Source organism: Sporosarcina soli, from assembly GCF_042655805.1.
Classification (GTDB): domain Bacteria; phylum Bacillota; class Bacilli; order Bacillales_A; family Planococcaceae; genus Sporosarcina; species Sporosarcina soli.
The window spans coordinates 230,687-346,029 of sequence record NZ_JBHSNO010000016.1; the positions used below are offsets into that span (position 1 = coordinate 230,687).

At 38.4% G+C, this 115,343-nt stretch carries 108 protein-coding genes, 1 other RNA gene and 4 pseudogenes (2 of these 113 running past the window's edge); 20 read left to right on the forward strand and 93 right to left on the reverse strand.

What is annotated here, in order from left to right; all coding sequences use genetic code 11:
• The 13 genes and pseudogenes from ACFPRA_RS21785 to ACFPRA_RS21845 all read right to left on the reverse strand — a co-directional run.
• Window positions 1-520, reverse strand: partial view of a GNAT family N-acetyltransferase gene (locus tag ACFPRA_RS21785; RefSeq protein WP_381439413.1) — the 5' portion only. Its footprint begins 476 nt before the window's first position; 520 of the gene's 996 nt are visible here — the first part of the coding sequence; the start codon lies at window positions 518-520; its stop codon lies beyond the left edge, outside the window.
• 288 nt (window positions 521-808) lie between these two features.
• Window positions 809-940 carry a conserved phage C-terminal domain-containing protein gene (locus ACFPRA_RS21790; RefSeq protein ID WP_381439416.1) on the reverse strand — a complete coding sequence of 44 codons (132 nt, stop codon included), beginning with the start codon at window positions 938-940 and terminating at the stop codon, window positions 809-811.
• A gap of 1,442 nt (window positions 941-2,382) precedes the next feature.
• A complete protein-coding gene (locus tag ACFPRA_RS21795; protein WP_381439418.1) occupies window positions 2,383-3,297 on the reverse strand; it encodes an aminopeptidase in 915 nt (304 codons plus the stop codon).
• A gap of 16 nt (window positions 3,298-3,313) precedes the next feature.
• Window positions 3,314-3,973: an AroM family protein gene (locus ACFPRA_RS21800; protein WP_381439420.1), complete on the reverse strand. Its 660-nt coding sequence runs from the start codon at window positions 3,971-3,973 to the stop codon at window positions 3,314-3,316.
• On the reverse strand, window positions 3,960-4,907 hold the full coding sequence (locus ACFPRA_RS21805; RefSeq protein ID WP_381439422.1) for a DUF1177 domain-containing protein: 948 nt from the start codon (window positions 4,905-4,907) through the stop codon (window positions 3,960-3,962). The genes ACFPRA_RS21800 and ACFPRA_RS21805 overlap by 14 nt, the downstream gene beginning before the upstream one ends.
• Before the next feature lie 12 nt (window positions 4,908-4,919).
• Entirely contained in the window at window positions 4,920-6,011 is a 1,092-nt protein-coding gene (locus ACFPRA_RS21810; RefSeq protein ID WP_381439424.1) for an S-methyl thiohydantoin desulfurase domain-containing protein, read from the reverse strand.
• Window positions 6,008-7,018: an ABC transporter ATP-binding protein gene (locus ACFPRA_RS21815; RefSeq protein ID WP_381439426.1), complete on the reverse strand. Its 1,011-nt coding sequence runs from the start codon at window positions 7,016-7,018 to the stop codon at window positions 6,008-6,010. The genes ACFPRA_RS21810 and ACFPRA_RS21815 overlap by 4 nt, the downstream gene beginning before the upstream one ends.
• 2 nt (window positions 7,019-7,020) lie before the next feature.
• Window positions 7,021-8,025, reverse strand: coding sequence for an ABC transporter ATP-binding protein (locus tag ACFPRA_RS21820; protein WP_381439428.1), 1,005 nt, complete (start codon window positions 8,023-8,025; stop codon window positions 7,021-7,023).
• A gap of 6 nt (window positions 8,026-8,031) precedes the next feature.
• Window positions 8,032-8,934: an ABC transporter permease gene (locus ACFPRA_RS21825; RefSeq protein WP_381439430.1), complete on the reverse strand. Its 903-nt coding sequence runs from the start codon at window positions 8,932-8,934 to the stop codon at window positions 8,032-8,034.
• 10 nt (window positions 8,935-8,944) lie between these two features.
• A complete protein-coding gene (locus ACFPRA_RS21830; protein ID WP_381439432.1) occupies window positions 8,945-9,946 on the reverse strand; it encodes an ABC transporter permease in 1,002 nt (333 codons plus the stop codon).
• Between the two features lie 63 nt (window positions 9,947-10,009).
• Window positions 10,010-11,647, reverse strand: coding sequence for an ABC transporter substrate-binding protein (locus ACFPRA_RS21835; protein WP_381439436.1), 1,638 nt, complete (start codon window positions 11,645-11,647; stop codon window positions 10,010-10,012).
• Window position 11,648: 1 nt separating this feature from the next.
• Entirely contained in the window at window positions 11,649-12,440 is a 792-nt protein-coding gene (locus ACFPRA_RS21840) for an IclR family transcriptional regulator (protein ID WP_381439438.1), read from the reverse strand.
• Between the two features lie 331 nt (window positions 12,441-12,771).
• Window positions 12,772-13,232 (reverse strand): annotated as a pseudogene (locus ACFPRA_RS21845) (YczE/YyaS/YitT family protein); the annotation flags it as partial.
• 313 nt (window positions 13,233-13,545) lie between these two features.
• Between ACFPRA_RS21845 and ACFPRA_RS21850 the strand changes: the two are divergent.
• Both ACFPRA_RS21850 and ACFPRA_RS21855 read left to right on the forward strand, forming a co-directional pair.
• The gene (locus tag ACFPRA_RS21850) at window positions 13,546-13,914 is read left to right on the forward strand and encodes a DUF2500 domain-containing protein (RefSeq protein WP_381439440.1); all 369 of its coding nucleotides are present in this window, start codon (window positions 13,546-13,548) and stop codon (window positions 13,912-13,914) included.
• Window positions 13,915-14,301: 387 nt separating this feature from the next.
• A complete protein-coding gene (locus ACFPRA_RS21855; protein WP_381439443.1) occupies window positions 14,302-14,706 on the forward strand; it encodes a hypothetical protein in 405 nt (134 codons plus the stop codon).
• A gap of 224 nt (window positions 14,707-14,930) precedes the next feature.
• Here ACFPRA_RS21855 and ACFPRA_RS21860 read toward each other — a convergent pair whose 3' ends face one another.
• From ACFPRA_RS21860 to ACFPRA_RS21890, 7 genes and pseudogenes are all read right to left on the reverse strand, one after another.
• On the reverse strand, window positions 14,931-15,386 hold the full coding sequence (locus tag ACFPRA_RS21860; RefSeq protein WP_381439445.1) for a VOC family protein: 456 nt from the start codon (window positions 15,384-15,386) through the stop codon (window positions 14,931-14,933).
• A gap of 374 nt (window positions 15,387-15,760) precedes the next feature.
• Window positions 15,761-16,327, reverse strand: a complete 567-nt coding sequence (locus ACFPRA_RS21865) for a DUF2812 domain-containing protein (protein ID WP_381439447.1) — start codon at window positions 16,325-16,327, stop codon at window positions 15,761-15,763.
• Window positions 16,314-16,629, reverse strand: a pseudogene (locus tag ACFPRA_RS21870) (PadR family transcriptional regulator). Before ACFPRA_RS21870 ends, ACFPRA_RS21865 begins: the two are co-directional and overlap by 14 nt.
• A gap of 286 nt (window positions 16,630-16,915) precedes the next feature.
• Entirely contained in the window at window positions 16,916-17,455 is a 540-nt protein-coding gene (locus ACFPRA_RS21875; protein WP_381439450.1) for a VanZ family protein, read from the reverse strand.
• A 152-nt stretch (window positions 17,456-17,607) separates the two neighbouring features.
• Window positions 17,608-18,246, reverse strand: coding sequence for a YczE/YyaS/YitT family protein (locus ACFPRA_RS21880; RefSeq protein WP_381439452.1), 639 nt, complete (start codon window positions 18,244-18,246; stop codon window positions 17,608-17,610).
• A 409-nt stretch (window positions 18,247-18,655) separates the two neighbouring features.
• Complete coding sequence (locus ACFPRA_RS21885; protein ID WP_381439454.1) at window positions 18,656-19,276, reverse strand: hypothetical protein; 621 nt, start codon at window positions 19,274-19,276, stop codon at window positions 18,656-18,658.
• A gap of 147 nt (window positions 19,277-19,423) precedes the next feature.
• Entirely contained in the window at window positions 19,424-19,552 is a 129-nt protein-coding gene (locus tag ACFPRA_RS21890) for a hypothetical protein (protein ID WP_381439456.1), read from the reverse strand.
• A gap of 264 nt (window positions 19,553-19,816) precedes the next feature.
• Between ACFPRA_RS21890 and ACFPRA_RS21895 the strand changes: the two genes are divergently transcribed.
• Window positions 19,817-21,010 (forward strand): multidrug effflux MFS transporter, encoded by a 1,194-nt coding sequence (locus ACFPRA_RS21895; RefSeq protein WP_381439458.1) that lies wholly within the window; start codon window positions 19,817-19,819, stop codon window positions 21,008-21,010.
• 866 nt (window positions 21,011-21,876) lie between these two features.
• Here ACFPRA_RS21895 and ACFPRA_RS21900 read toward each other — a convergent pair.
• The gene (locus ACFPRA_RS21900) at window positions 21,877-22,878 is read right to left on the reverse strand and encodes an LCP family protein (protein ID WP_381439461.1); all 1,002 of its coding nucleotides are present in this window, start codon (window positions 22,876-22,878) and stop codon (window positions 21,877-21,879) included.
• Window positions 22,868-23,395, reverse strand: coding sequence for a sigma-70 family RNA polymerase sigma factor (locus ACFPRA_RS21905; protein WP_381439463.1), 528 nt, complete (start codon window positions 23,393-23,395; stop codon window positions 22,868-22,870). Before ACFPRA_RS21905 ends, ACFPRA_RS21900 begins: the two co-directional genes overlap by 11 nt.
• 943 nt (window positions 23,396-24,338) lie before the next feature.
• On the opposite strand from ACFPRA_RS21905, the gene ACFPRA_RS21910 reads away from it, so the two are divergent.
• The gene (locus ACFPRA_RS21910; protein ID WP_381439466.1) at window positions 24,339-25,571 is read left to right on the forward strand and encodes an acyl-CoA dehydrogenase family protein; all 1,233 of its coding nucleotides are present in this window, start codon (window positions 24,339-24,341) and stop codon (window positions 25,569-25,571) included.
• A gap of 578 nt (window positions 25,572-26,149) precedes the next feature.
• On the opposite strand, the gene ACFPRA_RS21915 is transcribed toward ACFPRA_RS21910, so the two are convergent.
• Window positions 26,150-26,533 (reverse strand): hypothetical protein, encoded by a 384-nt coding sequence (locus ACFPRA_RS21915; RefSeq protein WP_381439467.1) that lies wholly within the window; start codon window positions 26,531-26,533, stop codon window positions 26,150-26,152.
• A 969-nt stretch (window positions 26,534-27,502) separates the two neighbouring features.
• Here ACFPRA_RS21915 and ACFPRA_RS21920 point away from each other — a divergent pair.
• From ACFPRA_RS21920 to ACFPRA_RS21955, 8 genes and pseudogenes are all read left to right on the forward strand, one after another.
• Window positions 27,503-28,351: a hypothetical protein gene (locus ACFPRA_RS21920; protein ID WP_381439470.1), complete on the forward strand. Its 849-nt coding sequence runs from the start codon at window positions 27,503-27,505 to the stop codon at window positions 28,349-28,351.
• Window positions 28,352-28,449: 98 nt separating this feature from the next.
• Window positions 28,450-28,983, forward strand: coding sequence for a hypothetical protein (locus tag ACFPRA_RS21925; protein WP_381439472.1), 534 nt, complete (start codon window positions 28,450-28,452; stop codon window positions 28,981-28,983).
• 94 nt (window positions 28,984-29,077) lie between these two features.
• Complete coding sequence (locus ACFPRA_RS21930) at window positions 29,078-29,206, forward strand: hypothetical protein (RefSeq protein WP_381439475.1); 129 nt, start codon at window positions 29,078-29,080, stop codon at window positions 29,204-29,206.
• A 684-nt stretch (window positions 29,207-29,890) separates the two neighbouring features.
• Window positions 29,891-30,706: a hypothetical protein gene (locus ACFPRA_RS21935; RefSeq protein ID WP_381439477.1), complete on the forward strand. Its 816-nt coding sequence runs from the start codon at window positions 29,891-29,893 to the stop codon at window positions 30,704-30,706.
• A gap of 868 nt (window positions 30,707-31,574) precedes the next feature.
• A complete protein-coding gene (gene tnpB / locus ACFPRA_RS21940) occupies window positions 31,575-31,796 on the forward strand; it encodes an IS66 family insertion sequence element accessory protein TnpB (protein ID WP_381439480.1) in 222 nt (73 codons plus the stop codon).
• Between the two features lie 563 nt (window positions 31,797-32,359).
• A complete protein-coding gene (locus tag ACFPRA_RS21945) occupies window positions 32,360-32,551 on the forward strand; it encodes an IS66 family transposase zinc-finger binding domain-containing protein (RefSeq protein WP_381439482.1) in 192 nt (63 codons plus the stop codon).
• Window positions 32,529-33,149: pseudogene (locus tag ACFPRA_RS21950) on the forward strand (IS66 family transposase). Before ACFPRA_RS21945 ends, ACFPRA_RS21950 begins: the two are co-directional and overlap by 23 nt.
• A gap of 30 nt (window positions 33,150-33,179) precedes the next feature.
• On the forward strand, window positions 33,180-33,344 hold the full coding sequence (locus ACFPRA_RS21955) for a transposase domain-containing protein (RefSeq protein WP_381439484.1): 165 nt from the start codon (window positions 33,180-33,182) through the stop codon (window positions 33,342-33,344).
• A 423-nt stretch (window positions 33,345-33,767) separates the two neighbouring features.
• On the opposite strand, the gene ACFPRA_RS21960 is transcribed toward ACFPRA_RS21955, so the two are convergent.
• Window positions 33,768-34,940, reverse strand: coding sequence for a hypothetical protein (locus tag ACFPRA_RS21960; RefSeq protein ID WP_381439487.1), 1,173 nt, complete (start codon window positions 34,938-34,940; stop codon window positions 33,768-33,770).
• A 15-nt stretch (window positions 34,941-34,955) separates the two neighbouring features.
• Window positions 34,956-36,272 (reverse strand): hypothetical protein, encoded by a 1,317-nt coding sequence (locus ACFPRA_RS21965; protein WP_381439489.1) that lies wholly within the window; start codon window positions 36,270-36,272, stop codon window positions 34,956-34,958.
• Window positions 36,273-37,263: 991 nt separating this feature from the next.
• On the opposite strand from ACFPRA_RS21965, the gene ACFPRA_RS21970 reads away from it, so the two are divergent.
• Entirely contained in the window at window positions 37,264-37,872 is a 609-nt protein-coding gene (locus ACFPRA_RS21970; protein WP_381439491.1) for a M48 family metalloprotease, read from the forward strand.
• Window positions 37,873-37,904: 32 nt separating this feature from the next.
• On the opposite strand, the gene ACFPRA_RS21975 is transcribed toward ACFPRA_RS21970, so the two are convergent.
• From ACFPRA_RS21975 to ACFPRA_RS22040, 14 genes are all read right to left on the reverse strand, one after another.
• A complete protein-coding gene (locus tag ACFPRA_RS21975; protein ID WP_381439494.1) occupies window positions 37,905-39,221 on the reverse strand; it encodes a TniQ family protein in 1,317 nt (438 codons plus the stop codon).
• A gap of 66 nt (window positions 39,222-39,287) precedes the next feature.
• On the reverse strand, window positions 39,288-40,397 hold the full coding sequence (locus ACFPRA_RS21980; RefSeq protein WP_381439496.1) for an AAA family ATPase: 1,110 nt from the start codon (window positions 40,395-40,397) through the stop codon (window positions 39,288-39,290).
• 2 nt (window positions 40,398-40,399) lie between these two features.
• Entirely contained in the window at window positions 40,400-43,096 is a 2,697-nt protein-coding gene (locus ACFPRA_RS21985; RefSeq protein ID WP_381439499.1) for a Mu transposase C-terminal domain-containing protein, read from the reverse strand.
• A 22-nt stretch (window positions 43,097-43,118) separates the two neighbouring features.
• Complete coding sequence (locus ACFPRA_RS21990; RefSeq protein WP_381439502.1) at window positions 43,119-44,375, reverse strand: TniQ family protein; 1,257 nt, start codon at window positions 44,373-44,375, stop codon at window positions 43,119-43,121.
• A gap of 240 nt (window positions 44,376-44,615) precedes the next feature.
• Window positions 44,616-45,968: an NAD(P)-binding domain-containing protein gene (locus ACFPRA_RS21995; protein WP_381440005.1), complete on the reverse strand. Its 1,353-nt coding sequence runs from the start codon at window positions 45,966-45,968 to the stop codon at window positions 44,616-44,618.
• A gap of 79 nt (window positions 45,969-46,047) precedes the next feature.
• The gene (locus tag ACFPRA_RS22000; protein ID WP_381439504.1) at window positions 46,048-46,326 is read right to left on the reverse strand and encodes a HesB/IscA family protein; all 279 of its coding nucleotides are present in this window, start codon (window positions 46,324-46,326) and stop codon (window positions 46,048-46,050) included.
• Between the two features lie 29 nt (window positions 46,327-46,355).
• On the reverse strand, window positions 46,356-46,784 hold the full coding sequence (locus tag ACFPRA_RS22005; protein ID WP_381439506.1) for a protein-tyrosine phosphatase family protein: 429 nt from the start codon (window positions 46,782-46,784) through the stop codon (window positions 46,356-46,358).
• Window positions 46,781-47,743 (reverse strand): thioredoxin-disulfide reductase, encoded by a 963-nt coding sequence (gene trxB, locus ACFPRA_RS22010; protein ID WP_381439508.1) that lies wholly within the window; start codon window positions 47,741-47,743, stop codon window positions 46,781-46,783. Before trxB (ACFPRA_RS22010) ends, ACFPRA_RS22005 begins: the two co-directional genes overlap by 4 nt.
• Window positions 47,744-47,762: 19 nt before the next feature.
• Window positions 47,763-49,535, reverse strand: coding sequence for an arsenical pump-driving ATPase (gene arsA / locus ACFPRA_RS22015; RefSeq protein WP_381439510.1), 1,773 nt, complete (start codon window positions 49,533-49,535; stop codon window positions 47,763-47,765).
• 12 nt (window positions 49,536-49,547) lie between these two features.
• The gene (gene arsD, locus ACFPRA_RS22020) at window positions 49,548-49,907 is read right to left on the reverse strand and encodes an arsenite efflux transporter metallochaperone ArsD (protein ID WP_381439512.1); all 360 of its coding nucleotides are present in this window, start codon (window positions 49,905-49,907) and stop codon (window positions 49,548-49,550) included.
• Between the two features lie 88 nt (window positions 49,908-49,995).
• Entirely contained in the window at window positions 49,996-50,415 is a 420-nt protein-coding gene (arsC, locus tag ACFPRA_RS22025) for an arsenate reductase (thioredoxin) (RefSeq protein ID WP_381439515.1), read from the reverse strand.
• A gap of 27 nt (window positions 50,416-50,442) precedes the next feature.
• Window positions 50,443-51,738 (reverse strand): arsenic transporter, encoded by a 1,296-nt coding sequence (locus ACFPRA_RS22030; RefSeq protein ID WP_381439517.1) that lies wholly within the window; start codon window positions 51,736-51,738, stop codon window positions 50,443-50,445.
• 15 nt (window positions 51,739-51,753) lie between these two features.
• Window positions 51,754-52,101, reverse strand: coding sequence for an ArsR/SmtB family transcription factor (locus ACFPRA_RS22035; RefSeq protein ID WP_381439520.1), 348 nt, complete (start codon window positions 52,099-52,101; stop codon window positions 51,754-51,756).
• A 247-nt stretch (window positions 52,102-52,348) separates the two neighbouring features.
• Entirely contained in the window at window positions 52,349-52,891 is a 543-nt protein-coding gene (locus ACFPRA_RS22040; protein ID WP_381439522.1) for a recombinase family protein, read from the reverse strand.
• Between the two features lie 178 nt (window positions 52,892-53,069).
• Here ACFPRA_RS22040 and ACFPRA_RS22045 point away from each other — a divergent pair, with 178 nt between their 5' ends.
• From ACFPRA_RS22045 to ACFPRA_RS22060, 4 genes are all read left to right on the forward strand, one after another.
• Entirely contained in the window at window positions 53,070-54,533 is a 1,464-nt protein-coding gene (locus ACFPRA_RS22045) for a SulP family inorganic anion transporter (RefSeq protein WP_381439524.1), read from the forward strand.
• A gap of 22 nt (window positions 54,534-54,555) precedes the next feature.
• On the forward strand, window positions 54,556-54,975 hold the full coding sequence (locus ACFPRA_RS22050) for a universal stress protein (protein ID WP_381439526.1): 420 nt from the start codon (window positions 54,556-54,558) through the stop codon (window positions 54,973-54,975).
• 298 nt (window positions 54,976-55,273) lie between these two features.
• Window positions 55,274-55,582 (forward strand): PadR family transcriptional regulator, encoded by a 309-nt coding sequence (locus ACFPRA_RS22055; protein WP_381439528.1) that lies wholly within the window; start codon window positions 55,274-55,276, stop codon window positions 55,580-55,582.
• 16 nt (window positions 55,583-55,598) lie between these two features.
• A complete protein-coding gene (locus ACFPRA_RS22060; RefSeq protein ID WP_381439531.1) occupies window positions 55,599-56,792 on the forward strand; it encodes a chromate transporter in 1,194 nt (397 codons plus the stop codon).
• Between the two features lie 114 nt (window positions 56,793-56,906).
• On the opposite strand, the gene ACFPRA_RS22065 is transcribed toward ACFPRA_RS22060, so the two are convergent.
• The 51 genes and pseudogenes from ACFPRA_RS22065 to ACFPRA_RS22315 form a co-directional block, all read right to left on the reverse strand.
• A protein-coding gene (locus ACFPRA_RS22065) for an IS3 family transposase (protein WP_381439533.1) occupies window positions 56,907-58,234 on the reverse strand; the annotation gives its coding sequence in 2 pieces (ribosomal slippage) (window positions 56,907-57,862 and window positions 57,862-58,234; 1,329 coding nt in all).
• A gap of 325 nt (window positions 58,235-58,559) precedes the next feature.
• Window positions 58,560-58,923: a transfer-messenger RNA gene (gene ssrA, locus ACFPRA_RS22070) on the reverse strand.
• Between the two features lie 82 nt (window positions 58,924-59,005).
• Window positions 59,006-59,473, reverse strand: coding sequence for an SsrA-binding protein SmpB (smpB, locus tag ACFPRA_RS22075; RefSeq protein ID WP_239391134.1), 468 nt, complete (start codon window positions 59,471-59,473; stop codon window positions 59,006-59,008).
• A gap of 54 nt (window positions 59,474-59,527) precedes the next feature.
• Window positions 59,528-61,882, reverse strand: coding sequence for a ribonuclease R (gene rnr / locus ACFPRA_RS22080; RefSeq protein ID WP_381439537.1), 2,355 nt, complete (start codon window positions 61,880-61,882; stop codon window positions 59,528-59,530).
• 43 nt (window positions 61,883-61,925) lie between these two features.
• The gene (locus tag ACFPRA_RS22085) at window positions 61,926-62,672 is read right to left on the reverse strand and encodes an alpha/beta hydrolase (RefSeq protein WP_381439539.1); all 747 of its coding nucleotides are present in this window, start codon (window positions 62,670-62,672) and stop codon (window positions 61,926-61,928) included.
• A gap of 79 nt (window positions 62,673-62,751) precedes the next feature.
• A complete protein-coding gene (secG, locus tag ACFPRA_RS22090) occupies window positions 62,752-62,982 on the reverse strand; it encodes a preprotein translocase subunit SecG (protein WP_381439541.1) in 231 nt (76 codons plus the stop codon).
• Between the two features lie 234 nt (window positions 62,983-63,216).
• On the reverse strand, window positions 63,217-64,512 hold the full coding sequence (gene eno / locus ACFPRA_RS22095) for a phosphopyruvate hydratase (protein WP_381439544.1): 1,296 nt from the start codon (window positions 64,510-64,512) through the stop codon (window positions 63,217-63,219).
• 14 nt (window positions 64,513-64,526) lie between these two features.
• Entirely contained in the window at window positions 64,527-66,053 is a 1,527-nt protein-coding gene (gene gpmI, locus ACFPRA_RS22100) for a 2,3-bisphosphoglycerate-independent phosphoglycerate mutase (protein ID WP_381439546.1), read from the reverse strand.
• Window positions 66,046-66,807, reverse strand: a complete 762-nt coding sequence (tpiA, locus tag ACFPRA_RS22105) for a triose-phosphate isomerase (RefSeq protein ID WP_381439548.1) — start codon at window positions 66,805-66,807, stop codon at window positions 66,046-66,048. Before tpiA ends, gpmI begins: the two co-directional genes overlap by 8 nt.
• A 15-nt stretch (window positions 66,808-66,822) precedes the next feature.
• Complete coding sequence (locus ACFPRA_RS22110; RefSeq protein WP_381439551.1) at window positions 66,823-68,007, reverse strand: phosphoglycerate kinase; 1,185 nt, start codon at window positions 68,005-68,007, stop codon at window positions 66,823-66,825.
• Between the two features lie 223 nt (window positions 68,008-68,230).
• On the reverse strand, window positions 68,231-69,238 hold the full coding sequence (gene gap / locus ACFPRA_RS22115) for a type I glyceraldehyde-3-phosphate dehydrogenase (protein WP_381439553.1): 1,008 nt from the start codon (window positions 69,236-69,238) through the stop codon (window positions 68,231-68,233).
• 96 nt (window positions 69,239-69,334) lie between these two features.
• On the reverse strand, window positions 69,335-70,357 hold the full coding sequence (locus tag ACFPRA_RS22120) for a sugar-binding transcriptional regulator (RefSeq protein WP_381440009.1): 1,023 nt from the start codon (window positions 70,355-70,357) through the stop codon (window positions 69,335-69,337).
• Between the two features lie 146 nt (window positions 70,358-70,503).
• Window positions 70,504-70,746, reverse strand: a complete 243-nt coding sequence (locus tag ACFPRA_RS22125) for a glutaredoxin family protein (protein ID WP_381439555.1) — start codon at window positions 70,744-70,746, stop codon at window positions 70,504-70,506.
• Window positions 70,747-70,848: 102 nt separating this feature from the next.
• A complete protein-coding gene (locus ACFPRA_RS22130) occupies window positions 70,849-71,688 on the reverse strand; it encodes a TPM domain-containing protein (protein ID WP_381439557.1) in 840 nt (279 codons plus the stop codon).
• Window positions 71,685-72,263, reverse strand: coding sequence for a LemA family protein (locus ACFPRA_RS22135; protein ID WP_381440011.1), 579 nt, complete (start codon window positions 72,261-72,263; stop codon window positions 71,685-71,687). The genes ACFPRA_RS22130 and ACFPRA_RS22135 overlap by 4 nt, the downstream gene beginning before the upstream one ends.
• A 387-nt stretch (window positions 72,264-72,650) precedes the next feature.
• Entirely contained in the window at window positions 72,651-72,854 is a 204-nt protein-coding gene (locus ACFPRA_RS22140; protein WP_381439560.1) for a hypothetical protein, read from the reverse strand.
• Between the two features lie 153 nt (window positions 72,855-73,007).
• On the reverse strand, window positions 73,008-73,331 hold the full coding sequence (locus tag ACFPRA_RS22145; RefSeq protein WP_381439562.1) for a hypothetical protein: 324 nt from the start codon (window positions 73,329-73,331) through the stop codon (window positions 73,008-73,010).
• A gap of 180 nt (window positions 73,332-73,511) precedes the next feature.
• On the reverse strand, window positions 73,512-73,835 hold the full coding sequence (locus ACFPRA_RS22150; protein ID WP_381439564.1) for a helix-turn-helix transcriptional regulator: 324 nt from the start codon (window positions 73,833-73,835) through the stop codon (window positions 73,512-73,514).
• A 1-nt stretch (window position 73,836) separates the two neighbouring features.
• Window positions 73,837-74,322 carry a hypothetical protein gene (locus ACFPRA_RS22155; RefSeq protein WP_381439567.1) on the reverse strand — a complete coding sequence of 162 codons (486 nt, stop codon included), beginning with the start codon at window positions 74,320-74,322 and terminating at the stop codon, window positions 73,837-73,839.
• Between the two features lie 73 nt (window positions 74,323-74,395).
• A complete protein-coding gene (locus tag ACFPRA_RS22160) occupies window positions 74,396-75,838 on the reverse strand; it encodes a VWA domain-containing protein (protein ID WP_381439569.1) in 1,443 nt (480 codons plus the stop codon).
• 81 nt (window positions 75,839-75,919) lie between these two features.
• Window positions 75,920-77,086, reverse strand: a complete 1,167-nt coding sequence (locus tag ACFPRA_RS22165; protein ID WP_381439571.1) for an AAA family ATPase — start codon at window positions 77,084-77,086, stop codon at window positions 75,920-75,922.
• Window positions 77,087-77,148: 62 nt separating this feature from the next.
• Complete coding sequence (locus ACFPRA_RS22170) at window positions 77,149-78,045, reverse strand: DUF6744 family protein (RefSeq protein ID WP_381439574.1); 897 nt, start codon at window positions 78,043-78,045, stop codon at window positions 77,149-77,151.
• A gap of 531 nt (window positions 78,046-78,576) precedes the next feature.
• Window positions 78,577-79,989 (reverse strand): hypothetical protein, encoded by a 1,413-nt coding sequence (locus tag ACFPRA_RS22175; RefSeq protein ID WP_381439576.1) that lies wholly within the window; start codon window positions 79,987-79,989, stop codon window positions 78,577-78,579.
• A 21-nt stretch (window positions 79,990-80,010) separates the two neighbouring features.
• Window positions 80,011-81,057 (reverse strand): nucleoid-associated protein, encoded by a 1,047-nt coding sequence (locus ACFPRA_RS22180; RefSeq protein WP_381439578.1) that lies wholly within the window; start codon window positions 81,055-81,057, stop codon window positions 80,011-80,013.
• A gap of 485 nt (window positions 81,058-81,542) precedes the next feature.
• Window positions 81,543-81,905, reverse strand: a complete 363-nt coding sequence (locus ACFPRA_RS22185; protein WP_381439580.1) for a YolD-like family protein — start codon at window positions 81,903-81,905, stop codon at window positions 81,543-81,545.
• A 62-nt stretch (window positions 81,906-81,967) separates the two neighbouring features.
• A complete protein-coding gene (locus ACFPRA_RS22190; protein ID WP_381439583.1) occupies window positions 81,968-83,179 on the reverse strand; it encodes a Y-family DNA polymerase in 1,212 nt (403 codons plus the stop codon).
• Between the two features lie 44 nt (window positions 83,180-83,223).
• Window positions 83,224-83,445 carry a transcriptional regulator gene (locus ACFPRA_RS22195; protein WP_381439585.1) on the reverse strand — a complete coding sequence of 74 codons (222 nt, stop codon included), beginning with the start codon at window positions 83,443-83,445 and terminating at the stop codon, window positions 83,224-83,226.
• A gap of 137 nt (window positions 83,446-83,582) precedes the next feature.
• Window positions 83,583-84,968: an NAD(P)-binding domain-containing protein gene (locus ACFPRA_RS22200; protein ID WP_381439587.1), complete on the reverse strand. Its 1,386-nt coding sequence runs from the start codon at window positions 84,966-84,968 to the stop codon at window positions 83,583-83,585.
• A 51-nt stretch (window positions 84,969-85,019) separates the two neighbouring features.
• Window positions 85,020-85,298, reverse strand: coding sequence for an iron-sulfur cluster biosynthesis family protein (locus ACFPRA_RS22205; RefSeq protein WP_381439590.1), 279 nt, complete (start codon window positions 85,296-85,298; stop codon window positions 85,020-85,022).
• Window positions 85,299-85,327: 29 nt separating this feature from the next.
• Window positions 85,328-85,756, reverse strand: a complete 429-nt coding sequence (locus ACFPRA_RS22210; protein WP_381439592.1) for a protein-tyrosine phosphatase family protein — start codon at window positions 85,754-85,756, stop codon at window positions 85,328-85,330.
• Window positions 85,753-86,715: a thioredoxin-disulfide reductase gene (trxB, locus tag ACFPRA_RS22215; protein ID WP_381439595.1), complete on the reverse strand. Its 963-nt coding sequence runs from the start codon at window positions 86,713-86,715 to the stop codon at window positions 85,753-85,755. The genes ACFPRA_RS22210 and trxB (ACFPRA_RS22215) overlap by 4 nt, the downstream gene beginning before the upstream one ends.
• 19 nt (window positions 86,716-86,734) lie before the next feature.
• Window positions 86,735-88,507 carry an arsenical pump-driving ATPase gene (arsA, locus tag ACFPRA_RS22220; protein ID WP_381439598.1) on the reverse strand — a complete coding sequence of 591 codons (1,773 nt, stop codon included), beginning with the start codon at window positions 88,505-88,507 and terminating at the stop codon, window positions 86,735-86,737.
• Between the two features lie 12 nt (window positions 88,508-88,519).
• On the reverse strand, window positions 88,520-88,879 hold the full coding sequence (arsD, locus tag ACFPRA_RS22225; protein WP_381439600.1) for an arsenite efflux transporter metallochaperone ArsD: 360 nt from the start codon (window positions 88,877-88,879) through the stop codon (window positions 88,520-88,522).
• 88 nt (window positions 88,880-88,967) lie between these two features.
• Complete coding sequence (gene arsC / locus ACFPRA_RS22230) at window positions 88,968-89,387, reverse strand: arsenate reductase (thioredoxin) (RefSeq protein ID WP_381439603.1); 420 nt, start codon at window positions 89,385-89,387, stop codon at window positions 88,968-88,970.
• Between the two features lie 24 nt (window positions 89,388-89,411).
• A complete protein-coding gene (locus ACFPRA_RS22235) occupies window positions 89,412-90,710 on the reverse strand; it encodes an arsenic transporter (RefSeq protein ID WP_381439605.1) in 1,299 nt (432 codons plus the stop codon).
• Between the two features lie 15 nt (window positions 90,711-90,725).
• A complete protein-coding gene (locus ACFPRA_RS22240; protein ID WP_381439607.1) occupies window positions 90,726-91,073 on the reverse strand; it encodes an ArsR/SmtB family transcription factor in 348 nt (115 codons plus the stop codon).
• A 1,112-nt stretch (window positions 91,074-92,185) separates the two neighbouring features.
• Window positions 92,186-93,313 (reverse strand): phosphoribosyltransferase, encoded by a 1,128-nt coding sequence (locus ACFPRA_RS22245; RefSeq protein ID WP_381439610.1) that lies wholly within the window; start codon window positions 93,311-93,313, stop codon window positions 92,186-92,188.
• A gap of 1 nt (window position 93,314) precedes the next feature.
• Window positions 93,315-94,154: a DNA-processing protein DprA gene (locus tag ACFPRA_RS22250; protein WP_381439612.1), complete on the reverse strand. Its 840-nt coding sequence runs from the start codon at window positions 94,152-94,154 to the stop codon at window positions 93,315-93,317.
• A 483-nt stretch (window positions 94,155-94,637) separates the two neighbouring features.
• Entirely contained in the window at window positions 94,638-95,528 is an 891-nt protein-coding gene (locus tag ACFPRA_RS22255; RefSeq protein ID WP_381439614.1) for a tyrosine-type recombinase/integrase, read from the reverse strand.
• Window positions 95,529-95,834: 306 nt separating this feature from the next.
• Complete coding sequence (gene lspA / locus ACFPRA_RS22260; protein WP_381439616.1) at window positions 95,835-96,281, reverse strand: signal peptidase II; 447 nt, start codon at window positions 96,279-96,281, stop codon at window positions 95,835-95,837.
• Window positions 96,282-96,354: 73 nt separating this feature from the next.
• A pseudogene (locus tag ACFPRA_RS22265) lies at window positions 96,355-97,022 on the reverse strand (CadD family cadmium resistance transporter).
• 195 nt (window positions 97,023-97,217) lie between these two features.
• A complete protein-coding gene (locus ACFPRA_RS22270; RefSeq protein ID WP_381439619.1) occupies window positions 97,218-99,617 on the reverse strand; it encodes a heavy metal translocating P-type ATPase in 2,400 nt (799 codons plus the stop codon).
• Complete coding sequence (locus ACFPRA_RS22275; protein ID WP_381439621.1) at window positions 99,610-99,975, reverse strand: ArsR/SmtB family transcription factor; 366 nt, start codon at window positions 99,973-99,975, stop codon at window positions 99,610-99,612. The genes ACFPRA_RS22270 and ACFPRA_RS22275 overlap by 8 nt, the downstream gene beginning before the upstream one ends.
• A 392-nt stretch (window positions 99,976-100,367) precedes the next feature.
• Entirely contained in the window at window positions 100,368-101,627 is a 1,260-nt protein-coding gene (locus tag ACFPRA_RS22280; RefSeq protein ID WP_381439624.1) for a cytochrome P450, read from the reverse strand.
• 523 nt (window positions 101,628-102,150) lie between these two features.
• Complete coding sequence (locus tag ACFPRA_RS22285; RefSeq protein ID WP_381439627.1) at window positions 102,151-102,873, reverse strand: ZIP family metal transporter; 723 nt, start codon at window positions 102,871-102,873, stop codon at window positions 102,151-102,153.
• 104 nt (window positions 102,874-102,977) lie between these two features.
• Complete coding sequence (locus tag ACFPRA_RS22290; RefSeq protein ID WP_381439629.1) at window positions 102,978-103,880, reverse strand: cation diffusion facilitator family transporter; 903 nt, start codon at window positions 103,878-103,880, stop codon at window positions 102,978-102,980.
• 13 nt (window positions 103,881-103,893) lie between these two features.
• Window positions 103,894-104,940, reverse strand: coding sequence for a flavin-containing monooxygenase (locus ACFPRA_RS22295; RefSeq protein WP_381439631.1), 1,047 nt, complete (start codon window positions 104,938-104,940; stop codon window positions 103,894-103,896).
• A 91-nt stretch (window positions 104,941-105,031) separates the two neighbouring features.
• The gene (locus ACFPRA_RS22300; protein WP_381439633.1) at window positions 105,032-105,472 is read right to left on the reverse strand and encodes a disulfide oxidoreductase; all 441 of its coding nucleotides are present in this window, start codon (window positions 105,470-105,472) and stop codon (window positions 105,032-105,034) included.
• A complete protein-coding gene (locus tag ACFPRA_RS22305) occupies window positions 105,472-106,146 on the reverse strand; it encodes a DsbA family protein (RefSeq protein WP_381439635.1) in 675 nt (224 codons plus the stop codon). The genes ACFPRA_RS22300 and ACFPRA_RS22305 overlap by 1 nt, the downstream gene beginning before the upstream one ends.
• A 24-nt stretch (window positions 106,147-106,170) precedes the next feature.
• Window positions 106,171-107,265 carry a copper resistance D family protein gene (locus tag ACFPRA_RS22310; protein ID WP_381439637.1) on the reverse strand — a complete coding sequence of 365 codons (1,095 nt, stop codon included), beginning with the start codon at window positions 107,263-107,265 and terminating at the stop codon, window positions 106,171-106,173.
• On the reverse strand, window positions 107,266-107,820 hold the full coding sequence (locus tag ACFPRA_RS22315; RefSeq protein WP_381439639.1) for a copper resistance CopC family protein: 555 nt from the start codon (window positions 107,818-107,820) through the stop codon (window positions 107,266-107,268).
• A gap of 247 nt (window positions 107,821-108,067) precedes the next feature.
• Here ACFPRA_RS22315 and ACFPRA_RS22320 point away from each other — a divergent pair, with 247 nt between their 5' ends.
• The 3 genes from ACFPRA_RS22320 to ACFPRA_RS22330 all read left to right on the forward strand — a co-directional run bounded on the left by ACFPRA_RS22320 (window position 108,068) and on the right by ACFPRA_RS22330 (window position 112,403).
• Window positions 108,068-108,388, forward strand: coding sequence for an ArsR/SmtB family transcription factor (locus ACFPRA_RS22320; RefSeq protein ID WP_381439641.1), 321 nt, complete (start codon window positions 108,068-108,070; stop codon window positions 108,386-108,388).
• 13 nt (window positions 108,389-108,401) lie between these two features.
• A complete protein-coding gene (locus ACFPRA_RS22325) occupies window positions 108,402-110,969 on the forward strand; it encodes a heavy metal translocating P-type ATPase (RefSeq protein WP_381439643.1) in 2,568 nt (855 codons plus the stop codon).
• Window positions 110,970-111,431: 462 nt separating this feature from the next.
• Complete coding sequence (locus ACFPRA_RS22330) at window positions 111,432-112,403, forward strand: arsenic resistance protein (RefSeq protein ID WP_381439645.1); 972 nt, start codon at window positions 111,432-111,434, stop codon at window positions 112,401-112,403.
• A 160-nt stretch (window positions 112,404-112,563) separates the two neighbouring features.
• Here the strand turns inward: ACFPRA_RS22330 and merA are convergent, their stop codons facing one another.
• From merA to ACFPRA_RS22345, 3 genes are all read right to left on the reverse strand, one after another.
• A complete protein-coding gene (merA, locus tag ACFPRA_RS22335) occupies window positions 112,564-114,204 on the reverse strand; it encodes a mercury(II) reductase (RefSeq protein WP_381439647.1) in 1,641 nt (546 codons plus the stop codon).
• Window positions 114,205-114,220: 16 nt separating this feature from the next.
• The gene (merR1, locus tag ACFPRA_RS22340; protein WP_381439649.1) at window positions 114,221-114,619 is read right to left on the reverse strand and encodes a mercury resistance transcriptional regulator MerR1; all 399 of its coding nucleotides are present in this window, start codon (window positions 114,617-114,619) and stop codon (window positions 114,221-114,223) included.
• A 291-nt stretch (window positions 114,620-114,910) separates the two neighbouring features.
• Window positions 114,911-115,343, reverse strand: partial view of a YdhK family protein gene (locus tag ACFPRA_RS22345; RefSeq protein WP_381439652.1) — the 3' portion only. 146 nt of this gene lie beyond the right edge of the window; only the last 433 of its 579 coding nucleotides appear in the window; the start codon falls outside the window, past its right edge — the gene reads right to left on this strand; it ends in the stop codon at window positions 114,911-114,913.

Sequence of the window (115,343 nt, forward strand, 5' to 3'; positions counted from 1 at the left end):
TTATCTCTGCTCCCCCATTTATCACAAAAAACTCCTGGTCAACAACCATTGAAGAATCAAGTGAAATATTACTCCAATCATCTTCCTCAAAGGTTAATCCACTATTTAGTGGTTGTTCCATTGAAAATAGTTCAATCACATTATCGCTAAGAATGGCTTCGAATGAGATATTTTCATCAAGGACACCTAACTTTATTAGATGATTATAAATTGATTCTAGCTTCATGACTCTGCAATAGTTACCTTTTCTATTCGTTTTGTTATTTATTGTGTAATATACAAAATCCCCAGTTGGTAAGATAGCAAAATAAATTTCATATTTGTCTGTATAAATAACACCTGTTGCTTCTTGATTACATTGAATAGAGAATCTTGAATGTTCTTCAACAGCGCTCTTAATAAACGCAAAGTTTTTCTTTTGATCAAATATTGATGCCTTAAAGATAAATGCTTTCTCTAGATCCTCTTTTCTATTAAAATACGGCAAATAATATTGGATAAGATCCTCTGTAATATTCACTTTCTCGCCTCCCCGTATTTCATTTACTACAATCCAAAATAACACGAACGTTAGTTCTCGTAAAGTGTTAAGTATAAATTTAGTGTAAATTCAGACCACGGAGGATTGCATATCGTTTGACAAAAAATGAATCCTCTAACTTTGTTTATTAATTCCTAAGTCACATAAATCATTCATGATGCGTTATCATTCACACCTTCCCCTTGATTCTTTCAAATAATTTTCGAAATCCGTGGCATTGAATAATGTGTATGGACATAAATACTTCTGTCAATGCGGATCATCCCACTATTCTTTCAATTTCGTATCTACCACCTTTTTGAAATGGGCAACTGGGTACCCTTTAGAGAAACGTCCCTTCACCAATCGTGCTGTCGCTTTGGAAGATACTTTGAATTGCTTGTTTGCTTTGTCATTCAAAGATTCAATAGCAGTCGCAACGTCGAGATCATTCTCGACAGTTTCTTTTTTAATTCTTTTATTCTTTTAGGTTATTGCTAGGGGCAAGTTGCCCTCTGTAGAAAGGGTAATCTGCACTCCCCCTTCAGCTGAAGATGCACTCTTCGATGACACAAATTGTCCCGTCGATAATTGTTGCATTTCATGAATGGAAATTCTTCTAATCTCCACTCGTCATATATTTTGTAAACCCGCTTATGCCCATCCCGAACATGCGTCGAGATGAGCTAAATTTGCAAAGGTAAAATGGTCTCGCTAAAACCACTTGCATCACAAGCAATGGAAGCGGTGATTCTTTTACAAATCAATTACGCCTCGGCGTAATTGCGTCTAGATTTTGAATCGAGCTTGCTCGATTAACTCCTTTCAAAATCTGTGACATCCGCGGGCCTAAAGGATGTAGGTCATGCAGTCGTTGCGAATCGAACAGCGGAGGGTTCGATTTGCCGTATTTCTGCGATCTTTGCAGAAATTAAGGCACTTTCCTTTTAGGACGTCGCGAACTTAGACTGCCTTCTATACTTCGTTCAACGGGCGTTTGAACACCCGCTAAACGGTAAACAAAATCGTATTCATCTCGCCACCTATAGAGGGGAAGTCTTCTGCTGAATGAAGATAAATGCACTGCAGATCCCTTTATCTATTCAATCAGTCATGTCAAACGCGTTTTCCCGGGGAAAGCACGACGTCTTGCGCCTAGACGAACGATGCCTTCACCCTTTATATAGACAATTCATTCGCGTAAGTGGACAACTTAGTGACACTTATTTTCTTAAATGCAAAATGCCAGGTTCTCACACCACTCTAATCGTGTGTGAACCTGGCATTTTCTATTATACCTACGATGTAAGTAGGTCAACCCCCTCGATTCGTTATTTGGAATCTGAACGTTCATACTTCACTTGGCAAACTAAGCAGCTCTTGTGCCATTATAGAAAAGCAACGCTACACAAACTCCTGCTCGTATTGCCGCTCCATGAATGTCCCGAAATACGAGCAGGATCAATCCACCTAACAAACCAACAGCTCCAGCGATGCTGCTCATTAATTCGGCTCAAGTATTTTGTTTTATGATGATCGCCATAAAAACGGCAACGGATATAAAGTGTATTATGGATACATAAACTCTTCCATTTGCAAAACCAATCAAACCAACCGCTTTGCGCAGACTTAATGATCTAAGGAGTACAAAAAAACTGCCCCCCTAATAGTTAAACATCGTTTAACTATTGGAGAGCAGTCCAAGTCTGAAGCGACCCGAGCAGCTGCCACCCGGAGTCTAGTCGCACCCCCTGAACAGGAAAACAAAACCGCAAACACTCATCACCTATAGAGTTGGGCGTCTTCTGTAGCTGCCGCTTCGCTTTCAGTACAAAATATTTGCTGAATGAAGATCAAATATTCTAGTGCCAGACAAATTTCGAGTATTTTGTTACACAATCTATATGCACATTTGTAGAGATTATTCCACCAAATGTATGATTTGAACCAAATGCAATGTGAATACTATCGTAAGCCTTTTCATCTTCTAAAATTAAGCCTGTAATACGTGCAGCATGATTGGTTCCAATGCCCAACTCACACAAAGTTCTCCCCTCACCATTACCTAGTATCGATAATAATGCAGCCCCTTGTTCTCCACTAGCTTCTACTAGACGTCCTTCAACAACTGTTAATAGCACTGGATCTTCTACAAGGCCAATACCAGCAATAGAACCATTTATTAATATCTGGCCTGAAGATTGATATTCAACAGGTGCGATATAGGCTTCACCTGATGGCAGATTGCCCGAAGCACCACTTGTTTTAAATACACCTGTACTTGGTACACCAATTCTTCCTTGTAATGGCACGTCCAAACAATACTTTCCATCACCAGTAAAAATGGATACACTTGTCGCTTTTGTTAATTTGTCCGTCATTTCCAACGTCTCGACCTCAACGCGACTATAGTCGGCATTCATGGCGCCATTTAAAAACATATCTGCAGTAATACCAGGCATTGTAATAACTTGAATACCCGCCTTATTGGCTGATTTTCTAGCGTGGGTATGTGTCAAAGAATGCTTTGTAATGCAGAATATAATTGAATGCTGCATCCAAAGCTCAGCAATCTCAGGTGGTGGCTCTTCACCGGATCGTTCACGATCAGGCATTTCAATGTAATATGCATTTTTATCCAAATCTAGTAATGCCTGATAAAAATCTTTTGCTAATTCACTTTTAGATGTATCTCCAAGTACTAATATTTTGGCATTCGGAGCTAAATCAAAATTGTTTTTTAAAATCATTCGGACAACTTCAGTTAATTTGCTCATTATGTTCCTCCAATTTCTAGCAAACTTCCATCGCTACACGGGCAACTAGCGTACGTGGCAATAGGACGGGAACACCCAATGTAGAAATTGCCTGTTGTTTGTGCTTTTCATTATATCCCATGCAGTCTAATACTACGCATTGAACATCTTCGGATTTCAAGGAAGCTACAGCATCCCCAATATCCATTTCTGTATACGGATTCGATGCAATCACACAAACATTACAACCATGCCATTTTTCTAGCATAGACTGCTTCTGATCTTCTATTGGAATAACAATCCCTATTTTTTGATTATTAAATAGGCTACGCACAACACCATCTAGTATTTTATCTGGATAAATTATTGGTTTATCACAACTTAACTTTTCGAAAGTACCCGTACATAAAATAATAATCACTTCTACTCTAGATGATAGCTGATCAATTTTCTCCTGTAATAAGGGCTCTACTTTTGATTTCCCCATGGTCGCATAACTACCATCACGCAGTCTAGAAACATATGTCGTTTCTCCTTTGTCTGGGTATAATTCTAGTATTTCACTGGACGATAAATCATCTAATGCTCCTGCTTCTATTAAGGAGAATTGATTACCGATAACCTTCTCCATTTCTGGTACTAAATCTATTCGTGGTGATTGACCAATTGTAATAACTCCAATATTAGATTTCTTCATATTGTTTCCCAAGCGTTTGTAAATGTTTCATAGAACCATATAAGCTAACTATTTTTTCAAATTCCGGTTCATCATAAAACTCTGCCGTTCCATTTGTAAATTCTTTCGCTACTTCTACCGCATATCTAGCAGCCTGTGCGATATCTACTTCATGGCTTGCACCTGTACCACAACCAGGTACTGCTGACTCCGCGGTGATCGCAACTCCTACTACCGGCACATCCGTTGCCACAGCTGGTTGTAGAATACTATTTACATGGTATACATCATTGCCGTATGGGGTAATATCTTGAGTTGTTACAGCAAATGTTACTGGATTAATCCCCGTTGTCATGCTTAAAATGCGAACTAAATCCGGGCTAAACTTTAAAATATACCCTTCTTTTACTGTTGGGGAAATTGCAATCCCCTTATGATTGAAAATAACATTTCCTTTTGTAGTATCAATTGAGATGATGGCATCTACATCTTCCGTAATTTCATATTTATTCATTGTTAAAATATCTACTGGTGAACCCATAAAATCTACTGGATAGTGTGGCTCTGTAGGAGCATTAGGACAAATATGAGTTGTAATGACTATATCGCCTTTTAATCGATCTCCCTTGACAGACATTTCCGCCAGCTTCAAAGCCGAAGTAATCGCTGCCACAGCACCGTCTGCATCTGAAACCATCCCAATACGCGATGGTCGGGCGCCAATCCCCCCTAAACGTCCAACAATCCCCATTGTACGTGCATTGCCACCTGAAAGCTTTCCTTCCGACCCTTTAATCGTTATTTTAACAAAATCGGTTGAGCCACTTTCCCCTTCCACTGTCTGAACATCGGTTTCAACAAATACGAAGTCTTTGAAAATTTCCACCACGTCTGCTCCTGTTACAAAAGCGTTATCAATAATTTCTATTACGTCTAAAGTTTGTTTTAGTGTCATGTTAAAAACTCCTCACTCAAAAATTTTTGAAATATATTTTTTTACTTCAATACCAAGAACTTCTTCTACACTTGTATAGTTTTCTTCTACGAACATTCCCCGCCCTAGTTTAAGATTTTGATAGGGAGTGGAAATAATATAAACAGGATGATTTTCTTCTAATTCGGCAGATGTAATAGGTAATCCCGTTTCTTTTGAAAAAGTCATAATTAGATTTGGAAAGGTTGAAATTCGCTCTCCATTACAATCAATCGACATAAATTCATTCCAGAATGTTAAATCATACTTATCCTCAGAAGCTTTAACTGTAAACGAGCCTAAATCAAATCCATCTTTTGTAATCAGATTAAAGCTTTCTACATTTCCTTCAACAATGATTTCTCCACCTAAGACTGATGCAACGTTCCGCACTCTTTCTTGTGGATTCTCTCCTTTGAGAAACGCCTGACCTACCTCATATGCATGAGTAATGGCTCCAACAGCCCCGAACTTTTCAATATAATTAGCGGTAACAGGATTTCGTGCAACTGTTACTAGTCCTCCAGCTTGTACAGCACCCTGACGAATCATTTTAGAACAAGTATCTAAACTTCCTTTGGCAAATAATTCTACACGAGCTGACGTACCTTTTTTGCCTCCAATGCCTACCTGCATTGATGTATAATCCTTTAGTTCGTTTAAACCCATTGAACCCATAATACCTGTAGGATGTGCACGCCCATTACAAGCCGCATCTAATAAGGGAATATTTAATAGAGCTGACTGTAAAAAACCATTAACAGTCGCAAATCCTCCATTTTCGTTCGTCATAATAGCAACTGGTGGTTTTTCTAAACTACTTATTAGCATCTCAATAGCTTGTAGATAGTCAGCTGGTTTTACATATTGCTCCTTTGCTGCAGGTGCACCCACACCCGAAACAGTTAAAACAACATCGTCACTGTTTAAACTATTCAGTTGAACAAATGTCGGTTCTCCCATTTGAAAAGCAAGGTTTGCGAATTCTTCACCTTCTATTCTTGAACCGCCACCTCCACCACCTAAAATACACCCCCCCAGAACAATAGCTTCTACCATATCTGCTGTTAACGTTTCTAATTTCATTTCGCACCCACCCTCACTTTTTTTTCTGAAATTTCTTCTGCAAAATGACAGCTAACTTTTGAGCCATACTTTGTAATTTTTAATTCAGGTCTTTGCTTACATTCTTCCGTAGCATAAGGGCATCTTGTATGAAATTTACACCCTTCTGGCATATTTGTAGGACTTGGAATTTCACCATCCAATGGAATTTTATTAGGAAGCCTTTTTGATTCATTTTCATTTACCACAGGAATTGATGACAGCAATGACTGTGTATATGGATTTAATGGATGATTATAAAGTGTTTCTACGTCACTGTACTCCACTACGCTACCCAAATACATAACGGCTACCTGGTCTGCAAAATTTCGCACTAAACTTAAATCATGTGTTATAAATATGTACGTTAAATTTAACTTTTTTTGCAAGTCACGTAGCAAAGTGATAATTTTAGCTTGTACAGAGACATCAAGCGCCGACGTCGGCTCGTCTAGTACAACCAATTTGGGATTTAAAGCTAGGGCACGGGCAATACCGATCCTTTGCTTTTGGCCACCACTCAAAGAGTGGGGATTTCGATCTAGAAACTCTTCTGGTAACTCCACCAAGTTGATTAACTCTCTAATGCGAGCTTCCCGTTGTTGTTTGTTACCGATTTTGTGAATTAATAAAGGTGCTTCTAAAATATCCCGAATTTTTTTTCGTGGATTTAATGACGTGGAAGGATCCTGATGCACCATTTGCATTTGTTGTCTCAAAATCTTTAATTCCTTTTGATCTATCGCTGTTATGTCTCTTTCATCAAAGTTGATCGTTCCCTCTGTCGGAGCATAAAAGCGCATAATCGTTTTGGCAAATGTTGTTTTACCTGAACCGGATTCACCTACGATCGCTAAAGTTGTCCCTCGCTCTAATACAAGTGATATATCATCTACTGCTTTAACATCTCCTACCTTTTTTTTGAAAAATCCTTTGTTAATAGGGAAATACTTTTTCAATCCATTTATCTCCAAAATATTATTGGACATTTTTATTCCCCCCCTTTTGAATATAAATGGCAAGCAACTTTACGATTTTGCAAGAGGTCTATTAAGCTCGGACGTATATCTTTACATATACTTTTCCTTTCGGAACAACGATCATAAAATCGACAGCCTACCGGGGGATTAAAGAAGTTTGGAATTCTACCATCTATACCGTCACCCATACTACCGTCTAATTTAGGGATTGACGCTAGTAATCCATTTGTATAAGGGTGGAAAGACTCTTCGAATATCGTTTCCGAATCTCCTTCTTCAACAACTTCACCCGCATACATAACATAAACGCGATCACTAATTATCCTCGCCACGCCTAAGTTATGTGTAATGAAAATCATTGAAATTCCTTCTTCTTTAACTAGACGTTTTAACTCAACTAATATTTGATCTTGTACGGATACATCAAGTGCTGTCCCTGGCTCATCTGCAATTAATAACTTCGGTGTATGCATTAAAGCCATTGCAATTACAATTCGTTGGCGCATACCTCCACTTAATTCGACTGGATAACGTTTCATAATAGCGATAGGGTCAGGAATGCGCATCTTTTGTAATACTTCGATCGCACGGTCATATGCTTCTTGCTTTAATTTTTTATTCACCCTAGAAAATATATTTCTATTCTTTCCTTTCCAAATATAGACATCCATTAATTGCTCGCCAATTGTAAAGACTGGGTTTAATGCAGTCATTGGATCCTGGAAAATCATTGATATATCTTGTCCCCGTAATTTTTGCATTTCGTCTTTGGAAAATTTCAATATATCTCGATCCGTAAAGAGTATCTTGCCGCCTACGTATTTAGCTGGAGGTGTCGGTACAAGTCCCAATATAGATCGCACAGTCACAGATTTACCACAGCCGGATTCACCAACGATAGAAATAACTTCACCCTCGTTTAGACTTATATTTACGCCATTAATAATTTTTGCCGTCCCCTCGTAGGAGGTGAAGTGAACTTTCAAATCTTCAATATTAAGTAAAACTTTACTCATTATTCATCACTCTCCATCCAGACGTACGTCGAATACATCCCGTAGCCCATCCCCTAGTAAATTAAAGCCTAATACCGTAACTAAAATTGCAAATCCAGGGAACGTTGCCTGCCACCACATTTCAGGTAAATACACTCGTCCTTCTGCAATCATAGTTCCCCATTCCGGTGTTGGAGGCTGTGCCCCTAAACCAAGGAAACCTAAACTTGCCCCAGTTAAAATAACAAATCCCATATCTAATGTAACTTTTACTATAATGGTTGAAATACAGTTGGGTAATACTTCTATAAATGCAATGCGCCATTTACTAGCACCCAAGCCTTCCGCCGCCAATACAAATTGCTCGTCCTTCAAGCTCAATACTTCGCCATAAACTAAACGGGTAAACCATGGCCACCAGCCGAATGAAATAGCGATCATAATATTAACTAATGTAGGCTCTAAGATTGCCGCTACCGCTAAAGCTAAAACAAGAGCCGGAATTGCTAAGAAAATGTCCGTAATGCGCATGATTAGGGCACCAATTTTCCCTCCCCAAATACCTGCGATTAATCCAAGGGGAACACCGATACCGATAGCTATTGCCAATACTAATACACCTAACATTAGGGAGATTCGTGTTCCATACACAACACGACTAAAAATATCGCGCCCTATTTCATCTGTACCAAAAAAGTGTTCAAAACTTGGCGGTTGGTTCATTTTGTCAAAGGCTATTGTTGAACCCGTAGCATCTGAGGGATATGGTACAATCCATGGTGCAAAAATAGCCATTAATATAACAGCAACAACAATGAATAGACCAACTAAACTTAACTTACTTTTCTTTAATTTATACCACGTACGCTTATAATCGAATTTCATTTTACTTCCTTTAACAGCTTCATTTGTTACCGTTCCCGCACTCATTTGATCCCCCCTATTTGTCATACTTAATACGTGGATCTACAAAACCATATAATACATCTACGATTAAATTTGTCATAGCAAACACAGCTCCAATAACCAATGTGACACCAACAATTGCATTATAATCCTTATAAATTACAGCTTGTACCCCGTATTGGGCCATTCCGGGCCAACCAAATACAGCCTCCACCAAAAATGCATTTCCAAGTAGTGCACCAAACGAAAGGCCGATAATTGTTAAGGTAGAAGCAAAAGCATTTTTCAGCATATACTTATAGACAATCATAAATTTAGGTAATCCATATGACGTAGATGCGATAATATAATCTTTATGTAACTCATCTAGCATATTTGAACGCGTTAAACGCATAATTTGCGCCATCGTAGCAATAGACAACGCTACTGAAGGTAAAATGATGTGTTTTAAATTATTTATAAACGCTTCAATGTTTAATGTTAATAGGCTATCCAGTAAACGTAACCCTGTGATTTCAGTAGGCACTATATTCCCGCGACCTACAACTGGCAATAGTGAGAACCAGTAAGCAAATATAATTTGCAATATAATGGCTATCCAGAATTTAGGTAGTGCAATACCCGAAAGTGAAACTACACGAGTTAAATGATCTTGCCATTTATCTTTCTTAACTCCACTAATAACTCCTAATGGGATACCAAAAAGAATTGCTAAAAACATTGCTACAAGCATTAATTCAAAAGTCGCTGGAAATGTTTCTACAATATCAGTTGCAACATTACGATCCGTTTGTAATGACAATCCCATATCTCCTGTAAATACACCTTTAATATAATTCACGTATTGGAGAGCAATTGGGTCATTTAATCCCATAGAATCTTCAAACATCTGAATCTGCTCAGCCGTTGCTTCAGGGCCAAGCTTTAAACGGATGGAGTCACCTGGCATAATTCGAGATAAGCCAAAGATTAAAATCGAAAGACCAAGTAAGACCGGTATTATCTGGAAAGTCCTTTTAACTAAAAACGTTTTCATTCCTTCACATCCTTATACAAGATTAAGAAATAGAGGCAGTATTGCCCCTATTTCTTAATCAAATTATTTTTTGAGAGATAAATAATAGAATCCGACATCGTATCCAAGAATACCGACGTATGTATATCCATCTACATAATCACGGTAAGCAATTCGATGATTTGGATTAGCTACATAAATTGAAGGTGCATTTTCATTAATTAAAGCTTGTGCTTCCTTATAAAATGCCAATTGTTCATCTGGATCTATTGAGTTACGAGCGCTCTCCAACACTTTAGTTGTTGCTGCATCATCATACCAACTTGATGAACGGTAGCTACCGTGTGCACTTGGATGATAAATACCATATGTGTGGCTATCTAAATGTGGGTACTTTAATGTATCTGAAATAACAACCATATGTGGTGTTGTTTCTGGGGTAGTAGTGGATTCTGTTACAGTAGTCCAAGGAACCCCATTAAGTTCTACTTTCAAGCCTATTTCTTGTAAATTGCTTTGAACTAATTGTGCTAATTGACGTTGCGATGGTGTATCTGCTAAATACATAAACTCAACAGTTAACTCATCACCTGAATATTTAGATTTTGCTAGGTATTCTTTCGCCTTTTCAATATCACGCTTGTACGGCTGTATGTCATCATTATGCCCCGTTACAGCAATTGGAACTGGTCCTACTGCCTGTGTTGCGCCATTTAAAATTTGGTTATTCGCTACATCATAGTCAAATGCATATAGAATAGCTTTTCGTACATTAATATCATCAGTCGGTGCTTTAGCCATGTTGATTGGAATATGTTGCAACTGGACACTTGATGCTTCTTCTACAACAATACCTTTTGCTTTTTTAAACTCTTCATAGGCATCAACAGTTAACCACTGGTGAATCATATCTGCATCCCCAGAATTTAACATTGTTTTAACTGTGGCTTGTTCTGTTACAATTTTCATTTGTACCTCATCAAGCTGATCGTCTTTCCAACCCTTCCAGTATGAATCATTTTTGGAGAAATTCAGGTGCGACCCGCGATTCCATTCTGTTAATTTATATGGACCTGATCCAGCTACATTATTTTCTAAGTATGCTTGACCATAATCTCCAAATTCACCATAACTACCGTCTACTGTGTTTTCCTTTAATAATTCGCTATCTACTATAAATAGTTGTGTCAAAGTGGATACGAATGGTGCGTAGGCATTATTTAATGTAAATTCTACTTGAGTATCTGAAATTGCTTTTACATTCTCCGGTTCTAAAACACCCTTCCATAACCAGGAAAATCCTTGCTGGATCGCAATCATACGCTCAATAGAATAAACAACATCATTTGCAGTAAATTGATTGCCACTTTGGAATGTTACATCGTCGCGAAGATCAAATGTATATGTTTTACCGTCCTCGGAAACAGTCCATTCTGTTGCCAAATGCGGGCCCGGATCCATTACGCCTTCTTCAATTTTGGGATAAACTAGTGGATCATACGTGTTAAGAATAGAAATCAACTCGGTTTCATCCGTATGTTTTGCCGGATCTACCGTACCAACTACCTGCTGTGCTACATACACAAATGGACCATCTTTCTTAGTACTGGCTTTTGTATTATTCTCACCAGTCTTGGACGTAGATTCATCATCGTTTGAACAAGCTACTACCATAAGCGCTGCCATGATTACTGATAAAATTAACAACCATGATTTTTTCATCTTACTCCTCCTCGTTTAGTAAATCTTTCATTTGTGCTTTATTTAGGTTGAATTTCTGGATGTACGTTTGCAGTTCTTTTACTGTGTCTAGTAAATGATTTAAATATAACTGCTCTTGTTCAGATGAGATGCGAAAAGATGGACCTGCAATTGCTAAAGAGCCATAAACTTCTCCGTTTGCATCAAATATAGGAACTGCTATTCCAGTTACATTATCTGTTGCCTCACCATGCGTAATTAATGCGCCTTGTTCTTTCACCACCTTCCTTCTATATTCAAGATCCTGACGAGAAGTCATCGTTTTGGATGTACGTATTCCAAGGTTTCCAGATACATATTCTTCGAATTCTTTATCAGGAAGATGTGCTAAAATCACTTGATTCGATGCACCTGCATGTAACGGACGACTTTCACCAATATCAAACATTAATCGTATACTGCTTGAGCTTTCTTCAATCAGTACGGATTTCCCAACAGACCCCTCACGCATAGTAAAGAAAATTGTCTCATTACTATGAGCTACTAATTTTTTCATATGAGTTTTTATAACTTTTGAAAATGACTCTTTATGCCTAATATCCGAGCTAAACTTTTCCAATTGTGGTCCAATTTCATACAATTTAGTTGACTCGTTCAATACTAAATAGCCCTGCTTTTCAAAAGTACTTATAATACGATGAACCACTGTAACACTCATACTTAGTTGACGAGCAATTTCACGAACGCCCCACTCTTTTTTTACTGTGAACAATTCAATAACCTGTAAAGAATTTACTAAAGTTTTAAGTTCCATATTATCCTCATTTCACTTGTTCCTATTATAGGAACACTTTCAATTAATTGTTCCTGTATTAGGATTATATATTCCTTTCTGACTATTTTCAACACTTTTTTTAATTTTTTATAAGACCAATCATAAAATCATGTTTTCTGTCGGTCTTTGTAACGTAAGATCGAAATTTGTAGAATGAAAATAGGGATATTCGACAAGAGTTCAACTCCCATCCAATATCCCGTCTTTATAAACCGTTGATACGACTACATTTTTCAGCCATCACACCTGTTGATTAACGATATATTTTAACATCATGTGCAATTCTAAATTGGTGGCGATGGTCCCTTTAAATCAATGCCAATATCAAGAATACAAGGTAGATCAAGGTTCTTGAAAAAAATATATTGGTTTTAGTTAATCCTTGGATGATTAACGTTAAGCGATCAACAGGAATCGGTGCAAAGTTTGTGTGTAAATAAGTTGTCGTTCCCAATCCTATAACAACTAAGCCGATTCCAAAACAAACCATTTTGCCGTTAGTTCAGGTGACACCAAATTGTTTAATAAAAACAGTCACATATCAATCCCCGTTATAAGAGCTGTAACCAAACCCAAAACCTCAGGTCTTTGTCTTTTTAAAATTGAATTACAACCGATCAATATGAAAGCTAGATTTCCCAACTCCCTACCGTTAATCCCACTTTTTTAGATAGTCCCATCAAAAGGTGAAGTTCCAAGGTCTGATTGTAAGGTGAAAGAAATACCAAGAGTTAATATCAAAATTCCTAACACATAAAAAAGATATTTCACTTTACTCACCCCCTTCATCAATCTTTGTTGTAAATACAACAAAAATATCTATTAAGGAGTTAATATGTAGTGACAAGTTATCACTAACTGTATACTGATTTGATCAAAAAAGTGCCTGTTTTCCAAATGAATACGTTTATAATACTAGTTTGCAAACACAAAAGTATTTCCATTCAAAAAATGACTCTAACCAAATGAATAAAACCTTTTCATTATAGTTAAAAAAATCTAAAAAGACGGTAATCAAAGATGAAACTATTCTATCATCTAAACGTAAACTTATTTATGAAGAAGCTAACAGGAGGTTACACATATGTATTTTGATGCCGATCCTCTCGGAGGCGCAATGTTTACCATCGTTCCTCTATTTATTATTGGTGTTTTTATTTTTATCGTTGTGAAAGGGATTTCTGAATGGAGTGCAAACAATAACTCTCCAAGGCTTACTGTGCCTGCTGCAGTTGTCACGAAAAGAACACGTACATCTAACAATCATCACCATTCGAACGACCATATGCATACAACGTCAACAACTTCTTATTACGTAACATTTCAATTTGAAAGCGGCGATCGTACAGAATTTTCCTTAAGCGGCTCGCAATACGGCATGTTGGCGGAAGGTGATACTGGAATGCTAACTTTCCAGGGAACACGCTATCTTGGGTTCGAACGTATACAATAATAGGTAAACGGCCTCTACTTTCCTCGAGCAAAGGCCGCGTTCTACCTTTAGCATTAGACGCCCCCAAAAAATTCAGCCCCTTTTCAAAACCTCTTTTTAGAAGGATTATTCAGACTACTCACAGAATAGATATATATGGGATGTTGTGTGCTAGGTTGTTGAGAATACTGAAAGGTGTGAGAATCATTGCCAAAATCGTATTTATCATTGAAACAACTTACTGAATTGCTGGACATTCACGGAAATACTATTAAAGGATATCTGAATAGACACCCCGAATTTCTCAAATTCGATAAGGTTCATAATCGGTACAGGATTCACGTATCCGCAGTGGAAACTCTGAAGACAATTAGAAAATTATACGGGGAAGGCTACAAGCGGGAAGCCGTGGATGAATATCTTAGGGGTTCAGGTGTACCTGTTACGATTACTCTGGATAATAAAGAAGGCACGGACTTGACTTCTATAAATGACGACCTGCAAGAATTGAAGAATATGTTCCGTGTTCAGCAGGAAAATATGATGCAAATGCAAATGCAGTACAATCAAAAGTTATTTCATCAAATAGAAGAAGAAAAGAACCAATTGAAGGAAGTATTTCATCAAGAAATCGGGGAATTGAAGCGGCTGGTTAATCGTCATGAATCGGAAAGGGTTTCTGAATTACGATTAAGCTTGGAAGAAACTGCTGCATCTGCGGAAGTTATGAAAGAAGAACTGGTTGCTGAACGGAAGAAAAGTTTATGGCAAAAGTTATTCAGAAAATCTCAACTAACCAAATTCGGTACGTAACTATTTCAACCGTTTCTCAATTGGCGATTTGCAGCAATTGAAGATCTGTTAAAAGCATCTAACCGAATTAGTTTTAAAGATAAGAATAGCGCTAGTGGTAAGATACGGTCTCACCCTAAAAATCAGCCCGAAGTTTGCTTACACGCAATCTTGGGCTTTTTTTAATAAGTATTTTCTTCCAATATTTTTACTTCAGTAAAGGCCTTTTATACAACATCACTTATTTATTTGTTACTGAGTTGTTCCGCCAAACCGATTAGAAGTCCTTCGATTCCACGAATGTAGCAAAGACGATACGAGTCCCCATACTGAACCACTTCGCCAACTAGCTGAGCACCATACTTTGTAGTGAGTCTGGATACCATTTCGTCAATATCTTCAACGGCGAACATGACGCGTAGATAACCGAGGGCATTGACAGGAGCGGTCCGGTGATCTGATATAGTAGGTGGGGTGAGAAATCGCGAAAGCTCAATTCTACTGTGGCCATCTGGGGTAACCATCATAGCAATCTCTACGCACTGAGAACCCAATCCGGTTACGCGACCAGCCCACTCACCTTCAACAGTGGCTCGCCCTTCAAGGTTCAAGCCAATCTCCTCGAAGAAAGGGATTGCGTCATCCAGGGATTCTACAACGATGCCGACATTGTCCATTCTTAGCAACTTGTTTTTTGCCATAGTCTTATCTCCTTACTGTTCTATTCTTTACTCTGGGCTTTCTACAGTTAACCACTTATCAATCGCATCCAAATCAAACAACAAAATGTGATCGGTTGGTCGAATGCACGGAATACATTTTTCGCGTAACAATTTAAAAATTATTTGTTTGGACCTTTAAATATTCTCTTCTTTTTTTGATATTTCATACTTGATTTTCCCTCCTAGAACGAATACAAAACGTTCTTAAGGTCAATAGAGCTAATATAAAGATGGGGTCAATATGAACACGTTACTCTTAATTATCTTCTTATTATCATTCCCCGCACTTATCTATTTCTCGATACGGTTCGTGATATCGCACTAAAAAAATTCACACTTAACTCCCTAACATATTATTTTTCTTTTAACATTGAATGCTTTCGATAAGCCTTATAGAAACTGATACCAAAGAAAACAAACATAAAGGCGGGAAGCAACTTCAAAAGAACAAATGGAGTTTCAAATAAAAACGCTTTCCAAAATAATGAACTTTTCATACTCCAAAGACCTTCATGGTACAATCCTGAATCCTTGTAAGGAATAGGAGAAAAAACTAAACACAGCAAACCGAACCAAAATGAATAACTCATTATCCTTTTATAATAATTACCCTTTGATTGGCGATCCGAGAAGATTTCATTTTGACCATCCTCTTCTTTTTGCCAATACCGTATTCCACTTAGCCAGGACCCCTTTGTATAATTCCAACCGAAATCCTCATATATTCCTTTGTATTCCACAAACTTTTTCTCAGGTAAATAATCTTGATAATCGAGTCGCATTACATATCTCTTGTCAGTTCTTTCGAAAGTGTATATTCCTAATCCACTAATATTTGTACAGCGATAGCCTTTTTGTAATTGCTCGTTAAGCCATTTCTCTTCTTCAACAATATTTAAAAAAACCTTATATTTTTTCACCTTCTTCACTCCTCGTACAAAGATAAAATATGCTTTAATCTTTGTTGCTCGATCGTTAAAATGGTTCTTCCTTCGTCTGTAATGTTATAAATTTTTCGTCTACCCGTTTGTCCTACCGGTTCAATCCAACCATGTTTGGTCAAATTATCAATTGCACCATACAAAGTTCCTGCCGCTAAAACTACGTTGCCATTACTCATTTGCTCTATCTTTTGCATCACCGCATAACCGTGAAGTGGCTCACGCAGAGCTAATAAAATATAATGCATAGTTTCAGACAACGGTAATAATTTATGTTTCATATTCTCACCTACTATTCAGTCTGACTATATAGTTAAACGTAGTAATAATGTAATACAGTTCAACTGAATAGTCAACTGCATTTTTAATGTTCATCGGAGGAACTTAAAATAAACCCTCCATAACAAATGAAGAAATTTAACCAAAAAAGTCGATTTCTATTACATATGAAAATCGACTTTTTAGGTTAATCTTATTCAATTAAATGGCGTGCTTACGCCCACAGTATAAATTTCCTAAAAGTGAAGCCTCAACACGTTAATACTGTCCGGTGTTTCCATTCATCTATTAGCTATAATTCCCATACCTAATAACTCCAATCATTAATAACAACACTAATACAAAAATGCACAGCGTTCCGATTGAAGCTAAAACATTAAGGATTTTATTTGCTTTTGTACTAAACAGCTTACGAAATACAATATAAACCCCAATTCCAATCATTTCACCTAATGTATTCCCCATAAGGTCAGTTATATCGCTCCCCCCTATGGCAAAGGTGAATTGCAATACTTCAAATAACAAACTAACGCCCGCTATTGGTACAATCTTTTTCAAGAAAGACCAATTTGGTTTTAGCATACTGATATAAATTCCAAATGGAATAAATGCAAGTACGTTATAGATGATTTCACCAATATCTATTTGATTGTTTTTAATAACTGAACCAGCAAAAGGGATTAAGTTGATTCCCCTAAAATCCGTGAAATGCCGCAAGTCTTGAAATGAAAATTGCATTTTAAAAAGTATAATCCATGTTAAAACAAATAAGTATACAGCCAACAAACCGGCAGTTATTTTATTTCGGCTACTTTTTGATTTTTCCATATAAATCCCCAATTCCTACTTACAATCTATGCTTTCATCCTACTTTACAATTGAATCCCTAGTTTCTTAAATAATAAATTATAGCTTGGAGTATTATCTTTGAATACCCCTGTTCTTTCAGATACGGGCAATCAATTTATAAATGGGTAACTCTAATGGTTTTTCTCCTTATCATAATGTGGTGATGTACTTGAGTGCGTTAATACATGGTCTATCACTTTTCCGGTAACTGGCATAAAGTAATTCAATATGATCCCCCCTAAACAAACGGTTAATACAGTTCCAATGCCGATGGGCCCTTTGAAAATTAATGCCAATATCAAGAATACAAGATAGATCAATGTCCTTGAAAAAAATACATTGGTTCTCGTTAATTCTTGTATGATTAACGTTAAACGGTCAACAGGAATCGGCGCAAAGTTTGTATGTAAATAAGTTGCTGTTCCCAATCCGATAACGACTAATCCGATTCCAAAACAAACCATTTTGCCGAACCATAGTTCAGGTGAGACCACATTGTTCAATAAGAACAGCCACATATCAATACCAATACCCGTTATAAATGCTGTTACCAACCCCAAAACTTCAGGTCTTTGTCTTTTTAATAATGCATTACAACCGATCAATATGAAAGCTAGAATGATTTCCCAACTTCCTACCGTTAATCCTACGTTTTTGGATAGGCCCACCAAAAGTGCATCAAAAGGGGATGTTCCAAGGTCTGATAGTATGGTGAAAGAAATACCAAGGGTTAATATCAAAATTCCTAATACATAAAAAGCATATTTCACTTTACTCACCCTTTTCATCGTTTTTGTTGTAAACACAACAAAAACAAGTTAAATTTAATATATATTCTATTTGTTGTATTTGCAACAAAATTTTTGATTAAGGAGTTAATGATGAAAGAAATGTTCGCTAATGACAATGAGCGTAAAGAAGTGCACTATTAGAGGTTTATTCATACTCCATGCTTTTTACTTCTGGCCATAGAAAAAACCTCCCAATTGTTTGCATTAGAAGGTCGTATGATTAATCTTATTTGATTTGAGCATCAAAAAAAGTACCACCATCTAGAGGTTTTAGCTTTGTTTTAGAACTCGATATCCCAAATCATTCAGACGTTCCAAGCCCATATAACACGTGCCACAGTAGAGGCAGACATTAGATTTCATCATTTATTGTCAGTTAAACAAAGGTTTATTTTTTGATGAACCCCATTGTGAATTCTTGCTCTTCTAGTATGTCTTCTTCGTTGTTTTTTTCATCCCAAGCGCTTGGCAATGTAAAGCTTAGTGTCGTCACTTCGGGATTGTTGATGACCACTGCAAATTGAGATTTTTGATCAGCACCACTAACCATCACTGCGCCAAAATCATCACCAAACAATATATCTTCTGTGTTGATGTTGACGTTCATATTACTGCCTTCCTTCATCTTATAGGCACCACCAAACACAATAGAGCTGTCAGTTTTATTTTTCATCTTCTCCGTGCCAATAACCATGTATAGCGACTCTGGCACCTCATTGATATCAAGAACGCCATGCTTTAATGTTAATGGAAATTCAGCATGCTCAGTGTATTTTTCAAGTTTGATTATTTTTACGCCAGATAACTCATAGCTTAGACTTTCATTTTCTTCGAGTACGAACGGCTTAGCTTCGCTAATGACTGTGACTTGCCCGTAGTCCTTAATTCCGCCCAGACCCTCTTCGATATATTCTTTCTGCTTTTCAACCTTCGTCTCCTCGGCTCCGCTCGTGCATCCTGCAAAAAAGATCCCTGCCAGTAGCGCCATTGCTAATCCTTTAAATTTCATGATGTGATACCTCCACCTGTCCATCAAACAACGTACAGACGGGGATTTCCAGAAAAAGTTTCAAAGAGTTTTTAATAGGTTTTGGAATTTTGGAGAAAGGGAGGATGAAAATAATGATGGTCCCTTTGTAGCCATGAATGAAGCTTTTCAATACTTCACGGGAACGCGATTATGGGCGACAGCCAATTGCCCCTCCAATAATTGAATGATCTTTTCAGTTGAAGATTCGTTTGCCATATCGCTCACCGCTTTCCGTTCTGCCCTTGTTCCTTCCATTTAACACCACAGCTTATAGGGATATACCTAATCAATAGAATTTTACAAAGAATGAACTTTATATGTGGATTGCAAATACAGTCGTACCTTTTTCAACAAAGTTGCACCGTTTGACTCCTTTGGATGGTATAATTTTTTACGTATTTTTAATTAAAAGGAAGTGAATTCATGAGTGATTTAGAAAAAATTAAACTCGTGAAGCCACCATTTCCCAAGCAACGATGTTTTTCTTTCAAACCTATAATTATCTAGGAGAGGATTATTTTGAAGAAAAACATCGGAAACAAAACACCTAGCTTATTATTACTGATTGTACTAGTAGGCTTCCCACAAATTAGTGAAACTATTTTTAGCCCATCATTACCTTCTATTGCAGAAGCATTTGAAACTTCTATGAGTGATGCACAGCTTACGATGAGTGTGTATTTTATCGCTTTTGCCTTCGGAGTATTTTTCTTTGGACGTTTATCCGATAAAATCGGTCGTCGCAAAGCAATGCTTTATGGGCTGTTTTTATATTTTGTTGGTAACATACTGTGTTTAGTAGCAAATGAAATGGCGGTTTTATTAGTCGCACGCTTTATTCAAGCGTTTGGTGCAAGTGTTGGCTCTATCGTGACACAAACGATTTTACGTGAAAGCTTTTCTGGTGTTGAGCGTCATAAATTGTTTGCTCAAATTTCAGCTGCCCTTGCCTTCACACCTGCCATTGGCCCGTTAATCGGTGGCTTTACCGATTATTATTTTGGCTTTAAAGTCGTATTTTTGGTGTTAGTTGCTATGAGCGTTATTGTATTTTGCTATGCGTTTTTACGCTTACCTGAAACAGCGCTTACTACAATCAAAATGAAGCCTATACTACCAATAGTGAAGCGCATGATTACAAATGCGCGTCTATGGCGCTACGGTGTATTAATTGGCGGTATTAACGGTATATTATTTAGCTATTATACCGAAGCACCATTTATTTTTACGCAATACTTTACACTAACAAGTGCGATGTATGGTTTTTTAGGCATTATCATTGCGCTCGCTTCTATCGCAGGTGCGATGCTATCTAAACGACTCGTTAGCCACACAAAACCTGAGAAGATTATCGTACGCGGATTAGCCATTATGCTCATCGGTACATTGCTCGCTACATCGGTACATTTTTTACCGATTTCATTACAAATGCCAACCATGATTGTTAGTGTGTTCATTATTTTATTTGGTACAGGTACCGCTTTACCAAACTGTTTAAGCTTAGCGCTCATTGACTTTCAAGACGTCATTGGTTCTGCGGGTGCGATATTTAGCTTAGGTTATTATTTACTCGTCAGCGCTATAATCTATGGTATGAGCCTTTTCCATAACGGAACAGTCCTTGCGATGCCACTATATTTTTTAGCACTAGGGATTGTTATGCTTTTAATAAGCTTACCCTTACTTTATAAAAAGAAGCGATGTTTTGAATAATATCGTGATGCTAAAAAAAGTTGCACCGTTTTAACTTGATTCAGCAAATCTTTTTGTACTGAAAGCGAAGCGTCAGCTACAGAAGTGCCCCACTTCCATAAGTGGCGGGATGAATGCCAGAATGCATTTCGATCAGAGGGAGTCCAAACTCCCTCTGATTCAAGTTAGGCTTCCGGCGGATGTCAAGTAACGTACAGACGAGGACTTTCAGCAAAAGTTTCAAAGATTTTTAAAAAGGTTTTGGAGAACGGAAGGATTTATGAGAGTTCCTTGGAAGCATTTGGGTAGCTAAGCAACGCCCAATCCATAATACGTATAACGTAAAAAACGACCTCATTCAAAAGATGAAGTCGTTTTCGTAATTTATGATGTTACGCTGCATCATGCTCTGAGTGCCAAGTCTATAGAAGCAATATTCTCCTCCATCACGATTATTCAGCAAAAGAAGTCTCTTCAGGATAATAAAGGTTCTTACTCCCCCCGACTCTTTCGGGTGCTCCCCCGTTAGTAGGCCTAAACGAATACTATCTCTATCAATGAGCAAAACAATTAAATCTCCAAGGAACTCCCATCTGTTGAATCAAAAAACGGATAATGAATGAGATAAATCATTCAATATCCGACTCCGGAATAATATTACCTTATTCAATTCCCACTGTTATGAATAAGGTTCACCGTAAGTTATTTTAAGAGGCAAAAAATAGAAGAGCGTAAACATTTCCAGCTCTTGTCTATAAAACAATTGCTGTAGCAAACGTCCCAGCCCCCGATATGCCCATTTGTCTTCCTCTTCGGTTTATCTTATCTCAGCATATAACCAAATCCATAAACCATTAAAGATTACTCCGAATTTATTCAATATCTATTTAGTTAAAGGTGGTTAATTCTTCTGAAACGGACTGTAAAAAATCTTTTTCAAATTTAATATAATAAGCATCATCTATTTTTGTATCTATCATTCCGTCGATTAATGATACCGATTGTATCGAGGGAAGTTCCATTTTATTCTCTAATAATTTTTCAATTGGTAAATCGCCTTCTATTTGAGTCATAAATTGTTTTAATTCTGTTTGTGGTAATACATTAATTGTTTCATTTACAACTGCATTAATGAGGTTTAATTGGTCTTCTTCATTTAGGTTTCTTCCCACTGTAGCATCCATTATTAATGCCGCAACCTCTTCTCCATTCAAACGATTCGTCCCTTTTTTGAATTCAAATGCCACTTGAGAAATAGCTCTTACTTGAATATCTTCTTGTAAGTCGTAATCTATACCACCCACTGAATCAATCATTGAAGACAGGGTTTCTAAATCGATTACACCATAATAATCAATTGGTAAATCAAACAGCGTAGAAACTGTTGTTCTTACATTCTCAGCGCCTCCTGAACCGTAATCATAAGCAAATGTCAATTTATCATATGAAGTAGTCCCATTATGCTTATCCAAGATTGGAGCATAAGTATCACGAGGGATAGATAAAACTTTCATCGTCTTTTTATCTTTACTATAAGTAAGTAAAAGATTAATGGGTACTCTATTATTATCATCTTTCACCGTTAATAGAGTGGTTAAAAACGCGTCTTCTTTGTATACTGATTCACTTGCATTCCCTTCCTTATTTTCAGTAATAAAGTTTCCAGGAAGAATCGATGGCATAAACAAAAATATACACAAGCCTACTACTAATAAAGAAGCTGTAAGTGGAGCAAATTTTTTTGAAGAATAACCAAATGTTTTCTTTTTTATATTATTCTTCTCCAGCTTATGAATTTGTTCAAACACTTCATTACGGTCTTCTTTCGTAAAACGTAAATCTTGATCAGTCGCATTATATAATTTGTCCCTTAATCGTTTATCTTTCATTAAGTCCTGCCTCCTTTATCATTGGCTCTAATCTTTGTTTTGCTCTTCTTAATCGAGTTTTCACTGTATTAACTGAAATATCCAAGACTTGGGCAATTTCCCCTGTCTTTAATGACTCATAGTAGTATAGATAAACTACTTCCCGATACACTTTTGGAAGAGAAAAGATCGTGTCTTTTATTTCCTCATTATTGTATTTATCGATAACGGTTCTTTCTGTTGATGGTAATATTGACTTTGCTGTTTCATTTATAAAGCTTTTCACCTGTACCATTTTGTAATTCCAGCTTTTTAAATAATCTTTACATTCATTAATTGTTATACGATAGAGCCATGTTTTTATTTGTGCGTTAAATCGAAACGAATCAAGGTTTTTGTAGCATTTGATAAACGTATTTTGAACCATATCCTTAGCAGTCTCTGTATCTTTCACATAAGAAAATGCCAATCGTACCAACTCATTACCAAATTCAATCATCACTTTTTCTAATAGAAAATCTTTTTCTTCATTGTCCAACCTACTCCTCCCTTTCAACTACTTCGAATTCTGCTATTAGACGATTATCAAATCATAGTAGGTTCATTTCTTTAAAAAATATTTTACCGGCAATAGGCGAATACAAAATCGACAAGGTTGATGTGGTTATGTGTCAAATAAGTGTGAAAATTACCCGCGCCTATAGCCTATACCCGCTCTATATGAACATGCCGCCTTGCACCAGTCAAGTCGTTATTAAACCAAACTCCATAATATCACTTGCTAAGCCACAGCCTAATTACTAATTCTCTTTTATGCCATACGAAAATCAGTAACTCACTTACTTATTTTGGAGTATGAAATTTTGACAAAACGAGTGACAGGCACCATTTTCAACAACGCTATCGGTCAACTAGGCAACGACTGTAAAATACTCATCAATATTTTCATAAAACGAAGTAACGCCCAATCCATGATGCGTATAATGCAAAAAAACGACTCATATGGAAGCTGCTCTTTTTTAGCAAGTCAGTGATTCTTATTTTGAATCGATACACTATTTATAATAATAGTGAAAAAATGTTTTCATTATTATTTCAGTATGAATTATCTTTTTTTGTCTTTCGTCGATGTTAGAGAGAGGAATATGTAATCTTTCATTGTGCACAGTTAGATTGAAGGTAAAAGTCCTTTTGACAGACGGGTGTGGTATTTTTCGTAAAGTATGTTAACATATACTAGGAGCCTACTTTTGTTAAGAATTTTAATCTAAACATTATGGGGTTGCTTTTGTTTTTTTTGCAATGTTAATCTGCGAACGTTTCTTAATCTTTATTTCTTCTAATCTCCGCATTGTACTAGAGATTTCTAGTACCTAATTAACGAACAGTAGGTGAACACCTACTTCCTTTGCAAATACCCATCCTTACTATTTTCAATCACATCCAAAAGTAGGTTACTAAAAAATTTGGAGTGAGGGCACTTGGTACAAAGTACAGTAGCAGTACAAGAAAAAAGTGGAGTAATGAATATCCCGTCATGGTGGAATTGTCCAGAAGGCTTTGAAGAGTTGCAAAAGCTAGCTCATTTACTGGGAGAGAAAGAACTACTTCAACGGTCTATCAGTTCGGATCTGGAAGGGAGATTTCCGCGTGAAAGCTTGAAGGAAATCGCCAATGCAGGCTACGGGGCTGTGACAATACCGGTAGAAGCGGGTGGGCTAGAACAAGGCTTTACTGCATTTTCAGTCCTAGCCGAAAGTTTTTCTCAATATTGTCCATCGTCCGCGATGTGCTGGGTGATGCACACGACGACCGTACACACGCTATATGATGCAGGAACCGAGGAACAACGTAAAAAGTATATCCCAGGCGTCTTAAAGGGGGATATTGCTGCTCTTGCTTTTAGTGAACCGGCAACTGGGGGACATTTTTGGAATGTGGTCAGCGAGGCACCACGAAATGCAAACGGTTACTTGTTGAATGCTGACAAATCGTTTGTGACTAGTGGCGGTGAAGCCGATTTTTATATTGTGGCAACTTCTTTTCCTGACTCAGATGATAAGGACAACCTTATGTATTTACTTGTCGAAAAAGATCAAGAAGGCATTGAATCGTCTTCTTTCTCAGCAATGGGACTGCGTGGAAACGCAAGTGGCCCGATGAAATTTAAAAATGTGCAAGTACCTTTTGAAAATCGCATTGGCGGCGAAGGTGGAGCGGGCTATTATAATGATAACACGGTCGATCCGCTCTTTTTGCTAGGATCGGCAGCTTGCTGGGTCGGTATTGCACAGGGTGCATTGAATGCAGCAATCTACAGTGCTAAAAAGAAAGTTCATGCAGACACGGGATCGTCCGTAGCCGGTTATCAAGTCATTCGTCATGAATTGGCCAAATCTCAAATCCTGATTGACAGTGCTAGAAGCATGTTGTATCGCACGGCAAAAGCGTTAGACGGGTGCCAGGAAAAAGGACTGGAACTTTCCGAATGCCTTTACCCGCTTTGGCAGCTAAAAACGCATGCTGCTGATATGGTCATCACTGTGACAAATGCAGCATTGCAAGTATCCGGAGGTCGCGGTTATTTAACTGGACAAGTTGAGAAATTTCTACGTGATGGTCGGGCAGGTGCTCTCATGGGACCTACTAACGAAGTCTTGCGAGAATGGATCGGTCGCACACTGATTGATGTTCCATGGATGGATGAAGTTTAATGTTACCTTGAAGTTATTGATATAGGAGTAGCCCCCAATAGGACAGATATTGGGGGCTACTCTTTTTTTTATGTACCATTCACTTCAATCACTTTTTCAGTAAGTCTGTAATTCTTCCTTTGAAATAATATGCCATTTATTCGCTGAAAGTTTGTTGATATGTAAGCCCACAATCAAACATGCCGCATTGCCCCAGTCAAAGTCGTTATTAAACCAAACTCCATAATATCACTTGCCCAGCCACAGCCTAATTACTAATTCTCTTTTATGCCATACGAAAATCAGTAACTCACTTACTTATTTTGGAGTATGAAATTTGTACAAAACGAGTGACAGGCGCCATTTTCAACAACGCTATCGATCAACTAGACAACGACTGTAAAATACTCAACAATATTTTCATAAAACTAAGTAACGCCCAATCCATGATGTGTATAGCACAAAAAAACGACCCCATTTAAAAGATGAAGTCGTCTCCGTAATTTATGATGTTAAGCTGCATCATGCCCTGAGTGCCAAGTCTACAGGAGCGATTTTTTACTTTAAAAATCAAGAAGCAATATTCTCTTCCGTCACGATCATTCAGCGAAAGAATTTTCTTCAGGATAATAAAGGTCCTTCCGTAAACACACATCCTTATGCTTCAGTGTTTCTCCCTCAAATCGCAGCCAAATTTCATCATCCGCCATCACGCCATGTGTTTTCCGAACAATGCCCCAACGATTATACGCTTGCATACCGCGACTTGCCAATAGTTCGTCGGCATTGGCACGGGTAGGAGGAAAAGTGCGCCATTTCAACCATTTCTCCAACTCTTTAATTGTGATATGTCCTTCCATATTCGGAGAAAACTGCTTATTGAAATCATTATTATAATTAATAACGTACGGTGTTCCGCCATTTGCAGGTTTTAAGTCTACACGCGCAATGACTTCATCCATCCACATCACATCAAACTTCATAATAATCAACCACTGGTATCACTTCCTTCAAAGAACAGATGAGCAAAAATAGGGTTATTCATTTGCGAAAGAAGTACTTGCTTCGCCCGACCGAAATCGGTATCCATCGTTTCCAGTGGATGCAGCAAGGCAGTTTTATTGATAAACGCCGGACCTTTATATAAAGCTAGTTGCTTTGTAAAACTTGAATTGAATGGCTTTGCCTTCACTTGTCGTTTTAAAATCGTTAGTGGTTTGCCAGGTGCATAATCCTTTTCATCCGATAAAAGGCTAAGTCCATTATCAAAAATCGGAGCGATTAGTCTCCATTTCTCAACTGGATGATATAAAAATAAGATATTATTTTTATATCATCCAAAATAAGCGTATCAAATGCGAGCAATTGAGCAATCTCATCACGAACATCAAGTCCAGTAAATGCCTCAACTCTTTGCATAAACTGTTCAAATTTTTCTAGTATCGATAATGCTTAATTGTTGAGAATAGAATCAGTCGAGGTGAAATTCGCTTCGACTAAACGTTTCAGTGTAACTTCTTTTAGTTCCCCTCTATAGTCATAGGTATAACAGACAAAGGATGTTTCACCTGTAGGTAAAAGGATTTCACAATGTATGTAGATGACATACTGTTGCTTCTTTAATATTGAACACAATAAGATGTGTGATGCAAGCACCTCTGCCGCCCCTTCATACCCCAAGCATTCCGTTTAATCCACTTATTCCCAACTTTCTAATTTAAACAATCTCCTTTACTTGAGCAAATAATGGTAACAGCAAAACGTGTTTTAAAGGTTTTAGAACTTGAAGTTATAAAGGTACCAGTCACTCACACTTAAGCTAACTGTTGTTAGTGAATTATTAAGAAGCTGAGTGAGCAAAATATTTACTTTTATACTTTTATTTGCGGAATACTTCATCTTTTAATGTATACTATAATTAGATAGTGAACATAAATAAGTAGGTGAATATCTTGATCCTAATTCCAGAAAAATTAGATAATATTTTCGTTATAGATAACATGAATAGCGAGTTGTTTGGTGAAATGCATAGCATTAATGAAAATATAGTTGTGGATTTGTCTTCAACATCATTTACCTATCCTTTTGGAATGGTTTCATTATTAGTGGGTTTAGAGAATTTAAACAAATTAAAGCCAGTAATTATAGATTTTAATAAAACCCCAAATGCACTACTATCTTATATTGAAAGAATGAACTTCTTTAATTTTTTACCAGATGAAATTTTAAATGGATATGATTTAAATTACTTGAGAAATAGAAAGAGAAATAATTTAAGTGAAGTCCTACTCGAAATTACACCTATTACTCAAACAGAAGATGTTTATAATTTGACTGATTGTATATACAAAATCTTTTCTAATAAGGTTTCAAGTAGAGTTACCAATAACATTATGAATATAGTTACTGAACTTGCAAACAATATTTTAGATCATAGTGAAAGCACGGGCTATGTAGCTATACAATTCTATAAAAAGAGTAACACTATTAGGATGGCAATTATCGATGATGGGATCGGAATTATTAATAAATTTAAAACTGAAGTAACTCATATACATGAGCCACTTCGTATTTTGAAAAAAGCTTTTAAATTGGGTAACTCAACTAGAGAAAATATACCCGGTGGAAAGGGTTTGAAAAATATGTGGGCAAACTCATACGATCCGATATTTTCAGATACGACCATTTTTTTGAAAACGGGTGAAAATATTTATAAAATTAAAGAAGATAATATAGTTTTAGAAAAGAAGACGTCTAAGTACAAAGGTACTTTCTATGATTTTACAATCAAAATCGCTTGACAAAACTTATAAAATGATATAAGTTTATATTGACTTCAAAAATGAGATTGAAGACGGTTTGGTAGGAGGTGTCTAAAATTAATAGAGTTCCTATTAATATGGAAAAGCTTAATAAACTTAAGCACTTGATTAATAGAAACCACCTAACTGACATAAAAAATCGAATAGTTTCTGAAATTTCACAAGGCCCGACCAATACTATTTATTATTATGATTTTAAGAACATAGGGGCGATAAATAGTTCTGGGATTGATGAAATTTTGGAACAAGTTCTTGATTATGTAATTGCTAATGAGACAACTAAATATCTGTATGTTACTAATTTAATCGATGAATTTGAACATGTATTTAATATTAATCGTTCCTTACAAGCTAGTAATAAGTTGTTAGTAGCAAAGTTAGGTGATTCGTATGAATTCTTAGGAAATTTATCAAATGCTTTAACGGAAATTTTACATGAAGTTTATAAGCATAAACAAGTAACTGCACGTGATTTAGCAGATCAATATGGGAAGCAGTTAAATTTAATGAGTACTCATTTAAATAATCTCTACAAAAAACGTCTAGTTATAAAAGAGGAAGAGTATCTCGTTGAGGGTGGCAGACAGTTCGTATATAAGTCATTGTTTTAAAATCAGGGAGCCTAAATGGCTTCCTAAAAAATAAAATCGGTTTCAATTTTTACATTGAAATCTATATCAATGATTTTCGAAGGGAGGTGAGCACATGGGTAAGAAGCACTCTGGTGGAAAGTTAACAAAAGCGGCGAAGACTTTAAGTAGTAAAAAATCAACAAAGTCTCAACAAAGTAAAGCAGGTAAGATTTTGAAATCCCATCAAGATCGTTGCCATTAACAAAAAAACCCAAATGGCTGCAACCATTTAGGATTAGTAACAAGTAGTCGGAAAACTACTTTAAACACTCATAAAACTATGTAGAGTAACATTATATTATACCTGAGTAATCAAAGCAAATATTTTTTTGAGTGTTTAGAAAAAATATTGATTTGGGAGGTAAGATTATGTGCAAAATATCAGCTCATTATCGAAGAGCACATATGGTGAGAGGTCACTTTAGAAATACAAAATTTGGTCGTATTTGGATTGGTCCACATATGCGTGATGCAACGATTGTAAATGACCATTGTTTTGTTTAATAAAAATTTAGGAGCTAGGGAATAAGTAGAGTTTTCTCGAAAACTCTACTTATTCTACAAGAGTAATCCAATCTTTTGAAATTTGATTGGAATTTCTACCAGATGCACATGAGACATTACGCCAATATGGTTGTGCGGCACTTCAAATTGTTGTTAAAAATTGTACTTGAATCAATAGTATAATTGAAGAAAATAGAATCCATTCTTCAAATCTATGCAGATTTGCAATACAAGCTTATGGGAATTTCATTTACAATTTCGTTAAGTTATTACTTAAAAAATGAATTGAAAGAGACAACAGGTAACTAATTATAATTATCTATTTTATAAAAATAGAATTACAACTCAGGGTTACGCCAATAAATTTACTAAGGAGGAAAATATGGACACAGCATTATGCACTTCAAATAACACTACATATAATGCTTTCGATTTCAATTTACTACCAGAACCAAATAAATCTTTCCTTAGGCAACATTTAAAATGTGTTGAATGTAAAGGTAAAGCTAGTTTCCGAAAAGCTTCTACGGACAATAAACCCCCTTGTTTTTCTGCAAAACATATTGGTAATTGTTCAAAAAAAAATTCATCAAAATCTGTATCAAATAAACCAGGAAATACTCAAGTATCTAAAATAATTGCCAATCCACAAGCAGTCAAGCTACTGAAAACAAATTTTTTCACAACAGCTAGTTCTAATACTCAAGCGCAAGGAACCATAAATCTTGGAACAAAAAAAGGTCACAATAGAAATTCCTATACGCTTGATCCTGTAAAAAACACTACTAAACCTAAAACTTTACGAAAAATATTAAATCAGCATTTAGAAGGTGCTTTATCTAATACAGGATTAAAAATATATATAAACAACAATATTTTTCAGTTAAAAGAAATACTCATTGATTGGGATAAAATGAATATCCATAATAGGACAGGTTTTTACTGCGGGTATATTAGAAGCTCTAATAAACGAATATGGCTAAATACTAACTCAAACAGTAACCTAAGTATTTTACTCGATGATGTTGTCGCAGATATCATTTGGAATAGTCTTCCTTATAAATCTGGTTCATGGAATAACGGAGTCCCAGTGATCGTATACGGAACTCCCCAAGTAAGTTCTAATGGAAAAATATTTATTAAGCTTTCTGATATAGAAGATATATACATTTCCAAAAAACACTATAAAAATATCTAGAATGCCCTTTCTATTACTGGTACTAGTATGGATGAATTGGTTAAGTCGCTATTCTGAAATTAGAAAGGACGTGTCTTGAATAAAATAAAGACGTTATAACCAAGAATTTAAACAAAAAATTGTCTAGCCCTACAGATCTGGTACTTCTATGAGTGAACTCAGCCGCTAGTATGACAGATCTAAAGTAACGATTTATAAATGGTTTAAATCAATGTCCTCTATTGAAAATAACTAGTTAAGTCCCTTTGTATATATTTCAATATTCGCTTGTTGTAAATGCTTTGCCAGAACCTCACCATTTTCGTATTGCTTTAATAATCCTTTTGTAAAATCCGTTGGTTCCCCGCCATCGATAGCAGCCATGCCGACTGAAGAATGAACACGTTTTTAACGTTCTTCCCTTGGTATTGCATTCATAAATTCCATCAACAACGCGCCTTCATTTTTTTATTCCATACGACGAAAAAGAAGTATTGACCAGAAGTTTGTCCTCTGTTCAATTCCTTTATCCTTCACCCCCTCGATACGTCTGCATTCACACGATTTCTTAGAAGTTGAATCCGCCAACTCGTAAAACGCTATAATACCAGTGTTTAGTAAGCCCCCAATCAAACAACGCATATTTTGAAAAGCATCTCCTAGTATGAACGATATATCAATTTAAAGGAGGTGCTTTCCTAATGCCACCAGAACCATTGACCATCGTGCCCGTAACGTTGCATCCCGTACCGAATGACGGCCTACCGGCCGGCCGTATCCTCTAATCCCTCCGGATTTTGTACCATTAAACTTGGCAAGCCGAAGTCACCTTCCAAAACGGCGTGGAAAAGCGTCTCATCCAGACTGTCACAAGGGAGCTGATTAATCGATGATACAGGACTATACAAACGTTCAAAACATTTATATTGTCTGTGGGAAAACCGATATGCGAAAAGGAATTGATGGGTTGGCTACACTGATTCAAGACTCTTTCGAGCTTGATTCCTACATCGATTCCATCTTCTTTTTTGCCGGTTGGAAAAAAGATCGTTATAAATGTCTTTATTTCGATGGAGACGGCTTCGCGATGTTGTATAAACGAATTGGATAGTGGGAAACTGCAATGACCAAGAAATGAACAGGAAGTAAAGAACTTAACAGGAACTCTGCTAGAAGGCTTGTTACTTCAACAGCCAAAAGTGATTCAACCATCGTTAAAAGGTACATTCTAAAATTCATCTTTCATCCGTTATTCGAACTCGCTATAATGAAAGGAACAAAACGGAATGGAAAGCGGTGAGTGATATGGCAAATGAATCTTCAACGGAAAAATCATTCAATTATAGAGGATCAATTAGCTGTTGTGAATCAGCAGAATAAAGATCTTTCCAAATAAATTGAATCGCCCACTCGCATTTAACTAAGCTCCTATATGGATCTAAAAGTGAGAAATCCAAATACAATGCGCCCGACGGGCAAGGCTCGTTATTTGGTGCCGACTCGTCTTTTACTGATTCTGAGCGCACGGAAGAACAAAGCACAACGACAATTACATACACCGTTGTTCGCAAGCAACACGCTAAAAAACGAAATGATTCTTTTGGCGATAGCGTCGAAATTGAAGAAATCCATCACCATCCTGAACTTACCCAATGCGACTGTTGCCAAAGCCAAATGACTGAAGCTGGGGCAGTAGTTGTACGTGAAGAAGCAAAATTCATTCCAGCAAATATGATGCGCATTCAACATATCGAGCCTGCTTATGAGTGCAAGCAATGTAAAAAGAATGCCGAACTGGGTTATTCGCGCAACAAAAGATTGCCTTTCGCCTGTTTTCGAGTTTATGAAACAGCTATTGACGGCTAAATCTATTCTACACGTGGATGAAACCTATGCCCAAATTATCAATCGATCAGACGGCAAGTCGGGTCAGTCTAACGCTTATAATTAGTTTTTCCGTAGCGTACCATGCCAAGGGCCAACGATTATTCTTTTTCAAAGTTCTCTATCGAGAAGCCGTTCTGTATTAGAAGATTTCACTGTGAACTTTAAAGGAACAATTCTTTGTGCTGGCTATTCTGCCTATGGGAATTTACCTAATATTACGTTCTCCAACTGTTGGGCGCATGTACGGCGATATTGGCTGAAAGCCGATAGCAAACAGGGACAAGTCTGAGTGGATTATTGCGATTGGCTGTATCGTTTAGAGCGCCAATTCAAAAAACCTCGTCTGGGAAAACGTCGAAAAGCACGTCAAAAATATTCAAAGCCGATTGTCGAGGAATTCCTAAAGTGGGTGGATGAATCACCTTTCTTCGGGAAAAGTGCCTTAGCTAAAGCCGCTGAATACACATTGAAACGAGCTAACGAATTAAAAGTTTTTCTATTCAATGGTCGAATTGGAATCGATAATATTCCAGCAGAAAATGCGATTCGTCCAAATGTGACGAAATTATGTGCTTAAGAACATAACCGAAAAAACTGGCTATTCTCTGTGAGGGAGGCCGGAGCGAAAGCCAACGTTGTCTGTTTAAGCTTGGCCGAAACAGCAAAAGCAAACGGTATCGATTTCTATGAATACTTAGTAAGACTATTTACCGACTTACCGAATTTACCGATTCATCAGCAGCCTGAAATTTTAAATGATTACACGCCTTGATCCAAAATTATCCAAGAGACATGTACAAAATAGCCATCCATCCGAAAAAACTCAGGTAGATGGCTATTCATCGTGCGTACCAAAAGGTGCACTCATTTTTATATTACGGGCTTACAGATGAGATTATGTTTTGAAAGCATTCGTCACCTCAAGATTATGATTACTTCTAGTTTAAAACAAAAAACTGTAGGCAAACTCAATTTTCAATGAGTTTGTCTACAGTATGAGAAATCCAATCACCAAGCCTAATAAAATATATTTGAATTTCTTCTTCACCTCTATTGATACTTCAACATATTTAGGAGAAGATTATACGCCCACTTAGATGGAAATGGACATGTTACTCTATAATAAGTTTGGTTATAACTAACATCTCCAAAATCGCCAACAGGGTAACTCAATTAGCCATTTCTATCTTGTTCTTTAATTATCAAGCAATTGAAAGTATGAACGAGGTATCCCAGTTACCTCGGAAACGAAATGAAATAATGTTTTGGCTCCTATAGTCAAATCAGCATAGTTGATAAACATATTCTTCAAAACATCATGATTTATTTTTCTTGAATGTAAATCGTACTCCATTAACGAAAAATCAATAAATCTAAGTAAATCATAATAATTTAATGGGTTATTAGTTATTCTCGATATTAAATTTAAAAATGCTTCAGTATACCTCGGTGGAGTCAAATTAATAGGTGGTAATTGAGTTGGCGGTTTAAAGTCAGGAATTTGGCTTTGGACTACACTGTAAGCTACTCTAAATGCAGCATCAAATATCTCTTTTCTCTTCTTATTTGAAACATCCCCAGCTGCTAAACCTTCATAAACAGTCTCCCTTTTTTCACTATCTGTAAAATAGTACACTTCCTTACATACGTTCAGAGTTGCAAGTAAAAATAAGCCCATAAGTTCATTTATGGCCCACCTAACTGACGTTAATTGTTCATCAGAAATTGGTAAGCTTAAAACCATGGAAAGTTCGCGCAAAGCAGTTATTATTTTCTTGATTCTTGAATAAGAATCTATCGCCCAATAATCAGCTGATATAAATTTTGCAATCTTTTTATATGTGTCGTTTGTAGGTATATCGATTTTTGACAGAGTAACTAGTTGATCATGTTGTATCTCTGGATTCCAAGAGCCAGCCCAGTATTCCTCACTAATTTTGTAATCTTTCTCTAATTTTTCCAACATACCTAAATCGAGTATTTGTATTCCAGATGTTCTTGCATACTGCTTTACCTCAGTTCTTACCCCTTTCTTTACAAAAACTGTATCGTTTATTTTGATTGTATTCATTACACCCTTTATCCACATGATTCTATCATGTACTTTTGCTCCTCCAGATTTACAATCTGCCCAAAGTGTTTTGCTGGTAAAGTCTTTATGCATGTATATTCCATATACATCCAAATCGGTTATTTCAACCGCTGTTTCTTCCTGCGAAGTCTTCATTACAACTCCCATTTTAGGAAAGTATCCCATATGAAATAGAAGTCTTTTTATTCGATACTCAAGCAGAAATCCTGAAGGTATATTAGATTGTTTTTTTTTAACAGGTTTCTCCTTACTAGCATTGTTTTTATTTTCTCCCATACAACTCACCCTCTCCTAAAGGAGTTCTCCTCTTAGCACTCGCACTGCATGCTCTTCAACTTCTCGTACATGCTCTGGCATTTCTCCTAATCTTATTCTCGATTCTTCTGGCGATAAAAAGGAGCCCGTATCAATCATTGAACTAAAGTCTGTAATCTCTGAATCCGACTGAAAATTATAATTCGGACTTTTTATTATCTTTAAAGCTTCTTCCGCGACATCTTTTCGAATCAACTCTAAACAAGCACCCGTTCTGTTTCTTCCAGTATAGTAATTGAATTTAGTTTTATTTACCACCCTTACAATCCCTTTTTTCTCTAATAGGGTGTAATCTGTGGCATTCGCATCATGTGGACCAATATCTCCACTTTCTATTAACTTCTTTAAAAACCTTTCTGGATCATTTATTGTCGAATAAGGAGTATAGTTCTCACCAAATCTAATTGAAGCTAATAAGAGTTTAACATCATCAAGGATGTCATCATCATGTAAATGTTGACCTATTAAATTGGAACTAAAACCAAATTCTTTTCTCATCCCTCTGCTAGAGATAATAGTAGTTGGATTGATCATTCCGACTTTTTTTGCCAAGAGCAATAATTCTTCAGCTTCTTTAGGTAGTTTCTCTAGCGGATAGCCCTGCGATTGTTGGATTATTTCTATAATCTCCTTAAGGCTATGTCTCCCTTCTGTTTGAAGCCCTGATATTGCCATAGCTATTTTCTCACTGTTCCCACCCCAAACATATTCATTACTAATTATTGGCTCAGAACTTTTCGATTTATTGAACATCTGAATTAACTTAAATTGTTTTTGTAAAGCATAAGACAAATTTATATTCTCCTCAGAATGCCCTTTATTCACCAAAAATTCAGTAAGTTCATTTTGCAAATAGGGTATCTTTTTTGTCTCATCCATCGTTTCAACTGTAACTATTTCTTCAGGAGTAGGGGAAAGATTCTCGAAAAGTTGTCCCGAAATCTCCAAAACTGCTGAGTTGGTAAATAAATATTCCGCTATTCCAGTTACTTTGCCGGTAACATCTTTAATAAGTTCAATTTTTTGATCAGAGGCACTCACAAGATAAGGGAGTATAATCATTTCTAACTCTGCCCTACTACTTATTCCAACACTGTTTGCCATTTGTTCAAGTTTATGTATGTTATCAATTACTTGGTTTCCTCTTATAGCCCCTAAAAACCTTCCAGCTTTACCAGCAGTACTTAGATTACCAAAATTACCAATACCAGGACTATCAATAGTAAATTGTTTCAAATGTTTTTGTGTTGCAATAGACCAATATCCCGCTTTTATTATATCTCGCTTAGACATTTCTCTTCACCTCAAGGTATCTAGTATTTTAAAACAGAATGATTACCGACAAAACAAGATAGCTTTATACTATCCCAGAATCTATCTTGCACTTTAGGCTTTTTAAGGTATCACCTTCCACTACAATCATCTTTTCTAAGATAATAACAGTTGAATTTATATAATAATTCCAGAAATTAAGCTTTATATTTTCCCTGAATTTCATAACCATACCGAGTTTTCGTACATTTTCCCCAAAAGTAGGAATGGTATATTCACATTTCCTCCTGCTTGGTATACATGTCCTCTCTCAACTAGATCTAAGTAGAAATTTTCTGCATTATTCATTGTAAATTTCCATATAAATTTATTTGATACTCTCTTGATTCCTCGAATGTTGGATAATATAATTCAACGGTATTGCTGATTACAGTTAGAAAAGGTCGCTTCTCCATATAATAACTCCTAACATTAGGTATTAACTAATATAACAGATTTTTATAAATAAGGAAACATGTTGAGTTTGGACAGAAAGGTAATCAATAAGGGGCATTGTGCTTTATCTCCGATTTTTAAATCTGTATTCTGCATGTGTAGATTATTTTTCAAGTATAACCTTGCCTAGAATAAAATTAAGTATATCCTTGCCAATACGGCAAAGTTATACTTAAAGTCGGATAAAGTCATTCATTCAACTATAAAATTTCCTTTTAAAAAAATAAAGCATAAATTTTCCAATCGGAAAATTTATGCTTTACGTCACATGATACCATGTGATTTTAATCATTTTTTGCCGATGATTTAATCATATATTTGCCAGACCAGTCATACCAACACTTTCTATTTAGTTATTTAGATTACTCAAAGGATTTCAACTCCAATAGTAGAGATATCATATAAACTATCCTTATTTTCGGCAATAAATTGCTTAATAATAATAATTTCGGCATACTTATGATTAACGGCTAGAATTGCATCTTTTGAGTGCCAACAGATGATGGAGGAGTTTCCTTTGAATGACTTATGTAAAAAACATCCCGAGATAGCAGCAATGCGTTCGGAATTCTGCTTTAAGCTCAACTTTAATTATCAGCCCAAAATTAAAAGTAATAGAAATTCAAAAATTGCAACTGGATTTGCAACAGTTTCAAAATCAATAGTGTTAAATAAAAGATTGTTAAATGAATTAAATTCAAGACCCGAAGTAGTCAAAGCAGTTCTAGCTCATGAATTTATACATCTAAAATATATGGATCCTAGAGCGAATCTAAAACGCCTTTTTACACCGAGAGGCTGGTTAATCGTTTCCAAAGAATCAATGGCGATATGCCTTTTACATGAAATTAGAGCAAATATTGAAGGTTATGCTCTCACTGATTTTCCTAGGGAAATGATTAAGGAAATCGAAATGTATTTAAAAGCCGTAAACGGGAATAAAGATAAGGAGTCGCAATACAAACTTGGGTATCCTTCTAGAGAACAAGCTGCACAATATGCACAAAACTATAAGATTATGACCAAACAAATTGCTGTGGAAGTGCTTGATGATTATTGTGATTTGAGAAAGATCCTTAATAAGTCTGTGTTTATTGACAAGTGTATAAAATTGGTTAGTATTTAGAACTCCTAAATACCGGAATTTCGTTAATTAAATTAATCATATTGATTTACTCTTCTTGCTATTCCTAATTCAATTATAGTTGCTTCCCACATATCTCTATATTCTTTTTCAAAACCAGTAACAACAAAAGGCAGTTTGCTAAAAACCCTTCTTAGACTAGGATATATACCAGATTGATATAATTTTATAGTCTCCTGCCTTATTAACTCCATTCTCTCTTTTTGTTTTTCTTTTTTCAACTTTTCCCTGCTTTCAGTATTCTGTTTCTTTATATTTTCATATAAAACAGGGAAATATTTTTTTATTGTAGAACCCACATGGCCGATTTTCTTTTCTAATTCATTTATACTCAAATAATTTTTCTCATCTTTTTCGCATGAATTTAAATATTCAATTAACTCTTTTTCCAACTTTACAATATCCAATTTTCTTTTTGTATTTTTGAATACCAGTTTTTCATTTTTTATCAATAACTCAAACGATATATCCATCAATCTATCTAAAATGTCGTTAGTGGAACAATTAAAAAATGTGCATAATCGAATTAGACTACTTAAACTAATTTTATCCTTTAACCCCCTTTGAAAGTCCGATAAGAGTTTGCCTTGAACTCCAATATTATTTTCTACAAACTCTCTTTTGGGAGAAGGTATTAAATCCCATAAAAGAATCAAGTTTTTTATCATATATTCATTGGTAATTAAATCATGATTTCTAGTGTCTTTCAGCAGATTTCCAATAATAAATACTTTTTTGGAATTCGATTCATTTCCTCCATGTTGTACTTTTTCTATATTTCCTAACCAGTGGGAACACTTTTGACAAAATCCATTTAACGTTTTAAATTTCAAGTGATTTTGTAATGCGCCGCACTTTCGACAAGTTTCCTCCAATTTAACATTGTGTATATGGCAAATATCTACCTCCATAATACTCCAGATCAATTTTTCATATTGAACTTCCTTCATATCGGCAAGGCAATATGGACACCAAGACTTATTCTTTTTCAATAATTTGTTATCATTCAATATATTTTTATATTTTATTATAGTTAAATTTTCTAAATCATCCCTTCCGCATAACCTATTCATAATATTAGCGTTTTTATCGGCTGCAACAGACAAACCATTAAATTTCGATGTTCCCCCCCTATATATAGCAAATATACTCTCTTCTTTATAAATCCCTTCTCCCTTTATTTCAGGAATTAAAATCTCATTAATTAAGGTCCCTGTCTCAACACAATGTGCATAAGCAATCCTCGCAATATAACTTGTAAGACACTCCACCTCCATTGTGCCTATACCAATTGGGGGAATATTATAAAGAACACTATGTTTTGACCTCACCTGATTCTCCCCTTTCAATCAAATTAAATAATTTCTTCTCATTTGATTCTAGAGTTTTTATCAGTATTACTGAAAACCGACATGATCTCGATTTGGCTTCCTTTCACCCACTTTCCCCCTCTGTTTTTCGTTTTTCTGAGATTGCTTATCGTTTTTAGTGTCAAAACCAAATTTCATAAGCACCCTTTTCTTACATTCACTATCCATATCTTCAAAATGTTTTTCCATCTCTATTGATTCATCAGCCATTTTTTCAATTTTGTCAAGGCTTACTTCAAACTTTTTGAAATCACACAAATCCAAGGTTTTTATATCTTGATTATTTAGAAGACTATATTCAACTGTTCTATTAAACCAAATTTTCAAATTACCCACACAACCAACAGAATGAATATAGAAATACTCCCAATTTTCCACCAGATTAGGCTCATCATTGAATGGAAGATGCTTTTGAAATGTCCATAATATATTTTGAAAAGCCTCTCTGTCATCTTCTATTTCTGCTTTATACCTGGGAAAATGTACATCCATCCCTCGTCGGATTAGTTGACCACTAAGGTTCCTAAATTTAAGAATTTCATAAGTACCAAATAAAACAAAAGGAACCATACTTACGGAAGCAAGTGACTTTAATATATCCATCTGATTTCTTAAACTTCTTCCTCTCGCTACTCTTGAAAGATGTTGAGCTTCATCAATTAAAAAGGCTCGTGGCCTTCTATATATCAACGCATTTTCCATTGCTCTTCTGTATGCATTTTTACTATTTAAAGGTTGCGATAATTCTCCAGCATTAAGAATTTTTTTTTGGTTGATTAAGGGTTCATAAAGCGAACCCAAGGATCTAATATAAAAGTCTTTCCAATCAAACCGTCCATCATCAGGTGCAATTGCCTCTAGCCCAACAATTGGCACAAATCCTTTATCTTTAATCATATCTTCTTTATGAATTTTGTTATAATGGTTTATTATCTTATTAAATAGTGTAGACTTTCCAACTCCACTTGGACCGAATATCAGTAGTATCTCATTCTTGTTTGCAACACTAATATTATCTTCAAACTCCTTAAATGCACTCTTTAATTTAGGATGGGCGATAGTAAAATTTTTAAAGTAACTTATTCTTTCATTGGCTGATTTCAATAACAATTCGGTAGGAAATAACTGGTCACCCATATTTAAAACTCCTCATAAGCAATAAATTTTTGTGTATTTACTTTATCTGTTTTAATGGAGGAAATTTTATTTGATTCTTTAACAACGTGTAGATGCCTTTGCTGCAATCTAGGTACATTGCTTTCATTTTGATTTCCTTCTCTCGCGGTTATTTCTTCAAGTGGTTTGGAAGCCTTATCTTTTAAATGTTGTAATCGTAGAATTTCTTTTGACTCTAATGAGTCTAGGAACTTTGCAATGATTGATCCTGTGATAGGAACAGTATTTCCAGCATTCTTCATCCGTTTCCTAATTTCAATCGTAGCGATTTTTATCTCTTTTTCAGTACGGTTTTCAAAGACCATAAAATTTTCAGACCGAAGTTTAATCCAGTATTTATTTATATACGCATAGGCAGTAGACATATCGAATGGATCATATCTAACATATACGCTTTGCCCCTCAATTTCCGGATGATCAAGCATATCCGCCCAATAGTAGATGTTATTAATACGGACCCCTTGACCCGGTTGAACTTTTGCTGTTTGTTTTGGAGTAGATGGTAGCGTCATTATTTCAAACAGTTCATCATATCTAACAAAGGTATGCTCTCGCTTACCAGTTTTATATAGTCGATTTTCATAAAAATTCCTTGGAGAAGTACCCAAAGTCGAATGAATTTGCTGATCATATATTTGATAGCACCAATCTTCCATCATTTCGTGTAATGATTGAAATGTCCAAATCGCTTTATGTTTAGGATTGAATTTTTTCGTCACTTCCCTAACTTTTTTCATTATTTGTGTATTCCCTAATAGATTATGAATAAATTCTGTATTAGTAGTCCCAAACATTCTTTCACAAACGGAACCGAATTTAGGCTTTGCTCCTGGCCTCTGTGCTTTAGTGACGTTATATTTGGCTAGTAGTGTATCAAAATAAACACTATGAAATTCCTTACCACCATCGACGACTAACATTTTTGGTAGCCTTGAATTTCTCTTCACACATTCCCTTAGAACCATCATACAAGATCGGTAACTTGGTGGATCGAATGTTAAATAGAAAGCTAGTACTCTTCTAGAATAGGCATCGACCAGTAGACTGAGCCAGGGTCTACCTAAATTTTCGAGTGTATCTGAACAAATTAATTCAATATCTAGTTCCGTATGGTCTAAATGACAAATCTGATATGGGAAATCTCCGTGTCTTGGAGTAGTTGTTTCTATCTCAAAATAGAATTTTTCTGTGTCATATGCAGCTTTTGGCCCTTTTCTTTTTTCTGTTTGAACATGGATGGGCCTCTTTTTTGATTCTTTCCAAAATGTGACGAAACTGGGGGGATTCCATCCTTTATCTATACATTCTTGATAAAATCGCTTATATATTGAATTTAGATTCGAACTACGTGGATTTTCATATTTCTCTTTGATATATTCATCCATTAATTCTATAACTTCGGAAGATAACTTTCTTTCTCGATTGCCTTGATTATTTCTTTTGCTTATTAGACCTATAAAACCGTTTCCAAAATGATTTTCAGCATCTTTGTATTTCTTCACCCAATCCCTATATGTTCGTGGACTGACCTTTAACTCTACTAAAGAAACACCATTCCAGTGGCTTTGTAAAATACTATATTTACGATTAGCCTCCTCCAAGCTTTTTGGTGAAGCACTAAGTATTATGTCTATAACTTCTTCTGAGGCGATGGATTCGTTATTAGAATCAATGAGGGGCTTAATTGTACCTTCCTGATATAGTCTTTCAAAAAGAGCATGAGGGATCTTAACTTCCCGTTCGCCATTCATAATTGAAATACTTGAATCATTTATACTTAAAATTGTACAAGGTTCTGCTGACCATAGGAGAGGTTGTAACGGATAAATGTTGAGGGTTGACACATTTAAAATATCTTTCACATTTGCGTTAGACATATTATAAAATGCATCCGCAGATTCTTTACTTTGATAGATTGAGAATTTATCAAAATCGGTGATTAAGGTAGCTTTGATGTCGGCATAAATCTCATGCTGTGCAAGAAGATGGTAAATATCATCGGCACAAAAATCTAGATTCATATTTAGTAATCTTTCAAGACTTGTACCTGGTTTTTCAGCTACCAAATTAATAATAAGATCTTTCCTTGTTGGAGAAACCTCAGCATTATCACCAATTAGATAATCTTCTAAAAATCTAATATTCCTTTGAAGTATCCAATCAATTTCATCGGAAGTACGAATTCGAAAAGACAATCCACACGCTTTCGCATACTCTTCAGCTGGTGGGCATCGGAAAGCACCAGCTTCATCCATAATGTATCTATTGGGATACTTCAGGACTAAGTTAGACAATTCTTTTTCTGACTTCCATTCTTCGTAACCAATCCAGTCTTTTTGGATAACGAAAAAGTCCGGGGTATAATAGTGCCCAATATTACGTCCTTTATTTTGGTAACGAATTAAAAAGATTTCAGGCTGATCGTAATACTCGATTACAGTTGAATCAAATTCCTTTTCATAGATAGCTGCTAATTCAAGGGTTCTACTCTCAAACTGAATAGTTACTCCCATCTTCTGGCTAGGATAACAACCAGAAACATTTTTCCGGCTGGATCTTACTTTTCTTGCTGGTTGTGAGCTTCTTATACACTCTATTTTTTTTATTGCATCTTCGCCAATATTCAATTCAAGGAACAGTCTCATTAAATCCTTTTTCATAATTATCCCTCCTAACTTTCATTTAAATTGATTTTTTTATTGCCATCGATGACTTCTTGGCGTTCCAATAATCCTGGTACTTTCTTTCATGTAATTTGCCCTTACCGACAATCTCCTCTACTTTCCCACTACTTGGATAAGTACCCCGTTTCATTAATGTGTAGACCGCTTTATCAATACTTTTTTTCATAATTTTATTTTTACTTTGTTTTTTTGCCTCCAAGCTGCTCAAATAGTTTGTTTTTATTTGTTGGCATTCGTTTGGATACGTCTGAGTTAATAGTTTTCTGTCACAATCCATCAAATTTGCTATCTCACTTAATGAATAGGACTTCTTTTCCGCTATTATCAAACCGAGAAATTCTTGAATTTTTTTATGATCCTTTTTAACTCTTCCAAGGGGAACTACTCTATCAGAACAATGACCTTTTAAAGTTATCTTGGATTTCTCCATATTTATGAAACCAGTCAGACTAAGCTGTAATCTCGAAGTAATATCAATCAGTGCTTTTAATGGAACTAGATTAGCACCAGCCTTCCATCCCCATAAAGTCGACTTAGAGTATCCGAAGAATTCAGCTGCTTTTGTTAAAGAACCTTCAAAATTTTTTTCTAAATAAAAGGATATTGAGCGCGAAACGCAACCACTTTCAAACGACAAGTTAATAAATTCAGAGAAAAAAGTTCTCATTGATTCATTGGTCTCACCACTGTAAATAGTCGTATTTTGGCTTTCCTTAAAGTTCCCTAACCAGTAAAAACATTTTGTGCAGTATCCTGGTACACTCTTTCTTTCTAATGTATACATACAAGACTTACAGAATGGACAAACACTCTCTAGAGTCCTGTCGTGGATGAAACATTTAAGATACGGTTGAAGAGTCCAACTTAGTCTTTCATAAACAATCTGTTTACTTTCCACATCAGCTTGGAAACAGGATGGACACCAATGTCTTCTACTTTTTAGTAACCCCCTAAACGGTACTAATCCCCTGCAATTAACAAGTGTAGTCTCTCCAATATCCTTTCTCATTGTTAAGAATGCGATTACATCAATAAAATCTTCTGCAATGTTCCCATGACCGTTAATGGCAGATGTTGATTTATAAAAACCATTACCACCATTGAACACCATATTATTGATGTATTTTTTGTCTAGTTTAGGTGCTATCAAATGAGTCATAATATCACCAACTGTTATGCAGTGAGCGTCTGCTAATCTAGAAATATAACTGCTAAGGGACTCTGCACCTGTTGAGCCAATTCCAATCGGTTCCATTGAATATAAACAACTTCTTTGCAAATTTTATGACACCACCATTTTTATATTTTTTATTACTACTCTGAAAAACTATAAAAATAGAATTATCTAGTATTCCTTCTTTTATTCAATGTTGTCCAAATTCTTTTCATATATCAGGCCACACTAAAGTTCTGGAAATACTATTCTATTTTCATAAAAAAGACAGCTCTATAAGTCGGAGTAGTTCCGACTTATAGAGCTGCCCTATCATTAATTCTAGCTAGTACTACAACAAGATTTTTCTTGTTTTGTTGATGTAAAGTTCACACTGCACACTCCAGTTTCCGGTAGGTCCAGTTCCACTTTTTTTGCCGATTCATAATCGCCAGTCAGATATGCCACTATTGAACGGACTTGTTCATAACCAGTTGCCATGAGGAATGTAGGTGCCCGTCCATAACTTTTCATCCCGACGATGTAAAAATTCTTCTCTGGCTGTCTCAATTCTTCTTCGCCGTGCGGACGAACAGTTCCACAACTATGAAGATTAGGATCTATTAACGGAGCCAAGGCTTCGACACTTTCCGTTGCCGAGTCAATACACACTCTGATTTCATTCAAGAATGAAAAATCAGGCCGACTTCCAGTATTGACAATTACCTCATCTACTCCTTGGATCGAAACGCTTTCTCCTCTTAAATCTCCGACAATTGTTAATGCTTCATCTTCCATTAAAACATTTTGGACGCGATACGGCGTGTAAACTTCTACTTGGCCAGAGTCCACTAATTGATGGATTTCCAACCCGAGTTCTCCTCTTGCTTGTAGGGCATCTTTTTCTTCGCCACCGTAAGCTTCTTCTACGTTATTTTTACGTAGTATCCAAATAATCTTTTTATCGGAATTACTTTCATTGAGTTGAGACAACTCTAAAATTGTGTTTATCCCTGAGTGACCACTACCGATTACAGCTATGCGTTTACCAAGGTACTTATCACGATTGTCGCCGTTAATATCGGGAATTCCATAATGAATATGACTTTGTAAGGCTCTCTCATTTTCCGTCCATACTCCATCAGCATTTATAGGGTTCGGTTGCCCCCAAGTACCTGTTGCATCTATAACAGCTTTTGCTTCAATTTGTTCGGTTTTGCCGTTATGATCAACGTAAATTAGGAACGGAACATTTTCACGATTTGCCGACTTCATTTTATCCAACCCTTTTTTGCTAACGGACAGCACCTTAGTATTCAAATGAATGTATGGTTGGATTTCAGGTAAACTAGCTACTGGCTTTAAATAACCCTCCACCAATTCTTTTCCTGTAGGAAGATCAACTGGGGAAGGGGCTTCCCATCCTTGTTTTTCTAGTAGCTCCCGAGCCGCTTTGTCTACATTGTATTGCCACGGTGAAAACAATCGAACGTGTCCCCATTGAAGTATATGGTTTCCCACGCAAGGACCGGCTTCCAAAACAATAAATTTTTCGCCTGCTTTAGCCAAATGTGCAGCTGCGGCTAGACCTATAGGACCAGCGCCTATAACTACGACTGGCAAGGAACTCGTTTCTTTTTTGATAAGCTCTATATGCAGTGGCATAGTATTTGTTGAACAACAGTTCCCATTCATTATTTGAAAATTACTTTGCTCGTTCAATTTACAAACCTCCTTAGAATAATAAAGAGCTCACTGAATGAGCTCTTTTGTATTAACAGTTATTTGGCGTACCAATCATCACTAGACCAGATTGATTACCTTCAGTTTCAAAGTCCAATGTTACATTGCTCAGAAGTCCTAAAGCTAAAGTGGAAATGGCAACTTGGATGTCGTTGATCAAAGATACAGTATCCGACTCCTCAGGCGGATCAAGAGATAAACCGATTTGCGGTCCACAGCACCCCTCAATGGCATAGATACGGAGTCCTTTGGCTTGCTGTTCTTCCAAAAGCGTTTGAATATACTGCTTGGCTTCGTTTGTAATGTTCATTATATTCTCTCCTTCATTTTTCCCAATGACTATGCATCGGGGAATATTCTTCTTAATGAATCTTTCATTGCTGATTTCACGTTGATTTTCGGGCGGATTGCTGTCGCTTTTTCCTCTGCCTCAGCAATTGTGTTTGCTTTGCCAAGGGCTAAAAGTGTTCCGATCGCCACGGTACCTGTTCGATTACTTCCCCCACCGCAATGAACGAAGACTTTCTGTCCGTCATTGTAAGAATTGACGACCAAATTGATGGCTTTATTCACAGATTCATCTTGCTGATCGGCATCATCAACAATCGGACAATGAATCCGATTGCTATCAGATGGAATGTTCGTGGATTCTGCACGTAAATCTACGATTACATCTACTTTTTCATTCTTCATAACTTCCAGCGCATCATCTGCACCACCAATAAAAATACCGTGTTCAATTAATTCCTGATAATTTTTTGTCGTCATCCTTCTTTCACCCCACTCAATGTTGGACTCCATTCATTACTTACAGATTCTAAGTATCTTTCTACATCTAGGGCTGCCATACATCCTGTACCCGCAGCTGTAATTGCTTGGCGATATTTATTATCTTGGACGTCACCACATGCGTAGACACCTAGTATATTCGTTTCTGTTGTTCCAGGCTTTACTTGAATATAACCAACCTCATCTGTTTCGATCTGTCCTTTTAAGAAAGCCGTATTTGGTGTATGTCCGATTGCGACAAAAATCCCATCTGCCTCAACTATCTCTTCTTCTTCAGTCTCATTATTTTTCACTTTCAGTCCAGTTACTTTTATACCGTCTCCAATTACTTCAAGAGGAGTCTTATTTAACCCCCAAGCTATTTTCGGATTTTGTTTAGCTCGATCTTGCATAATCTTTGAAGCGCGTAATTCGTCACGACGATGAATAATCGTAACTTCAGAAGCAAATTTCGTGAGGAAATTCGCTTCTTCCATTGCTGAGTCTCCTCCTCCAACAATGATCACCTTTTTACCTCTGTAGAAAAAGCCATCGCAGGTTGCACAAGTGCTCAGGCCTGAACCAATGTTTTCTTGTTCGCCTGGAATTTGAAGGAGTTTTGCTGATGCGCCCGTTGAAAGAATTAGAGATTCAGTTACAACTTCCCCTAAACCATTAACATGAAGCTTGAAAGGTTTTTGGGATACATCCACATCCGTTACCCAGCCTCTTTTAAATTCAGCACCAAAGCGTTCTGCTTGTTTTCTCATGTTATCCATAAGGTCCGGTCCCATAATCCCATCTATAAAACCCGGAAAGTTTTCTACTTCTGTTGTAAGTGTTAATTGTCCTCCTGGTTGTTCGCCTTCGATAACAATAGGATTCATATTAGCTCTTGCTAAATAAATTGCTGCTGTTAAACCAGCAGGCCCAGTACCTAGGATTACTACCTTATGCATGCTCTGTACCTCCGAATTGTTATAGGATGAATTCTTTCAATTTGTTATAGCCAATTTTTTCTTCATGCAACCATGGGATTATCGCACACCGCGGCGCAAATTCCTCACTCACTTTTTTAATCCATTGTTTTTCAGAAACAGCACGCCCTTTCAAGATAGGATCTGCTGTATCCGTTGCGTACAAACTTTGGTTGATGACCCACCACTTCGGATCAATCTGCGCACGCTTGAGGTCTTCCTGCAATCTTGCTGCTTCTAATACCGGTGTTGCTTCAGCCAATGTCACAATGACCACGCCTGTTTCTTCTGGATTTCGCAATCGCGGAAGAAGCTTCTTCACACTTTCTGGTACGTCGCCAGTCGATCGGCTCATTTCTTTGTGATACGCTTCCGTCGAATCGAGTAACAACAACGTGTGACCGGTCGGTGCCGTATCAATCACGACGATTTCATTTTCCGACTTCTCCACCACTTCTGCAAAGGCTCTAAACAAAGCAATTTCTTCTGTACATGGCGATTCGAGGTCTTCCTTCAAATATGCAAGCCCTTCTTCATCCAGCCCTTCCCCTGCTGTCGAAAGCACTTCCTGCTTATATTTCTCTACTTCAATTTCTGGATTAATGCTGCTAATTGTCAGATTTTCTCCCAGAACGCTACCTTCAAATGCGTATGCAAGATGCGCTGCAGGGTCTGTTGTAGTCAAATGAACACGGTGACCTTTCTCAGACAGACCGACAGCAATCGCTGATGCAATCGATGTTTTTCCAACCCCACCTTTACCCATTGTGAAAATCACACGGATGTTTTTCGAAGAAAAATCAGCAATTACTTTGTTTAGGCCTGGAAGTTGAATCGGATCAGTGCTAAGGCTATCGTCTTCAAATACAGTAATCGTGTAAGAGCTAAATAAGTGCCGAAGGTTGTCAACTCCGGTTAGTGAATATGAAACAAATGGAAGGGAGAACGTCACAACTTGTTTTAATGCATCGGGCGTTTCTTTCAATGCACGACGCTGTCGCTCATAAAACGCTGTTGACACCTTATCTTCGGATCGATGACTCTGGAGAAGCCCATTTATAATAAGTATCTGATTTTCAATGCCGATATCTTTCAGTTCTGAAGAAGCTCGATTCGCTTCCACTAATGAGGAGACATCTGGACGTGACACCAAAATTAGAGTCGTTTTTTCTGGATTAGAAAGAGACCCAACAGCTTTCGCATACAACTCTTTTTTCTCTCCAAGGCCTGACAGTGGACCCAAACAGGAAGCCCCGTGTGTACTTTCTTCCAAAAATCCGGTCCACGCGGTTGGTAATTGTAACAGACGCAGTGTGTGCCCGGTCGGCGCAGTGTCAAACAATACGTGATCATATTGATTTAACACATCCTCATCGGATAACAGATGAGAAAATTCATCAAATGCAGCAATTTCAACTGTGCAAGCACCCGATAACTGTTCTTCCATGGTTGCAAGAACAGCATCTGGCAGTTTACCCCGATAAGGACCGACAACCTGTTCACGATATGTTTTTGCTGATGCTTCGGGGTCTATATTACAAGCGAATAAATTATTTACGCTTGGAATAGCAACCGGGTCATTTGTCAATTCCACATCGAGAACATCCTGTAAATTTGAAGCAGGATCGGTACTTACTAACAGTACTTTTTTTCCTTGATCAGCAAGAGAAACCGCTGTCGCACAGGCCGTTGATGTCTTACCAACGCCACCTTTTCCGGTAAAAAACAAAAATGGAGTTAGTGCGATTTGGTTCGGATTGAATACTGGATACATGGCTATCCCTCCTCATTTTTCAAACTTTAGTGAAACGCGTACACGTGGTTTTTCTTGGAGTTCAGCAGCCTTTACATCAAGCCACTCAGCTAACTCTTCGTTTGTCGGATAGGCACCCACTTTTACAATTTCATTATTCACAAGTATCAGAGGGAGAGCATCTGGTCCTTTTTCAAGAAGCACCTTATTGACTACTTCATTGTCCACGAAAGCACCCGGTTCATTCGCAAGATTAAAGCGTGTAATATCAAACTTCTTTTGTTCAAGTGAATAAACAGCCGATGCAACACGCGTTAATTCTGGATCAACGCCAGGTCCACAGACACCTGTTGAACAACACATTGCAGGATCAAATATTTCAACCTTTTTCATTATCAACAACTCCTTTATCATTGTATAATCATATCCTTATATGTTTATTACAAGGATAGCCGTGATGTGAATCCACGGCTTTTTATATTTATTCACCCGTTTTAGCGAAGCGTTCAATCCTAGCACCAATTTCATCGCGTACACGCTGGAAAAACGCCCATTTTTCTTCATCCGTTCCTTCTGCTCTTGCAGGGTCATCAAATCCCCAATGAGCACGTTTTACATGTGGAGGTGTCATCGGACAATTATCAGCGGCATCTCCACAAAGCGTAACGACGAAATCTGCATTATTCAGGATTTGTGTATCAATAATATCCGAAGTTTGATTTGAAATGTCGACGCCAGCCTCATTCATCGCCTTAATAGCATTTGGATTGACTCCATGCGCTTCAATTCCTGCGCTGAGAACTTGCCATTCTTCACCAAGATACTTTTTGCCCCAACCTTCTGCCATTTGGCTACGGCATGAGTTACCTGTACATAAGAAATAAAGTGTTTTTTTCGACATAATGAAAATCCCCTCTTCTACATTTTTTTAAATGATTAACAACCACAAATAGAGTCCGATCAGTGTAATAAGAAGTGTAGGCACTGTTAAGATAATACCGGTTTTAAAATAAGTACCCCAAGATATTTTCACACCTTTTTGTGAAAGGACATGCAGCCACAATAAAGTGGCCAATGAACCGATTGGTGTAATTTTCGGACCTAAATCTGAACCGATGACATTTGCATAAATCAAAGCTTCACGAATCGTTCCGGTTGTATTCGTATCCGCAATGGCTAGGGCGTTGATCATAACAGTTGGCATATTATTCATGATTGACGACAAGATCGCTGCTATGAAACCCATCGAAATCGTACCTATAAACAAGCCTTGATCTGCTGCTAATTGAATGAGATCACCGAGTACGCTTGTCAGACCAACATTCCGCAAACCATAAACGACCACGTACATCCCAACTGAAAAGAATACGATGGACCAAGGTGCTCCTTTTAATACTTGCTTCGTGTGAACGGCTGGGCTTCTTTGTGCCATAATCATAAAGAATATGGCCATGACTCCAGCAACGATCGAAACAGGAAGCCCCGTAAACCCACTAGAGAAATACCCGATAAGTAATATACTTAATACGACCCAAGAAAGCCGAAACATCTTTCCATCTTTTACAGCATCCTTCGGTTCTTTTAGATCCGATACTTTATAATCTTTCGGGATACTTTTACGGAAGAATAACAACAGCACTAATATACTCGCAACCAAAGCAAATAAATTCGGTACAATCATCCGAGATGCGTATTCGACAAAACCAATACCGAAAAAGTCTGCCGAAACAATATTGACTAAGTTACTTACGACCAATGGTAACGAAGTCGTATCTGCAATAAAACCACTGGCAATGATGAATGGAAAAACCATCTTTTCATTGAAATTCAAATTTCTTACCATTGCCAACACAATCGGGGTTAAAATAAGTGCGGCCCCATCGTTTGCAAACAAGGCAGCAACGATCGCCCCAAGAATGCTGACATACACAAACATGCGAATACCGCTACCTTTGGCTAATCTCGCCATATGTAACGCAGACCACTCGAAAAATCCGATTTCGTCTAAGATTAATGAGATAATGATGATGGCGACGAAAGCAAGTGTAGCATTCCAGACAATCCCTGTAACATCGATAACGTCCTGAAAATTAACTACCCCGACTAACAAAGCGACAACTGCACCAATACAGGCAGACCATCCAATGGATAAATTTCGAGGCTGCCAAATAACAAATATGAGTGTAATAATGAAAATCAATGATGCTGTAATAACTGAAACCAACGTGCTTTCTCCTCCCTAGTTACAACTAATTCTCAGCCCTTGTGCTTCCAGTTCAGTAATGGATTCATTCTGTTCCGGAAGTTGTTCAAGTATGCTTTGAATAAAAGGAAAGTCTTCATGATCTTCATTGATTGAGAAGAAAATCCATTGACCCTTGCGTTCTTCTTTCACTAATCCAATATCTCTCAGCTTCCTCAAATGTTGGCTGATTGCCGGTTGACTCATTTTGAAAATTTCTACGAATTCACATACACAACATTCATGTGACTGAAGTAATTTCATCATTGTCAAACGAGTTTGATCTCCAAGCAATTTTAATAGCTGCGATGCTCGCTGCATATCAATCGATACTTCCGTATTCATATGCGATTCCCACCTTTCTGCAATCATTATATAATCATATGCTTATATAAGCAAGTAGATGATTTACTAATTGGATTTTCTACTCCACAAAAGATAAAGGACCACTTTTAGGCGGTCCTTTCGGTTACTCAGTGAGTTATGAAATGCTTTTAAAACATGCAAGAGATTACCTAATATTCACAACTGCATTTATAGCGCCTGTCACAAAGATTCAAGTAGGACTTCTACTCTTTCGGACGTTGGTCCCTTAACTCTCCAAGTACCTATATAAAGTGGATTTGCTTATCCCTGTTTCATCTCTTATTTCAGCTAAACTGTACTTTTTACTCTCATACATGATAATTGCCCGCTGAACATTTTCATCAGGTTTTCTTGGACGTCCTGTAGTTACTCCTTTTTTCTGTGCATTACGTAATCCCTTTTTAGTCTTTTCACTGATCACATCACTTTGGAATTCCACTAGATGCTTCACGATATAGCTAAATTGATACCCACTTCTATTACTTGTATCAATCCCTTCTTTGAGTGATTGAATATTAGCTCCTTTTTCTTCAATCACTTGCAATAGCTCCACTAAATGACGTGTTGAATCTGCAAGAGAGAATAGTTTTGTGATTATAATTTTGTCCCCCTGTTTGAGGTCATCAATCATATTTATTAGTTGAACTCTTTTCTTGGCGGAAGAGTGTTCCTCTGCGATTATTTTTCCACAATTAAGTTTCCTTAATTCTGTCATTTGCATATCACATGTTTGATCGTCTTCATTAGGTCTCATATAACCGATTAACAAATTAGACACCCCTTCAATATAAAGAAGTTTACCTTTATCTTAACATAAAATTTACTTTTCGTCCCGTAAAGGTTCCATTTTGGGACGAAAGGTGATAAACTATTTTTATTCAAACCGGGCCCGGCTTTTATGAGAGTTAAAAGCCAAAAAAATTCATATAGATGAGGTGTAAAACAAAGTGGTAGAAAAAATAAGAAAAGATTGGTTTTCAAATGTAAGAGGGGATATCCTTGCTGGAATCGTAGTAGCATTAGCCCTAATTCCTGAAGCAATTGCGTTCTCCATCATTGCAGGAGTCGATCCTATGGTGGGATTGTATGCTTCATTCTGTATCGCTGTAATCATTGCCTTTGTTGGTGGTCGTCCTGGAATGATTTCAGCCGCGACCGGTGCAATGGCATTGCTGATGGTTCCGTTAGTTAAGGAACATGGACTCGAATACTTATTGGCAGCAACGGTTTTAACAGGTGTGATTCAATTACTTTTCGGTATATTTAAGATCGCTAAAGCCATGAAATTCATTCCGAGGGCCGTCATGATTGGTTTTGTAAATGCGTTAGCCATCTTAATTTTCATGGCTCAAGTCCCCCATTTTATCGGAATTTCCAATTTGACATATATTTTCGTTGCAATTACTTTGGCGATTGTATATATACTGCCAAGATTCATTAAAGCTGTTCCGGCTCCATTAATTGCAATTATCGCACTGACAGCAGTTGCCCTTTATGCAAACCTTGATTTGCGGACTGTTGGCGATCTAGGGGCCATCACAAGAACATTGCCGGATTTTTTAATTCCAAACGTGCCATTTTCAATTGAAACATTAGCAATTATTTTCCCGTATTCGTTTGCTCTAGCGATTGTCGGTTTATTAGAGTCATTACTGACAGCTTCCATCGTAGATGATATGACGGGAACGGAAAGCAATAAAGACAAAGAATCCAGAGGACAAGGTATTGCCAATATCATCACTGGTTTCTTTGGTGGAATGGCAGGATGTGCAATGATTGGACAATCCGTCATTAACGTAAAATCAGGAGGCCGCGGCCGTCTGTCTACCCTTACTGCAGGACTGTTCTTGATCTTCCTAATCATTGTATTAGGCGATTTGGTTGTCCAAATTCCCATGCCTGTACTTGTAGGGATTATGATCATGGTGTCTATCGGCACGTTTGACTGGTCTTCATTCACTTATTTAAGAAAGGCACCCAAAAGCGATGCTGCGGTAATGTTAGTGACAGTCATTATCGTTGTAGCTACACATGATCTATCAAAAGGAGTTTTTGCAGGCGTCATCCTAAGCGCCATCTTCTTTGTGGCTAAAATATCTAGGATTAAAGTGAACAGAAGACAAGAACATAAAAATACAATCTTTGAAGTAGAAGGTCAATTGTTTTTTGCGTCAGTTGAAGACTTTGTTAAATCATTTGATTTTACCGTTAAAAATAAAGACATTACCATTGATTTTTCCAATGCACATATTTGGGATGATTCTGCTGTAGGTGCCGTGGATAAAGCGGTCATTAAATATCGTGAGAACAATAATACTGTAACCATCGTCGGGCTGGATTCATCAAGTAAAAAAATCGTTGATAAGCTAGCCATATATCATAATGGAAATTCAAACCCGATGTCTCACTAAACTAATTTTGGGAGGCTTAAAAATGTACAAAAGAATAGTATTGGCTGTAGATGGATCGAAAAATGCTTTGCGAGCAACAGATGAAGCGGTAAAAATCGCTTCATTAATTCCAGAATGTAAAATCGAAGTCGTGTATGTCGCTGATTTTTCAAAAACTAAAAACGAAATCCTTCATTCCCAAGGAAAAGAGGCATTGGACTTTACACGTCGTAAGCGACTCTCTCCTGTAGAAGATAAAATAAAATTGAAAAATATAGCCTATGAAATTAAAATATTTCACGGAGATCCCGGACCGACAATTATTGAGTACGCAAATAAAGAAAAGGTCGATTGGGTTGTTATTGGTAGTCGGGGTCTAAATACTTTGCAAGAAATGGTATTAGGCAGTGTGAGTCATAAAGTCGTAAAAAGAGTTGATTGTCCGGTTCTTGTCGTGAAATAAAAAAATTACTTCCCCAAACAAATAATTAATGCAATATACTGTTCGCATGTTTTGGACAGTGTATTGCATTTCACATAGCGATTACTGTCTAAGACACCTTACTAAGGTGTCTTTTTATCATTCTTTTTCAAGAAACACTCGACAGTTACGTTTTAATTCAGTGCATTGTATTGTTAAGATTATGTAACTCTTCTTGTTTTGGCTTGGAAGATTTTATTTTAAGTGCTATATTTGCGATATTGATTATCAATATCTAAAATCAATATCGGGTTTTGATATTAAGAAAGGAGATGACAGATTGGAAGATAAAGTATTGCGGAAACTTTTTCTAGGCTTTATTCACATTCATATTTTACATCACGCGAAAGAACACCCTATTTTCGGTTTATGGATGTTAGAAGAACTAAAGGAACACGGTTATAACATCAGTTCAGGTACTCTCTATCCTATCCTACATTTAATGGAGTCTGATGGACTTCTCATAAGAGAAGATCGAAATGTGGAAGGGAAAATTAGAAAATATTATACAACGACCGATAAAGGAAATCTTGTCCTGATTGAAGCCAGAAAAAAAGCATATGAGCTCTTCAAGGAGATCAAAGACTAACAAAAAGGAGCTAATTATGAAACAAACTAACTCGAAAAGAGGATTTAAAGCACTTTTGGAAATCCTATTCGTTTCGACACGACTTGGGTTAACATCATTTGGTGGACCAACAGCCCATTTGGGATACTTTCATGAAGAATATGTCCGTAGAAGAAGATGGATGGATGAAAAAAGCTATGCTGATTTAGTTGCTTTAGCACAATTCTTACCTGGTCCAGCGAGTAGTCAAGTTGGAATTGGGATAGGAGTTATGCGAGCAGGAGTATTAGGCGGGATTATATCCTTTATAGGGTTTACACTCCCCTCGGTTGTGGCACTTATTCTTTTTGCCTTGCTACTTAATGGATTTGATATAGGCAATGCTGGATGGATACATGGATTAAAAATCGTGGCTGTAGTTGTCGTTGCACATGCCATTCTCGGTATGGCAAAAAATTTGACGCCTGATTTAAAAAGAAAAGCCATTGCTTTATTCGCACTCGTAAGCACGCTTCTTTGGCAAACGGCTTTTACGCAAGTCGGCGTCATTTTAGTAGCTGCACTCTTCGGGTTCCTCCTGTTTAAAAAACATAAAGAAAATGAAGAAGTGAGTTCGCAATTCCCAATTGGTAAAAGCGTATCAGCGATATGTCTACTGTTATTTTTTGGCTTACTTTTTCTTTTACCAGTTATTAGGGAAGTTACCGGATCGTACTGGGTGGCTATGTTCGATAGTTTTTATAGATCCGGTTCTTTAGTGTTTGGTGGGGGGCATGTCGTTTTACCTTTATTAGAACAAGAACTTGTGCCAAATGGATGGATCAGCGAAGAAGCATTTTTAGCTGGATATGGTGCTACACAAGCAGTACCCGGTCCTCTATTCACGTTTGCTGCCTATTTAGGGGCTGTTATGAAAGGCTGGCAAGGTGGTTTGGTCGCAACGATTGCCGTATTTTTACCTGCATTCCTTCTCATTCTTGGTGCACTTCCTTTTTGGGATGCTTTACGGAACAATCCTAAAATTAAAGGCGCAATCCTGGGCGTAAATGCAGCAGTAGTTGGTATATTGATTTCCGCGCTCTATCAGCCGATTTGGACGAGCTCAATCTTAGCACCTATTGATTTTGCGTTAGCTGCGATTTTGTTTAGTATGCTTGTCTATTGGAAGCTTCCACCTTGGATGATTGTAGTTGCTGGGGCGATAGGCGGTACACTATTGACATTACTGTAATTGTCATTTAAATTCTCTTCTCCGGCTAAACAGAATAGTATAGAGCCAAAAAGCGCCCCAAACCATGAACTGAGCCCTTATTAACGGACATTTTAATAAAAGTGACTTTGCAGTCTAGGCTGCAATTAGATGACTTCGGTATTGAGCTGGAGTCATCTTTTTTAAATTCCATTGTTTGCGTGTTGTATTGTAATGCTCTATGTACTCATCTATCATTTGCTTTAATTCAAATAAATTGTGCGCTTCCTGATAATCTACATCATCCTTTAAGTGCCCAAAGAATGATTCCATAGGGGCGTTATCTAAGCAGTTTCCTCGACGTGACATCGACTGGAGTAAGCCCATTTTCTTTACACGTTCTTGATACGCTGGGTTTGTATAATGGACACCTTGATCGGAATGAATCATGGCTTCTGGATGCAGGTTACCATCTAATGTTTCTTCTAATTTTTCTAATGTCCGATAAACAATTCTCATTTTTAAGCTTGTCGATAGTTCATAGGCGATGATTTCACGTGTTGCAACATCTTTTACGCAAGACAAATACGCCGTATGACTATTGCGGTATTGTAAATAAGTGATATCAGTTAAAAATACTTTTCCCGGTTCATCTTGATCAAATGCTCGATTTAAGTGATTAGGGACCGTACGGTGTGCCTGCGTTGCTTTCGCAATATGTTTATATGGATTCGCACGACGCACTTTCGCAAAAAGATTAAACTTCCTCATTAGGCGAAGAATCTTTTTGTGATTCATTGGTGTTACTAATAATTCTTCTAATGCCATGTAAAGCCCACGATAACCAATTTTCCCTTTAGAAGCATCGTAGATGCTTTTTAATAATAGATAGTCTTGGTAGTCTTCTTCTTCACGAATCGCATGCTTCTCTGAATTTAGAAGCCATGCGTAGTAGCCACTCCGGCTCACGCCGGTTAATTCACAAAGATAACGTGTCATATTCTTTAGTTGATATTTTCGAATGACTTCGTTGATTACTGTGTATTTTTCATGGGGTGCTAGAACCGTTTCTTCGCCTGCCTCTCGAGCTCCTCTAGCTTTTTTAATAATTCTAATTCAGCTTCTAGATACTTAATACGTGCTTCAGCTTTTTCTAATTTCTTCTCAGCAGATAGATCCTTTTTAGAGGGTCGACCTGTGCTGCCTTTTCCGCGACGTTCTTCTAAAAAGCCTTGTTCCCCATATGTGTTATATGTATTTCTCCAGCGGCTTAATGACGATTTGGCTTTTTTAGCTCCAATAATTTCTAAATCAAATCCATTTTCAATAAAAATTTGAGAAGGCCCTTTACCGTTCAAATTTTCTTGAACTGCACGTATTTTAAATTCAGATGTATATTGAATGGCGCGATCTGATACGGAGGCGACATTAGGGTTTGATCCTATTCGTTTTCTCTGGTGTTCATTGAAAAATATTTTACTCATTAAAAAATCTCCCGTTCCAAGTCGTTATTTTCTAGTATAACGGGTTTTTAAACAGAAAAAACCCCGAATAGGGTCACTTTTTTTTAAGTGTCCATTATTCGGGGTTCAATTCACCATTTTGGTTTGAGGCGTTTTTTGTTTATTTAAAGTTAATACTTCTATACCAAATCTCCTAAACAAAGTTTCAGGGTTTTCGATCTTGATTTCCGGAAGTGTGTAATATTTTTAAGTAGAATTTTGCCTAAAATAAAATTAAGTATATCCTTGCCAATGCGGCAAAGATATACTTAAAGTCACATACCATATGAAATCCGGTGATTTCTATATATGGAGACGGCGGGAGTCGAACCCGCGTCCAGAGGCTCCAACACTCAAGCATCTACGCGTGTAGATTGTCTATTTGCGTTTCGCGCATCATTATGCCGGCAATCAGGGCGTCTTGTGCGCTATCCTGCGAGTCTCTTCCGTCTGCCTCAGGAGGCAACAGCCGTCGTATCCCACTAATAAGTGAGCCTTACAATGCCACATGGGCGATGGAACTGCAAGGCAGATTCAGTCAGCTATTAAGCTGCGAATGCTAAGTTGTTGTTTGTTTTGCCAGTTATTATAAACTGCCGTTTCTGACGGAGCCGAGCCCTCCGACGCGCAACTCAAGCTCAGACGACCCCTGTCGAATCCGTAACGTCCCCGTTAAGAGGATGTCAGGATAGCCTATTTAAAGGCTTCTGAACTGAATTTCTATAGCTAGTATACCGCATTTTTACGTAAAAATCAATAGCGTTGCTTGTCTTTGAGTGCGCGGGCCATTTCGCGTTTTGCTTCTTTTTTCTTGAGGTCTTCGCGTTTGTCGTAGTCTTTTTTCCCTTTTCCGATGCCGATCAGTACTTTGGCGAAGCCGTCTTTCAAGTACATTTTAAGTGGGACGATTGCGAAGCCTTGCTCTTTTGTGCGGCCGATTAGTGAGCTGATCTGCTTTTTATGGAGCAATAGTTTTCTGGATCGGAGCGGATCGTGGTTGAAACGGTTTCCTTGGTCATATGGACTGATGTGCATATTGGAAATCCATGCTTCGTTGTTTCGGATCCGGACAAAGGAGTCCCGTAGTTGCACTTTGCCGTTACGGATTGATTTGATTTCCGTTCCTTGTAGGACGATGCCCGCTTCGATTGTTTCTTCAATTGCAAAATCGTGGTTCGCCTTTTTATTGACTGCGACCACTTTTCCTGCGCCTTTTGCCATCTCATTCACCCTCTTTTATATTGAAACCCGGGGACGGCAACTGCCGTCCCAGCGTCATTTTTTCTTTTTCGGCTTGCCTTTCGATTTCTTGGCAACGCCTTCGTAGAATTTTTTCTTTTTATTGTACGTGCCTGATTTCTTTTTGTCTTTCGATTTGTCTCCGGACTTTTTGTCTTTGGATTTACCACGGGATTGGTTGTCATCCTGCTTTTTCTTGGCATGGATGACTTTCGGTCGTTCTTTGCGTGCACGGTGGAACGATTGTTTCATGCCGACGATTTCAAAGTCGATGATGGATTCTTCCGGTTTAACGGCAGCCACTTTCACGGTTACTTCGTCGCCGATTCGGAACTGTTTGCCGGTATGTTCACCGAGCATCATCATTTGTCTGTCGTCAAAGCGGTAATAATCGTCCGTCATATAGCTGACATGTACGAGTCCTTCGATGGTGTTTTCCAATTCGACGAACATACCGAAGTTCGTGACGGATGAAATGACGCCTTCGAATTCCTCTCCGATTTTGTCGAGCATGAATTGAGCCTTTTTCAATGACTCCGTATCACGTTCCGCATCGACTGCGCGTCGTTCCCGCTCGGATGTATGCTGGGCGATTTCAGACAATGAAGCAGCCCAATGTGCGAGTGTTTGCCCCGATACATCTTTTTCGATCAAATATGTGCGGATCAGCCGGTGGACGATCAAGTCTGGATAGCGACGGATCGGTGCCGTGAAGTGCGTATAGAACTCCGTGGATAAACCGAAATGACCGAGACTTTCATCGAAATACTTCGCCTGTTGCATGGAACGCAGTAACATAGTTGAAATAACCGTTTCTTCCGGCAATCCTGCGATCGACTCGACGATTTCCTGTAAAGCGCGCGGATGGACTTTATTGCCCGTCCCTTTGACGACTACACCAAAATTCGTTAAGAACTCGAAGAAGCGCGTCAGTTTTTCCGCTTTTGGATCTTCGTGGATCCGATAGATGAATGGCACTTGCATCCAATGGAAATGTTCTGCGACCGTTTCATTCGCCGCCAACATAAACTCTTCAATGAGTCGTTCCGAGACGGTACGTTCCAAAATGATGACGTCTGTCGGCCAACCTTTTTCATCGACAAGGATTTTCGATTCTTTAAAATCAAAGTCGATCGCTCCGCGGTCGATCCGTTTCTGTTTCAAAATCTTTGCCAAGTCTGCCATATCATTGAGCATTGGAACGATATGTGCATATTTCGCTGAAAGTTCTTCGTCTTTTTCGTCGATGATTTGGTAGACGTCACTATACGTCATCCGTTCTTTCGAGCGAATGACACTTTCGAAGATTTCATGGTCGGTGACTTTCCCGTTACCGTCAATGGTCATTTCACAAGTCAACGTCAGTCTGTCGACGCCCGGATTCAAGGAACAAATCCCATTCGATAACTTATGCGGCAACATTGGGATGACGCGGTCCGTCAAGTAGACACTCGTACCACGGTCAAACGCATCTTCGTCCATCGGTGAGTTTTCCGTTACATAATAACTGACGTCCGAAATATGAACGGATAATTTATACGTCCCGTCGTCGTTCTTCACAACGGATATGGCATCATCCAAGTCTTTTGCATCGGCACCATCGATGGTGATGGTCAGCTCATCCCGCAGATCTCTACGTTTGAACAAGTCCTGTTCTTGCACTTCTTCCGGAATCTTATTCGCCTGATCCATTACTTCCTGCGGGAATTCGACTTCGATGCCGTGCTTATGGATGATCGAAATGATGTCCACACCGGGGTCGTTTTTATGGCCTAAAATTTGTGTCACCATACCGGTTGCCGATTTCAAGTCACTCGGCCAATCCGTTATTTCAACGACGACTTTATGGCCATCGACTGCGTCTAGTGCATTCCCTTTGGCGATGAAAATATCCATCGGCAGTTTTTTATCGTCTGGAATGACAAAACCGAATCCTCGATTATCCTGATAAGTTCCGACAATCTTCGTCGTTTTCCGTTCCGCAACACGGATGATGGTCCCTTCCCGGCGATCACCTGATGTCCCGTTCGTTACACGGACAAGGACGATATCCCCGTTCATCGCTCCATTGACGTCATGGGGCGGAATGAAAATATCATCCATCCCTTCCGTCTCCGGCGTGACAAAACCGAATCCTTTTGAATGGCCGATAAATTTCCCGCGAACGAGATTCATGCGCTCGGGAACGCCATAGCGATTCGTCCGAGAACGGATAATGATCCCTTTTTGCTCGAGGTGAACGAGCATTTTCACTAATTCTTTAAATTCCGCTGCCTGTTCATAACCCATCAATTCCTGGATTTCTTGGACAGTAAGCGGCTTATAAGATTCTTCTTTCATTATGGACAGCAACTTATCTTGCATGTCCTGGTCAAATTGATCCAAGTACATCCCTCCTCCTACATAGACCTAGCATGGTCATTTTTACTTCCTTTCACACGGTCCAATCGAGCGATTCAAGAAATTCGAAAATATCTTCATGGAGCTGTGCTTTTTCCGGTCCGAGTGTAATGACATGCCCTGATTGTTCATACCATTTGATTTGTTTATCTTCCGATTCGGCTTCTTTATAAATGATGTTTGCAGAGTCTGGATCGATCACTTCATCGTTTGTCGCTTGGACAACGAAAAGCGGTGCATAAATATGATCGACATGGTTGCGAACATCCTCGACCAGTTCGCGAAGATCTGCGAGTGAAGGCATCGATTGTTGTTGCAATGCTTCTACTTCTTTTTCGATTTCTGTCTCGCTTTTTCCTTCATACTTCTTATATTCGCGCGCATATTTCAAAACGCCTTCATACATCAGATCCGTCGTTTTCATAGTCATCGGTGCGCACATCGTGACAATTCCCTTCACGGGCATGTTATACCCTACTTTGAGGGAAAATACGCCTCCAAGTGATAATCCTGCGACGGCAATTTCGTCATAACCGGCATCTTTCAGCTTGTTATAGCCGGCAAGCACGTCTTCCCACCACTCTTCAGGTCCTGTATGTATTAGTTCTTCCGGTGGAACACCGTGCCCTTTATAATGAGGAGCGAGTGATGTGTAGCCTTTTTTCTCTAGAAAACGACCGAGCATCCGGACGTCCGCTGAAGTCCCTGTGAATCCATGGAGAAGCAAAACGGCCCGCTTTCCTTGTTCAATGAAAAATGGTTTTGGCTGCGCAATTCTCATCTATATTATCCTCCCTACAAAAAACGCCCGACCAGTCGGACGGTCAGGCGTTAGTGATCTATTCAATATTTCGTAACCATTAGACGAATTTCATGATTGCGATTGACAATACAACAAACAAAATGGCAAGTACAACTGTTACCCGTTGAAGAACGAGATCAAGTCCACGCGCTTTTTGTTTTCCGAATAGTTGTTCAGCACCACCGGAAATCGCCCCTGAAAGACCAGCACTTTTCCCGGATTGCAATAAAACGACTACGATTAGCGAAAGTGCTACGATCACAAGCAGCGTCATCAGTAAAGCGTGCATTCTGTTCCACCTCCTGATTCGAACTTCACATAAGTATCATTTTACCAAAGACAGGTCTCCGATACAACCTATAGCATCAATTTAGCAACTGGCACTAGCTTCCGCATTTGGTTGTATTCACGAACTGTTTGCTTGACCCGGACTGTATTTGCTTGCACTCAACGCCAAGTTGGTTGCATTTCAGGACATTCAAACCAATGAAAAACCCGCCGAAGCGGGTTTTCCATTCAATCATTATTTTTTCAAGTTATAAAATGTTTTCGCACCTAGATATTGAGCTGTATCATCCAATTGATCTTCAATACGGAGCAATTGGTTGTATTTAGCAACGCGGTCCGTACGAGATGGCGCACCTGTCTTGATTTGACCAGCGTTTGTCGCCACTGCAATGTCAGCGATTGTCGTATCTTCCGATTCACCCGAACGGTGGGAGATGACCGCTGTGTAGCCTGCGCGTTTCGCCATTTCGATCGCATCGAATGTTTCTGTCAATGTACCGATTTGGTTCACTTTGATGAGGATCGAGTTGCCGATGCCCTCTTCAATTCCGCGTTTCAATTTCTCTGTATTCGTCACGAACAAGTCATCGCCGACCAGTTGAACCTTGTTGCCAAGACGTTCTGTCAGCAATTTGTGACCTGCCCAGTCGTTTTCATCCAAACCGTCTTCAATGGAAACGATCGGATATTTCTCACAAAGCTCTGCATACCAATCGACCATTTCTTCGGAAGTTTTCACGATGCCTTCGCCTGCAAGATTGTAAGTACCTTCTTCTTTGTTATAAAACTCGGATGAGGCAACGTCCATCGCTAGAAGCACTTCTTCGCCTGGCTTGTAGCCCGCTTTTTCAATCGCTTCGATGATCGTAGACAATGCTTCTTCGTTAGACGCCAAGTTCGGAGCGAATCCGCCTTCATCGCCTACAGCTGTGTTCAAGCCTTTCGCTTGCAATACAGCTTTCAAACTATGGAAAATTTCAGCACCCATACGGAGACCGTGACGGAACGATTCCGCGCCCACTGGCATGATCATGAACTCTTGGATATCAACGTTATTATCCGCATGCTCGCCGCCGTTCAGAATGTTCATCATCGGAACTGGCAATTGTTTCGCATTGACGCCGCCAAGGTATTGGTAAAGTGGGATATCCAAATAATCTGCTGCTGCACGAGCAACCGCCATGGACACACCTAGGATTGCATTGGCACCCAGGTTCCCTTTGTTTGGTGTACCATCGAGTTGGATCAGCGCTTTGTCGATCGAAATTTGGTCAAGAACGGAATAGTCTTCTTCCAATTGATCTGCAATGATTTCATTGACATGATTCACCGCTTTTAAAACGCCTTTTCCTAAATAACGATCTTTATCGCCGTCGCGCAGTTCGACTGCCTCATATTCCCCCGTTGAAGCACCGGATGGAACGATCGCTCGCCCGAACGCACCGCTTTCTGTAAATACTTCTACCTCAACAGTTGGATTCCCACGTGAATCAAGCACTTCTCTTGCCTGGATAACTGAAATAATTGGCATGTTTGTCTCCCCTTTTAAAATAATGGTTTACCGGTCATTTCAACCGGTTGTTCGAGCTGTAATAATTTTAGCATTGTTGGTGCAAGGTCCGCGAGTATTCCACCTTCTCGCAATTCAACATCCGGGTCCGTCACGAGGACAGGGACAGGATTTGTCGTGTGAGCGGTCATCGGTGCACCGTCTGTCGTCGTCACTTCATCCGCATTGCCATGGTCGGCAGTCACGATGGCCTTGCCGCCTTTTGCCGTCAATGCATCGATGATTTTCCCTAGACAGAGATCGACGGTTTCAATCGCCTTGATCGTCGGTTCCAGCATGCCGCTATGACCGACCATATCCGGGTTCGCAAAGTTCAAAATGATCGCATCATACCGATCTTCTTGAATCCCCTCGATCAATGCGTCCGTCACTTCAAATGCACTCATTTCCGGTTTCAAATCATACGTTGCCACTTTCGGAGAGGCAATCAGAATCCGGTCTTCTCCTTCAAATTTCTCTTCCCGTCCGCCACTCATGAAAAAGGTGACATGCGGGTATTTCTCAGTTTCCGCGATGCGCAATTGCGTCAATCCATTGCGGGAGATCACTTCACCGAGCGTGTTTTCCAGATTTTCATTGCCATAGGCGATATCTGCAGTCACTTCATCACTATAATGTGTGAACGTGACAAATTTCAAGTCCGTAAATTTTTTCTCTCCGGGATCAAACCCGTCAAACGAAGGATCCGTGAAGACACGCGATAACTGGATGGCACGATCCGGACGGAAGTTGAAGAAGACAACCGCATCCCCATCTTCCACTGTTGCCACCGGCTTTCCAAGCTCCTCGATGATGAACGGCACAACAAACTCGTCATGCACTTCACGTTCATAAGAAGCGAGGACGCCCGCAGTCGGTGTGGCAGCAGTGAGTCCCACACCATCGACAATGGCGCGGTACGCTTTCTCAACACGCTCCCAACGCTTATCCCGGTCCATCGCATAATAACGGCCGGATATGCTGGCAAATTTCCCGACACCAAGCTCTTGCATGACCTTTTCTGTCTGTTCGATGTAATCGAGGGCAGTCTGTGGCCCCACGTCACGCCCGTCCAAAAATCCATGGATGTACACTTTTTCAATGCCATTCAATTTGGCAAGTCGGAGCAGTGCAAACAGATGCTCATAATGGCTATGTACGCCGCCATCGGACAGCAGTCCCATCACATGAAGCGCAGATTGACGTTCTTTCGCATGGGCAACCGCGCGAAGGAGCGCTTCATTGTCAAAAAAGTCCGCTTCCCGGATTGACTTATTGATGCGCGTTAAGCTTTGATAGACGATACGGCCGGCTCCGATATTCAAATGACCGACTTCGGAGTTCCCCATCTGTCCTTCTGGAAGGCCTACCGCTTCGCCACACGCTGTCAAAGTGGCGTGGGGATAATTATCCCATAACAGTTCATAATTCGGCTTATTCGCTTGTGCAACCGCGTTGCCAAGCCGCTCATCCCGAAGGCCGAAGCCATCCAAAATGATGAGCGCTACAGGACTTTTACTCATTGGCGCCCGCCTCTAGCAACTGCAAATAGGAAGCTGGCTCCAAGCTTGCGCCGCCGACTAGCGCACCATCGATATGATCCATGGAGAGAAGTTCCTTAATATTACCCGGTTTGACGCTACCGCCGTATTGAATGCGGATGTGATCTGCCACGTCTGCATTATACACTTCAGCAATGGTCGCACGGATTGCACCACATACTTCATTCGCATCTTCCGCAGTTGCTGTTTTTCCAGTTCCGATTGCCCAAATCGGTTCATACGCAATGACTGCTGTTTTTGCTAAGTCTTCGCTAATTCCTTCAAAAGCTTGTTTCACTTGGTTCGCGACAAGTTCCACCGTTTTTCCACTTTCACGTTCTTCCAATGATTCTCCGACACAAACGATCGGTGTTAACTGATGGTTGAAAGCGGCATGGACTTTCCGATTGACGGCTGCATCCGTTTCGTTGAAATATTGACGGCGTTCCGAGTGGCCAAGCACGACATAACCGACTCCGACGGAAGCCAACATCGCCGGGCTCACTTCACCCGTGTAAGCTCCTTCATCCGCCTCGTGCATCGTTTGGGCGCCTATCCCGATAGAAGACGCATTCGTCAACTGGACAAGTTCAGGTAAATATAATGCAGGTGCACAAATGACTGCTTCTAAGTTGTCTGATACAGGTGCTTTCCCAAGTACTTCTTCCGTAAAGCTTCTAGCCTCTTCAGCTGTCTTATACATTTTCCAGTTTCCTGCAATAATTCGTTTTCGCAAATCGATTCCCTCCACTCAGTTATCGTTCAATGCTGTAACGCCTGGTAATGCTTTCCCTTCCATAAACTCAAGGGATGCACCCCCGCCAGTTGAAATGTGATCCATCTGATCAGCGACACCGAACTTTTCTACAGCGGCTGCCGAATCTCCGCCACCGATCACTGTGTAGCCTTCCGTTTCTGCCATCGCCTGTGCAACACGTTTAGTTCCGCCAGCAAATGGTTCCATTTCAAATACACCCATCGGTCCATTCCAAATGATCAATTTCGATTCTTTAATGACTTTCGCATACAATTCAGCCGTTTCCGTCCCGATATCCAGGCCTTGCCAATCTGCCGGAATGGCATCGACTTTCACGACTTTCGTTTGGGCATCTAGCGCAAAATTATCTGCGACGATCGTGTCGATTGGCAAATACAAGTTCACGCCTTTATCTTTCGCCTTTTGGATGAACGATTTCGCCAAATCAATTTTATCTTCTTCAAGCAAGGATTTTCCAATTTCATAGCCTTGTGCTTTCAGGAATGTGTAAGACAATCCACCGCCAATGATCAAGTTGTCTACTTTGTCCAGTAAATGATCGATGACATCGATCTTGTCTTTCACTTTCGCGCCTCCGATAATCGCTGTGAAAGGGCGCTCAGGCGTGGATAACGCCTTGCCGAGTACATCCAACTCTTTTTCCAACAAGAATCCCGACACGGCCGGGATATGTTCCGCAATACCTGCAGTCGATGCGTGCGCACGGTGTGCAGCGCCGAATGCATCATTGACAAACACATCTGCAAGCGCCGCAAATTGTTTCGCCAACTCCGCATCGTTCTTTTCTTCCCCAGGATGGAACCGAACATTTTCAAGCAGGACAATATCGCCATTTTTCATGTTTGAAATGGCGTTTTCCACATCTTCCCCGATGGATGTGTCGAGTTTCGTCACCGGTTTTCCAAGCAACTCTGCCAGTTTTTCACCTGCCGCTGTGAGTCGCATATCGTCCTTCACTTCGCCTTTCGGTCGACCAAGATGACTTGCAAGGATAACTTTCGCGCCTTGTTCCGTCAAATAAGTGATTGTCGGGATTGCCGCACGAACCCGTGTATCATCCGTCACTTTCCCTTCTTCCATCGGAACATTAAAATCCACCCGGCAAAAAACTCGTTTTCCTTCCAGTTGCAAATCCTTCATCGTCTTTTTAGACTTCATGAAAATGCACACCTCCAAATGATTATCCAATACGCTAAGACGTGTACCCGCCAAACGCATTCATTTCAAATAGAAACGAATCTATTTGAATTTCATAATAAAAGAAGGAACGGGGTAATCCCCGTTCCTTTACCCAACCCCATTATAAGCGGTATTGCTGTTTGTGGCTATATTTAACTTAATTTGCTGAATTGTGTCGGATGTTGTCACGGTCTAACTACGATTATAGGCCTTTGCGGTACATATGAAGCGCCAAATCGATACAACGTGCAGAGTATGCTGATTCATTGTCATACCAAGAAATGACTTTCACCATATTGTTTTCAAGGACCATTGTTGAAAGGCCATCCACTGTTGAAGAAGATGTGTTGCCATTGTAATCCCTAGAAACGAGCGGCAATTCATTGTAGTAAAGAACGCCTTGCAATTCATTGTCCGCTGCTTGTTTAAACGCATTGTTCACGTCTTCCTTCGTCACTTCTTTGTCCAGTTCAGCAACGAAGTCCACAAGCGAAACGTTCGGAGTTGGTACGCGGACAGCCATACCGTCTAGCTTCCCTTTCAATGCAGGAATGACTTTCGTTACAGCAGAAGCTGCACCTGTCGTTGTCGGAATCATGCTTTCGGCAGCTGCACGTGCACGTCTGTAATCAGAATGCGGCAAATCCAAAATGCGTTGGTCGTTCGTGTAAGAGTGAACCGTCGTCATCAATCCGCGTTTCACACCAAATTGTTCGTGAAGCACTTTAACAACCGGTGCAAGACAGTTTGTCGTACAAGATGCATTCGATACGATATCGTCACTTGCAGGGTCATAGTTCTCGTGGTTGACACCCATCACGAGCGTCGTAATATCGTCTTTTGCTGGAGCGGACAAGATGACTTTTTTCGCGCCCGCTTCAAGGTGTTTGCTCAATCCCGCTTTGTTAGTGAATACACCTGTTGAATCGACTACGACGTCAACGCCTAGTTCACCCCAAGGTAATGCTGCCGGATCTTTTTCTGCATAGACTTTCACTTTTTTGCCATCGACAACAAGTGTGTCATTATCCGCGCTTACTTCGCCTTCATAGACGCCATGGACAGAGTCATACTTCAAAAGGTGTGCAAGCATCGCTGCATCCGTCAAGTCGTTGACGGCTACGATTTCAATTTCCTGTTGTTTCATAGCTTCCCGAAATACTTTACGTCCAATTCGTCCAAATCCGTTAATCGCAAGTTTTAATGTCATAATAAAATCCCTCCGCATTTTTTATGTCGCTAACTATAATCAAATTTATCTTCAATATAATCTATTCCCTGATAAGGTCAGTGCCAATCCATCCCACTATGGGTTGATCAAGATTTTCAGCATTTCATTTGCTGCCCCTTCGTCAGTGATTAAAATCGACTGTTTAGGCGCACTGGCCATATATGCCAATATCGCTTCCGCCTTACTGCCTCCACCCGCCACTGAAAGGATGAGTGGAATTCTTTCCAGCTGGGACGTCTGGATGCCAATCGTCCGAATGCGGTGTACGATACTCCCTTGGCTGTCAAAATAATAGCCGAATGCTTCTCCTTTTGCCCCTTGATCCGAAAGCATTTGCCTTTCTTCATCCGCTGTATTCCGCAAAGTGGCCATCGTTTGGGCATCACCGATTCCATGCAGTACGCAATCCGTGGTTTCATAAAGGTCGAGCATCTTCAGGACGGACGGCTCTTTCTGGAACGCCTCATGCGCTTCCTGGCTCAACGATTCCGGATAATAAAAGGTATTATAGGAACCGCCGCATGCTTTGGCGAATGAGGCCGCGATGACATTTGCCTGCAAGCCAATATCGTCACCGACACCACCGCGCGCCGCGATGAACAGCAAGTCATCCGCGTTGCTTTGGGCTATATACTGCGGAATCGACGCTACGGTACTACCACCTGTAACGGCGACGACTTTACCTTCACCTATATTAGCAATGAACTGTTTAGCCGCTTCCATACCTAGTAAACTTTTGGAAGTGGTATCAGCGTCACAATTCCCACTGACCACATGGACAGCCCGAATGCCTAACATCTCCGTCAGCTTCTTGCCCAATATCGTGCGTCCGGACCAATCGTCCATCACCGATTCAAGCGCTTGTAATACTCGATTTCCTTCCGCAGTGATTGTAGTTCCTTTTTTCTCAATAAGAATGAGGTTTTGCGCTCTTAGCAACTCTACCATCGTGCGCGTTTCTCGCTCCGAAAGACCAGCCATTTGACCGATTGTCCGTCGCCCAATTGGACCTGCCATTTTGACAAACTTCAATATCCGGTATCTTTGTTGCATCAATTCCATCATTTCAGGCACAAGCTTACTTTGTGCTTCCATCACCGCGTCCAATGGTAGCCTCCTCTAAATTTATTGGACACTTATCGTCCCACCACACAACAAAACGTCCCACATAGGGCAAAAAAATATACTTTTCGTACATAGTATATGCCTTTTTTCTTAAAAGTTCAAACATAAAGAACTATGCTTTACAATAATTCGACGATATCCGCGTAGCCAATCGAGCCGAATAACAGCACTTCGTCGTCCTTTTCAATGACCGGAATCATTAGCATATATTTTTCATGACTAGCATCATCCGTTTCAATATCCACTGTTGTCCATGTCAATGGAAAGTCTTTTTGAACAAGCTTCAACATCAATTCCGCTTCGTCACAAAGATGACAACCCGGTTTTGTATAGAACGTCACATGCATTTTTGAACACCTCATCGTTTTTCATCCATCTACCTTCAGTATAATGAAAAAGCGGACGGATGCACAGTAGATTGCCCGTGTATGCCGTCCGTTTTGAAATTTCATGTCCAGTTTGATTCACCAACCGCGTCCTGCTCCACCTCCACCGCCGGAACCACCGCCGCCGGTGAAGCCGCCTCCGCCTCCGAAACCGCCGCCAAATCCACCGCCACTTCCTCCACCAAAGGATCCCGGGAAGAAAATCGGACCGCTGCCTCTTCCGCGGTAACGACCGGAACCTCCGCCTCCTCCGCCTCCTCCTCTACCACCACCGTTACGTCCGATGCGATACAAGATGTAGATGATGATGAGAACGATAATCGGAAATGGGATGCCAAAATCCGAATCGCTCTTTTGTTGATCTGGAGCTGTTACTGGAGCGATTTCGCCTTCCCAGTTATATTCTGCAGCAATTTCATTGTAAAACGCTTTATAAGCCTCCATGATGGCCCTATCAGGCTCTCCTTGCTCAAGATAAGGGTATGCCAGCTGATCAATGATCCTGCCGATTTTACCGTCCGGAAGCGCACCTTCCAAACCGTAACCTGTCGTCAGAAAGAATTCACGTCTTCCGCTTTCACCCTTTACAGTCGTGACAACTAACAAGGCACCGTTATTTTCCTCCTGCTTGCCTAATTGATATGCCCGCAGCGCTTTCGTCGCAAAAGTATCGATTGCTTCATTACCGATAGTCGGTAACGTTAATACCGCTAGTTCAGCCCCTGTCGCATCGTTCAATTGCTGACCGTAACGATTGAGCTCTTCTTTTTGTTCCGATGACAAGACATTTGCATGATCTTGTATATAGTAATCATATGGATCCCAAGGTGGGACGTCAGCTGCCCATACTGCGATCGGATGATAGGCGAAGCAGAGTAAACAAATCGTTGCTGCGATGCGGACAGCTTGTCGCCTCACTTTCCATCCTCTCCGAAGTCCACTTTCGGTGCCTCATTTGCAGCTGCATCGGCTTTGAAATATTCTTTTTCTTCAAATCCGAAAACGGTTGCCACGATTTTCCCCGGAAAACGTTTCACTTGTCGATTGTACGTCGCGACTTCGTTATTATAATCCTGTCTCGCAACACCAATCCGATTTTCCGTCCCTGACAGTTCATCCATCAGTTGACGGAAATTCGCGTCGGCTTTCAACTCGGGATAATTTTCAACGACAACAAGAAGTCTGCTCAATGCACCAGACAATGCCGCATCCGCATCTGCCTGCTCTTCCGGCCCCTGTGCTCCCGCTAACCTTGACCGGGCATTTGCAATATCGCCAAGCACTTCTTTCTCATGACTCGCAAAACCTTTCACCGTATTCACCAAATTGGGAATCAAATCAAGTCTGCGCTGTAGCTGATTCTCCACTTGTGCATACGCCTGATCCACATTTTCCTCCTGCGTCACAAACTTGTTATAGCTCGGGACAAACAGAATACCGAGAACGACCAAAAGTATGACAATACCCGCAATCGGTCCAAGCACTTTTCGCATATCATCACGCCTACCTTTCATTTTCATCTATTTACCCTATTCCTTCACGTCATAAAACTTTTCGGATAATTACTATATGCTGGACAAACTCACGAGTAGTTTCACCATTTCGTTAAGGGAATAAAAAAAATCTGCAAGCCCATTATGAGCTTGCAGATTTTTCAAGGGAAAGTCGTTACATCTAGAATGCCTCGGCGGACGTATATAGCAGAAGGTAAATGCCTATTCTATAAGGTTTCTTGTATATCTTGTGTAAAATATGTGTAAAAAAGTTTACTGGTGAACGTTCAATGACCACTGCTCATTGAACGTATTTTGTGTTTCATACCCTTTAACAATCCGGTAAAATGTTGTCTTCGACAATCTATGCAACAGACGGAGCTGATATTAATCATTTTTCTTTACCCATTCATTTAGCCATTCAATTTCCTCTTGTGAGATTCGTTGGTCTTTTTCCAATACATCCCTTTCTTCAATATGATGCCAATTAGCTTCTTCCCATTCTAAGTAAGCTTCCCACTCACGCATAACTTTTACTGCCTTGTCAGTTTCCAATTGCTTTCTAGTTTTGAATGGTAATATTTTCCCCATAATTACCACCTCTTCCGATCTAATATGTTTCTTTCATATTAAATGTTAAAGGGTAAATAATCAAAAATGAAAAAAAGAGCCAAAACCGAATTGGTCTTTTGCTCAACTTAACTTTTACACTTAAAACTCGGATATAATACAAGTCGAAATATACTACCAACTATATTTTTCAATTTTACGTCTAGAATGTCTAGTTTTCTTCAGATATCCTGACTTAATCAATTTATGCAAGTCGTTTGCTGGTTTACCAATAATGATGTTTGTTATATCTCCTTTCTCGTAAGGATTCCCATCACTCTTTGAATAACCTAATTCATATACTTTAATTGCAACCTTTTCAATACTACCTATGTATGCGTATTCCTTAATAATTTGCTCTTTCAGTGTTTCTGGCTGGAAGGATTCAACTAAATCAATAAATCTTTGTAAAGTAGCAATTTCTTTTTTTGCTTGATCTACAGTTTTCAAATTTTTCATCATCGCTCGCCCCCTCATTCTAAATATTCTATACTCGTTACTAAATACCCTCTTTTCCAGTTTGCGGCTGGTTACTTAGAATGATTTTACTCATAAAAAAAAGACTGCCTTAAAGTTGAAGAATTCTACTTTTAGGCAGCCACATTTTCTATTATAGTTATCCTGACTTCTTGCTTTCGATTAAATCGTTACGGCTTGCTCATCAATACCAAGCTGTATCATAGCCTCTGCAATATCTCTTACGCTAAGGTTTAGTGCATGAAAGATTTTATTGTATGTTTCCGTGGATAAATTATCGAAACCGCCTTCTGCTCGGGAAATAGTCTTTTGACCAACGTTAGCCAATTTAGAAAGTTCCTTTTGAGAATAACCAAGTGCAACCCGACGGGAGAAGATGATTTTTGCGTAAACGGGTGATAAACCACCTAAAGTTTCTTTCAAGTCGGGATGACCTTCTTTTAACATCGAGGTAGTCATGGATAAGAGATCTTTTGTGCGTTTCAATTCAATCAGTCCCTTCCAAATAATATTCAGGATTAAGTTTTACTCTTTTGTACATTTCATTGGTGAGGTCTCTCATAATGTCAGTTTCATCTACATTTGGAACCAATGTTTTTTTGAAATACTTCACAAAGACATAATTGGAGGCCTCTTTATATAGGTATGGAAAAAACAAAAATCGTAAATGTTCATTTCTATTCATAGCGTATCGAAGTTCATAAATCGGAACAACTTTCAAAGGTTTTACCAACTCATATCTTTTCGTTCTTGGAAAGCCATTAAATGTAATCGTTATTTCAGACATAGTATTAATTAAGTTTTCTAGAGGTTGCACACTCAACAGATTAAATGCACTTTGCAAAAACATTAGGTGAAGTTTCGCTTCCTCAGATGACTGTGATTCCTGAGATAATTGAGAAAGGAACTCACCGACTACATCCTGATTATTTTCATCAAGTATCGTTATTATGTTGTGTTTATTTATATTCATTATACGCTTATTATACCGTAAATGACATCATTTATCTAATAATTCATGTCATTTACGACTCCTCCTTTTTCTTCTATATTTTAAATGCAGCATGACTGCCCTTATCTACAAAATCCTTCACCATGACAACTTTATCGGAAAATTGTTCCACTGTATTTGTACTACTACCTATAATAATGGATAGGACATTAAAGGCTTTCTCTTTTTTCTTCTTATTGAAATCTTCAAGAAATGAATCCCTTAACCTGTCTTCGCCGTCCGTAACAAACACTACATCCGCTTGTTTAAAACGGCTTTCATTAATTATGCTTAGTGATTTACTAAGTGGCAGGGCAAAATCTGTCCCTCCACTAAGGAAGGTTTGTGCCAGATCCACCATATCTGAGCTCTTTATTTTTCCTTTTTCATATTTAAATACTTGTGTTCGTGTGGAAAACAAAATCAAGCAAAAATCCCTTCTTTTTCTTCTGGCAATCGACATAAGGGCTAAAGTGAACCCTTTTGATTGAGTATCAAGGTTCCGCATACTACCGGACTGATCCAAGCAAAGTATGATTGGGCCCTTCCCTAGCACCTCCTGTCCCTTCTGTTCATACATCATCGTCTGATCTTCTACAAACCGATGAAGAAAGTCGTTCTTAGTTGTAGGATGCGTGTACAATCCCAGCTCCATCGGCAACAACCGTTCAATATCGTTGCCTATTGTAACTCCACTTCTTTCCATTGCCTCATTATATTTAGTCTTCTGCTTCTTACGGGCTACTTGTTTGAATCGACCTGCCCACTCAGCAATTTCTTTCATTTTCTTATCAGAAGCAATCTTCTCCGCTAGTGAAATTTGGTCTCGTAAAGGAACCTTTTTCAGTTCTGCATCCCCACTGCCAGCTCCGGTACCACCGAGTAAAGACTTCAACCCATCCTTCACCTGTTTTGTTTCTTGCATGGCTTGTGCCATAGCCGTTGAAAAGCTGTGGCTGTTGCTCTGTAGTGTCTGTTCCAGTTGACCGTTCAAGTCTGCCATCGCTTGCGTAAGGTCAGTATTCAACTGCTCATCGCCATTTCCAGCCCCGTCCTGCTGCTCTTGCTTTTGGAGTTGCCTCTGCATCGCTTGGATTTCCTGCATCTTCTTTTGTAGCTCTTCATCCCGTTCTTTTTGCTCAGCTAGCCATTGATTCGTTTTCTCTCCAAATTTTACTGTACCGATGGCTGACGATAAATCATCCAAACGAGTGAAGCTTCGATAGTTTTCAAAGGAATCATCTGTCATGATTTTTTCCATAAGTGATTTGTTAACTTGAAGATCCTCGGGAACGTCCTCTTCCGTCATTTTTGGTTTCATTTTATATAGGGAAGCCCAAATGTCACCGAGTAGTGGTTCAAACGTTGGTAACTCTCCCTCGTCACTTATCTTTTGAAGTCCCTGAGACATCTCATAAATTTCATTGAAACGCCTTTTATCGAATGTATCTGCATTCAATACAGAGCAATTCTTATTTTGAATTTTACTTACTCCCATGAAGAGCACTTCCTTTCATTTTTTGAAAAAGAAATGCCGAAGGAAATCCCCTCGACATCTCAAGTCTTCATTCTTCAATATTTAAAACGGTATATCGACCGTTTGCTTGTCATTTGGATTCTCAAAATCCATGGGCTCTAGAATGCTATCCAAGATTTCTTGTTGCATTACCTTCACTTTATCGAGTATTGGATCGATATCCATAGATCGACTTTGATTATGTTTTTTAAGCTTATTCAAATCAGCGACCAATGCCTTCATTTTCTGTGTAGCTTCCATCCCTGCATCTGTCGAATTATCTTTCAACATCGAATTAAACACTTCATTTGCTTCGTTTTGTATTGAATCGATTGCCCGAGTCACTACATCTTGTGCATGACTACGTACAATAAGCGATACTGTATCCTTTTGATCGACCGTTTCCCAAAGGGCATTTTCAAGAATGACAATATCATCGACTTTTACAACTTGCCGCTGGTTGATGAGCGCCTTCGCCTGCAGTACACTCAATGATTGTTTGAAGCGTCGATCTGATGGACGAATCCCTTCATCCCTTAGCCCCATGCGAATCTTTGAAAGGGTCTCGTAAATTTCATCAGGTATAGCGACCATATCCGTGAAAAACTGAAGTTGAATCAATTCTTCCATGGTCATGGATGGCATTGGCTGATGTTGTCCAGCCCCTTTCATCATAGAAACAAAATTCGTTTCATCCGCAATATAATCGATTTCAAATCTTAAAAGGAACCTGTCGAATAGAGCCTCTAGCCCTTCCTCCTCGTCAGGATACTCATTTGATGCGCCTATGACAGACATTAAAGGAACTTCTATAGGCAATCCGTTGTTATAGAAGAGCCTTTCATTAATAAGGGTTAACAAACTGTTTAATATGGCGCTGTTGGATTTGAAAATCTCATCTAAAAAAACAAGGTGGGCTTCCGGCATCTTAGTTGCTGTATTTCGTTTGTAAACACCCTGTTCAAGGTCCTTTAGTGATAATGGCCCGAATACTTCTTCCGGAGTACTGAACCTTGTCAGCAGCCACTGAAAGTATTCCGTGCCTTGCACAATCTTTGCGATTTCAACGGATAATGCAGATTTCGCAGTTCCAGCTGGACCTATCATTAACATGTGCTGCCTCGATAACAAAGCAATTAAGATGGCCTCTACCTCATTTTCACGTTCAAAGAATTTAGCATTTAAAGCGATTTTGATTTCCTCTAATTTTGAAAAGTTGTTGGTTGTCATTTATAAATCATCCCTTCAAATCTACTTTTTAAAGAAAGTGGAAGCAAGTACATTCCCCTTATTTACGATAGATCCGTAACCATTCTTGTGATTTCCGAACGGATTTTCATGATTTTTTGTTCAAATTGAACTGACTCATCTTTTACGATTCCCTTATAGTTTTTATAGTTCAAGATGACAGCATTCGCATTTTCAATGATTTCTTTCACTTGCCCTTTTCTTAGGTTTCCACTTGCTTTACAGTCGTTTAAAATGGATTCCAAATGCTCATTTAGTTTGCTGTTGACCATATTCCGGTTATCAAAAGTATTAACGACCGGAATCTTGAACCCCTCGCTGTTTTCCAGTGAAGATGTGAATTTCACTAACTTCCCCAGTCCGTCCGTATGTGAATCGGGAACAAAATAGATGCCGCCATTTGGACGCACCGGCGTGGGCGCAAGCGACTGCAGAATTTTATTGACCATGACCCGTAATTGCTGGGCTGAATAATTATCCTTGAAGATATTGAACATCTGCTCCGCTTCTATACAAAGCTCTTTAGCCGTCTCGTTTTCGGATACGAACGTGATGGATACATTCTTCTTATCCAACGTGATCACACTGGCTTTACTGTTGTAATCCAGCCTCTTCCCTGCCTGATTCACAGATTCCACTACGATATTTCGCTGCACGTAGTCCTTGTCTGCAAACACTTCTCGAATCAGATAGTTTTCAAATACCCCAGCATTAGCAGTCGCCTTGCGGGTTTCAATCTCTTTTGTCGCCCGACGGAAAGCATCTGCAGGACGTATGGTATTAGGCATCCACACTTCTTCTAAACCGGACTGAATAAGTTTGTTTTTCAATTCGTCAGTTTTGATGAGCTGTTTCCCGACGCTGTACCACATCAAGTGACCAAGTATTCCCTTTTGGTTTTCATTTTGAACGGCTGTCATGTTTTCGAGATAAATAGACATGCTAATCAACTTCCTTCCTGTATAATTTTTTAAGAAACAAAAAAAGCATCCACTTAGCTTTTAACTAAATAAATGCGTTTTGAAATAACCCCTGTTTATTTTTCAAATTCTAGCCTGCAGACAGACCCTCTCCTTTCATCCAACTAGTTTACAAATCAAAAAAGTCGATTGCATCCTAAAAAGGACTCAATCGACTTTTAATATATATCACGCAAATTGCGTAAATAACGTATGGTAATCCGCCTAGCGACACATCTTTGACTAACCGTCTGCCTAACTTTCTTCTTATAAATAGAAGAGTATGAAGGCTAATAAATTTATGCCGAGTCTCAATTCGCTAATGCAAATGGTGTAACGGCTTTCACCAGTGAGTTGAATAGTGACTTAATCATTTGAAGAATATACATATAGACTACCAAAACCATTTACTTATCGCAAACTTGTCGAAAGTTATTGTTATTTAAATTGGATACTCATATACGAAATCTATTCATATACACAAAAACACCCTCTAAAATACTGCCAGCAAATTCAACAAAAACAGATATGTTTTTTTATACACAAGAATATTAAAAAAGAAACAACCATCAAAGCGTTTATAAATATAAGTATAAACAATAACTTATACAATGTGCTACGCAGTTCTAAGTATGGCGATTCTAGATATGTGTACTCCAAGTCAGCAATATCTTTTTTTTGCATCAAGGTAATTTCTTGAATGAAATATTGAAATTGTTTTTTCGTCAACTGAAATCTTTTTTCTGATGAATTATTCATTAAATAATAATATATAACAGAGAATATTATAAAAATGATTAGTAAAGTAGCAAAATATGTTACGGTTAAACTATCGATTGACCTGTATAGTGTTGTGGCTATTATTATTATAATTGAAAGTAAAGATGCTACAATCGAAGTATTAATTTTATCAGTTTGTTCATAAATAACTTTCGAAACATTCATTGCTTCTTTAAGAAGTTGATCCTTCGTTTTAAAAAAATCTTTAATATTATCCTCAACATAATGGTCATAATAGTGATTGATAGTTTTCCATATATTAGACAATTTATTGTCTACATCAGAAATACTTTCCTGATCCATAACGTAGAGAGAAAAGACTTTTTTAATTATAATAAATTTTTCTGTGTATTTTTGAATTGAAACTAAGAAGGTAAATATATTTATAAAATATGGATAACTATCAGTATTAAAATCGTTATTTATTGCTATTGAAATAGTTTTTTCACCTCTAAGCACAAAATTGTTATCTTCAATTTTATCTGAAAGGCATTCAAGCATTACGTAATAAAAATTCCTTTGAATTAACTTAAAAAAAGTAGTGGTAGTTGAAACATTATTGGAGACTTTAAATGAGTACGGATTGTAATAGTAATTCTGTCCACTATTTTTATTATTGGATAAATAGAAATTAATGTTCTCCTGAACGACGGAATCTATATATTTTTTTGGAATCTCTGATAAAATCGAATCCTGATCTAAAGATATAAAAACTATAGTGTCAGTTTCAATAGACTCATTGTATGGGATTCCTATATTTATTTTATATCCTTCTCTATAATTCCCTATTGATTTAATAGATTCTATTGCAGAGTATTTATCTAAAAAATAGTAATTTAAGTTTCCCATATCCTCAAGAGTAGAATTTTTTTCTAGTAATATGGTTATAGACTCAATTTCTAAGATATCAATGCTGCTACTTTCTAAATCCCCTATGATTTCATTACAATCATAGGGAAAGGGATTGCAAAATATTTCGAAGCTATTTACAACCTCATTTAATTTTTTTAAAAGCGTTAGGGTAATATCTTCATCGATTTTAATTTCTGTAACTTCCAACGTTTCTTTTATAGTGTATTTACTTTCGATATTGGTGAGTATCGCTTGAAATTCACTATAAGAATCGAAGATTTGGCTAATGGACATTTCAAGCGATACCCCCTCGTTTTACTTTAAATCTCTTTTAAATTTCAAACTCTTATCAATCTTTATTATAGTATTACCTTCTGTATCTTTGTCTACATTTATTTGCGTAAAAATACCTTTATTAAATCTAAAGTATATTTGGTCCTTCTCACTTCTATAAACAACAGTTTGATCTTTTCTTTCCACAGTGAAAGTAGTTTGATGATCCGGATATTTACTTAAATAATCTCTAACGAATTCATTAGATTTATTATTTATGTACATTTCTCTATCTATTTTATCACTAGGTACGTTATCTAATAAAACATTTTTGATAGCAGTATTTAACTCGATTCGAGATCCGTTTGAAAACTCTCTGTCTATTGACTCAAATATTTTATTTGGATCTACTTCTGGCAAAATACTAATGAACTTTTCTTTGGCTTCTCTTACTACTTCCCTGGTGATAATTTTATCATTTAATAGCTCTTCTGCTTGTAGGTACGATTCAATGAAAAATCTGGCCGGTTCTCCTTCCTTCTGCTGTTTATCCATGACAAATAGCTCTGCTTTTTCATTCACTGGTTTATTAAATCTAATTATTGCACATTTATGAACTCGGTCATTTGAATCTGGTAAAATGTTTTCTAAAACAGACAGAGTTAGATTAGTGTAGTTTACCTGAACGCCTTGTTTAGGATCTAATTTAATTAAGAATATGCATCCTTCTTCACCTATTTCAACTTCAAAAACAAAGAAAGTACCACTACTATTAGAACTTGAATTTTTCATTATCCTGAATAGATTTTCCGTTAACTCCCTAGACAGTTTAATAAACTCTTCATCTGTTTTATTTGAAACGAATCTATTTATTTTAGTTTTAACTGTTGCATCTTCATCAATAAATTGACAACTTTTTGTTGATTTACCTTCTCTTGTTTCTAAAAAATGAGTTCGAAAAAAATCGTCGATTACTTGATTGTTCTCGGCAATAGGAAATAATTCATCCGATAATCGGGGCTCAGAAGAACTAAGATCTATGGCATTAATTGACATTCTATTAATTTTCATACTCATTACTAATGACATTTGAAATACCTCCCTAACAATAATTAGTACTATCATACCAATTATCGAAGTGGAATTGTACATTTTATAAAATACAAATAGAATTACACAAATAAAGACTCCCATAATACCGAATTTTATGTTAAGTAGCATGGCAAACAATAAGTTTCTGTTCAACAATCGGGTGCTAGTGTTGAATAGCGATAAGGCTGATAGGAATTTAAATGAAAGTGATTCAAAGATTTAATAGTGCTGCTTGAGCATGTTTCAAGTTTCCTAATCAGCAGATCTGACTTGCTCTATATTATAGAAGATAAATATTATCGGATCACTGGCATCGCCGTAATTCGGAGGAAAATCCGGTTGCTGGAAGCCAACGATTATAGAAGATATTTCTACGGTGACAAAGGTAAGACGATAAAATGCGATTTGAATGTTGACGAATTTGAGAAACTGGCGCAAGTCGTAGCAATATTGAAGGAGGTATAAGCCCCCTCCACTTTAATTCATTCCATACATTGCACACTGACTATCTCTGTTACAGGTATACGAACAGCACCAATCTGATCCTGCAAAATAATACACTTCAACCGTAAATCAATCTCTTTAATTGAACCTTGAAGTTGTACAATGACCCCTGCTTTCCAAGTCTTAATGAGTGTTTCACATTTCCTTCGGCAAGCTACATCTAACTCTTCTTGGATTAATTGTAAATCGAATTCACTGAGATTTGGATACTTCACCAGTTCATCCTCGCTTTGCCATGTACGCAACTCTTTAATATGCTCCGGTAGCATCATTGCAGTCCATTTAATACGTCCTCGATCCTTGACCCCTCCAACAGTTTTCATATGTCTGTTAAGCACCATTCAATCACCCACCTTATCCATTAATTATGAAGGGTAGCGACAACAAGTAACGAGTTGTGAACTCATGATTTGTGGCCCCCAACTAATTTCGAACGCTGAAAAGCCGTGCCATCTTCTGTAAGTGAAGCAGCCCTTAGTATGGCTGATGTACCATAACGATTACAAATTTCATCCATGGCCCTCCCTAATTTTCTTCTTTGCCACTTGTTCGCTTCAAACAGACTTAGTTGCATGGAGGTTTCATCCTCCAAATTTGTAATAGAAATAGAAATTTTCCTTACGGGGCGTTGGTCATGAAACTTATCAAATAGATCAACGCAAACCTTATAAATTTTCATTGTATCGTTTGTAGCTTCTTCTATTGAATGAGATCGACTGAAGCCGCCACCTAAAGAATGTTTGCTATAACCGATACTTAAATGAATGGTGCGCCCTGCTTTTCTTGCATTTCTAGCCCTGCTGGCGACATCCTCACATATTTCCAAAATCACAACAAGAACCGATTTTCGTGTTACATAGTCACGGAATAATGTTTGACCTTTTCCGAAACTTACTTGACCTTCAATTAAAGGTGCTCCTAATTCGGAAAGATCAATACCCCAAGCGTGATGGAAAAGTTGGTTTCCCATGATACCGAATTTCTTTTCAAGTCTTTCGAGGGATGTATGTGCGAGATCGCCAACAGAGAAAATCCCCATATTATTTAGAGTCTTTTCTGTTCGTCCTCCTATTCCCCACATTTCACTTAATGGTTGAATTGGCCATAATTTTCTCGGAATATCCTCATATGTCCATTTCGCAAAGCCCGTCTTCTTCGCTTCTAAATCAAGCGCAAGCTTTGCGATTAACATATTAGGTCCCATGCCAACAGTCGATGGTAAATTCAGCGTCTCAAATATTTCTCGTTGGATAATTTTAACGGTCTGTATCGGGTCACCCCATAACGTTTCGGTTCCAGTTAAATCAATAAAGCTTTCGTCGACACTGTACACATGAATCGCTTCAGAAGGGACGAATTTGTGTAGAATACGGGTAATAGCCATAGACATTTCAAGAAAATAGTCCATTTTCGGCTCGAAAAGCTGAATATCAGGATGATTCGGAATTTCGTACAAACGTGTACCCGTCTTTACTCGAAACCTTTTCTTCATCGCTGGGGATGCGGCCAGTACAACTGACCCCTTTTGTTCAAGATTCCCAACAACTGCGAGCGGTACCATTTGAACATCTAAATTGTGCAATGAAGCTATACAGCTTGCGTAAAAACTCATCATGTCTATACACGCAACCTGTCGGTTTGGAAATTTACTGTAGTCAATCATACAACAATCCGCTCTCTTGAAGTGACGGGAACAAGTGCAAGGATGTTGTCGATTTTAAATGTACGATTGGATTTCCTTAAATAGCAATAGGCCCTGAATGATACCTCCCCTACCTGAAGTACCTTAATTCTTCTCTTGCTTATTGCACCGCCTTTAGATATGTACATCATATCTAAGAAGTAATTCCGATCCATCGATTTCATTAAATCAATACGCACATCCGTTCCCTCCTCCTTTATTCAGTATATAGAATACACGTTCGTATGACAACGATAAATAAACACTTAGCAAAAGTTACCGGAAATGGCCTCTTTGCTAAGAGTTTATTTTTCCTATTTATCCCGTCAATACATTCTTAACAGAATGTAGTATTACAACAAGACTTTTCTTGCTTTGTTGGCGTAAGGTTCACACTGCATACCCCTGTTTCCGGTAGGTCCAGCTCCACTTTTTTTGCCGATTCATAATCACCTGTCAGATATGCCACTATTGAACGCACTTGTTCATAGCCTGTTGCCATTAAGAATGTAGGCGCCCGTCCATAACTTTTCATCCCGACGATGTAAAAATTTTCCTCTGGCTGTCTCAATTCTATTTCGCCGTGTGGACGAACTGTTCCACAGCTATGAAGATTAGGATCTATTAACGGAGCCAAGGCTTCGACACTTTCCGTAGCCGACTCAATATGCAATCTGATTTCATTCAAGAATGAAAAATCAGGCCGACTACCGGTATTGACAATTACCTCATCTACTCCTTGGATTGAAACGCTTTCTCCTCTTAAATCTCCGACAATTTTTAATGCTTCATCTTCCATTAAAACTTTTTGGACGCGATATGGCGTATAAGCTTCTACTTGGCCAGAGTCCACTAATTGATGAATTTTTAACCCGAGTTCTCCTCGTGCTTGTAGAGCATCTTTTTCTTCGCCACCATAAGCTTCTTCTACGTTATTTTTACGTAATATCCAAACAATTTTTTTATCGGAATTACTTTCATTGAGTTGAGACAACTCTAAAATTGTGTTTATCGCTGAGTGACCACTTCCGATTACGGCTATGCGTTTACCAAGGTACTTATCACGATCGTTGCCGTTAATATCGGGAATTCCATAATGAATATGACTTTGTAAAGATTTCTCATTTTCCGTCCATACTCCATCAGCATTTATAGGGTTCGGTTGCCCCCAAGTACCTGTTGCATCTATAATCGCTTTTGCTTCGATTTGTTCGATCAACCCATTTTGCCTTACATATAAAACGAAGGGAACATTTTCACGATTGGCCGACTTCATTTTATCCAATCCTTTTTTGCTAACGGATAGCACCTTGGAATTTAAATGAATGTATGGCTGGATTTCCGGCAAATTCGCTACTGGCTCTAAGTAACCCTCCACCAATTCTTTTCCTGTTGGAATTTCATCAGGTGAAGGGGCATCCCATCCATGTTTTTCGAGTAGCTCCCGAGCCACCTTGTCTACATTGTATTGCCACGGCGAAAACAATCGAACGTGTCCCCACTGATGTATATAGTTTCCGACGCAAGTACCGGCTTCTAATACAATAAATTTTTCGCCGGCTTTAGCCAAATGTGCAGCTGCGGCTAAACCTATAGGGCCAGCGCCTATAACTACGACTGGCAATGAACTCGTTTCTTTTTTGTTAAGCTCGATATGCAGTGGCACAATAGCTGATGAACAACAATTCCCATTCGTTATTTGAAACTTACTTTGTTGTTTCATTTTCAGACCTCCTTATAATAATAAAGAGCTCACAGAATGAGCTCTTTTGTATTAACAGTTATTTGGCGCACCAATCATTACTAGACCAGATTGATTACCTTCAGTTTCAAAATCCAATGTTAAATTGCCCAGAAGTCCTGAAGCTAACGTGGAAATGGCTACTTGGATTTCGTTGATCAAAGATACAGTATCCGACTCCTCAGGCGGATCAAGAGATAAACCGATTTGTGGTCCACAGCACCCCTCGATGGCATAGATACGGAGTCCTTTGGCTTGCTGTTCTTCCAAAAGCGATTGAATATACTGCTTGGCTTCGTTTGTAATGTTCATCATTTTCTCTCCTTCATTTTTCCCAATGACTATGCATCGGGGAATATTCTTTTTAATGAGTCTCTCATTGCTGATTTCACGTTGATCTTGGGGCGGATCGTTTTCGCTTTTTCCTCTGCTTCAGCAATTGTGTTTGCTTTGCCAAGGGTTAAAAGTGTTCCGATCGCCACAGTACCTGTTCGATTACTTCCCCCACCGCAATGAACGAAGACTTTCTGTCCATCATTGTAAGAATTGACGACCAAATTGATGGCTTTATTCACAGATTCCTCTTGCTGATCGGCATCATCAACAATTGGACAATGAATCCGATTGCTGTCAGATGAAATATTCGTGGATTCTGCACGTAAATCTACGATTACATCTACTTTTTCATTCTTCATAACTTCCACTGCATCATCTGCACCACCAATAAAAATACCGTGTTCAATTAATTCCTGATAATTTTTTGTCGTCATCCTTCTTTCACCCCACTCAATGTTGGACTCCATTCATTACTTACAGATTCTAAGTATCTTTCTACATCTAGGGCTGCCATACATCCTGTACCCGCAGCTGTAATTGCTTGGCGATATTTATTATCTTGGACATCACCACATGCGTAGACACCTGATATATTAGTTTCTGTTGTTCCAGGCTTTACTTGAATATAACCAACCTCATCTGTTTCGATTTGTCCTTTTAAAAAAGCCGTATTTGGTGTATGTCCGATTGCGACAAAAATCCCATCTGCCTCAACTATCTCTTCTTCGTCAGTATCATTATTTTTCACTTTCAGTCCAGTTACTTTAATACCGTCTCCAATTACTTCAAGAGGAGTCTTATTTAACCCCCAAGCTATTTTCGGATTTTGTTTAGCTCGATCCTGCATAATCTTTGAAGCGCGTAATTCGTCACGACGGTTAACAATCATAACCTCAGAAGCAAATTTCGTGAGGAAATTCGCTTCTTCCATTGCCGAGTCTCCTCCTCCAACAATGATAACTTTTTTACCTCTGTAGAAAAAGCCATCGCAAGTTGCACAAGTACTCAGGCCTGAACCAATGTTTTCTTGTTCACCTGGAATTTGAAGGAGTTTTGCTGATGCACCCGTTGAAAGAATTAGTGATTCGGTTACAACTTCCCCTAAACCATTAATATGAAGCTTGAAAGGTTTTCGGGATAAATCCACATCCGTTACCCATCCTCTTTTAAATTCAGCACCAAAGCGTTCTGCTTGTTTTCTCATGTTATCCATAAGGTCCGGTCCCATAATCCCATCTATAAAACCCGGAAAGTTTTCTACTTCTGTTGTTAGTGTTAATTGTCCTCCTGGTTGTTCGCCTTCGATAACGATAGGATTCATATTGGCTCTAGCTAAATAAATTGCTGCTGTTAAACCAGCAGGCCCAGTACCTAGGATAACTACTTTATGCATGCTCTGTACCCCCGAATTGTTATAGGATGAATTCTTTCAATTTGTTATAGCCAATTTTTTCTTCATGCAACCATGGGATTACCGCACACTGCGGCGCTAATTCCTCATTCACTGTTTTAATCCATCGTTTTTCAGAAACCGCACGCCCTTTCAAAATAGGATCTGTAGTATCCGTTGCGTACATACTTTGGTTAATGACCCACCACTTCGGATCAATCTGAGCACGTTTTAGATCTTCCTGCAATCTTGCTGCTTCTAATACCGGTGTTGCTTCGGCCAATGTCACAATGACCACGCCGGTTTCTTCTGGATTTCGCAAACGTGGAAGAAGCTTCTTCACACTTTCTGGTATGTCGCCAGTCGAACGGCTCATTTCTTTGTGATACGCTTCCGTAGAATCGAGCAACAACAATGTGTGGCCGGTCGGTGCCGTATCAATCACCACGATTTCATTTTCGGACTTCTCCACCACTTCCGCAAATGCTCTGAACAAAGCAATTTCTTCTGTACATGGCGATTCAAGGTCTTCCCTCAAATACGCAAGCCCTTCTTCATCAAGCCCTTCCCCTGCTGTTGAAAGTACTTCCTGCTTATATTTCTTTACTTCAATTTCCGGATTAATGCTGCTAATTGTCAAATTTTCTCCCAGAACGCTACCTTCAAACGCGTATGCAAGATGCGCTGCAGGGTCTGTTGTAGTCAAATGAACACGGTGACCTTTCTCAGACAGACCGACCGCAATCGCTGATGCAATCGATGTTTTTCCAACCCCGCCTTTACCCATCGTGAAAATCACACGGATGTTTTTCGAAGAAAAATCATCAATCACTTTGTTTAGGCCAGGAAGTTGAATCGGATCAGTGCTGAGGCTATCGTCTTCAAATACAGTAATCGTGTAAGAGCTAAATAAGTGCCGAAGGTTGTCAACTCCGGTTAGTGAATACGAAACAAATGGAAGGGAGAACGTCACAACTTGTTTTAATGCATCGGGCGTTTCTTTCAATGCACGACGCTGTCGCTCATAAAACGCTGTTGACACCTCATCTTCGGATTGATGACTCTGGAGAAGTCCATTTATGATAAGTATCTGATTTTCAATGCCGATCTCTTTCAGCTCCGAGGAAGCCCGATTCGCTTCCACTATTGAAGAGACATCTGGACGGGACACCAAAATTAGAGTCGTTTTTTCTGGATTAGAAAGAGACTCTACAGCTTTCGCATATAACTCTTTTTTCTCACCAAGACCTGACAGTGGACCCAGACAGGAAGCACCGTGTGTACTTTCTTCCAAAAAGCCGGTCCACGCAGTTGGTAATTGTAACAGACGCAGTGTATGCCCGGTCGGCGCAGTGTCAAACAATACATGATCATATCGATTTAACACATCCTCATCGGATAACAGATGAGAAAATTCATCAAATGCAGCAATTTCAACTGTGCAAGCACCCGATAACTGTTCTTGCATCGTTGCAAGAACAGCATCTGGCAGCTTTCCTCGATAAGGACCGACAACTTGTTCACGATATGTTTTCGCTGATGCTTCTGGGTCAATATTACATGCGAATAAATTATTTACGCTTGGAATAGCAACTGGGTCATTCGTCAATTCCACGTCGAGAACATCCTGTAAATTTGAAGCAGGATCGGTACTTACTAACAGTACCTTTTTTCCTTGATCGGCAAGAGAAACCGCTGTCGCACAGGCCGTTGATGTCTTACCTACCCCACCTTTTCCGGTAAAAAACAAAAATGGAGTTAGCGCGATTTGGTTAGGATTGAATACTGGATACATGGCTATCCCTCCTCATTTTTCAAGCTTTAGTGAAACACGTACACGTGGTTTTTCCTGGAGTTCAGCAGCCTTTACATCAAGCCACTCAGCTAACTCTTCGTTTGTCGGATAGCCACCAACTTTTACTATTTCATTATTCACAAGTATCAGTGGGAGAGCATCTGGTCCTTTTTCAAGAAGCACCTTATTTACTACTTCATTGTCCACGAATGCACCCGGTTCATTCGCAAGATTAAAGCGTGTAATATCAAATTTCTTTTGTTCAAGTGAATAAACAGCCGATGCAACACGCGTTAATTCTGGATCAACACCAGGTCCACAGACACCTGTTGAACAACACATTGCAGGATCAAATATTTCAACCTTTTTCATTATCAACAACTCCTTTATCAATGTATAATTATATCCTTATATGTTTATTATAAGGATAGCCGTGATGTGAATCCACGGCTATTTTTAGTTATTCACCAGTTTTAGCGAAGCGTTCAATCCTAGCACCAATTTCATCGCGTACACGCTGGAAAAACGCCCATTTTTCTTCATCCGTTCCTTCTGCTCTTGCGGGGTCATCAAATCCCCAATGAGCACGTTTTACATGTGGGGGTGTCATCGGACAATTATCAGCAGCATCTCCACAAAGCGTAACGACGAAATCTGCATTATTCAGGATTTGTGGATCAATAATATCCGAAGTTTGATTTGAAATGTCGACGCCAACCTCATTCATCGCTTTAATTGCATTTGGATTGACTCCATGCGCTTCAATTCCTGCACTGAGAACTTGCCATTCTTCACCAAGATACTCTTTGCCCCACCCTTCTGCCATTTGACTACGGCATGAGTTACCTGTACATAAGAAATAAAGTGTTTTTTTCGACATAATGAAAATCCCCTTTTTAGTGTTTTAGTATATGAGTGACAGCCATAAATACAGTCCAATCAGTGTAATCAAGAGTGTAGGGACTGTTAAGATAATACCGACTTTAAAATAGGTACCCCAAGATATTTTCACACCTTTTTGCGATAGGACATGCAGCCACAATAACGTTGCCAATGAACCGATTGGTGTAATTTTCGGACCTAAATCTGAACCGATGACATTTGCATAAATCAATGCCTCACGTATTGGTCCAGTTGTATTCGTATCTGCGATTGCCAAAGCGTTGATCATCACGGTAGGCATATTATTCATGATTGACGACAAAATCGCTGCGATAAAGCCCATCGCAATCGTAGCTATAAACAGACCTTGATCTGCTGCCAATTGAATGAGATCGCCAAGTACGCTCGTCAGCCCGACATTCCGCAATCCATAAACGACCACGTACATCCCAACGGAAAAGAATACGATGGACCAAGGTGCTCCTTTTAGTACTTGCTTCGTTTGAACCGCAGGACTTCTCTGTGCCATCATCATAAAGAATATGGCCATGATTCCAGCAACAATCGAAACAGGAAGCCCCGTAAACCCACTAGTGAAGTATCCGACAAGCAATATACCTAATACGACCCATGAAAGCCGAAACATCTTTCCATCTTTTACAGCTTCCTTCGGTTCTTTTAGATCCGATACTTTATAATCTTTCGGGATACTCTTACGGAAGAATAACAACAGCACTAATATACTCGCAACCAAAGCAAATAAATTCGGTACAATCATCCGTGATGCATATTCGACAAAACCAATACCGAAAAAGTCTGCTGAAACTATATTGACCAAGTTACTTACAACCAATGGTAACGAAGTGGTATCTGCAATAAAACCACTGGCAATGATAAATGGAAAAACCATCTTTTCATTGAAATTCAAATTTCGTACCATCGCAAGCACAATTGGCGTTAATATAAGTGCAGCCCCATCGTTTGCGAACAAGGCAGCAACGATCGCTCCAAGAATACTAACATAAACAAACATGCGAATACCGCTACCTTTAGCTAATCTCGCCATATGTAACGCAGACCACTCGAAAAATCCGATTTCGTCTAAGATTAATGAGATAATGATGATGGCGATGAAAGCAAGTGTAGCATTCCAGACAATCCCTGTAACATCGATAACGTCCTGAAAATTAACTACCCCGACTAACAAGGCGACAACTGCACCAATACATGCAGACCATCCAATGGATAAATTTCTAGGCTGCCAAATAACAAAAATAAGTGTGATTATGAATATCAATGATGCTGTAATAACTGAAACCAACGTACTTTCTCCTCCCTAGTTACAACTAATTCTCAGCCCTTGTGCTTCCAGTTCAGTTATGGATTCACTCTGTTCCGGAAGTTGTTCAAGTATGCTTTGAATAAAAGGAAAGTCTTCATGTTTATCATTAATCGAGAAGAAAATCCATTGACCTTTGCGTTCTTCTTTCACTAATCCAATATCCCTCAGCTTCCGCAAATGTTGGCTGATTGCCGGTTGACTCATTTTGAAAATTTCTACAAATTCACATACACAGCATTCATGTGACTGAAGTAATTTCATCATCGTTAAACGAGTTTGATCTCCGAGCAATTTTAATAGCTGTGATGCTCGCTGCATATCAATCGTTACTTCCGTATTCATATGCGATTACCACCTTTCTGCAATCATTATATAACCATATGCTTATATAAGCAAGTGCGTTAATCATATTATCAAAACAAAATTATTTCTCTTCTTCAAAATCTAAAAGGCCACCTTACAGCAGCCCAATGGATTACTCGCTATTTGAAAAGTATGCGTTCGTAAAAGTACACATTAACGAACACTGTGCATAAGATGAAATACATTGAAAAAATGGTTCGTAAATATGTAAAACCACTTTTCGGACGTTCACTCGATTATTTTCGACTTCCCGAACGGAATGGTACACTTTTGGAAACAAAAGTTCTTAAAGGGGTGTTCTATTTTTGAATCACGAAAATTTGGTTTTGTTCGCGTCAGTGTAAAAGATCAAAATGAAAATCGGAAAGTTAAATCGATGAAAGAAATCGGAATTGATGATGAGGAATGGTGATACCCATTATATTCACTGACTTGATCGATTTGACCGTAATAAGGAATTCATTTTAAATAAATGGAGTGAACTGAATAAATAAAGTAATCGGTATCGACATTTTTGTCCTGTACACTGTCCACGCCGTTACACAGCACCACGGAATATTGTGACAGAATGTCGTCCAGACTCCATCCAATCAATAGAGAAAGTCATGCTATCAATCATGCTGTTCAATTGCTTCAAATCCTGCTCGCTCGACGGGTTATTTTGATTCAACTTATCCGCCTACCGTTTCAATTCCTGCCCACCCACTATATTCTCCTGAATCAATTCATCCGCCTAATTAAGCATGAAAACTCCTCCATCTTTGTCTTATGCCCCGCCTTTTTCTTGAATAGACAAGCAGGTTAGTACCCAGTAATTCCGCCCAGACCCTATGGGACAGACGTTCCGACTGCTTGACTGTTTTAGTTTTCTTCCGGCCTAATTCGGCTGTATGAACCTGCATAAACCCCTTTTCAATCAGTTCCGTTTGCAAAGATCACATATCCTCACTCCCTTTTTCGAAATAAAAAAGAGGACAACAAATGACACAGCGTAAAGCTGTAATCAATCGTTGACCTCTGGTTGGCCGGGGGGACTTTAATAGAGTTTATGTTAAGATATTCACATCATCATCAAGCCTCATTTTCATGTCTTAACGATTATTTAATATGTCGTATATTTTTTCCGTAACAGATAATGCTTTATCATTAAAGTTAAAGTTTACAAAACTATCATTTTTACAGTCATAACTATACCCCGACTGATATAAATTTCCAGTAAAATCGTATTCTTCATACTGATAAGGTTGTTTAAAAGTACCGATAGCGATAAAAGTTATTTCTGCAACCCCTTCGGCCTCTAATAAATTTCGAGCTGTTTCAAACGAGGCTCCATGTGTAACGAAATCATCTAGTATGACAATCTTTTTTCCTGCAAGTTTACCTTGATATTTAGGATTTAAATTTATAGTATTAAAATGACGACTCGCACCTTCGGCAATCCTATCAGCAGCACCAATACTAGTGGATTTTCTTGCAGGTGAACTTCGAATGAGAATCTCTTCTTTGTGTCGATTCTTAAATAAATATCTGGTATTTTTCGCTATAGTATATATAGCGTTTTCATTTTTTCCACTTGAGGACGGAAAAGTCATCCAATAGTCAATATCCTTAAACTCTTCTTCTCCAATAACAAACGATAAATAATGTAGATATAAAGCGTATAAATGTTTATCTTTATTATATTTTAATATACCAGTATATTTATATATCATCTCTTGACCCTTGTCGGTCTTTTTATAATATTTATTCGCATTTGATATAGCTATCAATTTAGTTGTAGATGTAATTTTCCTGCTTACAAAAAGTTCAGTTTCTAACGTGAGGATTTTTATGCATTCAAGCAACTGACTTGGACTTTCTAACGCAAATCCGTATTCATCAATTTCCTTATCGACTTCATCTAGCCACAGAGGGTTAATCAACAAAGCCTTATTGTTAGCTGCTATCCACATATCTTGCTTTACAGATCCTACAAATATAATTTTTTTACGATTAAAGCCGGTGTCTTTATACCATGCATTGCGATTTGTAAACTTAACTCCGTGATCTTCTCCTAATTTATATTTCACTAAATCCCTATAGGTTCCCAAACTTCTAGACATTAATCCAACATACACATCCGAATCTTTAACTTGTTCTATTAATTCTAATGTCTCTTTTCGAATTTCATCTTTCTCATCAAAGAATACGCTTCTAGACAATACTATGTAAAATGACATATCAATCACCCCTATCTCTATATTCCAACGCGTTATAGTTCCTAATATAATCAACTACTTCTTTTGAAAGCAATTGTTTATCATAGTAAATCGGTTTTCCGAAAAGAAAACCATTACGAACCGTGTTTAAAGTTCCGCTTTTAATAGTAGCCTCAATAATTAAAATTTCGTCACTCATTTTCGCTACAATCGTGTTTCTATCCAAGAAACTTGATTTATATGTGTTTTCAAAAGGACCAATAGTAGTTAGCGCTAGCCCGCCGCTATCCAATATTTTGTCAAATAAACTTTTGTTTGATGAAGGATAAATTTTTTCGAAGGAAGTAGGTAATATCGCTATCGTTCCCCCTCCATAATTAAGTGTTTCTTGATGTACAATAGTATCAATGCCTTTAGCTAAGCCACTTATTGTTAGCCACCCTTTTTTCACATACGCTTCAACATATTCTTTTGTTTTTTCTTCGCCAACACTTGACGAATTTCTTGTACCAATAATCGCTACTTTTTTTCTAACCTCATCAAGTAAATCAACATTCCCAAAACTATATAAAAATAACGGTTCTTTTCCCGGCGGAAAAATATCTTTCGGATAATCCTCGCTATACTTATAAAAAATTTTAATTCCCATCTTTTTATACTCATTCATTTTATCGATAAATTTTTTTTCGAAGTCAAGTAATAAATTCAAATCAATCGATAGTTTTTTTTCTTTATCGTTATAGATATAGTAATACTTATTGTAGAAAATATGATTTTTATCGTAGATAACTTCGAGTATCGACTCTTCATTATGATGAATTGTTTCCAACGTTTTTTCTGAAAAACCGAATTGTTTCAACAATAGTAACATATTCCTATTTATATTACTACTCAAAATTCCTCACCTACTTCCTTATGCATTCGCTTAACTTTCCCTGCGTGCGTTACAATTCTATTCTATACTCACCGTATTCGGGCAGCTCTCTTAGCTTAACCTTTCCCTTGCAGATGACATTTACACAGTTCAATGGTAGTTCCATTATACCCAGTTCTAGAAATAATGCATCTGGATTATTTGTAATGTCTTTATTCAACAGGACCCCTCTTATGTGATATTAATACATTGGCTGACGGGAGGAATTCTGTCTTTTTTATCGCCTTCTATTTAGCAAATAATTTATTTTAGATACCGACCATCGTGCATATCCAACTTGCGTTTTCATCGTCAAATTCTTGTACCAAGCAGCCGGATAGCACAGCATTGATTTCTTTTTTTGTAATTCTGTTCTTAAATCAAAATCACTCTAATTTTGATTTGAGTTTCTTCCTATTATATAGGCAGTTTTTAGAGGTATTTGTCCACAGTTGAATCCGACACTTCGAGATAATGCTTGTCTAGCGTCTCCAGCGAACGGTGTCCGGTCTGTTTTGCAATCGTCGCAAGATCAGCTCCTGCCGAGTGCATGGAGAGTACCTGCGTCTTGCGGAAATTGTACGGCGCAAAGCCCGTCCATTTCTTCATTCGTTTTCGATAAGCTGTTTCAGAGATGAGGCTGCTCTCATAGGTCCCTTTTTGGTCTACACGTCCAACAAAGTAATCGCTCGCCTTTAAATCGTATTCCCCGATATAATCCCGAACAGCCTGAATCGTTTCCAGATTCAACCGCTTATTGTGCCACATGCCTTGTTTCTTCAGGGGAACGCTTACCATCGGAGCATCAAAGTCAAAGTGTTCGACTTTCAACCGAACCATTTCACTCGGACGATTCGCTGTCGTCAAATTGACTAAACAGATTGCCTTGGCTCTTGTGTCTAACGGTCTTATTCTTGCCAAAAGAAAATCTTTATTTAGGGGAGACTTGCCTTTCACATGTAAGAGGTCCATTTTATCATCCCCACTGTAAAGCTTTCGGAGCGAACTGATCTTCTTGCGGTCTTCTTCCTCGAACGCAATTCCATAGGTCACGGTCAAATACTTCCGGATTGCGACAACCCGTTTTTCCCATGTCGTTTTTTTCACCCGTTCAGATTCGACGGCATGGTTCAAATAGTGGAGGAAAGACTGAATATTTTCTTCCCTGTCTGTTTCTGAACAGAAGTTACAGAAGGAACGAATGTCACTTGCATAGGAGGTAGGGATCTGTTTTTCGATTTCTTCGATTTTTTGTTCCAATTCAAAATCCAGTTTCCTGTTTTCAAAATCCTTCGCATAAACGATTTTTCCTTTTGATTCCAATTTATAACCCCCTTCCAATATTTTGACTGACCAAGTTGCTTGTCTTCATTTTAGCAAACTGGTTACGATAATATAGTAATCTCGTAACCTCTTTTAATCTTAACATTGCGCTGGGTACATCATTAGTTGTCAATAAAATAAAAAAGAAAGGGTATGACCCCTTCCCACTTCGAATCAGTTACGCCTAATTTAGAGTAACCTATCCATTTATCTACTCTTAATTGAATCAGCGTATCCCATCCTTAATATGAAGTAAGATACAAACCCATCGGGCAAAAGGCTAATAAGCCGTTTCTAAAAAATTCTTTAGGATTGATTTTTCTCTAATTTTGCTTCTTTAATTGTGCTAACAAAAAATAAGATAACTCCAATAACTAAAAATATATCTGCAGTATTAAAAATCGGATAATTAATAAATGTAATTTCGAACATATCTGTTACTTCCCCAAAAATTAAACGATCTACAACGTTTCCCATTGCACCTCCTATAAAAAAGCCAAAGGCTATACGTGTTAGCTTATCAGTTACTTTACGAGAATAAATAAGGCCAATCACTATTATAATAATTGCAATGCAAATTAAGAATAGCTTTTGTCCAGAAAATATCCCCCAGGCAGCACCTGCATTTCGATGAGAAGTTAATTGGAAAAAACCGTTAATTATTGGAATGGATTGCCCGTAGTCCATAAAATTTCTAACTAAGTACTTAATAAGTTGATCAATACTTAATGTGAGTATAATAATCCAATACAAAATCGTCACCTCAGAGTTTTTCTATAAAGATTTGTACTCAATACTTTAAATAAAGGGATTTAACAATAAACTATCAGAAAAGAGACCACAGGCTAGATAGTATATTATTTTCTAACATTATATATATTCCTAATCCTATAAAAACAATTGGAATAACCCAGCTGCCGTATTTCTCAAAAGTTTCGGAAACATATCTGAATCTTGCTAGGCGATAGCCGATTAAACACCATACCGCAACCATTATAAAGAAAGTAACAACTGTAATGAACAGTTGGTGGTTATTTAAAGTAGAAAAGAAAAGAACGGAACATAAATTCCAATATTGTCTCCACCATTGGCAAATGTGATGAAGGCTATACTCATAAAGAGTTTGTTAAATCGTCCTGAATTTAAACTAGAAAGAATAGCACCTTCATCTTCATCTTCACCCTTTATAAATAGTTTAACTCCTAAATAGATTGGAATTAATCCTAGTAAGCCTACCCACTGATCAGGAATGAGTGTTACTCCAAATGCTGCTAAGAGACTGATTAAAACTAAAAGTGCAAAACCAAGGTATTGACCGATAACTATATCTCTAGTGTATATACGGTTTCCCTTTGACTGAATAACCGTTTGGCCATCACTTGCTTTAGCTTGTGAATTTGCCTGTGAGAACAGTAGCATCAATACAAAAATATCATCGATATTGGTTACCAAAAAAGACCCAAAGGCAGATAGAATGGTTAGAATTAAATCCATAAAAAAACTCCTTTCTAAGAATCAATTCGACCTGCACGTGAGATAAGCTTCCCAAACCGCTTCATATGTAATATAAAAACATTGATGTTTACTAATACCCAATCCTTCCACTTTTAACCAAACCGAGCGAATCTACACTATAATGAAATCATTTTTAGAAAAGGGCTTTCCAACCTATATGGAAAGCCCTTTCCCTTATTCTTTCACTCTCATTAGCCGTAATCCATTTAATGCTACCAGAAGGGTTGCGCCCATATCTGAAAGAATGGCGATCCAAAGCGTTAACCAACCCGGAATAACCAATAGTAAGGCAATAAATTTAATAGCAATCGCAAAAGTAATATTAGCTTTGATGGTATTCAGAGCTTTCCGGCTAAGTTTTATAGTGAATGGAAGTTTTCTTAAGTCATCCCCCATTAGAGCAACGTCTGCCGTTTCAAGTGCTGTATCCGTACCAGCTCCCCCCATTGCGATTCCCACTGTAGAAGCTGCTAACGCAGGAGCATCATTGACACCATCTCCAACCATAGCTACATTTCCGTACTCGGACCTTAACTGTTTTATATAGTCTAATTTGTCTTGAGGCATCAGATCAGCTCGGATATCGGATACCCCAACATGACTGCCTATTGCATTCGCAGTACCTTGGTTATCACCTGTAAGCATAATTGTTTTTTTAATTCCAAGTTGATGTAACTTTTGTATAATCTCCTTACTTGAATCTCGGACTTCATCAGCAACTGCAATAAATCCGAGTATTTCTTTTTCGGTTCCAATAATCATGGCTGTTTTACCTTGATTTTGAAGAGTTGAAACATTTTGTTCTAGGTCTTTATCGAAATCGGTAGTCAGCAATTCCTTAAAGAGTTTCGGGCTACCGATATAATAAGTCATTCCGTTTACAATACCTTTGATTCCCTTACCTGTAATAGAAGAGAAATCCTCAACGAGCACATCAGAATATGAAATATTTTCTTCTTCTGCTTTTTTCATGATGGCTGAAGCAAGAGGATGCTGAGAACGATACTCTAATGCAGTAATGATCGCCAATAATTCTTTGTCATTCAGTTCATTATTCAATACAGTAAAATTAGTTACAACTGGAACACCCTTTGTTAATGTACCCGTTTTATCGAATGCTATCGCCTTTAAGGCACCCATTTCTTCTAAATACACTCCACCTTTTACAAGAACGCCTTTTTTCGCGGCATTCCCAATCGCTGAAACAATAGAAATCGGAGTAGATATGACTAACGCACATGGACAACCAACAACAAGAACAGCTAATCCTTGATAAATCCAAGTTTCCCAACTGCCACCTAAGAGTAAAGGCGGGACTACAACAACTAATGCCGCAATGATCATAATGATCGGTGTGTAATATTTCGCAAATTTATCGACAAATGCTTGCGCTGGAGCGCGTTCTCCTTGTGCTTCCTCTACAAGATGAATAATTTTAGAAATTGTTGTATCTTCTACAAGTTTTGTTATTTTTACTTCAAGTAATCCTTCTTCGTTTAAAGTACCTGCAAATACTTCATCATCAATCGTTTTTCCGACGGGTACTGATTCACCTGTAATCGCTGCTTGGTTGACAGCAGAGTAACCATTTACGACTACACCATCCATCGCAATCTTTTCACCGGGCTTTACAATCATGATATCCCCAACAGCAATATCATCGACATGAATCATTATTTCTTGTCCATTACGTCTAACGAGTGCTTCTTTAGGGGCGATACCCATTAGAGAACGAATTGAATTTCTTGCTCGATCCATGGAGAATCGTTCAAGCTCTTCACTGATAGCAAAGAGAATGACAACAAGAGCAACTTCTCCCCATTCACCAATAATGGATCCACCTATAACAGCTACTGTCATAAGGGTTTTCATGTCGAATTCAAAGCGTAATAAGTTTTGCAAACCTACTTTAAAAAGCGACAATCCACCTACCAACATTGATGCTAAAAATAATAGGGTTGTAAGAAGATTTCCTTCTCCATTTACAAAGTTGGAGAGATAACCGAAAGCAAGGAACGAAGTGGAATAAAGCAATGTACTATACTTTTTATAAAATGGAACTTTTTCTTCTTTCGTATCTTTGGTTACCTCTTGCGAAACATGGCGGGTAGATTTTTCTGGAGTCACTTTAAGATTCTCAAATGCACCCGCTTTTTCTAATTCTTCAATCGTTGCTTCTCCGTAAACAGATATTTTAGATGCACCAAAATTCACCTTTGCATCCTCAACTCCAGAAAGCCGTTTTACATTATTTTCAAATTTTCCCGCACAGTTTGCGCATGTGAATCCTTCAATACGGTATACGTTTTTGTCCTCTTTAACCTCTAGTTTAACTTCTCGCCTTGGTTTTTCAGGATCCACTTTAAGATTCTCGAATGCACCGGCTTTTTCTAGTTCTTTAATCGTTGCATCTCCGTAAACTGATATCTTAGATGCGCCAAAATTCACTTTTGCATCCTGTACTCCTGGAATTTTTTTGACATTTCTCTCAAATTTCCCTGCACAATTTGCACATGTGAAACCCTGAACACGGTAAACATTTTTTTCAGTCTCTAATGACTTTGCTTCAGCCAATTTTCATTACCTCCTTCTGATGTGCAAATGCAACCTGTATTAGTTGCTTCACATGATCATCATCTAATGAATAGTAGACTAACTTACCTTCTTTTCGATACTTAGCTAATCCAAGATTTTTAAGTAACCTCAAATGATGAGATGTAGTGGCAGTTGTAGCGCCAACACTATTCGCTACATCACACACACACAATTCATCTTCTAAAGAAAGAGCATACGCAATTTTAATCCTAGTATCGTCTGATAATGCCTTGAAAAATTTGGCTACTTCCAACGGATTTTGTTGGCGTAGATCATTTTTAACCCTTATTACCTTTTCTTCGTCTATACACGTAACTTCACATATATCATGTTGCAAGTTTTTTGCCTCCCATCAATCAAATGTACGTTTGATTATCATTATATGTAAATAAAAACAAATAGTCAAATATATGTTTGAGTGTAATTTACATAAAGAGCAGTTTTTTTAATTTGCGGTATTTAATTATTCTTATAACTGAATTTACTTTTCTTTGTAACCTCAATATACTGGTGAGAATATTGTCAGGATGCAGTTTTGAAGCATTAAGCTTTCCCTACTTTAAAAAGCCCGGTTTCTCCCTTGTAGAGAAAAACGGACTTTGCTGTTTCGACTCTCCATAATAAGGTATCTCACAAAACCACCGTTAATTAAGAAATCATTTTCTTCATTTATCTTGTTCGGTCAAAAGTTAACTTCATAAATTAATTATTTACAATAACTCAGTGTAATTATAACTTTCGTTTTACATTTTCCAGCACTACTTTGCTATGCGGAATACTTGGTATGCTTACCATGCTGTAACTTAAATCCTGATTAGGAACTTCATATTCCATTCGATTCGCCAGATAATCAAGACTTACCTTCGTGACTTCAATTGTGACCCACTCCCCAGCACAACGATGTCCCATAAAGTAATCACCACCCCCCTGTGGAATGAAGCCAAAGGGGCTTCCTTCCCATTCGGCAAACCGATCAGGGCTGAACGCATCAGGATTGTCCCAAGTTTCAGGGTCATGATTGGTGCCATAAAGATCCAGCAAAGTTAATGTACCTTCTTCAAATTTATAATCGTTCCAAATGAAATCCTTTTTTACCAATGCCACGACAAAGGGAAAAAACGGATAAAAACGACGAACCTCCTGTACGAACATCTGAGCATATTTCTCATCGCAGGTTTCAAGTTTCTTTTTTTCTTCCGGATGATGATGCACTGCCAGTGCCGTAAAATTAATAAATATAGAAATCGCCACAATAGGTCTCAAGATATTGATTACTTCCACAGCAGCGGTCTGGTTATCCAGAAGATTTCCCTCCAAATCACGATGCCAGGAAAATTGATGTAAAGCTGTATTTTCTGGTGGATTTACTTCCCCTTCACGAACCTTTTCAACCAACCCACCAATCCACTTTTCTACGTTATTCCGTGCATTTCTCCCAAGCCAATGGTTTGGGCCAACTGCAGCCGGAGACTCGAACATCGCTGCCAAGTCCTTTGTCAATTTCTTAACTGCGCTTTCTTCCAACGGGACGCCTGCCCAATAACAAGCTGTTCTGCATAGGATTTCTTTTACTTCTTCATAAAGAATAACTTCATCCATCTGTTCCCATTTATTTAATGCAAACTTCCACTGTTTTTTTGTAATATCCGTTAGACTTTGAAGTCCTTCAAGAGACATGATAGACATAAACATTTCTTTCCGATGTTTGTGATCTTGTCCATCCAACGCCTGAACACCATTCTTCCCAAACAATGTTTGAACCGCCCGGTTTGGTGCTGCATCTTTCCTTTTGAATTTCTCGGTGTCATAAAAAACTTCGGCAGCTGCCTTTCCTACCATGCAGATCGCTTTCTTCCCAAGCAATCGGGTCTCAAATATATTAGAATTAAAACTGCGATGTCTGTTCATAATGTACATATATCCTTCTCTTATAAGACTCAAGCTATGATCTATTCCTTCTTCTCGAGGCATTTGATTTGTATCGGACATATCATTCATCTCCATTTTCATTATTGATGATCTTATGTTACTTTTCCCTATTTGCTCTTCTTTAGTCATCTTGCATGTTTGATGAACTGAATGGCGGGCAAAATACATTTAGAACCGGAAATTGTCGAGTCGATTGAGCAATTGATTTTGAAGTACAAAAGATATTCACTGACGTCTATTCATCGAAAGAACTGCGAGCAGTGTAAGGGGTCTCACCACCAACACAAAACGGAAAACAAACGATTGGCAAATTTCAACAAAAAAGCCGATGATTTCCTACCCCGGGAAATCATCGGCTTTTATTTTTATTGAATGTACATACTAAACGCGACTTAATAACTACGACATCTCCTGGTTGATATTTTGCTTCAGCAATCGCGTTTTTCGCTTTTTCAACCTCTACGTCTTTTTAATACAGCTTCCCCACGACGAAAAGTACAGGGTCAATATATAGCTTCCACCAAAATAGCACCACCAAACAGGGATGCCAAGGCGTTGGTCTCCGCTACTATCCTGGTCATCCTTAATAATAAATCAGATACACACCTATCACCCCAAAAGCAACAAATGCAACCAGTAAGCTGTAGATATTGGATGAATGCCTAATTGATTCATTCAGGATTTCCTTAATCGCAACCATGTAAATAGTTCCGACAGTCAAACTTATTAAGAACGCCCATGAAAGATTATTTTGTATGCCAATCATTTCGCCAATGAGAGCCCCAAGTCCAACAGGTACAGCGACGATAATCGAGATAAGGAATAACATATAAGCACTAAATCCTGCGATAAATAATGGAGTAAATAGGATCATACCTTCAGGAACATTGTGAAATATTAATGCTTGTAATAATGCTATACTTAATTCAGATTCTTCACTGGTCCCAAGAACAATTCCCATGGGTAGATTATGGATAGAGATAATTAGAGCAAGGAATAAGCCTAGCCTTCTATTATGACGTTTGTGTGATACTGTTGTAGCTACAGAGTTTTTATGAACCCCGATATGAAGGAGCTTGAATAAAAAAACCCCTGCTAAGAAACCCAATATAAAAACTATCCAATTACCCAGTTGTAAAGCTTCCGGCACGATTTCAAAACTAATTAATCCTAAGATTAACCCTGTGCATACCGCGTAGATAGTCCCAATACTTCTCTTAAAACCATTTATCAGACCAGCAATAACTCCACCTACGCAGATTCCAGCAAATGTAGATATAAAACCGATAAGCCAGACATGAGTCAATAAACCATCCTTCAGTTGTTTGTCTATATGTTTATATGGTCATTGATTATAAATTATGCTGTTGTATTTTTTACGTAAGGTCAATCTACATTGGATATCATTTCTTATATACTTAATTCTTGATGCTGAAGATTCGATTTTTCAATTTGAAGCGTAGTATGTTCAATTTTGTAGATGTCACGTATCAGATTGATTGCCTGTTGAAGAACTTCTTGTTCATCCTTCTCTTCTTCAATTAGAATGTGACAGCTTAACATATCCAGCCCCGATGTAATCGTCCAAATATGAAGATCATGGACATTTTTCACACCTTCAATATTTTCTAATTCAGCTAAAACTTCTTCTTTATTAATCATCAAGGGTGAACCTTCCATTAAGACATGAATACTCTGTTTAAGCACTCCCCATGCACTTTTCAATATCAATAAAGCGACTACCACCGAAATGATCGGATCTGCAACATACCAGTCAAACAGGAGCATGAGCAGACCAGCCAATATAGCACCAACCGAACCTAAAGCGTCACCGACTATGTGAATGTAAGCACTTTTTAAGTTAATATTCTCTTTTACATCAGCTTTTTTAAGAAGAGCCATTGCACTAAGAAGATTTGCCGCTAATCCGATGAATGCAATGATCATCATCGTGCCACTGGCGACAGTTGGCGGTTCATTTAACCGTTGAATTGCTTCTTTGACGATAAACCCCGCAACCACAAATAACGTAACGCCATTAAATAAAGCGGCTAGAATTTCAAATCGAAAATACCCATACGTCTTATTCGGTGATGGCGGTCTACTTGCAAACCAAATTGCCACGAGACTTAAAGCCATCGAGCTTGCATCCGAAAGCATATGGCCACTATCCGATAGTAGGGCTAAACTATTTGTGAAAAGCCCACCGAAAAACTCCAAAAGCATAATGAGTGTTGTAATGGATAATGCAATGACGAGCCCCCGCTTATTCCCTTCTCGTTTTTCTGCAAAATGATTATGTTCATGACCCATTCAAGTGCCTCCTTTATGTAGTTGTGTTTTTCATATGTTCCATGATATGCCTGGCATCAAACCCTACTCCCTGAAGCAATGAAGATCCTCTACGTGATTGCCATGGTAAACCTAAAAAGTAAAGACCTTTTACCGGGCTTATTCCCTTGTTGTGATTAATCTTTTTTTTCTGATTGATTACACCATCTACTTGTAACCATTCATAATCTTGTTGGAAACCAGTTGCCCAAATAATATTTTTCACTTCAAGTGTAGTTGAATCTTCAAATACAACATGATTGTACACCCCTTTTACGACCCTTCCTTTTAACGTAACTTCCCATTCTTTAATAGCTTTTTTTAATTCATTCCCGAAGATAGGGTCGCCCTTTTTTTGCAATAAATTCCCCATTAATGACGTGTTCGTCACTTTAAGTATTCCCAATTTATCTAACCACCAAAACACACTCATTCCACCAATCGTTAATGGGAAATAGATCGGCTTTTTACTTATAGCCAAATAGGTTTCTCTCTCTTCTGACAACTCAACCGCTATTTGAGCACCGCTATTACCACCCCCAACAACCAGCACATTTCCTTGTTGGAGCTGATCAGGGTTCTTATATTCAGACGAATGTAGCTGTAGAATATTTCCACTAAGGAAACTCGAAAAAGCGGGAATCAGCTTCTCCTGAAATGGACCTGTGGCAACCACAACATTCGATGTGTAAAATATTCCTTTTGTTGTTTCTACACAAAAACCTTCTTCATTTTTTGTTACGGACAGAACCTCAGTATTCAGTTCAACAGGTAGTGCAAATGTTTCCGCATAATGCTTTATGTAGTTTGCAATTTCATCTTTTGAAGGAAATCCCTGTTGTTCTCCATCTAGGATAAGGCCAGGCAATGAACTATACATTCTAGGTGTAAATAACTTTAAGGAGTCATATCTATTTTTCCATACCTCGCCTAATGCCTGCCCTTTATCAATAATTAAAAAACGATTATTATTTTGTTTTAAATAATAGCCCATCGCTAATCCGGCTTGACCGGTCCCTATAACTATTGCCTCATACTGCATCAGTTTCTCCCCCTTACAAAAGTATTTTCAAACGCAAAGAAGCCAAAGGAGTGACAAATGCGACTTCTTTTGGCTTCTTAAATAAGGATTTTTACTCAATTGACTTCTTTGGTTTAATGAAAAACATACAGACAGCAATAATTACAAATGCCACTAATGCCAAAAATGGAATCGTAACAAACCCAAACCAATTTATATACTGGGCACTACAAGGCACACCACTTACACATGGCTTGATGCCTCCAAAGCCGGGTATCTTCTGCTCTAAATAATGCATGAACGATATGCTTCCCCCAATTATTGATAAAGGAAGTACGAACTTTTTAACGGAAATGTCATTCTGGAAAGTTCCAATCCCCAATATCAAAGTAAGTGGGTACATAAGAATACGCTGATACCAACATAACTCACATGGAATATACCCTTTAATTTCACTGAAGTATAAACTCCCGAACATGGCTACTAATGAAACGGCCCAAGCAACATATAATAGGAACCCCTGTGGTTTGGATTCATTAACTTTATTCCCCATCAGTCTTCATCCTTAGTCGCTTGATCTATTGCCTTCTTAATAGCTTCGTAATCAAAGGGATCCTCCATCATTTTTCCGTTTATGACAATGGTCGGAGTCAAAGAAACGCCGACTTCTCTTACTAAATCTTCGTCAAGCTTAACGCTCTCCATAGTCGATTGCTGTTCCATGTCTTCTTTTAATAGTTTTTGATCAATCTCAGGGAATCCACTTGCAATTTCAAGAATTTTTTCTGGAGTTATCCACTGTGCATCATGATTTTCGGTTGGCTGTGCATCAAACAACGCTTGATGGAAATCCCAATACACATCGGGATTCCGCTCAAAGACGGATTCAGCGGCAATCGATCCTAAAGTCGATTCTTTACCGTGAAATAATACGTTCACGAATGAAAATTTAACTGTACCTGTTTCAATATAATCATTCACTAATTTCGGATAAATCATTTCACCCCATGCTTTACATGCAGGACATTTAAAATCACCAAATTCAACTATTGTGACAGGAGCATTTTTCTCCCCAAGTAAGGGCTGCCCCGTGATATCGATTTGCGTTACTTCGGTTGGCAAGGCTTCCTGTTTATTGCTGAAAACAACGACGGCTGCCAATATTACGACTGCCACGAGTGTTAAAACAACTGCAAATTTCATATTTGAATTCTTATTCTGTTTCATCAGATACCTCTTCTCTCATATTTATTATTGAATGCTACCCATTAATCCGAAATAGAGCGAAAGAACACTGAACATCCCCATGAAAAACGGGACAATTGCGGGCGTCTTTTTCCTGAAGCTATATAGGATTAGCCACATGAAGATGATCGCCACTATGAAAAACAATGTATTTATTGTATTGAATCCGAATTGCAAACTCATTGAAGGTTCAATGACCCCTGAATAAAAGTAATCGAAGATAGCCGAAGGACCGCTGCCTCCGAGAGTTATCTCGATACTATGAGGAGGTTCCTGTTGTCCCAAGACTCCTGTCGAAACAAACGTAAAGAAAAGGAGAACGCTTTCGAACTTCAACCACGGTATAGGATTGAATTGCTCTTGTTGTTTCATTTTACGCTTAATCCAAAACCCGTTTATAAAAGCAAAAAATAAAACAGGGATGATAGTCAGATGCTTTAATAATAGGGCTTGTCCATAGGGGAGCATCCATGCGTCACCATATTCTTTTACATCGATTACCAATGTCATAAGAAAGAAGCCAGTTCCCGCAATCGTAAGAAAACACGCGATTGCCAAAGGGGTAAACCATCTTAAATAAGAAAGCCAATTCTCTTGGTTTTTCGAACACCATCCGACGACAAGGAGTATACCAACCCATACTGTAACAGCTAGAAAGTGTAATGAGTGAAAAACGAATCCACTCCATTCGGTAAGCGATGCTGCGTGACTCGCCCATCCCAATGCCAGGAGCAGGACGAAGGTGAAAGCCAATGAAATGCCAGAAAGAACTTTGCTTTTCAATACCGGGAATAACGATATAAACAAGTAAAAGAAAATTGCAAGTATGACCGTGAAATTCCATGCCTTTCCTACTTCAAACCCCATAAGAACATTTTGCATCGTCAACATCAGACCGATGTCTTCATAAAGAAATAGAATAATCCTGACCACAGGAGCAACCGAAAAGAACACAACACCTAATACTGCCAATTGAATTAACCGTTTTGAAATATGAATTTCAGGTTTCAACCGTTCTGGAATAAATTGAATGATAAATGTGCCCATCAATAGCGAGAAACAAAGATACAACAAACTTTCAGAAATATAAATCCAAATCATTTACTTTTGCCTTCTTCCTATTATCCAGCCAAAAAATCCGCCAGCTATCAGAAATAAAACGATAAGGATGACAACCAGGACATCATTTGAAGCTATTTTTGATTGAACTTCGACTGGCAGCTCCACTTTTTCTTCTACTGGTTCTTCGATAGGCATAGCAGGTGTTTCTTGGGATTCTTCAGATATTATCGGATCCTCTAATTCATCTTGATTTACTATGAATGAATATGTTCCCTGAATTGGGTGACCATCTGCACCAATAATCTTCCATTCTACTGTATATGTACCATTATCTAACGGCGACATGAAACCACCTGTCATAATATTATCACTCACTTGCATATTACCGACGATGATTTCCTCTTTATTCTGATTGAAAACCTTCACTGTACTGGTCTTTTCTATCTTCGTATTAAATTCCAATACAATTTCATAAACGTCTTCAACTACTTCTTCCCCTTCAGCCGGTGAAGAATTCGTTAAACCGGTATGCGCGGAAACAGTAGATGAAAATGCAAAAAATAAAAGCAGTGTTGCACTAATAATCCTCTTCATTTCTTCACTTCCTCTCAATTGCATTAGTAATAGCGTTAATCAAATTTATTGTACAAGAAAAGTCACACAATAAAACATTTTCGATTGAGAAATCAGGCTTTATTTATAGAAACATTAAATTCAGACATAAAATAGACACACATATTAGTTACCGCTAATATAATAATAATTGACACACATATTAGCTATTGCTAATATGTTGTTATCAAAACATATTAGTACTGTCTAATATAAAGGGGGAAGCTTTATGATTCAAATAGAATTAGACCTTAAGATAAAGTTTTTTCGAGCTTTTGGAGATAAAACAAGGGTACAAATACTGGACTGTATCAAAAACGGTGAAAAAACCGTTTCACAAATTGTGGAGAGTGTAGAAGGTAATCAATCCAATATTTCGCAGCACTTAGCCTGTCTCAGGGGATGTGGGATTATTGTAGGGAGACCAGAGGGGAAATACGTTTACTATGGTTTGCGAAATCAGCAAATCAAAGAATTATTAGATACATTTGATGATGTACTTAGACAAATTCAAGACGATGTTGCTTGCTGTGAAAATCATATAAATTAAGGTTGTGCTTAAAATGGATAAAAAATGTTGTTCGGCCAAAGCAGAATCCCACAAAGTAGAGGAACAAATAACCTGTTGCAGTAGTAACACCATAAATACAGTAGTCAAAGACGAATGTTGTAATACGCCTTCGATGAGTAAGGAAGAAAATACAAAAATAACGACTTGCTGCAGCAGTAAGGAATCCGATAATGATTCGAGTATTCCAGTCGGTTGTTGCAGTAATTCAGGAAATACTTTAGATCCAGTTAACGTAAACATTGATGCGGGAATAAAAGAGGAATTTCGAGTTTATGGAATGGATTGTCCAGCCTGTGCGGTAACAATTGAAAAAAGTTTAAGCACTCAACAAAGTATCAATGGAGTGAACGTGAACTACAGTACAGGAAAAATGCAGGTTAGTTCGACTGAAGAACTTGAATTTGAATCCATCCAAAAACAAATGAAGAAGCTCGGTTTTGAAGTTGAACCTATAAAAGTAAATAACAACTTCAAGAATTACTTTATTGAAGGCATGGATTGTGGATCCTGCGCTTTAACAATTGAAAACCACTTGAATAATCTTCCTACTGTCAAACACGTTCGGGTGAATTTTTCAACGGGCAAAATGAAAATTGAACATGAAAATAGCACTGAAGAAATTATTAAAGAAGTATCTAAAGCTGGATTTAAAGCGTCACTCATCACTCCCAATAAACAGACACACTCCCCTGCTCGTTCAAGTAACCAAAATGGGGCTGTGATTTTTTCAGGTATTTTAATTGCGCTTGGCTTTATCGGATCTTACACAGGGATATCTCCTTCTCTCACGATAACAATGTACGCAGTTGCAATGATTGTAAGCGGCTATAAACCTGTGAAGAGTGCCTATTATGCGATTAGAAGCCGTTCGTTAGACATGAACGTACTTATGTCCGCTGCTGCAATCGGAGCAGCATTTCTAGGTGAATGGCTTGAAGGGGCCACTGTTGTATGGCTGTTTGCTTTAGGTCTCAACTTACAGAATCGAGCCATCGAAAAAACACGAAAATCGATTCGAGGTCTAATGGAGTTAACCCCTCCAGAAGCTTGGGTTAAAATTGGAAACGAATTAATCAAAAAGCCTGTTGAAGATGTATCAATTAATGACGTGATTGTAGTGAAGCCTGGAGATAGAATCCCATTAGACGGAGATGTTTTAGAGGGTGAATCCAGTGTCAATCAAGCTGCTATAACTGGAGAATCCATCCCGGTCGATAAAGGTAAAGGTAGTTTCGTATATGCAGGTTCCATAAATGAACATGGGTCACTGAGTGTTAAAGTGACAAAACTTATAGAAGATACAACCATCTCAAAAATTATTCACTTAGTTGAAGAGGCCCAAGAAAAGAAGGCTCCCACAGAAGCTTTTATTGATAAATTCGCACGAATTTATACACCAATTGTATTCATACTTGCTCTTTTGGTGATAATCATCCCCCCATTATTTGCCTTTGGTACTTGGGAGGACTGGATTTATAAAGGGTTAATGCTGCTAGTGATTGCTTGTCCTTGTGCGCTTGTTATATCAACTCCTGTTGCGATTGTTACCGCCCTTGGTAATGCTGCTAAAAATGGTGTTCTGATTAAAGGTGGAACATTCTTGGAGAATGCTGGATCCATTAATGCCATTGCCTTTGACAAAACCGGAACACTTACTGAAGGTAAACCAAAAGTGACTGATGTGGTGGTCTTTGATGATTCAGAAGAAAACATGCTATCTATAGCTTTAACTTTAGAGGAATATTCCACACACCCAATTGCTAAAACAATAGTGAATTACACGAAAGCTAAAAACATTCAAGCGAAGATTGGTTCACAGTTTAAGAACCGTGCAGGCAAAGGAATCCAAGCGACAATCGGTAATGATACCTACTTTGCGGGAAATGTAAAACTGTTTGAAGAAATCGGCACCCCCATCGATAGCCACCTAGAACAAATTCTTAGCCTGCAGGATGAAGGGAAAACAATTGTTATCATAGGTACAGTTGAAAACATTTTTGGTATAATTTGTGTTTCAGACACGATTCGAAAAACAACTAAAGTGGCAATCTCAAATCTAGAAAAAGTAGGCGTAAAGCAAGTTGTAATGCTAACAGGTGATAACGAAGGAACAGCCAAAACAATCGCTTTAGAAGCTGGCGTGAACCGATACTTCTCTGAACTATTACCGGATGAAAAAGTAGATGCGATTAAACAATTGCAAGAAGAAGGATATCGTGTGGCCATGGTTGGTGATGGAATAAACGATGCCCCAGCATTAGCGACTGCTGACCTTGGAATAGCAATGGGCGGTGCTGGTACAGATACTGCAATGGAAACTGCTGATATTGTTTTAATGGCTGACAACTTAGAAAAACTGCCACATACAATCAATCTCAGTCGAAAAGCATTGACGATTATCAAACAAAATATTTGGTTCTCCTTAATTGTAAAGGCCGTAGCTTTACTATTTATCTTCCCTGGCTGGTTAACATTATGGATTGCTGTATTAAGTGATACGGGCGCTGCGCTGATCGTTATTTTAAATGCGCTTCGTCTTTTAAGGGTCAAAAGTGAGTGAACAATTGATATAGTAAAGCTCAGACGTGGTCTTTCTACGCCTTTAGCTTTTCGAATTGTAATTTCCTGCCTAGTTTATTAATAATGTTTGGAATGTTTTAGGGATGGATGCAACCTCATTCCCTATGTGTAATCGAATAAATAATGGTTAAAGGTACAAAAGTAAAATGACCTTCTGAAAAAATAGAAGGTCATTTTACTTTCATATTCTCATGGATTTAAGATTACTAAAAGAACCTAGTACTTAGACCAGGTAACCTAATAAGTGTTCTCATGTCACATATACTTCTTCTGTAACCCAATTTGGATTTGCAACTCTCTCTACACCGGTCCTCTTTTTGAAATGCCCGGAAGATACTTTTACTTCAACTCTTGAAACACTTTAGCCCCGTCGGTCAAGTAATATAAATTGGCTTAATTTGCATTGGAAGTATTTCGTAAAACAAAAGGAGAATAATTTTTAATGTGTACTAGAAAACAATTAGAAGAAAAACAAATATCACTATATGTAATTGTACTAGTGATAGCTGCTGGATTTGGAATATTCGTGCCTGATTTAGCGGGACGATTAGATGTAACGATTTCTTTAGTCATTGCTATTTTAATGTATAGTATGTTTTCTCAGATTCCATTTGCATCTTTGAAAAAGTCGTTTGGAAATCGTCGTTTTAGCGGAGCTTTATTAACGGTTAACTTTATAGCCGTGCCTATTGTGGTATGGCTTCTATCGATGTTATTACCAGAATATCCTCCATTGTTACTCGGAGTTTATTTAGTATTACTTACACCTTGTATTGACTATGTTATTGTTTTCACATCACTAGGTCGTGGAAATGAAAAGCTATTACTTATGGCAACACCTATTCTTTTCGTTACGCAAATGCTCCTGTTGCCCTTGTACTTATGGTTGTTTATGGGACGGAAAGCTGTAGGAATCGTGGAAGTCGCTCCATTTCTCGAAGCATTTTTCGGTCTAATCGTTATCCCACTAGGCCTTGGTATCGCCGTACAGTTATATGCGAAAAAGGCAGCCATCGTAGATAAAATATTATATAGTTCTGCATGGCTTCCCGTTCCGTTCATGGCTTTAACTCTTTTTGTTGTTGTAGCTTCTCAAATAGGGAAATTATCTGCCTACATAGATCTAATTATAAAAGTAATTCCTATATATATTGCATTTATGATTATTATGCCTATCATTTCGCGATTCATTGCTAAGCGGTTTAATCTTGATATTCAATCTGGACGTGCACTAATTTTCAGTGGAGCAACACGTAATTCGCTTGTTGTTCTTCCTCTTGCATTAGCATTGCCTGATGGAGTGAGCACGTTAGTAGCAGCCATAATTGTGACCCAAACAGTCGTGGAGCTTATAGGTTCACTTATTTATATACGTTTAATACCTAATATACTTTTGCCTGACAGAACGACCTAGGTTCATATAGTAGAAAATGAAGACAATACCTTTCTTGATACTATATCCTGTGTCTTATACACTTTGTAAAATACTGAGATGTGAAGTACAGGTCAATGGTTTAGATTAAAAAGCCGATTTCCTTTCTCTAAGGATGTTCGGCTTTTTTGTATTCAAATTGCTATCCAGCACAACAAGATAATTTGGATACATCTTTATCAAACGTAAGGGCCGCTAATTTCAATCCTTCTGCCATTGTTAAATAGGGTGCAAGAGTTTCTCGTAGATCTTCTACTGTCAATCCGAATTTTACAGCTAAAGTTGCCGCATAGATAACCTCTCCTGCGTTTTCCGCAACGATATGAACCCCTAAAACTTTTAATGTTTTTGCATCTGCTACTAATTTAAAAACGCCTGTTATTTCTCGATTAACGAGGGCTCTTGGTACGGCATCCAACGGCAAGACAGACGTTTTAACCTCAAGACCCTTTTCTTTTGCTTGCTGTTCAGTTAAACCAACCGTTGCAATCGATGGATTAGTAAACGTAACGCCTGGAACAACTTCTAAATTCATCTTTTGATTTAGTCCTCCGATTGCATTACGCGTAGCAAGTCCACCTTGATAAGCAGCTACATAAACAAATTGCGGGCCAAGTGTTACATCCCCAGCCGCGTAAATTTGAGAATTGGTCGTTTTAGAATATTCATCAATGACGATTTCACCACGAGACCCAACGTCAACACCTGCCACATGTAAATTCAAAGGTTCCGTATTTGGTTTTCTTCCTGTTGCTACAAGCAATTGTTCTGCTTCAATAATTCGCTTTTCACCATTTATCTCTACATGAACTTTTTTAATGTCGCCATCTTGTTCAATGCGTTCATAGGTTGCTCCTGTAACTAAATTAATTCCCTGTTCTGTTAATGCCTGAGTAATTGCTTCTGAAATTTCTGGATCGTATCCTTTTACTAGACGCTCACTTCTTTGTATCAAAGTTACTTCTGCGCCTAAATTATGAAATAATTGTCCTAATTCCAATCCGATATATCCAGAACCAAGCACCGTGAGACGCTTTGGAACCTTCTTTAACTCAAGTAAAGTAGTGCTTGTTAAATACTCTACTTCGTCTAGTCCGTGAATATTAGGTACGGATGGAGATGCCCCTGTAGCTATTAAAAATCGTTTCGCAGTTATTTGGTTGCCATTCACTTCAACTGTATTCCCATTAACAAATTTCGCTTCACCATTTATTAGTTCAAAACCGTAATCATCAATTAAATTCACATATTTTTCATTTCGAAGTGTCCTTACTAATTCATCTTTTTGTTTTACTAATGGTTCTAAATCAACTTTTGATGCTGTAGTGTGTAATCCTGTAAATGGATTATTTTTTGCAAAATGATTGATTTCCCCCGCTCTTAACATAGTCTTAGAAGGAACGCATCCGATATTAACGCAAGTTCCTCCCACCGTTCCACGTTCAATCATCGCAACTTTTGCGCCATAGCCCACAGCTTCAATGGCAGATGAAAAGGCTGCTGCACCAGAACCAATGATGATGTAGTCATAATCATCTTTGCAACCTAAATCCACATTTACTTGCGTTTGTACATCTTCAACTTCACCTGGTTGATATTTTGCTTCAGCAATCGCGTTTTTCGCTGTTTCAATTCCTACCTCATTTTGAAGCTCAAATAAAGCTTCCCCACGACGAAAATCAACTTCAATACACATTGCACCTATATTTTCCAAGGCAACTAGGACATGATGTTCACAACTTGTACAAGTCATTCCTTGAACGTTAATCCGATATCTTTTCAATACTATTCCTCCGTCCTTAACTTTCTAGTAAGGTTTCAATAATGGGACATTCATAAATATCTTTGTTTGCGGGACATCTTTCTTTTAGGTCGATAAGCATTCGTTCGATTCTTTGGAGATCTTGAATTTTCCGTTGAATGTCCTCTATCTTATAAACAGTGAAATCATACATATCACGGCACTTTGCTTCATCACGATCTACCACGCCTAAAAGCTGGTCAATTTCATTTAAAGTAAAACCTAATTCCTGGATGCGTCTAATGAAATTTAATCGGTCAACGGTTTGTTCTGTGTATATTCGATATCCTGACTCTGTACGAGAAGGTTTCGGAATTAATCCTAATCGTTCATAGTATCGAATGGTTTCTTTATTCACGTCACATTTCTCAGCTAGTTCTCCTATATGAAACTCCATTTGTCTCACCCCATATATAGCATAAACCCTGTACCTAGGTACAGGGTCAATAGATATAGCTTCACCCAAAAATAGCACCACTTAACAGGGATGCTATTTCGTGTTTTATTTCGATATCATTCGACTTGTTAATTCAAGTTTAGTACCTCTGAAGTTAACATGTGTTACTCATAATGGATGGACATTTTATTTTACACCCCAACAGATTGACATTTCTAAAAGGACCTACTATTTTTTGATTGGGTAATTGAAGATGATTTGTCAATTCACATATGCATCTTTGTTCAATCTTTATTGGGCAGAAAGTTCACTTTCTGTAACCCATTTATGATTTGTAACTTCTTCACCTCCAGTAGTCGGAGTATAATCAATCATATATACAGTAGTTTTTTCGGCTGAATCAATTTCAGCTACTGCTTCATTCATCCCTTTCATATGGTCTGCCTCTACGGTGACCTCAGTACCTGGTTCCAAAGTTTTGTCATCAGCATCTTTAATCTCTTCTTGGATAACCCATTTGTGATTTTCCACTCTTTCTCCGCCAGTTACCGGGGTATATGAGATAGCGTAAGCAGTCGTATCATAAGCACCGACAATTGTTGCCACCGCCCCCTCCATACCTTGCATGTGGTTTGTTTTGATAATTGCTTCACTTCCGACTTTGAAGGTTGGATTTTCTGCCACTTTCAAGTCTGCAGGGACTTCACTTGACCCGGAATGGTTC

What these genes read in the sequence shown, in the direction of transcription:
- ACFPRA_RS22140 (WP_381439560.1), bottom strand. Translation starts at nt 72,854, where the DNA reads ATGGGGAAAATATTACCATTCAAAACTAGAAAGCAATTGGAAACTGAC.
- ACFPRA_RS22110 (WP_381439551.1), bottom strand. Translation starts at nt 68,007, where the DNA reads ATGAAGTCTAAAAAGACGATGAAGGATTTGCAACTGGAAGGAAAACGA.
- arsC (WP_381439515.1), bottom strand. Translation starts at nt 50,415, where the DNA reads ATGTCGAAAAAAACACTTTATTTCTTATGTACAGGTAACTCATGCCGT.
- trxB (WP_381439508.1), bottom strand. Translation starts at nt 47,743, where the DNA reads ATGCATAAGGTAGTAATCCTAGGTACTGGGCCTGCTGGTTTAACAGCA.
- ACFPRA_RS22125 (WP_381439555.1), bottom strand. Translation starts at nt 70,746, where the DNA reads ATGAGGTGTTCAAAAATGCATGTGACGTTCTATACAAAACCGGGTTGT.
- eno (WP_381439544.1), bottom strand. Translation starts at nt 64,512, where the DNA reads ATGCCAATTATTTCAGTTATCCAGGCAAGAGAAGTGCTTGATTCACGT.
- ACFPRA_RS22145 (WP_381439562.1), bottom strand. Translation starts at nt 73,331, where the DNA reads ATGAAAAATTTGAAAACTGTAGATCAAGCAAAAAAAGAAATTGCTACT.
- ACFPRA_RS21980 (WP_381439496.1), bottom strand. Translation starts at nt 40,397, where the DNA reads ATGGGTGACCAGTTATTTCCTACCGAATTGTTATTGAAATCAGCCAAT.
- ACFPRA_RS21960 (WP_381439487.1), bottom strand. Translation starts at nt 34,940, where the DNA reads ATGGGAGAAAATAAAAACAATGCTAGTAAGGAGAAACCTGTTAAAAAA.
- ACFPRA_RS22180 (WP_381439578.1), bottom strand. Translation starts at nt 81,057, where the DNA reads ATGTCATTAGTAATGAGTATGAAAATTAATAGAATGTCAATTAATGCC.
- ACFPRA_RS22005 (WP_381439506.1), bottom strand. Translation starts at nt 46,784, where the DNA reads ATGACGACAAAAAATTATCAGGAATTAATTGAACACGGTATTTTTATT.
- ACFPRA_RS22305 (WP_381439635.1), bottom strand. Translation starts at nt 106,146, where the DNA reads ATGAAACAGAATAAGAATTCAAATATGAAATTTGCAGTTGTTTTAACA.
- ACFPRA_RS22160 (WP_381439569.1), bottom strand. Translation starts at nt 75,838, where the DNA reads ATGGGAGTAAGTAAAATTCAAAATAAGAATTGCTCTGTATTGAATGCA.
- ACFPRA_RS21795 (WP_381439418.1), bottom strand. Translation starts at nt 3,297, where the DNA reads ATGAGCAAATTAACTGAAGTTGTCCGAATGATTTTAAAAAACAATTTT.
- ACFPRA_RS21885 (WP_381439454.1), bottom strand. Translation starts at nt 19,276, where the DNA reads ATGAAATTTAAAGGATTAGCAATGGCGCTACTGGCAGGGATCTTTTTT.
- ACFPRA_RS22000 (WP_381439504.1), bottom strand. Translation starts at nt 46,326, where the DNA reads ATGAACATTACAAACGAAGCCAAGCAGTATATTCAAACGCTTTTGGAA.
- ACFPRA_RS21840 (WP_381439438.1), bottom strand. Translation starts at nt 12,440, where the DNA reads ATGGAACTTAAAACTTTAGTAAATTCTTTACAGGTTATTGAATTGTTC.
- ACFPRA_RS22135 (WP_381440011.1), bottom strand. Translation starts at nt 72,263, where the DNA reads ATGCGAAAAGTGCTTGGACCGATTGCGGGTATTGTCATACTTTTGGTC.
- ACFPRA_RS21965 (WP_381439489.1), bottom strand. Translation starts at nt 36,272, where the DNA reads ATGTCTAAGCGAGATATAATAAAAGCGGGATATTGGTCTATTGCAACA.
- ACFPRA_RS21890 (WP_381439456.1), bottom strand. Translation starts at nt 19,552, where the DNA reads ATGGAAGGAACAAGGGCAGAACGGAAAGCGGTGAGCGATATGGCAAAC.
- ACFPRA_RS22205 (WP_381439590.1), bottom strand. Translation starts at nt 85,298, where the DNA reads ATGAACATTACAAACGAAGCCAAGCAGTATATTCAATCGCTTTTGGAA.
- ACFPRA_RS21810 (WP_381439424.1), bottom strand. Translation starts at nt 6,011, where the DNA reads ATGAAATTAGAAACGTTAACAGCAGATATGGTAGAAGCTATTGTTCTG.
- ACFPRA_RS21945 (WP_381439482.1), top strand. Translation starts at nt 32,360, where the DNA reads ATGACTGAAGCTGGGGCAGTAGTTGTACGTGAAGAAGCAAAATTCATT.
- rnr (WP_381439537.1), bottom strand. Translation starts at nt 61,882, where the DNA reads ATGTACTTGGATCAATTTGACCAGGACATGCAAGATAAGTTGCTGTCC.
- ACFPRA_RS22175 (WP_381439576.1), bottom strand. Translation starts at nt 79,989, where the DNA reads ATGTCCATTAGCCAAATCTTCGATTCTTATAGTGAATTTCAAGCGATA.
- ACFPRA_RS22210 (WP_381439592.1), bottom strand. Translation starts at nt 85,756, where the DNA reads ATGACGACAAAAAATTATCAGGAATTAATTGAACACGGTATTTTTATT.
- ACFPRA_RS22325 (WP_381439643.1), top strand. Translation starts at nt 108,402, where the DNA reads ATGGATAAAAAATGTTGTTCGGCCAAAGCAGAATCCCACAAAGTAGAG.
- ACFPRA_RS21930 (WP_381439475.1), top strand. Translation starts at nt 29,078, where the DNA reads ATGGGTAAGAAGCACTCTGGTGGAAAGTTAACAAAAGCGGCGAAGACT.
- secG (WP_381439541.1), bottom strand. Translation starts at nt 62,982, where the DNA reads ATGCACGCTTTACTGATGACGCTGCTTGTGATCGTAGCACTTTCGCTA.
- ACFPRA_RS21805 (WP_381439422.1), bottom strand. Translation starts at nt 4,907, where the DNA reads ATGACACTAAAACAAACTTTAGACGTAATAGAAATTATTGATAACGCT.
- ACFPRA_RS22315 (WP_381439639.1), bottom strand. Translation starts at nt 107,820, where the DNA reads ATGAAGAGGATTATTAGTGCAACACTGCTTTTATTTTTTGCATTTTCA.
- ACFPRA_RS22185 (WP_381439580.1), bottom strand. Translation starts at nt 81,905, where the DNA reads ATGGTGCTTAACAGACATATGAAAACTGTTGGAGGGGTCAAGGATCGA.
- ACFPRA_RS22050 (WP_381439526.1), top strand. Translation starts at nt 54,556, where the DNA reads ATGTACAAAAGAATAGTATTGGCTGTAGATGGATCGAAAAATGCTTTG.
- ACFPRA_RS21925 (WP_381439472.1), top strand. Translation starts at nt 28,450, where the DNA reads ATGGAAAAGCTTAATAAACTTAAGCACTTGATTAATAGAAACCACCTA.
- ACFPRA_RS22170 (WP_381439574.1), bottom strand. Translation starts at nt 78,045, where the DNA reads ATGTCTATTTATCTCGAAAACATGACAGCCGTTCAAAATGAAAACCAA.
- ACFPRA_RS22300 (WP_381439633.1), bottom strand. Translation starts at nt 105,472, where the DNA reads ATGGGGAATAAAGTTAATGAATCCAAACCACAGGGGTTCCTATTATAT.
- ACFPRA_RS22200 (WP_381439587.1), bottom strand. Translation starts at nt 84,968, where the DNA reads ATGAAACAACAAAGTAAGTTTCAAATAACGAATGGGAATTGTTGTTCA.
- ACFPRA_RS21915 (WP_381439467.1), bottom strand. Translation starts at nt 26,533, where the DNA reads ATGAAGTTTGATGTGATGTGGATGGATGAAGTCATTGCGCGTGTAGAC.
- ACFPRA_RS22165 (WP_381439571.1), bottom strand. Translation starts at nt 77,086, where the DNA reads ATGACAACCAACAACTTTTCAAAATTAGAGGAAATCAAAATCGCTTTA.
- ACFPRA_RS22035 (WP_381439520.1), bottom strand. Translation starts at nt 52,101, where the DNA reads ATGAATACGGAAGTATCGATTGATATGCAGCGAGCATCGCAGCTATTA.
- gpmI (WP_381439546.1), bottom strand. Translation starts at nt 66,053, where the DNA reads ATGAGTAAAAGTCCTGTAGCGCTCATCATTTTGGATGGCTTCGGCCTT.
- ACFPRA_RS21875 (WP_381439450.1), bottom strand. Translation starts at nt 17,455, where the DNA reads ATGGAAAAATCAAAAAGTAGCCGAAATAAAATAACTGCCGGTTTGTTG.
- ACFPRA_RS22290 (WP_381439629.1), bottom strand. Translation starts at nt 103,880, where the DNA reads ATGGGTCATGAACATAATCATTTTGCAGAAAAACGAGAAGGGAATAAG.
- ACFPRA_RS22280 (WP_381439624.1), bottom strand. Translation starts at nt 101,627, where the DNA reads ATGTCCGATACAAATCAAATGCCTCGAGAAGAAGGAATAGATCATAGC.
- ACFPRA_RS21935 (WP_381439477.1), top strand. Translation starts at nt 29,891, where the DNA reads ATGGACACAGCATTATGCACTTCAAATAACACTACATATAATGCTTTC.
- ACFPRA_RS22155 (WP_381439567.1), bottom strand. Translation starts at nt 74,322, where the DNA reads ATGAATATAAATAAACACAACATAATAACGATACTTGATGAAAATAAT.
- arsA (WP_381439598.1), bottom strand. Translation starts at nt 88,507, where the DNA reads ATGTATCCAGTATTCAATCCTAACCAAATCGCGCTAACTCCATTTTTG.
- ACFPRA_RS21990 (WP_381439502.1), bottom strand. Translation starts at nt 44,375, where the DNA reads ATGGAACCGATTGGAATTGGCTCAACAGGTGCAGAGTCCCTTAGCAGT.
- ACFPRA_RS21995 (WP_381440005.1), bottom strand. Translation starts at nt 45,968, where the DNA reads ATGAATGGGAACTGTTGTTCAACAAATACTATGCCACTGCATATAGAG.
- ACFPRA_RS21825 (WP_381439430.1), bottom strand. Translation starts at nt 8,934, where the DNA reads ATGAGTGCGGGAACGGTAACAAATGAAGCTGTTAAAGGAAGTAAAATG.
- ACFPRA_RS22320 (WP_381439641.1), top strand. Translation starts at nt 108,068, where the DNA reads ATGATTCAAATAGAATTAGACCTTAAGATAAAGTTTTTTCGAGCTTTT.
- arsC (WP_381439603.1), bottom strand. Translation starts at nt 89,387, where the DNA reads ATGTCGAAAAAAACACTTTATTTCTTATGTACAGGTAACTCATGCCGT.
- ACFPRA_RS21860 (WP_381439445.1), bottom strand. Translation starts at nt 15,386, where the DNA reads ATGGCAAAAAACAAGTTGCTAAGAATGGACAATGTCGGCATCGTTGTA.
- ACFPRA_RS21815 (WP_381439426.1), bottom strand. Translation starts at nt 7,018, where the DNA reads ATGTCCAATAATATTTTGGAGATAAATGGATTGAAAAAGTATTTCCCT.
- ACFPRA_RS22330 (WP_381439645.1), top strand. Translation starts at nt 111,432, where the DNA reads ATGTGTACTAGAAAACAATTAGAAGAAAAACAAATATCACTATATGTA.
- ACFPRA_RS21850 (WP_381439440.1), top strand. Translation starts at nt 13,546, where the DNA reads ATGTATTTTGATGCCGATCCTCTCGGAGGCGCAATGTTTACCATCGTT.
- ACFPRA_RS21800 (WP_381439420.1), bottom strand. Translation starts at nt 3,973, where the DNA reads ATGAAGAAATCTAATATTGGAGTTATTACAATTGGTCAATCACCACGA.
- trxB (WP_381439595.1), bottom strand. Translation starts at nt 86,715, where the DNA reads ATGCATAAAGTAGTTATCCTAGGTACTGGGCCTGCTGGTTTAACAGCA.
- ACFPRA_RS21985 (WP_381439499.1), bottom strand. Translation starts at nt 43,096, where the DNA reads ATGAAAAAGGATTTAATGAGACTGTTCCTTGAATTGAATATTGGCGAA.
- arsD (WP_381439600.1), bottom strand. Translation starts at nt 88,879, where the DNA reads ATGAAAAAGGTTGAAATATTTGATCCTGCAATGTGTTGTTCAACAGGT.
- ACFPRA_RS22295 (WP_381439631.1), bottom strand. Translation starts at nt 104,940, where the DNA reads ATGCAGTATGAGGCAATAGTTATAGGGACCGGTCAAGCCGGATTAGCG.
- merR1 (WP_381439649.1), bottom strand. Translation starts at nt 114,619, where the DNA reads ATGGAGTTTCATATAGGAGAACTAGCTGAGAAATGTGACGTGAATAAA.
- ACFPRA_RS22060 (WP_381439531.1), top strand. Translation starts at nt 55,599, where the DNA reads ATGAAACAAACTAACTCGAAAAGAGGATTTAAAGCACTTTTGGAAATC.
- ACFPRA_RS21835 (WP_381439436.1), bottom strand. Translation starts at nt 11,647, where the DNA reads ATGAAAAAATCATGGTTGTTAATTTTATCAGTAATCATGGCAGCGCTT.
- ACFPRA_RS22085 (WP_381439539.1), bottom strand. Translation starts at nt 62,672, where the DNA reads ATGAGAATTGCGCAGCCAAAACCATTTTTCATTGAACAAGGAAAGCGG.
- tnpB (WP_381439480.1), top strand. Translation starts at nt 31,575, where the DNA reads ATGATACAGGACTATACAAACGTTCAAAACATTTATATTGTCTGTGGG.
- ACFPRA_RS22240 (WP_381439607.1), bottom strand. Translation starts at nt 91,073, where the DNA reads ATGAATACGGAAGTAACGATTGATATGCAGCGAGCATCACAGCTATTA.
- ACFPRA_RS21820 (WP_381439428.1), bottom strand. Translation starts at nt 8,025, where the DNA reads ATGAGTAAAGTTTTACTTAATATTGAAGATTTGAAAGTTCACTTCACC.
- gap (WP_381439553.1), bottom strand. Translation starts at nt 69,238, where the DNA reads ATGACATTAAAACTTGCGATTAACGGATTTGGACGAATTGGACGTAAA.
- arsA (WP_381439510.1), bottom strand. Translation starts at nt 49,535, where the DNA reads ATGTATCCAGTATTCAATCCGAACCAAATCGCACTAACTCCATTTTTG.
- ACFPRA_RS22190 (WP_381439583.1), bottom strand. Translation starts at nt 83,179, where the DNA reads ATGATGAGTTTTTACGCAAGCTGTATAGCTTCATTGCACAATTTAGAT.
- ACFPRA_RS21830 (WP_381439432.1), bottom strand. Translation starts at nt 9,946, where the DNA reads ATGAAAACGTTTTTAGTTAAAAGGACTTTCCAGATAATACCGGTCTTA.
- smpB (WP_239391134.1), bottom strand. Translation starts at nt 59,473, where the DNA reads ATGGCAAAAGGCGCAGGAAAAGTGGTCGCAGTCAATAAAAAGGCGAAC.
- arsD (WP_381439512.1), bottom strand. Translation starts at nt 49,907, where the DNA reads ATGAAAAAGGTTGAAATATTTGATCCTGCAATGTGTTGTTCAACAGGT.
- ACFPRA_RS21900 (WP_381439461.1), bottom strand. Translation starts at nt 22,878, where the DNA reads ATGAAAGATAAACGATTAAGGGACAAATTATATAATGCGACTGATCAA.
- ACFPRA_RS22310 (WP_381439637.1), bottom strand. Translation starts at nt 107,265, where the DNA reads ATGATTTGGATTTATATTTCTGAAAGTTTGTTGTATCTTTGTTTCTCG.
- ACFPRA_RS22245 (WP_381439610.1), bottom strand. Translation starts at nt 93,313, where the DNA reads ATGTCATTTTACATAGTATTGTCTAGAAGCGTATTCTTTGATGAGAAA.